This window comes from Flavobacterium humi (genome assembly GCF_004745595.1).
GTDB lineage: Bacteria > Bacteroidota > Bacteroidia > Flavobacteriales > Flavobacteriaceae > Flavobacterium > Flavobacterium humi.
In genome coordinates this window covers 403,700-519,042 of record NZ_SRLH01000002.1, presented here as the reverse complement: position 1 = coordinate 519,042, position 115,343 = coordinate 403,700, and the positions used below count along the sequence as shown (strand labels likewise).

The window sequence follows — 115,343 nt, the reverse complement described above, 5'->3', positions numbered from 1 at the left end:
CCATAATTAACTGTCCTTTTTTTATGGGCTGATAATTGTACTTTATCAATAAACGCTCCACTCTTCCGCTTATCCGACTGGCAATACTGGTCTGATCACGGGTATCATAAGTAATGTTTCCTTGTACCTGTACAGAAAATATTTTCGTGCCTGACTCAGGTTTTATGGTTGATACATTGGAAACTACCTGCTCATTTACAGGTTTCAAAAGATGTTTAAGATCACTATTTATAGTTGTTTCGGTACCAGGGGTGTGCTTGGGTACTAATTCCATCCCGCAAATAGGGCAATTACCCGGTTTATCCAGCACCACTTGTGGGTGCATGGGACAGGTGTATTTCTGGTTTAAATTATGCTTTTCGTGTGATACTTTATTTTTATGATCAGCAGTTTTATTGCAGGAAACAAATAAAAATACACAAACAAATATAAAGGCGCATAATTTAGCGATATAGTTCTTTTTCATAATCGACAATCATTTGATATAGTTTTAATTTTTCGTCCAAAAGGTCATTCTGTAACATATTTAAAGCTTCCCAGGAATCTATTACCACAGGAATCTGCAGCTTGTTTTCTTGATAATTTAAGAAATTTACATCCAGTGATTTTTGCATGGAAGGAATTATTTTTGTCTCGAGTCCCTCAATTCTTTTCTGCATCGTTTGTATTTCGTACTGCATACCATATAACATTCCCTGAGTTTCCTGTAGCATTGCAGACTTTTCTTTTTCCATCGCCTGCAGATTATACTGCATCGCTTTTACATCCGATTTATACATTTTTGATGACCACGGAGCAATTGGAATGGACATCATTGCCATTACCGAATAGGCTTTGGGCATCATTTTATCAAAAGCATTCATATGGTCAAACTGGATTTTAAAGGCAGGATTTTTTTCTGCCTTCATCACTGCAATATTGCGTTGCATCGATTCAATCCCGGCATCCATTTTTTTAATATCTCCACGAACAGCTGCAAGGCTTGTAGTATCATGTAATGCAGGGTTAAAAACAGGAGTGTAATTGGTATCTATAGAAAAATCGGCATTCCCCGGCTCATTCATCAAACTGCTTAGCCATGCTCTTGCTTTTGCGATTTCGCCTTCCTGCATTCGGATCATATTTTTGTTTTCTTCGATTCTGGCATCAATTTTATAGACATTGCCCAATTGCGATTGATTATATGGATATCTTACTTCTTCAATCTTTTTCATGGTACCCATTATCTTTTCATTCTGATCCAAAACCCTGATGCGCTGCTCGGCAATCATCCAGCTAAAGTACAATCGTTTTGCCTGCGCTTTAAAATCATTAAGAGTTACAACTCTGGTAGCGTTTTCAATGTCTCCCTGAGATTGGATATACTTTTTTTTCTTATTTAGTTTCGAGAAGTTAGGAATATCCTGTTCAACCCTGAACATCAGCGAACCTTTATCACGGTCGTCCATTACTTCCTGAAATGGGTATGGTGTCATAAAGGTACCGACCCCCACCATTGGTGCCATCCATGCCGTTGCTGCATCTGCACTGTATTTATAGCTTTCTGCTTTAAGTCCATAGCTTTGTAAGAGTATATTTTTTTTGTCAATCCGCTGCAAGATGGTATCCAGCGATAACACCTGTTTACTTTGGCTAAAAAGCTGTATTGGCAGTAAAAGCAATACTATTGCCAATACTTTAATGTTTCGTTTCATGTACTTCAAGTTTTCCATATTTTCGTAATTCATATTCTTTGGACATTAAAAAAATAAGAGGGGTTACCAGCAGGATATGTATGGCAGAGGTAAATACGCCGCCAATCATAGGCAATACAATCGGTTTCATTACATCCATTCCAACGCCATTTGACCATAGAACAGGAACCAGTCCAAATAATGAAACGCAGACTGTCATTAGTTTTGGGCGCAGTCGTTTTGCAGCGCCGTGTACTACATATTCCTTCAGGTCATTTTGGGTAATGGTTTCGCGTGAATTCCCTTTTACTTTGATTAACTGGTCCATAGCATCGTTGAGATAAATAACCATCACAATCCCGGTTTCCACAGCTATTCCAAATAGGGCAATAAACCCGACAGCAACGGCAACCGATAAATTAACATCCCAGAAATAGATAATGTAAGCCCCACCGATTAAGGCAAATGGGACTGTAATTAAGCTTAAAAAAGCTTCGCGCAAGGAATGAAAAGCAAAATACAGGGAAAAGAAAATGATCAGCAGCACAATTGGAGCGATAAGTTTGAGCGTTTTCTCACCGCTTATTAAATTTTCATATTGGCCGCTCCATTCTATAAAATAGCCCTCTGGCAATATGTTTTTTGCTTTTTCCAGTTTATTCATTGCTTCGGCTACCGTCCCACCCATATCGCGATCCCGTATATTGAACATAACTGCTCCGCGCAATAATGCATTTTCTGAACTGATCATTGGAGGACCGTCTACAAATTTAATATCAGCCACGGCTGATAGGGGAACTTCTCCAAAAACGGGGGACTGTAAAGGAATGTGTTTGATCCGCTCTACACTATTTCTATAATCCTGAGCCAAACGCACACTTATTGAAAAACGTCTTCGTCCCTCAACAGTATTCCCGATGGATGCACCGCCTAAAGCAAATTCCACGGTTTGATTTACATCATCAACGGTTAATCCATATCTCGCCAATTCTGGGCGATTGACATCAACATCAAGATACTTACCGCCGGTAATAGGATCCACAAATAAATCAGATACTCCGGGTGTTCCTTCCAAAGCCATTTTCACTCTTTCTGATACGCGTGCAATAGTATCGAGATTTTGCCCGTAAACCTTAATTCCTACATCGGTACGAATTCCTGTTGCCAGCATGTTAATACGGTTGATAATGGGTTGTGTCCAGCCGTTTACGACACCTGGGATCTGCAGTTTGGTATCGAGTTCCTTAATAATGTCTTTTTTATCAATTCCTTTGCGCCACTGCGATTTTGGTTTTAGCATAATAATGGTTTCAATCATGCTCATTGGGGAATTATCTGTAGCTGTACTGGCTCGTCCTGCCTTACCCAAAACACTTTCTACTTCGGGTACTGATTTGATTATTTTATCCTGTACCTGCAAAATACGTTTGATTTCTCCATTGGATACATCAGGCAGGGTAACGGGCATAAATAAAATACTCTGTTCATCTAATGGAGGCATGAACTCTGTTCCGAGCCGCATCAATAAGGGAATTGAAATCAATAGTGCCAGAATGTTGACTGTCAGAGTAGTTTTTCTCCATTTGAGTACCCATCTGATGATAGGTTCATAACCTCTTTCCAAAAAACGATTCACAGGATGTGCGTCTGTAGGTCTGAATTTTCCTTTCATAAAAAAAGAAATCAGTACCGGAGCCAGTGTAAGGACCAGTAAAGCATCCACAATCAGTATGAATGTTTTGGTATAAGCCAAAGGATGGAATAATTTTCCTTCCTGACCACTAAGCATGAACACGGGAAGAAATGAGGTAATTATAATTATCGTAGCAAAGAATACACCACGAGAAACCTGCTTGCTGCTTTTTTCAATTACTTCGAGTCTTTCCTTATCCGAGATCCACTGTGGTTTTTTACGCAGTATGTTTTTAATTCTTTTCATCTTGGTTTGTTTCATTTTTTTGTTCAGACTGCCATTGGGAGTATCGCTGTGATAAATGCTGATAAGCGTTCTCACTCATAATAATTCCATTATCCACTATAACCCCTATAGCTAGAGCAATACCTGTTAATGACATGATATTGGAGGATATACCAAAAGCATTGAGTAGGATAAAACTCGCTGCAATGGTTATGGGAATTTGAATGATAATACTCAGGGCACTGCGCCAGTGGAAAAGGAAAATAATAACGATAAGCGATACGACGAGCATCTCTTCAATTAAGGTGCGTTTTACCGAATCAATAGATTCTTTTATCAGATGTCCCCGGTCGTAAACAATATTAAATTTTACTCCCTCAGGAAGTCCTTTTGTTATTTCCTTCATTTTTTCTTTGACATGATCAATCACGGCGTCGGCATTTTCACCATAACGCATAACGACTATACCACCAACAACCTCACCGGTGCCGTTGTGATCAAAAATTCCCAGTCTGGTTTCTCCGCTCATTTGAACGCTGCCTATATCACTGACTTTAATTGGAATACCATTTTGGTTTTTTAGCGGAATATCTTCAATTTCTTTAATGGATTTTAGATAACCGGAAGTCTTAATAATATAACCAATATCACTCATGTCAAATTTTCTTCCGCCACTTTCATTATTATTGGCTCGAACGGCATTGATTACTTCCGGAACAGACAGTTTATAATATAACAGTTTATTGGGATTAATAGTAATTTGATATTCTTTTTGAAATCCTCCAAAAGAGGCAATCTCACTTACTCCGGAAACATTCTGCAAAGCAAATTTCACATACCAGTCCTGTAATGCCCTTTGTTCTCCCAGATCCATACCGGGGGCATCAAGGGTATACCAGAGTATGTGGCCAACACCTGTTCCATCAGGACCTAACTGTGGTGTAGCTCCTTTGGGTAAAGTACTACTGATGGTACTGAGTCTTTCCAGGACTCTTGACCTTGCCCAGTAGATATCAACATCATCTTCAAAAATGACATAAATGAAACTCATCCCAAACATAGAAGCGGCGCGTACATATTTAATCTTCGGTAATCCCTGAAGGTTGGTTACCAAAGGATAGGTAATCTGGTCCTCAACGAGCTGTGGTGCCCGACCCATCCACTCTGTAAAAACAATAACCTGGTTTTCTGATAAATCAGGAATTGCATCGATAGGATTCTTTTGTATAGAGAGGATACCCCATACAAATATTCCTGCAGATAATAGCAAAACGATGAAACGGTTTTTCAGAGACCATTCTATTAATTTGTGTACCATAGGTTTAATTTATTTTTGAAATACTATCGCTTACTTTCTGAGTCCACTTGATCATTTGTTCTTTTTGGGCAGCGGTCAATACTGCATTTTTATGGATTAGAGTATAAGAGGGTAAAGGCATTTCGTCTGTCTTGATTTGTTTTACAATTCTGTCTAGTTTATTTTCCTGTTTTCTTTTGGAATAATTTCCCCACTCACTAAAATTCAAATCATTCTTTCCCTTAGTAATATGGCTTTCCATGAAAAGACGTATCGGCTGAATGTAAGAATACCACGGATATTGTGTGTTATTGCTATGGCAGTCATAACAGGAAGTCTGCAAAATTGATTCAACATTTTTGGGGATGTGATAGACTTTAGAAATATGGATTGGTAAAACCTGCCCGTAATCGGAATTTCGGACAGGCTGATAGAATTGCATCAGTAAAAAAATAATTAATCCAATAAAAAGAATCTTTCTGATGAGTTGTTTCATTTTAGAATGTTTTTTTTATTGATCCGCAGTTACTCATTTTTGATCCATAATAAGGATTTTTGATCTCTTTTATTTCACTAATCCATACCGCTCCTTTACCATCGTTTGCCATAGGGCAGTAATCCTGATATAGTTTTTGGGTTGTTCCAAATAGTTGTATTAAATCGTTCACATCCTTACTGAGCATTACAAAATGCTCTCTTTGATGCTCTATTTTTCCGCTATTATCACCAATGTGCTCGGCATGCTCTTTGGCGTCATCAGCAATGTCAATGTATTCAGTCTTTAATTTCACATCTATTAAACTCAGATTTATCTTATTTAAAGTTACGAATAATTTTTTACCTGCATTTGCGGCACCTTTTGAGTCATCTTTAACTAACGCATTTTTCATTTGAAGATAGTTGCTTACTATTTCATTTATGGAAGAATTAGATTGAGTTGCTGATTTTGCAGTTTCTTCATTGGCAGCAGCATCACGTTTATGGATTGCTTCAGTTTGCGGAACCTGCTCTGTCAGTTCCATTCCACACTTGGAGCATTTATCGCCTTTTTTACCGGTAATTTCAGGGTGCATCGAACAGGCATATAATTGTGAATCCGTTTGAGTTGTTTTTGGATCAGCTGCAACAGTTTTTTTGTTTTTTTGATTGCATGAAACCATTACAAATGCCATCATTATGGTTGAAAGAATTATATTTTTCATTTATTTAATTTTAAATTGTTTATTACGGTCATTGACAACATTTTTCGTCATTAGATTCTTATTGCTTACCATCTTCTTTTTTAGTCATTGCCATTCCACATTTTGGACATATACCGGGTTGGTTAGAAGTCGATCCGTCCTCTGCGCAAACATATTTTGTGACGGTTTTACTCATAGGTTGGCTTCCTTTTTGAGCATGCGTATCTACTTTTTCGGTAACTTTTACCATCTTCATAGCGCATTTAGAGCAATCCCCTGGTTTATCAGAAGTTGAACCGTCCATAGGACAAACATATTTTGTCACCGTTTTACTCATAGGCTGACTTCCTTTTTGAGCATGAGTATCTATTTTCTCAGTGGTTTTTGTCAATTTCATTCCACATTTTGGACATAATCCAGAACTTGAGTTCATCTGGTCAGGATGTGAAGGGCAGATATAAACTATTTTTTGCTCCTCATTTTTTGCAGCTGTTTGTGCTGTTACGGTTAAATTAAATGCAAAAAATGCACTTAATATGATAAGTATTGCTTTCATCTTTTTTCTATTTAATTATTTCTAAAGTTTTACCACAACCCAGCATCTGTGAGCCATAGTAAGGATTTTTAATTGTGTTTTCTTTGCTTAGCCAATTGGCATCTTGCATAGGGCAGTGCTGATAATAAACAACTTCTGAGGGTTTTGAAGTTTTTATCAATGCATACATGTTTTTAGATAATGGATTAAAAAGTTCTCGCTGCTTTTTAATGTCCTGAGTTTCTGAAATATTTTTAGCTTCAGTGGTTAAATCTTTTGATGCTTTCATCCAAACCATATGTTCTTCTGTTTTTAAAGCATCCATTTTTACAGAAGCTATTGCTGTCCATAGATCTTTTGAAGCTGAAGCAGCAGTTTTTCCATCTGTTTTTACCAAGGCATCTTTCAATAAAAAATAATTATCGAAAACCGGTTTGAGTTGATCTTTAGTTTGGGCATTGGATACCACAACTGATAACAATAGGGTTATTGTCATCATTATTTTTTTAAATGATTTCATTTTGTGTTTTTTTAGATAAGATTTGTTAAACAATGACAAAAAAGACGGCATGACAAAGCCCTGTTTTTGTAATTGATATTAACGGGAAAATAAAATAATTGCAAGCAGATTATGCTTTTAGATTTGACACACTAATGGCTGTCAAAAGTGGAATTCAGCCTATTTTAGGTATAAGCCAAAGTGAATGGAAACCAGAAGAAATAAAGGTTTGGGAACTATAAAATTTTTGTTTTTCAGAATAAAAATTAAGGGAATTGCTTTTGAATTCCAGTTCATTTAAAAAGGTAACCCCGCCATTACATACTGAGCCGCATCCACACATAGAATGCCCGCATTTTCCCCCACAACCATCGTGATTCTTGTTTTTTGAATGATTCGTTTTGCAACAACAATCATCCTTCTGAGTTTTAGAAGTTTCTTTTGTGCATGAATGATTTACAACAACTTTCTCACAAGCAAAAGTTATGGTTGGCGTTAGGAATAAGCCAAGCATAACAATTAATATGATGTGAAATCTTTTCATGTGAAAGGAATAATATGTCAAAATTAGTTAGATTATTTTGAATTTTAACAAAATATATGTTAAAACCATTCTTACAACTAAAATGGCTCGGTTAGGAGAGATATTGGAAATTTATAAAGCATTATTAAATTTCATTATTTTGCGTTTAGAACGACTACAATTGACAATTGGAACTAGTTTGAACTTTTTAAATCTAAATTAAAGTCAAAATATATCCTACTAATGAACCTCCTAAAACTATAAAAGCACTATTTATTTTTTTATATTTGAATGTTATTATAATACTTATTAATGCAATTAAAATAGTTCGCCAATCAGTAATGGTCTCTTTTCCCATTTCAAAACAAATAGAAACAATAATTGCAATTGAAGCGACATTTACAGCGTCTAAAAAACCCGAAAACAATACTGAATTTCGCATTTTTTTTACCAATGGATTTAATAATGCTACAAAAATAAATGACGGTAAAAAAATCGCAATAGTTGAAATTATTGCTCCTGAAAGCCCGTTAATTTGATAGCCAATAAAAGTCACAGACGAAAAAACAGGACCGGGTGTAAATTGCCCGACTGCTATTGCATCAATTAATTGTGTTCTTGACAAAAGCCCAGTTGAAACTAATTCTGCATCAAGAAAAGCGAAAAGCACATACCCGCTTCCGTATAAAATTGCGCCAATTTTTAGGAAAATCAGAAATAAATTTAAGTTTGTTGGAGAAATTAAATTATTATTTGAAACTTGAAAAAGTGTTAGTGGAATAAAAGTATTTAGACCTTTATTGGCATTTTCTTTTAAATAATAAATGATTAATGCAATTATTCCTGCACCAAACATTAAAATTATTTCGTTATAATTTAGAAGTGAAAGCAACAAAACAACGCATCCAATAATACCTAATTGAATTGTTTTTATAGATTTTTTTGCCAATGGAAAAATTGCGGAAAGTATAATGGCAATAATAGCAGGTTTTATTCCATATAAAAAAGGTTTTATTTCTGGAATTTGTCCATACTCTTTATATAACCAAGCAAAAAATCCAGTAATGATTACAGCAGGAAAAATAAAACAAATCCCTGCTATAATTAAACCTTTCCAACCTGCTTTTTCATGTCCAATATGAATAGCCATTTCGGTACTATTTGGACCGGGAATTAAATTAGTCGCTCCAATTAAATCAAGAAAATGTTGTTCAGTCAGCCACTTTTTTTTGACGACTACTTCATCTTGCATCATTGCAATATGGACTGCTGGACCGCCAAAACCAATAATACCAAGTTTCAAAAATAATTTTGCTATTTCTTTTAAATTATTTTTCTCCTCCATTTTGACTAATTTTCTTATCAAATGACCACTTTCCTGCACCTTCAATCAAAAGAAGGATTCCTCCAAGCAACATTGCCCAATCAGTTCTGCTACCGTGAAGCATTTCCCAAAAGCCATCGTTTTTTAAAACTTCTGCTTTTGTTGTTGCGATTGCAACAATCATAATTATAATAATTGGAATGCTTGCTAAACGAGTAAAAAGCCCAATTAGGATTAATGCTCCGCAAAGAATTTCAAAAAAACCAACAAAGCTGCCTAAAAATTCAGGTGATGGTAAACCAATTTTAGCAAATCTTCCTGCTCCTAAAGTATCAGGAAATAAAAACTTTTGTATTCCTTCTGAAAAAAATACTGCTCCAACTATTAAGCGAACTAAAATAGTTGTTTTTGAATTATCTGAATTTATTAGTTTTCGCAACATAATTATTTTTTTATTTGAAAATCCTGATTTGAAAATGGTGGATTTTTTGGAATTACTATTACATTATATTCGTGACTTGTTGCTTGATGACAAGTATTACAAGAGTTTGTAAGATTTGCGTAATTTCTTTGAAACATTTCTTTGTTTTTTTTCAAAATAGAAAGACTTAAACTATCCATTGCTAAATTAATCATTCCTAATGATTTAGTTTCTATTCTGTCAGAACAGTATTTTTGTATCCCTTCTAAATTTTCTTTGATTTCATTCATTTCAAAATCGGCTAATTTCCAGTTTTGATTTTCTCCAGCAAACCAAAGTTTTGCATGATGGATTTGTATATTTCCCATAAATTCTCCAAATCCGGGTTTATAAGTATTAGTCACCAAGCTATCTAAACGCTTTTGAAGTAATTGTTCTCTATTTTCTTGCTGATTACAAGAAACTACTAACATAATTAGTAACAAAATAACTAAAAGTTTCATAATTCTATTTTTTAAATCCACAAAATTGAAAATTTGATTCGATTCAAATTTTCAATTGATAAGGTTCTTGAATTTTCTCAATATAAAGTAAAGCAAAAATTGCAACAATAGCTATTAATGCAGTTGGAATATCTAAAATGTTCCTTGAAGCAATTACAATGACCGCACCTACCAATACTCCCGGAAAACCTGCAATAAGACAACTGATAAAACCAATCGCAATAATAACCGGACCCGGCGTTATCATTGCAACAGCAAACGAATCAACAAATTGCTGTTCTGTCAACCAGTTATTTTCCTTCACGACTCACGCATATAAAACCGGAACAATAGCCAATTCGCTGCCAAATACAAATACTCCCGCTAATATAATTATCAACTGTCTCAACCAATTCCTGCCATGTTTTTTTTGCATTGAATGTATAATACATAAAGTAAACTAACTAAATTTGAGGTAAAACAAAATAATGACTTCACTCTTACAATATTTCAGCAAATTCAATCCACTTTCTAAAGAAGCTGAAGATGCCATTATTAAAATCAGTACTGTTGTTAAGATTAAAAAGAACCAAGACTTACAACCTATCGGACATACTTGTAAGACAATCTATTTTATAAATAAAGGGATTGCTCGGATTTATTATTACAAAAACGGGGTGGACATTACAGAAAGCTTTTCTTTTGAAAACACTATCATTGCAAGGGTAGAAAGCCTATTTACTGGAAACCCATCACGAAAAGGCATTCAGGTTTTAGAAGACAGTGAAATAATAGCTATTAATGCTACCCAACTTTTCGATTTGTACGACACTTATCCAGAAATTGAAAGGCTATTTCGTAAAATTTTTGAAAAGGCTTATGTTGATACGGTAAACAGAATGGAGGGAATTCAATTTCACACAGCCGAAGAACAATATATAGCTTTAATAAAAGAACAGCCAACGCTTCTACAAAAAGTTTCTTTAAAACATATCGCATCTTATTTAGGAATTACCCAAGTTACTTTAAGCAGAATTAGAGGGGCAATCCGCTAATTATTTAACATTTGTAAAAGGATTTTACTAAGCAATGTTCAACCTTTGTATTTCAAATTTAATCCTTAAAAAATGAAAACAATGATTATGATTGTATTGATGGGTTTATTCTCTGTCAATAGCCATTCGCAATGCACAGAAAAGCCAACCAGTACTAATGACCCAACAGCAATTGGAATTGTTATTTATTCAAACGATGTGGAAACTATTTGGAACGCCATCCGTTTTGCGAATTTTTCTAAAAAACAAGGAGATACGGTAAGTATTTTTCTTTTAGGCAAAGGGGTTGAATTAGATAATCTAATAAAAACAGAAAAGGATTTAAAAGAACAAGCAAATACTTTTTTAGACAATGGCGGTATTATTTTGGGGTGTGGTACTTGTTTACAAAGTAGAAATAATAAAGACCCAAAAGTTTGCAAGTTTTCCTCAATGGGAGACCTATATGAACTGGTTAGAAAAAATAAAATAGTGATGACATTTTAAATCGTTCCTTATAAATGACTCATGAACACAGAACACATAAAATTGGGGCTTAAAGAAAACTGGAAACAATTTACCATTTTAGTAATTGTAAACGCTTTTGTGGGTGGTATGATAGGAATGGAAAGAAGCATATTCCCAAAATTTGCAGAAGTTGAATTTGGGATAGCATCAAAAACAGCTATTTTATCATTCATTACAGCATTTGGAATTACCAAAGCCATAACTAATTATTTCACAGGGAAATTAGCCAATCGTTTTGGCAGAAAAAATTTGTTGCTGTTTGGTTGGTTTGTGGCTCTACCTATTCCGCTTATCCTGATGAATGCAACAAGTTGGAATTGGGTAGTTTTTGCAAATATACTCTTGGGACTAAGCCAAGGTTTAACTTGGAGTAGTACGGTGGTTATGAAAATTGATTTAGTCGGCGAAAAAGACCGAGGTTTAGCAATGGGCTTAAACGAATTTGCAGGTTATTTTGCTGTTGGTGTAGTTGCTTTTTTTTCAGGTTATGTGGCTAATAAATATGGTATAACGCCATATCCTTTTTACATAGGTGTTGCCATTTCTATTATTGGTTTCTTATTGACATTTTTTTTGGTAAAAGACACAAGATTGCATACTCATAAAGAAAGCGCAACAGACAACACCAAACAACTTGAAAATGTGTTTATGGAAACTACTTTCAAAAACAAAACATTAAGTTCCATTACACAAGCTGGGTTAGTGAACAATCTAAACGATGGAATGATTTGGGGTTTGTTACCTATTGTACTCATATCACTCAATTATAACACAGAAAACATAGGAATAATAACCGCCATTTATCCAACTGTTTGGGGAATTGGACAGCTTTTTACAGGCAAAATGTCTGATGTGTATTCTAAAAAAGCAATGCTTTTTTGGGGGATGCTATTACAAGGAATAGCAATAATTTTCTTGCCATTCAGTCATAGTTTTTTTATGCTATCCTGCATTTCGACTATTTTAGGATTGGGGACAGCATTAGTATATCCCACTTTTTTATCGGCAATTGCACAAGCCACAAGCCCTAAACAAAGAGCAGAAAGCATTGGAACATTCCGACTTTGGAGAGATTTAGGGTATGCTTTTGGAGCCATTATTTCAGGTATAACGGCTGATTTATTTGGAGTAAATTATGCCATTTTTCTTATCGGCGGACTTACAATACTATCCTCAATTATAATTAAATTCCGTATGCCAGAAATAAACAAATTAGCCAAAGAATGTATTGAAATGGAAGAAGTGAAGAAATATCTTCAACAAAACAAAAAAATACAAATTATAGATGTAAGAACAAATGAAGAATTTGAACAGGCACATATCCCAAATGCTATAAATATCGTCTTAACGGAATTAAAAGATGAAGCCATAAAATTTGATAAAAACTATCAATACATTATAACTTGTGGAAAAGGAGGCGGTCGTTCAGCAGACGGTGCAAAACTATTAAATGAATTGGGTTATAATGCCCTTTGGCTTTGTGGAGGAACAAACAATTGGTTAAATATCAATTAACAGGAAAATTGTTTTTAATATATAAAATTATCAACAGCCTTATCCAATTCCTCTTCCAAGATTTTTACATCGACCTGTGTGATTCTAATATTATCCCGATGATCTATTAATTTTGAAACGTGTTCGATTCGCCTTCCATTGTTTAAGGCATTTTGTGAGTTTTACAATACAGACTTATTTAAATCAATTTAATAATTCCTAATTGCAAATTAAAGATTCTTGTGTTTACTGATTCCATATTAAATAGTATAAGGATTGTCCTTATTTATCCATGTAATGTCAGGTCTACGATAAAATCTAATTAGCAACTTCTAATATTTATTTTAACCATGGCGGAGTGAATCATCAGTGAGCCTACTTTAAGTTATCAAAAAACGTCAAAACAGGTATCAAGTGTTCGATTGTGAACCCTGATAGCCCACAAAAAACTCCTTAAGAAATTAAGGAGTTTTTTATTTTATAATATACTTCACAAATTACTTCGTTTAACTTTTACTCAAAAAATAAATCTTAACAAGCTAAAAACCGTCCATTATATTTTTCTTTTTATGTATTATTGTAGAATCCTGCATTCAATGAAGCAGGTATCCATATATGCTGCCACTTAATAGACCGCGATGATAAAAAAACAATTTGTATTACTTTTTATTTTCACTTTACTGACTACATGCCTGTTTGGACAAAACTATGAAAGATATAAAAAGTTAAAAGACACAACCCTAAACTCTAAAAACCTCAGGTATGAAAAAAAGATATCTGTAACGGTTCCAATAGAGTGGCAAAAAGGCTTAAAAAAAGATTTTCCCTTAATTATCGTATTTGATAGGCAAAACAAAAGAAGTCATAATTACATTATTAATACGATTGATTACCTGACAAGTAATGAACTCATGCCATCATCCATAATAATTAGTATAGAATCTGAACAACGCTATCGCTATATTGAAACACAGTATAAAATTTCGGATTCAAACGGACTCGCTTTAGAAAATGAAAAATTCATATTTGAAGAACTTATCCCACTTGCTGAAAAAAAATATAAGGCTGCTTCTTTCAGGCTATTTATTGGCCACTCAAGATATGGGTATTTCACGACATCACTTTTTAGTTCAAGGACAAACGATCTGAACGGCGTTATTTCAATGAGTCCGTTTTTTATCCAGAAAAATACAGACTTAACAGATTCAATTGGCAAATTAATGAAACGCTCTTATAGCGCTAAAAAGTATTATCGATTCGGGATTGGCAACGACTTTCCAGAGGATTTTAGTAAGATGGATTCCATTACAGGGAAATACCTTCTCAATCCTTTCTTAGATATTAAAGGGTCTCATTTTAAAGAAGCCGGTCACGATGCTACACCTGGTTTATTAATAAACACCGCGCTTTATGAAATATTTGAAGAATGGTCTGCTAGTCAGGCAAAGTATTCCTCAATTAAGCAAAAAGATCTAAGTATTAAAACTGCTCTTGAGCAAGAAATACGAAACAACTACGGGACTACACTAAATTTTTCAATTGGTATCTTGAATGGTAAAGGATGGTATTTTTACAATGAAAAACAATACGATAAAGCTATTCAGGCCTGGAACATATTAATGTCTTCGTATCCAAATTTTTCAGAAGGTTACCTGTATATAATAAATACCCAGATTCAATTAAAACATAATTATGATAAAACAGTAGAAGATTTCAAAGAGTCTTTGATCAATTCTGAATTTTATACAGAAAATGAAAAGACGAAACTAATGACTGAATTGCATGAAATGATAAAATAAGCAGCTTTGGTTTCATGATTTATTCTATTTAGCGATCCTTAGCAACCATCTTTACGAATGGGCCGTTTGTAAATTATTTTACCGTTCCGTTCCACATAGTCACCCGATACTATCGGATATAAATACTTGGGCGCGTGCGATACATTATGGCTTCGTATAATTATTTTGTCGTTAACTTCCAGGCTATGCAATTGCTGAAATTCATCAAGTTTTAACAATCCAAAACTAAGAATATAATCGTCTCCATTGATATTGACCATCACCCCGAAACCTAATCTTGAACCTGGCGGAAGAGAAAGAGAGGTTACAACTCCTTCCATATTGGTATAATCCCTAAGGGATTTCCTTATTTTAGCCTCACCGGCATACACTTTTTTACCTTCAGGAGAGTCTTCCCATTTTTTGAACATTACCCCATCGGGGGATGTTTTCCATTTTTTTCTTTCAGCTTTCATTTCAGCGATAGAAAGTAGTTTTGGTAATGACTTCTTAGAAGTTTCATTGTTGATTTCACGACTAATGAATACCAGTCCGCTCACTACAACCAGTAGCAAGATCAGCGCATACATTCCTTTTTTCATAATTTTTGTGGGTTTATAAAATGATATAAAGATTCTTTTGATTCGATACATAGACATTTTGTTTTTCATCTCCTTTCAAACTGATGCAACAAAATTACTGAGATATATTTCAGCCTGAGGTACTTATATTGTAAATAAAAATGTAAACTTTGTAAATAAAAACTTGACAGTATGCATCTTAGCCGATATTTTCTCTCAGGAAAACGCAAATACCTGTCCGGATTGCTTGTACTCGCGTTTATTTCTGTTATCTGTGCAGCTTTCAGCATGACTGATAGTGACGATTTTGTTTTAGCAAAAAGGGAAGTTTTACTCCGCAGGATAGGGCATGAATTGCTTTTAGAGTCGGGCGACAGTACATCAAGGGTACTTCCGGTAAAAAAGATATCCGAAAATGAATACCAAATTAGCTTTGAAAATGAGCTTACTTTTGAACCGGCCTCGTTAGTGAAAATTACCAGGCGTTTGTTGGCCAAAGATCCGCTTGCACACGATTATATTGTTAACGTCCTGAACTGTGATAACTCCAGTGTGGCATATGGATACGCTATATCTAAAAATAAAAAAGACGATATGGTAACCTGCATAGGAAGGAAGCAACCCAAAGCCTGTTACAAGGTTAGCATTCAATTCAATCCAGCGGACATAAATATGCTTAAGAATGGATATCTGCTGGGCAGCCTGTCATTTTTAGCATTTGCCGGTTTTATTTTTTGGAGAGCTGTTAAGCCTCGAAAACGTTCGCCTGAAGGGCAATACAACAATATGTATACTTTGGGTTCGGTGTTGTTTGATGCGAAGAATAGGAAACTTATGGTAAATGGGAATACAATAGACCTGACGGGGACGGAAACCCGTGTACTGCTCATTTTCGCATTGTCTCCCAACGAAATTATAGAGAGAAGCCGCCTGCAAAAAGAGATATGGGAAGACGAAGGTGTTGTTGTGGGCCGTAGTTTGGATATGTTTATATCCAAGATTAGGAAGAAACTGGAACAGGATCCCAATAGCAACATTGTTGTGATACGCAACAAAGGCTATAAGCTTGAAATTAGCCATCAGGAAGAGTAACATAAAGAATCGATCAAATCGAAAATCCCTTAATTTCGTAAGAGTTTTACACCTTTATCAAATAAAAACCATTGTGGAAAGGTAAGGCCCTAGCCCTGATGGAAGCGGCATCCTTTTTGTTCCGTTCTTAAAAACGGGACAAAAAGATACAGCGGACAGCAGGAGAAAGCTCCTAATTAAAATAATACAAAATAAATTTTGAGTGTTGTTACAGGTTCTTTTTCTTAAGGCAGCGCCCTCTGGGTTCATCGCCTTCGTGAAGTACGATTTCGGAATGCAGGAATTGTGCGGCTTCTGCCGAATCTTTTACTTTGGAAGCGCTTCGTTCCAACATTTCGGATTCAAAAGCGGTTAACACGCTTTCCCTGATTCCGGCTTTTCGCCATTGAGACAAAGGCCGGCATCCTTTTGAGATTTCCCGGGCCAGTGCCAACGCATCCAGTACCGCCTGATTTGCGCCTTGCCCTTTGAATGGGCTCATGGGGTGTGCCGCATCACCGATAAGGGTCGCCTGGCTTGCTTTTTGCAATATGTCGGATGTGAGTAATTCCCGGTCGTACACAGGATAGCCCGAAATCCGGTTTTCCTGGGTCGCTGCTAAAATTTGAGGTATGGGATCGTGCCACTGTGTCCTGCGGCAGGCTTCTTTCTTGATGGCTTCAGGACCTTGGGCATGGAGGGTTTTGGCTTCTTCTTCAGGCATCGGGAAGCTTAACTGCCACATCACCGAATCTGAAGTATACGGCATGATGTAAATCCGGTCGTTGCCATTGGCGGTTTGAAAGACTGTAGCAGCATCCAATAAAGGACTGGTAAGGCCTTCTAAGGCGTTCAACGGGCAAATACCCAATATCACAATACAACCTAAGTACCGCAAAGGAGCAGTTTCTTCCCCGATCAGTAACCTGCGTACGGAACTGCGGATGCCATCGGCACCTACTATAAGGTCTGCGCTGGCGTTTTTTATTTCTCCTTCTACCTGGAATGTGAGGTCAATATTTCCATTTTCTGATTCTTTAAAACCGGTCAATTGGTGTCCCCACCGTACCTTATCATGTCCTCCGAGTTGCTCCAGTAATACCTGGCGCAATGATTGCCTGGCGATGTGTATATTGGAACGTTTTGAAGAAGTTTTAGCATGTGTGGGAACCCATTTCCGGACGCCCCATTCCCCAATCACTTTTCCTTCAGTAGTATGGACCAAATGCCTGGTGGAAACCACTCCTTCTTCTAACGTGAAAATACCTAAGCCCTCGATCGCTTTGCTAGCTTGCTGCAGCGTCAGGCCGTAGCCTTGTGACCGGGCATCAAAGTTAGGATCGCGCTCATAAAGGGTAAAAGGAATTCCACGGTGCAGGCAAGCTACAGCCAGGGCCACGCCGCCTATACCGCCACCGATAATGGCGACATTTGGGTAATTTTCGGTATCTTTTATGGGAGCGGCAGCAGAAGGAAGCAATCCGGATCCGCAGCAGTCCGGGCACGGGTATTGGTGGCCTTTAGGACGGGCAGGGGCGATTCCTTCTTGCTGGTTTTTTTCAAATTGATCGAATGCCACCTGGTAGTCGAGCCTCACTTTTTTGCTGAGCCTTCGTCTTTTTTTTCCCATTCCCTGGCATTCCGGGCAAATTGTCCAACTAGTTGCTTTACTTTTCAATTCCTTTTGTTTAACTCGATTCTGATTCCCTTCTAAAAATGATAAGAAACAATCATGATTTTAGGCCTTATGTGATTTACAAGTAAGGATTTATATTTTTTATTGTTTTGCCGGTGGCGAAAACGGCGCAAACTTAAGACAAAAGACCGCCAGTACAAAATGACTTTAGTGTTTTTGGCAAAACTATAGGTCAAAATGTAAGAATAACATAAGTTTTGCTAACGAAACCCGTTTTTTTTTATTTTTTATAAAAAACTTTATAAGAAATATACTATATTCATACTTTCTTCGTTATGCATACATAATTTTAAAACTTTTCTATGAAAAATATAGTCAAAATCTTAGCTGTAGCAGCTGTTTCTTTTTCTGTTTACGCTTTTACTGCAGCTGAAACTAAAACTAAAGAAACCATTACAGTAGTTATTGATGCCGGACATGGAGGTACCGATTTTGGTGCTGTCCACGAAAGCCATATGGAAAAAGACATTGTTTCCCAGATTTCTAACAAAATACATACGCTGAACAAAAATTCGGATGTCATTATTTATTTCACCCGGACCGACGATAATTTGATCACCCTTGAAAAAAGGACAGCCATGATTAATGATATCAAACCGGATTTATTTGTATCGTTGCATGTAAACCAGCACAAGAATGACGGAACTTTCGGGATGGAAGGTTATGTAGCAAAAGAATCCTTGTATAGCGAAGAATCGTTGGCTTTTGCTTCGGATTTGACCTCAAAACTCTCCAAAGCCACAAATTTGAATGTAAGAGGGATTAAAAAAGCCCCGTTTTATATTCTGAAAAATACAAATTGCCCGGGTTTAGTCCTGGAATTGGGCTTTCTGTCTAATGAAAAAGACAGGAATTACCTAACTGATGCCAATAATCAGGAAGTCATCGCCAAAACAATTTTGGATTTTATCTGTCAGATGAGATAAACAAAAAACGCCACTTTTGAATGGCGTTTTTTTTATTCTTGTTCGTACTGGGTTTCGATTTTTTTGATGCTGTCAATAATGCTTTGGGTTTTTTCGTATTCTTTCTGCTTTTGCTTCTTCCCTAAAATAAAATACGCGATAAGCATCCAGGCGATGTAGACAGTCAGGAAAATAACGGTCATTTTTACGGGCATCGGTTCCATCACTTCAATAAAATAAAACACAAAACCTAAATTAAGCAAAATGAAATAGGCTAAAGTGCATTTTGTGGCTACAAACTGCTGGAATGCATAATATTGTTCCAATTGCTGCAGCGCTTTTTGCGGGGATTGCGTCAGGTCTATGGCCTTTAATTGTTTCGCCTGGTACAACCGTAAGGCCGAATAGGAAAAAATGGTAAGGAACATTAACCCGACCCCAATGTAGGTAGTGGCCATTTTAAAATCGATTAGGGCGACAACCCAGGCAATAGCTATAACGGAAAGCAATAGGACAGCTACCTGAATCAGTATTTTGTTCCCCATTGACCTTTTTTCTTTTTTGGCCTTCGAAATAATTTGGGAAACGTCAGGAACCGTACTTTGTTTTTGCTGGTTCCAAATTTCTTTTAGATGATCAAATTCTTTCATATTTTGCGTAAATGGTGCTTAATTGTTGTTTTATCCGGTGTATTTTAACCCTCAGGTTGCCTTCCGATATTTCCGTAATGGTAGCGATTTCAGCATATGGGACTTCTTCGAGCAGAAGGGTAATAATCAGCCTGTCCGATTCCGAAAGCTCGCTGATGCATTTGTACAACAGCTGGATTTGCTGTTCTTTATCTTCGGATTCCTCTTCTTTCCCGATAACCGTTTTATCGATATCGACACTTTTTTTGTTTTTCTGGCTTCTCAAATGATACAGGCAGGTATTTACGGCAATCCGGTAAATCCAGGTGCTTATTTTCGAATCTCCCCTGAACTTATCCAGGTTCTGCCAGGCTTTTATGAAAACTTCCTGTAATAGGTCATCGGCTTCCATAGCATTTCCGGTATATCCGAGGCAAAGACGGTGTACTTTAGGCGAATATGTGTTGTAAATTTCCTTAAAAAAGGTTTCCTGGTTTTGATGGGTGGTCACTTTTGGTCAGATTTAAGATTTTAAGAAAGCATCAACTTCATTAAAGAACCATTCCTGCTGGTCGTACATGATAAAATGCTTGCTGTCCGCTACTTTTATAGTTTTGTTTGGTAATAAAGTGTATTGCTCGTTGTATACTTTTTCGCTGGCTTCTTTTGTTCCGAATACACTTGCCATGACCAGGATAGGGGATTTGATTTTACTGATGTCCTGTCTTAAATCGGTAAGGGACATTTCGATAATGGTGCTTCCTAATGTTTTCCTGTCGCTTTTGAAGCTCCATTCCGCAATTTTACGGGCATGGACAGAATCGCTCACCTGGTACATCATAGCCTTGGTTGTATTCTTAACATAGCCTTCGTTCGGGATGGCTTTAAAATTATTGATGGTTGCCTGTTTGTTATATTGCGGGTTGTTTCGTAAGGATTCTGCCGTTACTTCCGGTTTTCCTATGGCTGAAATAAACGGAAGCCCGTCAACACAAATCCCTTTCCCGAATAAATCCGGCTCGGTGCTGTTTAGCCACAGTGTCATAAAAGCTCCTAAGCTATGACCGATAAGCATTGGTTTTTTTAGTTTTTTGTCTTTTACATATTGGATGATCTGGTCGCGGACCGTTTTCAGGATTTCTTCATCCTCAATTGGTTTTGCCCCTGCAAATCCGGCCAAAGTCAGGACATGCAATTCGTATTTGTTTTTTAAATGATCTACGGTTTCGCTCCACACCTCGCCGCTGCAGGAATATCCCGGGATTAAAATCACCGGCTGGCCTTTTCCGGTAACTTTCACTTCGAAAGCGGTTGGATGTTGTGCAAATACGTTTGCAAAAGCAAGGATGGCTAATACTAAAATGATTACTTTTTTATTCAAGCTTTTAGCATTGTTTTTTCTGTTTTCGTGAATTCTTGATGTCATGATTATTGATTTTTTAGGTTGTTTATTTCTCTTATGATACAAACCGAAATCAATTGTTACAGAAAAAATGTTTTTTTTACGTATTTATTTCCAAATCTTTTATATAGTCCTGATTTTCATAGAAGAATCGCTCGAAAGAATCCATGTTTTCGTAAAAGAAATCGAAGATCTCCGGCCAGGTCGCTTTGTTGTTTAAACTGATTCCGTTTTTCTCGACCCATATCCTGCTGATTATTTTGCCGGTTTCCAGGTGGTAATTCCTTTCCAGGACAACTTCCGGGATATAGTCTTCCATTAAAATGGCTTTTAAGGATTCGATTTTTTCAAAATAAATTTTGCGTTTTTCTTCATCTCGGGGTTCGATATCGATAAGGACCTGGGCTTTTTTATTGTCTACGAAGAACTTAAAGGAAAAATCCTTGATCTTCGTATCGTAAAGAATCCATTTCCGAGGGTAGGCTTCGGCAAATTGGGTCCAGAATTCTTTTTTTATTTTGATGCTTTCTTCTTTGCTATACATGCGTTTGATGCGGATAAAATTGTTAAATTCATTTTTTTAAGCTATCTTTATGTTTGTGTTGATTCAAAATCAATAGGATAACTATTGTTAAAAACCTACGTAATGGAATTTTCAGATTTCTTAAAATATGTCCCAAAAATAGCAAAAGAATCGCTACCGGCGAGCATTGCGCATGCAAAAATGGTTCCTCCCGGGCGTATCGAACTTTTGAAAAACCAGGATTTCTCCCAAAAAAAACCAAGGAAAGCAGCAGTTTTGATGCTGTTTTACCCCAAAAAAAGCATCACGCACCTGGCCTTGATTGTCAGGAATTCGTATCCCGGGATCCATGCCTCGCAAATTGCTTTTCCGGGAGGAAAGGTAGAAGATTTCGATTCTTCGCTTTCGGCTACGGCCTTGCGGGAAACCCAGGAAGAAATAGGGGTTGCTTCACATAAAGTCAATGTGGTAAGGGCTTTCAGCGAAGTATATATTCCGCCCAGTAACTTCCTCGTTTCGCCTTTTTTGGGGTTTTCGGAAGAGGAACTTATTTTTGACCTAAGCCCTGATGAGGTTTCCGATATTATCGAACTGCCCCTTTGCCAGTTCCTTGACGAAAATATTGTGGTTCAGGTAAATATGTCTACTTCTTATGCTACGGATATTTCTGTTCCGGCTTTCCAAATCAACGAACATTTGGTATGGGGAGCAACGGCCATGATGATGAGCGAACTTAAAGAAATTATTAAAAAAGTCTTATAATCTGATACTTTTTGTAACTTTGCAGCTTATCTTTTTTATAAAATTATGGGATTATTTAAACGAAATCCTTTTGGTCATATTCTTTTTTTGAAACGCTGGTTAATCCGAATTGCCGGAGCAATAACGCACAGAAGGTATCGCGGTTTTAATCAATTAGAGATTGACGGTTCTGAAATCATAAGAGCTTTGCCGGATAAAAACGTATTGTTTATTTCCAACCATCAAACATATTTTGCAGATGTTGTAGCAATGTTCCATGTTTTCAACGCAAGTTTAAAAGGCAGGGAAGATAATATCAAGAACATTGGTTATCTCTGGAACCCAAAACTCAATATGTATTATATCGGGGCAAAAGAAACCCTGCAGGCTAATTTCCTGACCAAGATCCTGGCGTATGCCGGAGCCATCACGGTCGAAAGGACCTGGCGTGCCGGAGGAAAAGATGTTGCGGAGCACGAACAGAAATCAATAAATCCCAACGATACCGAAAATATTGGGATTGCACTGGAAGATGGCTGGGTTATCACTTTCCCGCAGGGAACCACCAAATCATTCAAGCCTGTCCGTAAAGGAACCGCACATATCATCAAAAACCACAAACCTATTGTGGTGCCTATTGTTATTGATGGTTTCCGTCGTTCATTCGATAAAAAAGGATTGCGCCTGAAGAAAAAAGGAATCCTGCAGTCTTTTATCATAAAAGAACCTTTGGAGATTGATTATGAGAATGATACGATAGAAGAAATTGTAGAAAAAGTAGAATATGCGATTGAACAGCATCCTTCCTTCCTTAAGGTAATCCCGGTAGAAGTTATCGAAGAACAAAAAGAATTGGACAGATTACGCCAATGGAATTATTAAATAAAAAAGGGCTCAATTGTTGAGCCCTTTTTTTATAAATCTATTTTTTTCAATTCGTTGAAGTTTTTATTGAGTTTGCGCAGCAGCCTTCCGTAGATCAGGTTGTAGATGAGCCAGAACAACCCGACAAATATCGTGGCAACTATAAAAAAGACCCCAAAGGAAATCAAATGGAAACTCAGGGAAATCTCATTGGCCTTGCCTCCGTTTTCCAAAAAGCCTTTTTCCATGCCCTTTTCAAAAACATAAGAACCAAGAGAGATGAAAAGAACGGCAAAAGTTATGATATTGAATAAAATATAATTCTTTACTACCCTTCTGGTTTTCAATATGTTGTTCATCAATGATTTGGTGTTGTCCGTTGTCGAGACCCTTTTGTACATAATATAAAAACGGGTAATGAAATACAGGATAACAATATATATGACCACATTGGAAAACCTGTAATAATCATAAATGCCAAGGCCTTTTAACAATTTTATATTCTCTGCGTCAAATTTTGTAAATGACATGATGATGCCTAACACGATACCAAAACTCAATTCGATAATGCTTATAATGAAAATCCATTTTACCGTTGAGGAAGAGTTTTTATGCAACATCGCATAAATCTCCTGTTCCGAAACCCTCGGGTAATTATTGATTTTATTCCAGTCTTTTTTTAATACATCCAACTCTTCCATACATTCTTTTCCGTTACGGATTAATAATTTTTTTCAGTTTCGTTTTGATTCGATTCATTTTGACACGGGCATTCACTTCGCTGATTCCTAATGTTTCCGAGATTTCTTCATAATCCTTGTCTTCGAGGTACATAAAAACCAATGCCTTTTCAATATCGTTCAATTGCTGTACGGCCTTGTATAAAAGTTTTATGTGCTCTTCTTCCTCGTAATTGTATTCGTCTTGGGAAACAAAATGTTTACCGGTTTCAAACTCAATCGTATTTATTGTTTTGGAGCTTTTACGGTATAAAGTAATGGCTGTATTCAGTGCTACGCGGTAGGCCCAGGTAGAAAATTTGGAATCACCCCTGAACTTCGGGAAGGCTTTCCATAATTGAATGGTAATTTCCTGAAACAAATCATTATGAGCATCTTCACCTTGCGTATACAAACGGCAAATCTTGTGAATGATATTCTGATTTTCTTTTAATTGCGCGACAAACGATTGCTCTAATGCATTACTCATATCGAGTTAGTAGTTTTGCGGTTGAATTTGTTACAAAAAAAAGGAAATATCCAAAACGGCCGGATTTCAAAGCCGTTTATTTTTGTTTTTTTATTGTTAGATCTGTAGGAATTTGGCGCTGTTTTTCGGCAGAAACATCGTAACTTAGCCATTCTGAACCATTCCAATACAAAGAATGAATATTCCACAATCAAAAAATCCCAGGGTCGTAATCATCGGTGGGGGATTTGCAGGTATCACATTAGCCAAAAAACTAAAAAATAAAAACCTACAGGTTGTCCTTTTGGACAAGCATAATTACCACACATTCCAGCCGTTATTGTACCAGGTTGCTACTGGCGGGCTCGAAGCAGGTTCCATTGCTTACCCAATAAGGAAAGTGATCCAGGAATTCCAGGATTTTTACTTCCGGCTTACTTCAGTGAAGGAGATTGATACGCAAAACCGTAAAATCATTTCTGAAATAGGCGATTTGCATTATGATTACCTGGTTATTGCCACAGGTTCGAAAACCAATTATTTCGGAAACAAGGAAATTGAACGCAATTCGATGTCGATGAAGACCATTCCGCAATCGCTTAATATCCGAAGCCTGATTTTGGAAAATTTCGAACAGGCGGTCCTAACCAAAGACGTTAACGATAAAAACAGCCTGATGAATTTCGTATTGGTAGGAGGCGGGCCAACAGGAGTCGAACTGGCCGGTGCTTTGGCCGAAATGAAAAAAGCGATCCTGCAAAAGGATTACCCGGACCTGGACATCGGTAAAATGCAGATCAACCTTATCCAGAGCGGCGACCGCATACTGAACACGATGAGCGAAAAAGCATCCAAAGCTGCTGAAGGATTCCTGCTCGGCCTTGGTGTCAAAATCTGGAAAAATGTCCGGGTTACCCATTACGACGGGCGTACGATTTTGACTAATTCCGATATCACTTTCGATACCGCGACCGTTATCTGGACGGCCGGAGTGCAAGGCGCTGTTGTTGCTGGGCTTGACGCCGGGTCTTTAGTCGAAAAGGCCGAACGGATCCGTGTAAATGAATTCAGCCAGGTGGCAGGGCATTCGAATATTTTCGCTATCGGGGACATTGCTTTAATGGAAACCGGGGAATATCCGTTAGGGCACCCGATGATGGCACAACCTGCCTTGCAACAAGGGCGTTTGTTGGGTGAAAACCTGGTACGGTTCGTAAAAAATGAGCCTATGGTCCCGTTTGAATATAATGACAAAGGTTCTATGGCAACTATTGGCCGGAACAAAGCAGTTGTCGATTTGCCAAGATACCATTTCCATGGAGTTTTTGCATGGTTTGTCTGGATGTTTGTGCATTTGTTTTCGCTGATAGGATTTAAGAACAAAGCGGTTGTTTTCCTGAATTGGGTATATAATTATATCCGTTTTGACAGGGAAGGGCGCCTGATTATCCGTCCGTACAAAAAAAGGAGTTTTACGACTTTTACCAGTGATGAGATTTAATTGTAAAGAAAATGCCAGTCAGTTTATCCAAAGCTTTCCCAAAACTTAAAGGTATCGTCGAGAAATACCAGGATTTCTGGTATGAGGAAACGCTGCCTGCCAAATATACGCTGCTGCAGGAAGGAGATGTGTCCAATACGTTGTATTTTATCGTCAAGGGATGCATCCGCCTATCGAACAATTACAATGGGAAAGAAATAACCATACAGTTCTTTTTTGAAAATGAATTTGTGTCCTCTTTTGAAAGTTACCTCAAAAACACTCCAAGTGATTTTAGCATAGAAACCATTGAAGAATGCCAGTTGCTGGTCATCAAAAAAGAAAACTGGAAAACCATCATGGACCAAAACCCGTTGTTCCGGGAGATGTTTTTTGATTTTACTTCCGACCGTTTCATCAATTACATCCATCATTTTTTATCCTATATCCAGGAAAAACCCGAAGAGCGCTACCAAAACCTCATCAAAAACAAATCTCATATCCTACAGCGTGTCCCCTTGCAATACATCGCTTCGTACCTGGGCATCACAACCGTTTCCTTAAGCCGGATACGGGCCAGGAAACAACCAAAATAAACACCGGAATGTAAAAAATAAGTTTCGAAAGAGTTAATTAATTTTTTGTAGGAATTTAATTAACAAATGTTAATTTTTATAAAGGGAATTTGACTAAAATTTGCGTCAAATCTAAACTTAATAAAAATGAAAAAAAATGTTATTCTTTCGAACTTCCAACCCATTTTAGTTGGCAAATTAACAGATCAGCAAAAACTCAACCAGTACACCAAATTTTTGTACCATCATTTCCAGAACCAACCGAGTTTGGCTGTAACGGGAGATGATGAGCTGGACGATATATCTGTAAGTTTTGAATTTATTTCGGATCAGGTTGATAAATATTCTGTTTCTCCTGAAAACATCCATCAGCGGCAAATCCTGATCTTTGAAGAAGTTGACCAGTTCATCGAGGAGAAGATGGAGAGTACATTGCCATCCGAATACCAGCTTCCGAAAAGCTTCATGACAAAGCCCGGTGACATTTACGGACCGAAAATTGGAGATCGTATGCTATGGTTCAAGGAAAAAATGTCTTATGTTTTTGATGAATTCTACGCAAAAAACAATACAAAACCGGAAAATTTAGTACATGTTACCTGTTCCGGATATGCCTCACCGAGCGTTGCCCAGGAAGCGGTAATAAAAAGGAATTGGGACACAGCACAAGTAACGCATTCCTATCAAATGGGCTGTTATGGTGCTTTTCCGGCTATCCGTACGGCAAGCAGCCTGGTTAATTCCAGTACTGCCAACGGCCGTGTAGATGTCATCCATACGGAATTGTTATCGGCGCATTTGAACCTGACCGAATTTTCCAATGCCAATACAATGATCTGTTCTCTTTTTGCAGATGGGTTTATCGGTTATTCGCTATATGAGGAAGATTCTTTTATGAATGATACCGCTATCGAAGAGAAAAAAGGGTTGCGCATCCTGTCTTCCCATGAAGTCATCATCCCGGATTCGCTGGAAGACATGTCTTGGGATCTGGGCGAATATAATTTCCTGATGACCCTTTCCAAGAGAGTGCCGGTTTTCATCCGTAAAAATATCAAGTCATTCTTAACAACACTTTGCCGGAAAGCCAATGTAGACCTTGAGGAAGATAAGTACAAAATGCATTTTGCGATCCATCCGGGTGGCCCGAAAATCATTGATTATGTTGTGGATGAGATCGGGATTTTCAAAGAGCAGGCAAGCTGGTCGTATGAAGTATTGCGCCGCCAGGGAAATATGTCTTCGGCTACAATCCCTCATATTTTTAATGAAATTGTAAACGATGATACAATCCTTCCGGGGACAAAAGTAGTCGCAATGGCTTTCGGCCCGGGCCTTACAGCAACGGCTTTATTAGTGGAGAAAATTTAATTCTTACTCATTACATGGAAGATATATATGATGTAATAATTGCAGGATGTGGTCCTACCGGGGCCACATTTGCCAATTATTTTGGAAAACACAACTTAAAAGTCCTGTTGTTTGATACCGCGCCTGATATTATTGATTATCCCAGGGCAGTCCATATAGATGAAGACGTAATCCGGATTTTTCAGGAATTGGGCTTATATGAAGACATGAAAAAAGACGCCATCAAGCCTTTCGAGAATTATGCCCTGGTGTCAAAAAAAGACAAAGTGCTTTTTCAGTTCCAGCCTGATTCGAGTGTTTCGGAAGATATCCCGGACTGCAACTGGATACTGCAGCCTGAGATAGAAAAGCACCTGAGAAATGGCTTTTCGCTCTATCCTAACGTAACATTCCTAAAGGAAACTACCTGGACCGACTTGAGCCAGACCAAAGAAGAACTATCCTTGGTTTTAACCGATAAAGAGAACACGGTTACCAGGGTCAAAGCCAAATTCCTGATTGCCTGTGATGGCGGGAAAAGCCCCATCCGCAAAAGAATGGGGATTTCGGTGTATGATTTCGGGTTTAAAAAAGAATGGTTTGTTATTGATACGAATTACTTTGGCAAACAACTGTTTTCGGAAGACCACAAACAATTTTGTGATCCAAAGCAGCCTATAACATATGTAAATGGAGTGAATAATCATTTTAGGTGGGAATTTATGGTTTCCGAACAGGACAGTGCGCTTTCCGATGAATTACTGGCAGACAAAATGATCCCGAAACTAAAGGCGCTTTTTCCTATTGAGGAATTTGAAATCATCCGTCAGAAAAAATATGCGTTCCATACGTTATTGGCAAATTCCTGGCGATCGGGGCGGGTTTTCCTTGCCGGAGATGCCGCCCACCAGATGCCGCCTTTTTTAGGACAGGGAATGTGCTCAGGAATAAAAGACGCAAAAAACCTATCCTGGAAAATAGTCAGGGCATGCCTGAATCCTGGCGAAGAAACGGAGCAATTGCTTGATTCCTATTATACGGAAAGAGCGCCTCAAGTGCGTAAAATAATCAGGTTGGCGGCCATACTTGGAGGCTTCATCCAATATTCCAATCCTATCTTGTCTCCTTTGCGCAACGGATTGCTTCGGATCTTCAATATTTTGCCAAGCAAGCCTATTGATGCCTTGATCAACAAACATCTTTACGGCCTGGATATTGATAATTTTTCGAGGTTTAAGCATTCTTTAGTAGGGAAACGTTTGCCGCAACCGATCGTTTGGACCAAAGACGACCAACTGTATTTTGATGAACTGTGCGGGTTTAACTGGGTTGTTTTGTACCGGGCCGAAAGTAAGATTTACCCGCTTGAATTGTCTGGAGTCCTGAAATTCATTCCGTTGGTTACTGGTTTTCCAATCTATGGCAATGAAATCAAATCGGTTCTTTTTACCAAATGGATGGCAGAACAGAAAGCAGATTTTGTGATCATACGGCCTGATAAGTTCATTTTCAATATCGGAAATGAAAAAGAATACGATACCATTATCCAAAGGACACAATCGTACCTGAATAAAATCTACTCCAACTAAAATAGTCTTAACCCCCAAATACTATGAATATATTAATTGTTTTCAATCATCCTTACGAAGGAAGTTATTGTAATTCTTTGCTAAATGCCGTACAAAAAGGGCTGCAGCTGGCAAGCCATACCACAGACCTGATCCATTTGGACCGGGAACAATTCAATCCTGTAATGTCGGCGCAGGACTTACGTGCATTCAGGGACCGGAAACCGGTAGATTGCCAGGTGATCAATTACCAGGAAAGGCTCCAGAACGCGGACCATCTTATTTTTATTTTCCCGATATGGTGGGAACTTATGCCGGCCCTTATGAAAGGTTTTATCGATAAGGTTATTTTTCCGGGATTGGCTTATGATTATTCCAACGCAAGCAATACCAGGATGAAACCGCTGCTTAAAAACATTAAAGGCGTTACTGTGATTACCACGATGAATACACCGGGATTCATTTACCGGTGGTTTTTTGGCAATGCCATACAAAGAGCGCTTATAAGAGGGACATTTTGGAAATTAGGATATAAAAACAGAAAATGGATTAGTTTCAACAGAGTGAAAATGGTCAGTCAGGAAAAACGGGAGGAATGGCTCCAAAAGCTTGAAAAGCAATTTTCCCGTCTCTAGTTTGATGTTTGCGGGTAGTGTAAGGAAATTATGCTACCCGTTTTTTTTGGTTCAAATGAAATCCTTCTTTTTAAAATAAAGCTTCTCGAACTTAAAACAAACATCCTTGTATTTAGAACAAACCTTCACCAACTTAAAACAAACCTTCATCAACTTAAAACAAACCTTCACCAACTTAAAACAAACCTTCTCCAACTTAAAACAAACCTTCACCAACTTAAAACAAACATTCACCAACTTAAAACAAACCTTCACCAACTTAAAACAAACATTCATCAACTTAAAACAAACATTCACCAACTTAAAACAAACCTTCACCAACTTAAAACAAACATTCATCAACTTAAAACAAACATTCATCAACTTAAAACAAATGTTCTTCTACTTAAAACAAATGTTCGTCAACTTAAAACAATCCTTAAAGAAAGGCTGCTGGTTTTTATAAAAAGTAAAGTGGATTGTATGTGTTGAGGTTACAAAGGCCTGTCCTGGTAATAATTGACCATTAAATCTACAAATTTGCTGTAGCTTTCCAAACCGTCCTTTTGTTGGTTCAGTTTGAGGAAGTTGTCATAAAATATATGGAAGCCTGTTTCGATAAAAGTCTGGTGGTTTTCCCAAAAGTCCTTACTTTCCTTATAATTCTTAAGGACTCCGGGGTGGATGGTCTTGAGCAATTGCTTCAGGGTTTTGGGATCCCGGATTTCCCAGTTGGACAAACAATAGCGCAGGGCATGGCTGTAGCCGGAGTATTTAAAATACAGGTCATCGTTTTTTGTGGAGGCTAAAAAACCAATGAAATTTGCTTCGCTTTCGCTGGAAAAACCCATCTGGTGGGACATTTCGTGGCAAGCCGTACTTGGGAAATTGTAGCGCGGGATCATTCCGTTGACCTGGGCTTCATTCGTAAAAGGGTTCAGGTAACCGCCAAAACCCATGTAAGTTAGCGGATAACTGAACAGTGATGTTTTCTGGCTGGGGGTTTTGTAGGTAAAGAAAGCATATTCGCGGGAAAGCTTGCTGTAGCCTGCCAATGCGGTATCGAAAATCTGCTTTTGCGAATAAGGGACGCTTACTTTTTTAGCGTTGTCCTGGGTAATTTCCCATTGGGTTTGATTGGTTTTCAAGATCAGTTTTTGGGTAAAATCCAGCAGCTGGGCATCGGTATACCGGGTTTGGATATTCATTTTCTCAAACAATGGCAAACGGTAATAGTTAAAGGCCCACAATACATGGAAGATAAAATAGGCAACCGAGAGAAGGCTTACGACCGAAAGTGCCTTAGTTTTCCAGCTGACTTTCCGGTTTTGGTAAAACCAATAAAACCCCCAAAGGATTAAAATAGCATATAATACATCGCCAAAGGAAAAAGGGAGCCAGCCTAAAACCTTTCGGGAAAACCCGGAGACAATGGGATATACTCCGTTGCTGTAATATTTCTCGACAAACCCGGGAAAAAACAACAATATTTTTAAGCCGATAACCTGGACAATAAGCAATAAGGGAAGGATATATTTTCGTTTCACCGGATTCGTTTTTGAAACGTAAATATAATTACAATATCAATTGGTAGAAAAAGTATTTAAACTTTGTAACTTTGACCTTTTAACAACAAACAAACGATATGAGTCAGGAAATAAGAAATCTGGAACCAAAACAGCTTTGGAACAAATTTGCCGATCTGAATGCCGTTCCGCGTCCTTCCAAAAAAGAGGACAAGGTAATTGCTTTTATGAAAGATTTTGGAAATAGTTTAGGATTGGAAACATTTGAAGATGAAATCCGTAACGTGATCATCCGCAAACCGGCCACACCGGGGATGGAAAACCGCAAAACAATTGTCCTGCAAGGGCATTTGGATATGGTGCACCAAAAAAACAACGATACCGTTTTTGATTTTGATACACAAGGAATCGATATGTACGTTGACGGCGACTGGGTACGTGCCCGCGGCACCACTCTTGGGGCAGACAACGGCCTTGGCGTGGCGACCATCATGGCTATCCTGGAAAGCAAAGATATCAAGCATCCTGCGATTGAGGCTTTGTTTACCATTGATGAAGAAACTGGAATGACAGGCGCACTGAATTTAAAAGGAGGGATCCTTACCGGTGAGATTCTTTTGAACCTGGATACGGAAGAAGATGATGAAATTGATATCGGTTGTGCCGGTGGCGTAGATGTTACAGCCACAAGAAACTATAACGAAGAAGAAACCCCTGAGGATTCCGTAGCGTATGTGATTACGGTTAAAGGCCTTAACGGAGGGCATTCCGGAATGGATATCCACAAAGGTTTGGGGAATGCAAATAAAATCATGAACCGTTTGTTATTTGACGGATTTGAGAATTTCGGGCTTCAGGTAGCGGAAATCAGCGGAGGAAGCCTTCGTAATGCGATTCCTCGTGAGAGTGTTGCCAAAGTGATTGTTGCCGGAATGTATGACGAGGCTTTTGTTTTTGACATGCAGGAAATCATCGGGGATATCAAGGCCGAATATAAAACGACCGAACCGAACCTGGCTATTGAAATCGTAAAATCGGATGAGGTTCCAGCCAAAGTAATGGACCTGGGCGTACAAGAAGGATTGATTAGGGCGATTTATACGGCGCATAACGGAGTGTACAGGATGAGCCCTGACATGGCTGATTTGGTAGAAACGTCCAACAATATTGCCCGTGTGATTGTTAAAGATGGTGAAATTTCGATCCAGAACCTGACAAGGTCTTCGGTAGAAAGCTCTAAATTCGATTTGGCCAATGCCTTGCGTTCGGCGTTTGAATTGTTTGGGTGTGAAGTTGTTTTCAGCGGATCGTATCCTGGCTGGACACCAAACGTGAATTCGCCGATTTTGGATGTTTTGGTGAATATCTATGAAAAACAAAACAATGAAAAACCCAAGGTTGTGGCTTGCCACGCCGGATTGGAATGCGGGATTTTAGGGACAAATTACCCGGACATGGATATGATTTCCTTTGGGCCGACGATTCACGGGGCACACTCTCCGGATGAAAGGGCTAGTATCTCATCTGCACAGAAATACTGGAAATTCGTGATGGAGATTTTAGAGAATATCCCGGTGAAATAAGCACTATATTTTTTGGATATAAAAGACGGAATTGACTTCCGTCTTTTTTTATGCCTTTTTTATTTAGTTTAAGAAAAGTAGTACAAATTTTATGATTTTTTGAGGGAAATCCGTAAATTATTGAACAATAGTTGCTTAATTTCATACTGTCTAAAAAGTATTAATTTTAAAGCATTTACAGTATGATTAATCAACTATCAAAATTATCAGGTGCTTCCGAATTGAGCAAAGAGGAACAAAAAGCAATCATAGGAGCAGTAATCAGGAGATGTTGCGAATATGACTACGAAACCAACAGATGTACATTATGGGTAAGCGGCAATCAGCAGTGTCCGTAATGTAAACCCCAAAGCAGCCTTATTTGAGGCAGTTATTTTTCTATTTTATAAGTTTAACCTCATTTAGCCCTAGATGAGGTTTTTTTGTGGAACCATTTTGGCAAACGATAAAAAAAAGCCCCATAAATGAGGCTTGTTATTATTTTTTATTGCGGCGTCCCCACCAGATTAAAAAGCCGGTAACGGGCAAACTGGCAATGAGCAAACTGATCAGGAAGGCAAATATTTTCCCCGGCAAGCCCAATACGGCACCAGTATGGAGATCATAATTCATACGCATCAGCTTATCGGCAGTTTTGGCTTCGGGAAACCGCCCGTATATGTTGGTTACTTTTTTTTCCTTTAAGGTATACTGATCGTAATAACGGTAATCTATTTTCCAATACGTCCCGGATTCCGGATTGGCATTTGCCGCTATGGACGTACTGTCGGATTCTGCCGGATGCACTTCTATCGATTTTGCTTCAGGATATTCCTTTTGCATAATGGCCCAGGCTTTGTCAAGAGGCTTGGCAATGGTATCTATATTGATGGTTTTGTTCTTTACCGAAACCGGGTCTTCATAAATTAATGATTTTTCCCCGCCAATAGCCGTATAATAACAAAAAGCAAACCACGGGAAACCCCAAACCAGTCCTGTTACCGCAAAAATGGAGGCGATGGACAGAACATAAAAACCGGTAATGTTATGGAGGTCATAATTCTTGCGTTTCCATTTCATGCCTTTCTTCCATTGGAACCAGAATCTTTTTTTGGCCCCTTTTAATTTGTTGGGCAACCAAAGGATAAACCCGGAAATAATAATAAAAAGGAAGATCAAAGTAGCGCTGGCCACTACAACCTGCCCGATTTCATTCGGGAGCCATAAATAAAAATGCCCGTCGAGTATGAACCTAAAAAAACCTTCATCCATATTGGCCACTTCTAAAACCTTGCCAGTGTAAGGATTGAGGTACACGGTATAATAATAAGTAGGCTCGTAATGGTAGAATATGGTTTCTGCCGATTTGTGGGGCTCATTGTATTTGATGGCATGCAGGCTTTTGCCTGGCAGCTGTTTTTTGGCAATTTCTTCAAGCTGTGAAGGCAATAGGTAAGGGCTGTCCTGTTTTGCAACAAAGCGGTATTCTTCGGTAATGTTTTGTATTTCTTCCTGAAAAGCATACAAGCACCCGGTAATGGCGATGATAAATACGATTATCCCGGAGGATAACCCCAACCAAAGGTGTATTTTCCTGACTGTTTTTTTGAAATTGCCGTTTTTCATATGGTAAAGATAAAACTCCCCATAGCATGAGGAGTTTGTTCAACTAAATTAAAAATGTACGCTGGATTAAAATTTATAAGTAACGGTAAGCCTTCCGTTTGTGCCCGGCTCACTTTGCCAATAAACATAATTTCCGTAATCTGCACCAGAATATAAATACTTGTTCAGGATATTATTCACGTTAGCGTTTATCGTGAAGTGCTTGTTTTTCCAGGATAAACCTCCATCCAACCTGAAATAATCAGGCAAGGCCGAATGGTTGTCTGCACCCCAATTCCAGGAAGAACGGTCTACTTGGTACTGATATCCAAGCGATGCCCCGAAACCTTTCAGGAAAGAAATGGTTTTGAAATTATAGTTCAACCATCCGTTAGTGATATGCTTAGAGAAACCGGCCACTTTATTGCCCACATTTGCAGGATTTGAATCTTTGGTTACTTCAACGTTAGAGTTGGCATAGTTAAGGATAATGTTCAGTTCAGGAGTGATCTGGCCTTGCATATCGAATTCAATACCTTTTGATTGTATTTCACCTACCTGGATGCTGAAATTAATATCGCTCGGATCTGTTACCAATACATTTTCTTTAGTGATTTGGTACACACTTACTGAGGTTCTTAATTTGTCATTGAACCATGATTTTTTCAAACCTCCTTCAATATCAGAAGCGATTTCAGGAATAAAAGGCTGCAAGGCTTTATTGGCACCAAATTGTGGCGAGAAAGACTGATCGTAAAGGGCATAACCGGTTAAACTTGGAATAATGTCATAGCTCAATCCAAAACGAGGTGTGATTTTGGAGTCTTGGCTTCTAAGTCCGTAGGCATTGGTTTTTCCTTCGGTATAACGGGCAGCAAGAGTCACTCTTAATTTGTTATCCAATGTCCAGATTTCGTCTTGTGCATAGAAAGAATAAGACATGATGCCTTCCTGGTTTGCAGCACCTCTTTCTTTGATAGATTTAGTCCTGTCAAAATTTGGGTAAACCGCATTGCCATAAACAGGGTTGAAAACATTAAATGGCGTCGCATCGATAATTCCCAATTGGCCCCAATCCGCATAATAATGTAAATTCCTGAAATCAAAACCGCCCATTACTTTGTGTGTCAAGGCTCCTGTATTGAATTCTCCGTTGGTATATATCTGGCCCAATTCATTGGCACTCAAAGCATCCCAAATGCTTACATATCGTGTCAAATCGCCATTGTTTTTCATATCCCAAGCCCAGGTACTTGCCCCGACTTGCTTGTACTGCATGATCATGTATTGTGCTTCAACAGACCATTTGTCACTGAATTTATGATTGAAGTTTGTTAGAAAACTGATTTCTTCAATATCAGTACTTGGAAAACCTTGGTCAAGATTGGAAAAGTTTCTCGGAAGGCTGCCAAAACCAGCTGAAGAAGGCGCAAATACATAAGCGGCTCCAATCATTTGCTTGGCTTGCTGGTAGGTAAATTCAGTGGTGATCGATGTATTGTCTGAAAACTCATACCTGAAGGAAGGTACAAAACTGGTCCTGTGGCTTTTTTCAAACTCCCTGTGTGTTTCGGCAGTTTGGTACATTCCGTTTACCCTGTATTGGAATTTGTGATCGTCAGTCAAAGAACCTCCGGAATCAAATGAACCTCTGAAAGAATTGTAAGAACCTCCGGAAAGTGAAATTTCGTTAATGGCTTTTTTTACCGGTTTTTTGGTAACAACATTATAAAAACCGCCCGGCTCGCCTGCAGACATCATAAATCCTGACGGCCCTTTCACAAATTCGATGTTTTCTACCATCGACATATCTTCTGAGAGTGGTCCCCAAGGCATTTCCACGTTCATTCCGTTCCTGAAGGCAGGCAATTTGAACCCTCTCATGTTTATCCTGGCAAAATGGCCCCAATGTTCTATCATTTGTGCGCCACTGACATTTCGTGTTACCGCTTCCATCATGTTATTGATGTTTTGGTCTTTTAAAACTCCGCTGGTTACGACCTGGATGTTTTGAGGGATCTTAACGATATCTGTCTTAAGGCGAAGGCTGTTAGATGCCTTGCTTTGTACAAATTTATTGACTTCCCCGCTCACGGAAACTTCGTTTAAAGAATTAACAGTGTCCTTTTTCGCTTTGTTGTGCTCTTGCGCATGAAGAGCTGAGCCGGCGAGTAAAGAACCCAAATAGAAAAGTATGTATTTTTTCATCTTATTTAGAATAAATTAAAATAGTTGCGCAAATATAAAAGCAAGAAATTAGGTTTACAAAGTTTATTTAGACTAATTTTAAATAAAAAAATTAAAAAGTTTTATAATCTATTGGAAATGTTAGCGTTATGGATGTAAAAAAAATCTTCTTTTTCGCAGCTTGTTGTACTACATTTCTTATTTTATTTCGTCTTCGGAAAAAATCCTTATTCGGTTCCGTATTTTTCTGTTGTTGGAATTTGTGCCATTGGAGCCTGTTGTGAAAATAAATTCGATTTTTCTTTTTTTAACAAATAAATGGTGTGATTTTTGAGTTGGAAATATTGGTAAAACCACCGAAACAATTATGAAGAAAACCTTTGCCCTGGGGCTTATTGCCATCCTCTTTTTTTCCTGCCGGGATAACAAATTGAAGCATGTGGAGCGCGCTTTCTATTATTGGAAAAGCGATAGTTACAATCTCTCTGAAAAAGAAGATTCCATCATCCGGAAACTAAAAGCCAAAAAGATCTATGTCAAGTTTTTTGAAGTAGACCATAGCAACGCCATGGGGAATTTCCCTATTTCAAAAACAGCACTGCATTTTTACAACCAGGACAGTTTAAAAATCATTCCTACGGTATACCTGAAGAATTCGGTTTTCATAAACAGCAGCAAAGGAAGCCTGGATTCGTTGGCTGATAATGTGAATTTCCTGATTGCGAAATATTGCAGGGAAAAATTCCCGGAGCAGCAGTCCTTCAATGAGTTTCAAATGGATTGCGACTGGACGTTGAAGTCGAAGGAAAATTATTTTTATTTCTTACGGAAACTGAAATCCATCTCTAAAAAGGAAATAAGCTGTACCCTTCGGCTGTATCCTTACAAATATCCGGAAAAAATGGGGATTCCGCCCGTTGACAGGGCTACCTTGATGTGTTATAACCTTATCGATCCGCTTGGTGACCATACCAAAAATTCCATCCTTGACATTGCCGAACTGGAAAGCTACCTGGATGTGGAAAAGGATTACCCCAAACATTTGGATGTTGCCCTGCCCGTTTATTCGTGGATGCAGGTGTATCAGAATAATACATTTTCCAAAGTGATTTATACCGATAATAAAGCGTTGAAAAAAATACTCAAACCCATAAAACCATTATGGTCCGAAGTGACAAAAGATACCGTTGTGGGCGATGTTTACCTAAGGATCGGGGACAAGATAAAATCGGAAGAACTTCCGGCAGCAAAAATCAGCAAAGCCATAGCCGTCATACGGGAGCATGTAGCGCTGGACCAGGAAGCAACAATAACATTATTCCATTTGGACGAACAACAATTAAGCAATTACACTCATGAAGAACTTTCTGGTTTTTATTCTGATTTTAGCAAGTAAAAGCATATTTGCCTGCGGTTTTTACCCTTACGGGGAAGAGTTACGCTACTCGTTCCTGAATCCGGATGTTTTTGAGTATTATGGATTTGCGTCATTCAATTACAGCGCCAATACTTTTGAACCGAAACCGCCTTACCGGGAATCCGACACGCGGCCAAATGAGGTTTTATGGAAAACGTACTGCAAAAATAAAGTGCCGGTTTCGGATATCGGATGGGTGCTGTACGAATCAAAAGCAGAAGACATACACCCGGGCAGCAAGAACCAGATGCTCCGTTATTTGTACCAGGCAAAGGATTATGAGGCGATACATTATTTAAAATTTGCCAAAGACTGCGAAGAATTCAATACCTGGATGGATGATCCGTGGGAAAGGGATGACAGCAGGATTTTGCCCCAAAGGACTTCTCTGCTTAAAAAAGCAATGGCATTGTCGGGAAGCTGCACAAAAGAAGAATTCAAAATACGCTATACTTTCCTTGCGATACGGATTGCTTTTTACAACCAGGATTTCGAAACGATACGGAAGTTGTATGACACTGTTTTTAAGTTGCAACAGGATAAGAACATCCTCACATATTGGAGTTTGTATTTCAGGACTATGGCCGAAACCGACGCGCCATTGGCTAATTTTTATGCCGCACAGGTCTTTAAGAATGCACCGGACAAACGTTTTATGATTGCACAGCAGTATGCTACAAAAATCCCCATTGCTTCTGTTTTGAAATTTGCAAAAACCGATCAGGAAAAAGCAAATGTTTACCTGTTGGCAGCTATAAAAACACATGATAAATCACTGGATTACCTAAAAGAAGTGTACAGGTTAAATCCTAAAGAGGAAGGCCTGGGTTTTCTTTTGCTGAGGGAAATCAATAAAATGGAAGATTGGGTTTTTACGCCTTATTATTCCTTGTTCAATCCGTCCATCGAAACCAATAATTATTGGGACAAGGAAGAAGCCTCCATCCGGAATATCTTAAAAAGGGTCGAGGCCGATAGGGCATATGCTAAAAAAGTACTGGCGTTTGTCGCCCATACCGATAGCAATAAAATGGATAACCCGATCCTGTGGAAGGCCTGCAGGGCACACTTGCTTTTTATGACAAAGGATTATCGCTCCGGTTTGTCTTTAGTGGAACAATTAGAGAAAACAGTACCTAAAAACGAGGCGCTTTTCAATCAATTGGAAATTATGAAAGCGCTTCATTTAATTGCCGGCCAGAAAGCGGGGCATGCCTCCATTCCGGAAGAAGCCAAGCCAATCATTTTAAAAAACAAAGGAAACAACCAGTTCCTTTTTGCTTTGGGAAGAGAATTGGAATACAAAGGCAATACTATAGATGCCGCTCTTTTGTATTCTAAAATTGATGATAGTAACCTGGACGAAAACCATCAGTATTACAACGCGGCCTATTGGAAAACCATGAAAAACAAAGGGGCTACCTATGCGGATTTCTTTACGGGTTATTTTGATTATATCGATGCGGTGTACACTCCGGAACAAGTAGAAAGCCTCATTGGGGATATTGCCATCCATGCCAAAACGGATGATGCGTTTTTCAACTGGAAATATGGTACTTTGAGAAATGAAATGCAGGAGCTGCAGGAATTGCTGGGCACAAAATACATCCGTCAGAATAAATTGGAGGAAGCTTTGGCAAGTTTCCAAAAAGTAGGTGGTAATTTTTGGAATGAAAAGTACTCTGCCTGGGAAAAAAACCAATACGCCTGGGATGGAAGCAACGTGTTCGATAAAAACCCCTTTTACGAACTGAAATATACTCCGGCATTCATCCCCATAAAAGACACCATCCACCTGAACAAAACAGAAATCACGGCCCAATTGCTAAATTACCTGCGCAGAGCCGGCGATACGAAAGAAAAAGACAGGGATTATTACTATTTCCTGGTGGCCAATTGCTATTATAACATGACCCAGTATGGCAATTCCTGGATGATGAGGAGGTATTTTTGGTCGAGTACGGGCGGCGATACTGTTATTGAAGATGAAGCGGAATATTACCAGTGCAACCTGGCAAGGAAATATTACCTGTCAGCGATGAAAAATGCTAAAACCGAAAAATTCAAAATGCTCTGCCTCAGGATGCTGGGCAGGTGCGAGAAGAACAGGCTGCAATACAAATACCAATACGATTATAAAGATGAAACAACAGATTATGAGGCTTTTATATTCGGTAAAAATAAATTCTACAGTACTTTACAATCTAAAAACCCGTTGCATTTTGAAGCCTTGACCGGCAATTGCACCTATTTTGAGGATTATTTCAGGTCCAGGAGATAAATAAAAACCTCGCTTTCCGGCGAGGTTTTGTTTAGTATGATTTCTTTTTCATCGGAAAAGTTTCCTTGCCGGGTTTTCCATCCTTCATGCCTGAAATTTCGGCTACCAGGCTATCTGCGGTAATTTTCGTGTAGGTTACTTTTTGCGGAAAGTCATGTTTCGGGTTTTCAAAAACCAGTTGGTTCCCTTCAGCCGATGTCAAAGCAAATGAAACAGGCTTTCCTTGGTTTTGATTTTTTACGATCGGGATGTAAAACAAGCTGTCGCCTTTTTGTTCCAAAGCGATTTTTTCGGAAAAAACAGTGTCTTTCCCTACCACAAAATAACTTTCGCCGGCAAAAATACTGTCATTCTGTTTGGTCCAGTTTTCGGTAAGGATTCCTTCTTTTGTCGTATTTCCCCAATTGCCGAGCAGCCAGTTTGCTTTTTCGATTTGGGCATACGTTTTCACAGATGATCCGGGTTTTTCTTCCTTCTTCTGGCAAGAAATTACGACACAGCCAAGAGCCATCACGACAGTCGCTACAATTGATTTTTTCATAGTTATGTGTTTTGAATTTGTATAAAAATAGTTAATTTATGTTAATCTATAAGAGCCGGATATAAAAATCTGATAGGCTAAACCGGAAATCTGCAAACTTTTTTTGTACTTTTGCACTCCAAATAAAGGAAAGAAAAAATGTTAGATAGGTTACAAATTATCAAACAAAAGTTTGACGAAATATCTGATTTGATTATTCAGCCTGATGTGATTGCCGATCAAAAGCGTTACGTCCAGCTCAATAAAGAATATAAGGATTTGAAGGCATTGGTTGAAAAACGCGATGAGTATGTAAATCTTGACGGGAATATCAAGGAAGCCCAGGAAATTATTGCCGATGGTTCGGATGCAGAAATGGTTGAAATGGCCAAAATGCAATTAGAAGAAGCCAAAAGCCGTATTCCGGAACTGGAAGAGGAAATCAAATTCATGCTTATCCCGAAAGATCCGGAAGATGCCAAAAACGTGATGGTGGAAATCCGTGCCGGGACCGGTGGGGACGAAGCTTCTATTTTTGCCGGTGACTTATTCCGTATGTATACAAAATATTGCGAGAACAAAGGCTGGAGGTTTTCTGTGGTAGATATGAATGAAGGAACTTCAGGCGGTTTCAAAGAGGTTATTTTTGAAGTGACCGGAGAAGACGTTTACGGAACATTGAAATTCGAAGCGGGCGTACACCGTGTACAGCGCGTGCCGCAAACCGAAACTCAAGGCCGTGTCCATACCTCGGCAGCGACAGTTATGGTATTGCCGGAAGCGGAAGAGTTTGACGTTCAGATTGATATGAATGATGTCCGTGTGGATTTCTTCTGTTCTTCAGGGCCTGGAGGACAATCTGTAAATACAACGAAATCTGCGGTACGTTTGACGCACATCCCAACAGGATTGGTAGCGCAGTGCCAGGACCAGAAATCACAGCATAAAAATAAAGACAAGGCGATGATCGTTTTGCGTTCCCGTTTGTACGAACAGGAATTGGCTAAAAAACAAGCGGAAGATGCTGTAAAAAGAACTTCCCAGGTAAGCTCTGGAGACCGTTCGGCAAAAATCAGGACGTACAATTATTCTCAGGGAAGGGTTACCGACCACAGGATCGGATTGGATGTTTTCGATATGGATGGTGTGATGAACGGGAAAATCCAAAAATTTGTAGACGAACTACAACTCGTAAACAACATGGAAAAACTGAAAGAATCAGAAGTTTTCTAATATAAAAAGAAACAGGATTTCAAATAGTTAGCCTCTTCCGGACCTCGGAAGGGGCTTTTTTGTTTTACTACACTAAACCGCTGGGATTTCCGTTATATATTGAAGGAATAAAATTATTAAAAACAATCATTTTAAAAACTCAAAAAGAATCCAAAGATGAAAAAACTAATAATTTTTGTTTTAGTCATGGCTGGTGTTTTACCTTTAAAAGCACAGTCATATTTAGGTTATTTCCACGATAACTATGCAGGTGTACAGAGTGTTTTGTTTAATCCTGCTTCCATAGCAGGTTCTAATTTCAGGGCCGATATCAACCTGTTTTCGGCAAGCATCACAGGAACCAACGATTATTATGGCATCCGGGCAACGGACTTGCTCAAAAGCTCTTATGATTTGGAAACCCAGGCTAAATTGTTTGCTTCGGAGTCCAATAATTTTATCGCAAATTCAGATGTCATGGGGCCTTCGGTGATGTTTTCCATCGCTCCGAAACATTCCTTGGCGGTATTTACCAGAGGAAGGGCCGTGGCGAATATCCACAATATCAATGGTGAAGTTTTCCGGGAATTGTCAAGTGATTTTGATTCTAATAAGAGTTTCAGCCTCGAGGCGGGGAATTTCAATATTACGGCTTCTTCCTGGGCGGAATTGGGAGTCTCATATGCAACGTTATTCCTCAATACTAACCGTCATTTGCTAAAAGGAGGTGTGACTTTGAAATACCTTCAGGGGATCGCCAACAATTATACCAAAGGAAATAACGTAACGGTAGCGTATACTAATTTTGCAGCTAACCCTTTATTAAGTACCATAACAACCACCGGAGAGTTGACGTATGGTGGCAATGAGGATTTCCATGAAAATTTCGATAACCTGAAATTCAACTCAGATTCCAACGGCGTGGGTGCAGATTTGGGCGTTGTGTATGAATATCGGCCTTCGGAAAATAAATATAAGATAAGATTAGGGTTGTCTGTAACGGATATCGGTTCCATTACCTTTAAGGAAGCTTCTCAAAAATTGTATAACCTGAACCAGACCGTTAGCCAGGCCCAATACCAGGAAGCGAATTCGATAGGGGAATTTTTAGAGGCGAATTATACGGCTACAGAAACAACTGCTATTGCAAAATATGTGCTTCCTACGGCAGTCCATGCCAATGCAGACTGGAATGTTTATGGGAAATACTACCTTAACCTTAACGGTGATGTGAATGCTAACAAAAGGACAAAATTAAATACTTCTGCCATTGCCAACACCATCTCGCTGACTCCTCGTTACGAAAGCAAATGGTTTAGTGCTTATTTACCACTTAATTATATGGAATACAGAGGATTTCAGGCTGGTCTGGGTTTTAGGGCCGGGCCGCTGTTTATCGGTTCGGGATCTGTGATTACGAATTTGATTTCGGATGAATCCAAAGGTTTTGACATCCATGCCGGGGTAAAAATCCCGCTTTACAAAAAAGAAACCAAGGAACCGGAACCTGCCGCTGTTGCAAAAGTAGAACCCGATACCGACAAAGATGGCGTCCTGGATAAAAACGATACTTGTCCTATGATCGCCGGGCCAAAAGAAAACAACGGCTGCCCGTGGGACGATTCAGATGATGACGGCGTGCTGGACAAAGATGACAAATGCCCTACGGTTTCCGGGCCGGCAAAAAACAATGGCTGTCCTTGGCCGGATTCAGATGGTGACGGGATTTTGGACAAAGAAGACAAATGCCCTGAAGTCAAAGGCACAAAGGCCAACAACGGCTGTCCTGAAATAAGCGAAGAAGTGATAAAAAAACTAAATGATTACGCTAAAACCATTTTGTTCAATTCTACCAAAGCGACCTTCCAGGAGCAAACCTATCCGATATTGCAGTCTATGGTTGCGATACTGAAAGAATACCCGGCCTCTCATTTTTCAATAGAAGGACATACGGACAGTGATGGCACCGATGCTGCAAATCAAACATTATCCGAAAACCGGGCCGGCGCAGTCAAAGCCTATTTAATCGAAAACGGAATCAGTTCCAGTCGTTTAACTTCAGCGGGTTTTGGGGAATCCAAACCTATCGCTTCCAATAAAACCAAGGCCGGCAAGGCTCAAAACAGAAGGGTAGAAGTCAAATTGGTCAAATAAAAAAACGTTCTCTGTAAATCCTCCGGTGCTCCGGGGGATTTTTTTTGTAAATTTGCGCCACATCAACAAACACCATGACAACACAGCAACTAATACAACAAATCCGTACCAAAAAATCATTCCTTTGCATCGGTTTGGATGTCGACCTGAACAAGATCCCAAAGCATTTGCTTGACGCGGAAGACCCTATTTTCGAATTCAACAAAGCCATTATCGACGCGACCCATGATCTCTGCGTTTCGTATAAGCCAAACACCGCTTTTTACGAAGCTTACGGTCTTAAAGGATGGCAATCTTTGCAAAAAACAATAGCATACATCAATGAAAAACACCCTGAAATCTTTACCATTGCCGATGCCAAACGGGGCGATATCGGAAATACGTCCACGATGTATGCCAAAGCCTTTTTGGAAGACCTGGATTTTGATTCGGTAACGGTTGCCCCTTACATGGGAAAGGATTCCGTAGAACCTTTTCTCGCCTTTGAAAACAAACATGCCATCATGCTGGCCTTGACTTCCAATGAAGGAGCCTTTGATTTCCAAACCAAAACCACAGACGGTAAAGAATTGTACAAGACGGTTATCGAAACTTCAAAAACATGGAAGAATTCCGAAAACCTGATGTATGTCGTAGGAGCTACTAAAGCAGAATATTTTGCAGAAATACGAAAAATTGCCCCGGATAACTTCCTGTTGGTTCCCGGTGTGGGAGCGCAGGGCGGAAGCCTGGCAGAAGTTTGCCGTTACGGAATGAATGCGAATGTAGGTTTGTTGGTCAATTCGTCAAGAGCAGTCATTTATGCTTCCGGCGGATTGGATTTTGCTGAAAAGGCAAAGATCGAAGCCCTCAAACTACAACAGGAAATGGAAGAAATCATGAATAAATAATGAAGGTTTTTGTTGATCAGCTTGGCACTTCACATTCTTTTGCAGGTTCTCCCAAAAGAATTGTTTCCCTGGTTCCGTCCCAGACGGAGCTGCTTTTTGATTTGGGTTTGGAAGAAAATATCGTCGGGATTACCAAATTCTGTATCCATCCTTTCCATCTAAAATCGACCAAAACCGTTATTGGCGGGACAAAACAGGTTAAAATAGATAAGATAAAAGCACTTCAGCCGGATATCATCATTGCCAATAAAGAAGAAAATACGCTTGAAATCGTATCGGCTTTACAGGAAATCTGCCCGGTCTGGGTTACGGACATCATTACAATTGAAGACAATCAGCAAATGATCCGGGATCTTGGGCTTTTATTCAACAAAAGGACCGAAGCGCAGAAATGGCTGGATAAAATCGATTTCGGCTATCGGGGCTTCCAGGATTTCATCAAGGACAAACCCGTCAGGAAAGTGGCTTATTTTATTTGGGCAAACCCTTATATGGTGGCCGGTGGCAATACTTTTATAAATGAATTGCTGAAACTGAATAATTTCGAGAACATCTACGACAACAACCCAAAATACGAAGGAAGGTACCCGGAGATAATCATTCAGAAAATGAGGATACAAGGCGATCCCGACCTGGTTTTGCTGTCCTCCGAACCTTTTCCTTTTAAGGATGAACACGCTTTTGAACTCGGAAGGCACACGCACCATGCCACTACTGTTTTCGTAGATGGTGAAATGTTTTCGTGGTACGGCACCAGGCTAGCGAAAGCTTTCGATTACTTCAAGTCACTGCATGAGAGGCTGCCGATGACATAATTTTTTGTTTTTATTTGGAATAAGTATAAATAATAATGTAGCTTTGCCTACCTAATCATTCTAAATAAAATACTATGAAAAATACTTTTTTCGGGCTAACTGCTGTATTCGTGGCTTCTGCAGCCATTTTTTCCTGTTCGGAAAACAATTCTTCCAATGAAGAGGAATCGGTAACCAAAAGACAGGTGATAGAGAATTATGCCAATATTGCTTATGAGAATTACAAAAAAGCCTATGAAGATGCTGTAGTTTTGGAAACAGCCATCAATACTTTTACGGCTACGCCAACCCAGGCTAATTTTGACAATGCAAAAGCAAAATGGAAAACTGCCCGTGAAAGTTATGGAACAACAGAGGCTTTCCGTTTTGCAGACGGGCCGATTGACAATGCCGACGGGCCGGAAGGGCTTATGAACGCGTGGCCTTTGGATGAAAATTATGTTGATTATGTAGATGGGGCACCAACAGCCGGAATCATTAATGATGCTGCATCGTTTCCAACCATTTCAAAAGCGGTTTTAGAAGGATTGAACGAGCAGGGTGGCGAGAAAAATATCAGCGTAGGATACCATGCAATTGAATTTTTACTTTGGGGGCAGGACTTGACGGCTCCTTCGGCAAACCAGGCAGGTTTAAGGCCTTATACTGATTACCTTACTACAGGAGGGACGGCTTCCAACCAGGCTAGAAGAGCTGCTTATTTAAAAGCCTGCGCAGATTTACTGACAGACAATTTAGATTATTTGGTAAACGAATGGAAAGTGGGCGGAACTTATAGAAATACTTTTTTCGCCTTATCCGATAACGTGGCTTTAAAAAACATCTACCTGGGAATCGTGACGTTAATTACTGCGGAATTGCCTGACGAGCGTATGTATACTGCTTTGTTGAATGCTAATCAGGAGGACGAACATTCTTGTTTTAGCGACAATACCCACAGGGATATAGCTTTGAACCTTCAGGGAGTAATCAATATTTATAAAGGAAAATATGGTTCTGTTGACGGAGCTTCTTTGGAAGACCTGATAAGACAGGCTGATACTACGGTATATAATGATACTGAAACTTCAGTAAATGCCTCAGTGGTAAAAGTGGGAGCAATCTTAATCCCTTTCGACCTGGCAATTTCAGGTGGTCCTGGTTCTGTAGAAGGTGCTAAAGTGGCAACAGCTCGTTTGGAGTTGAAAACTTTTGGGGCTAATTTATTGGCTGGAGCATCAAAAATCGGAATTGTAGTAAACTAACAGATTTAAAATAAAATCACTAAAGTGTTCTTGTAATTAAGGACACTTTTTTATTTTTGGGCATGAAATATAGGTATAGGCTTTTAACGATTATGGTTTGTGTGTGCTTTATGGCATGTAATTCTTCTGAAAATGAGGAATACAAATCACTTTCCCCAGAAGAAGGAGAAGAACTCTCCGGCGGGTCATCGACTGTTTTTAACGAATCACCGGAAGCATTCGGATTTGCCTCCAAAGACCTCACTGTTGATGAAGCCGCGGATTTTGCCGTAGGGAATTCTTTTTTCAGGCAAAGCTGGATTTCGGCACCTTCTTCTACGACGGCACGTGACGGATTAGGCCCTTTTTTTAATGCGAACGCTTGTGCCAGTTGCCATTTTAAAGATGGCAGAGGCCGCCCACCCATGGCAGATGGTGAATTGGGAAGAGGCCTGTTATTGCGGTTAAGTTTGCCCGGTACCAATCCTAATGGAAGTTCTTTCCCGGAACCGGCGTACGGATCTCAGTTGCAGGACAATGCCATTTTAGGGCAAACGGTTAAAGGAAATTATACCATCACTTACCAAATTACTACCGAAACCCTGGCGGACGGAACCGTTGTCGAATTGCAGAAACCAATCTATCATATCATCAATCTTGGATATGGAGCGTTGGCTACTGGTGTTTTGGTTTCCCCGAGGGTCGCCAACCAGATGGTTGGTATGGGATTGCTGGAAGCGGTTCCTGAAAGTACTATTTTGGCCTTTGCGGCAAACAGCAACAACGGCGTTTCCGGAAAAGCAAATTATGTGTATGATATTCAATCGAATTCGCAAAAACTGGGAAGATTTGGCTGGAAAGCAAACCAACCAAGTGTGCGCCAGCAAGTAGCAGGTGCTTTTTCCGGGGATATGGGAATCACAACCAGCCTTTTTCCAAATGAAAACTGCCCTCCAGGAGTAGATTGCGGGGCGATCCCAAATGGAGGCTCTCCCGAAATTTCAGATGCTAATTTCAACAGGGTTGTGTTATATTCGAGCGCTTTGGCGGTTCCGGTAAGAAGGAATTATGCGAGCCAGGATGTTTTAAAAGGAAAGAAAATATTCGAAGAAATAAATTGCACTTCCTGCCACATTGCAAAAATGCAAACCGGTAACGATCATCCTATTGCAGGGCTTAGGAACCAGACAATACGCCCTTTTACCGATATGCTATTGCACGATATGGGCGATGAGCTGGCAGACGGCGCCCCGGATTTCCTGGCAACCGGAAACGAATGGAGGACACAGCCGCTTTGGGGAATAGGCCTTATCAATACCGTTAACGGGCATACGAAGTTGCTCCATGACGGCAGGGCAAGGAATGTTACAGAAGCGATCTTGTGGCATGGTGGAGAAGCCCAGGCATCCAAAAATAAATTCAAGCAACTCTCCGCTACAGACAGGAACCAGTTGCTGGCTTTTATCAATTCGCTTTAAAATCCGTCATTTGATACATTATACTCTTTATAAAAACCAGAACAGCAACCAATGGGTGACTTTTGTGCATGGAGCGGGTGGCAGTTCGTCTATATGGTTTAGGCAAATACGCGATTTCCAGAAGCATTACAATGTGCTGCTGCTTGATTTGCGTGGGCATGGCGATTCTAAAATACAGCAGGTTTTCCATCAGAAATATACCTTTAAAGCCATTGCCAGCGATGTTTTGGAAGTGATTGACCACCTTAAAATAGAAGCGTCCCACTTTGTTGGGATCTCTTTGGGGACAATCGTAATCCGCCAACTGGCCGAAATGCATCCGGAAAGAGTCAAAAGTATGATTCTGGGCGGTGCTATCCTTAAAATGAACTTCCGTTCCCAAATCCTGATGCGTTTAGGGAATATGTTCAAATATGTCCTGCCTTACCTGGTTTTGTACCGGTTTTTCGCTTTTGTCATCATGCCTAAGGCCAATCATAAACAATCGCGTTTGCTGTTTATCAATGAAGCCAAAAAATTATACCAGAAAGAATTCATCAAATGGTTTAAGCTTACCGCCGAAATCAATCCGGTACTGAAATGGTTCCGCCAGGTGGAATTGAATATCCCAACTTTTTACGTGATGGGAGAAGAAGATTATATGTTTCTGCCATCGGTGCGGAAAATAGTGGAAAAACACTGTAAAACAGCACAGTTGCTGGTCATCGAAAATTGCGGGCATGTAGTCAATGTAGAGCAGCCGTTGGTTTTCAACAAGACGGTGATTTCGTTTATAGAAGGTACAAAATAAAAAGCCGGTATCGAAATACCGGCCTTCTTTTGTAAACTAACCAAACCAAACAAAATTCTATGAATTCTGACTACAAAGTACGGTATTTTTTTTATATTCCAACGTTAAGGTAATGTTATTATCTTATTGATTATGATAATTTTAACTATTGTTTGGAGTCTTGCAGCGCAAATACTCTTTTCAGCAAATCCGAAGTCCTGGAAGCCAAGTTGTTCCTAATGTCCTTTTCTTCAATGGCAATCATTTTAAAGACACCTTCCATGGCTTTATTGGTGGTGTAATCGGTCAGGTCAGGGTTTACTTTTTTTACCAAAGGTATACTGTTGTATTTGGTAATGATGTTTGTCCACACTTTATCGGCCCCTACTTTTGCAAATGAATTCTTGATGACAGGATTGAATTTCCCATATAAAGCAGTCGAAGTTGAATTTTGCAAATAGGCCGTCGCAGAAGTGTCATTGCCTAACAGAATATTTTTGGCATCTGTAAAAGACATTCCTTTTATAGCGTCTACAAAAATAGGAGTGGATGTTTTTACAGCGTCTTCCGCAGCGCGGTTGAGTACTTTGAGCCCTTCGTCGGCTAATTTTGACATACCGATATCACGAAGCCCTTTGTCTACTTTTTTCAGTTCTTCCGGCAGCAGGATTTTTACCAGTTCGTTCTTATAGAAACCATCCACATTGGTGAGTTTGACCACTTGTTTTTCGATTCCTTTGTTTAAGGCTTCTTTCAGCCCGGACGCTATTTCCGCCTGGCTTAAAACCCCTTGTGTTTGTGGAAGCTGATTGATGACCTGTTGCATTTCGGCACAGCCAAAAACCAAAATCAGGCAAGCCAAAGCAGTTATTCTTGTACCGATGGCTTTTGCTTTCTTTTTCGATTGTTCGTAGCTACTGGATTTCATAATAATTTATTTTTTGTCTTGTAAGGCGAATACTTTCTTCAATACGTCCGATGTCCTGGAATTCAGGTTCGTCCTGATGTTTTTCTCTTCGATGGTAATCATTTTAAAAACGCCTTCCAGGGCTTTATTGGTTACATAATCCGTAATGTCCGGGTTTACTTTTGATACCAAAGGGATGCTGTTGTATTTTTTGATGATGGAAGCCCAAATGACATCGGCACCTACTTTACCTATAGATTGCTGCACTACCGGGCTGAATTTTGCATACAAAGCCGAATTGGTAGACGATTGAAGGTAAAGCGTAGCAGCATTGTCATTCCCGAATAAAATGCTTTTGGCATCGGTTATGGTGATGTTTTTGATGGCCGAAACAAAAATAGGCGTCGCTTCTTTTACAGCATCTTCCGCAGCACGGTTAAGGGATTGTATGCCTTGGTCCGCTAAATTGGACATGCCCATTTTGCGTAATGTTTTTTCAACTTTCTGCAATTCTTCCGGCATCAGGATTTTTACCGCTTCGTTTTTGTAAAATCCGTCTACCGCCGTTAATTTCGAAACCTGTTCCGTCACGCCTTTGTTTAAAGCTTCCTTAAGGCCGGCACCTATATCCAGGCCGGAATTCGTCTTGGTCGCCTGGGTTACTTTCGCACTGGCTTTTTTTACTAAGTCCTTGAGTTGTGCATTACTAACCATCGGGGCTAACAGCAACAATAACACTATTTTTTTCATACTGATTATTTTTTTACCAAATATAACAAACATCATACCATTTTGAAATGTTTGAGGCAGAAAAGCATGTAGCAGTAATTGAGACAATGACTGTTTTTTCCTGAAATTAAAATTTTTAAACCCTTCAAATTTTTTAGATTTTTGTAAATTGCGCCTCTAAAATGTCATTTAAATAAAAATGGAACCACAAACACCATATATTCCTAAAAATAAAGTACGGATTGTGACTGCTGCGTCACTTTTTGACGGACACGATGCAGCTATTAACATCATGCGCAGAATCATTCAGGCAACGGGAGTCGAAGTAATCCACCTGGGCCATGACAGAAGTGTGGAAGAAGTGGTCAATACCGCCATCCAGGAAGATGCCAATGCTATTGCAATGACTTCCTATCAGGGCGGCCATAATGAATATTTCAAGTACATGTATGATTTGCTGAAAGAAAAAGGAGCAGGTCATATCAAGATTTTCGGTGGTGGTGGTGGAGTGATCTTGCCTTCGGAAATTTCAGAACTGCACGAATATGGGATTGAAAGGATTTACGCTCCGGATGACGGGCGTGAACTAGGATTGCAAGGTATGATCAATGATTTGGTGCAACGTTCGGACTATCCTGTAGGCGATGTCCTAAACGGTGAAGTACAGCACCTGGAAGATAAAAACCCGACCGCTATTGCCAGGGTGATTTCTTCTGCGGAAAATTTCCCGGAAGTGGCAAAACCGGCTTTGGATGTTATTTACGAAAAAAACAAAAACAGCAAAACACCTGTTTTAGGGATTACCGGAACTGGAGGAGCGGGAAAATCGTCATTAGTAGACGAATTGGTACGCCGTTTCCTGATTGATTTTCCGGAAAAAACCATTGGTTTGGTATCGGTCGATCCGTCCAAGCGTAAAACAGGAGGAGCCCTTTTAGGAGACAGGATCCGTATGAATGCGATCAATAATCCTCGTGTTTATATGCGTTCGCTGGCCACAAGGCAATCAAATCTTGCGTTGTCCAAATACGTTCAGGAAGCCATTGAGGTACTCAAAGCGGCCAAATACGACCTGATTGTCCTGGAAACTTCGGGAATCGGGCAGTCGGATACTGAAATTATGGACCATTCGGATGTTTCATTGTATGTAATGACACCTGAATTTGGTGCTGCGACACAATTGGAAAAAATCGACATGCTGGATTTTGCCGATTTGGTAGCCTTGAACAAATTTGACAAAAGAGGTGCTTTGGACGCCATCCGCGATGTTAAGAAACAATACCAGCGAAATCATAACCTTTGGGACGTCGATCCTGATAAAATGCCTGTTTTCGGGACAATTGCTTCCCAATTCAATGATCCGGGCATGAATACGCTTTACAAATCCATCATGGATAAGATTGTAGAGAAAACAGGAATCGACCTGCATTCTACTTTTGAAATCACCAGGGAGATGAGCGAGAAGATTTTCGTGATCCCGCCGCACAGGACGCGTTATTTGTCTGAAATTGCCGAAAATAACCGAAAATATGATGAAACGGCGCTTTCCCAAATTGAAGTGGCCCAAAAATTATACGGGATTTTCAAAACAGTTGAAACGGTTTCCGGAGCATTGCCTCAGATTGACAAATCAGGAATTGTAGAAAGTTCGCTGCGACAATCCCAAGATAATAAGGAATTCCTGTCTTTGCTGGTCAAAGAATTTGATCGTGTGAAAATGAACCTGGATCCTTATAACTGGGAAATCATTTTGACTTGGGACGAGAAAGTAAATAAGTATAAAAACCCGTTTTATTCTTTCAAAGTAAGGGATAAGGAAATCAAGATAGCCACTCATACAGAGAGTTTGTCCCATTCGCAAATCCCTAAAGTGGCCTTGCCGAAATACCAGGCTTGGGGCGATATTTTAAAATGGAACCTGCAGGAAAATGTACCTGGCGAATTCCCGTTTGCTTCAGGATTGTATCCTTTCAAGCGTGAAGGCGAAGATCCGTCCCGAATGTTTGCCGGTGAAGGCGGGCCTGAAAGAACCAACAAACGTTTCCATTACGTGAGTGCCGGCTTGCCTGCCAAACGTTTGTCAACAGCCTTTGACAGTGTGACTTTGTATGGTAACGACCCGAACATCCGTCCTGATATTTACGGGAAAATCGGAAATGCCGGGGTTTCGATCTGTTGTTTGGATGATGCCAAAAAACTGTATTCCGGTTTCGACCTTAGCCACCCGATGACTTCCGTTTCGATGACCATCAACGGTCCGGCTCCAATGCTTTTGGGCTTTTTCATGAATGCTGCCATTGACCAGAATTGTGAAAAATACATCAAGGAAAACGGACTGGAAAAAGAAGTGGAAGCAAAAATCAACGCTATCTATAAGAAAAAAGGGGTGGAAAGACCTCATTATCAAGGTGAATTGCCACACGGGAACGATGGCCTGGGGCTGATGCTTTTAGGGGTTACCGGAGATGAAGTCCTGCCTTTGGATATATATAACGATATTAAAATAAAAACCCTGGCGCAGGTTAGGGGAACGGTCCAGGCCGATATCCTGAAAGAAGACCAGGCGCAAAATACCTGTATTTTTTCTACGGAATTTGCGCTCCGCCTTATGGGAGACGTCCAGGAATATTTCATCAAAGAAAATGTCCGCAATTTCTATTCGGTTTCGATTTCAGGCTACCATATTGCCGAAGCGGGCGCCAACCCGATTACACAGCTGGCATTTACACTGGCAAACGGTTTCACTTACGTGGAATATTATTTGAGCCGTGGTATGAACATTAACGATTTCGGGCCAAACCTATCGTTCTTTTTCTCCAACGGTATCGACCCTGAATATGCCGTGATTGGCCGTGTGGCGCGTAAAATCTGGGCAAAAGCCTTAAAAAACAAGTACGGTGCCAACGAAAGAGCGCAAATGCTGAAATACCATATCCAGACATCAGGACGTTCGCTCCATGCACAGGAAATCGATTTCAATGACATCCGTACCACATTGCAGGCTTTGTATGCTATTTATGATAACTGTAACTCATTGCATACCAACGCTTATGATGAAGCTATTACGACGCCAACCGAAGAATCAGTACGCCGTGCCATGGCCATACAGCTGATTATCAACAAAGAATTGGGCCTTGCGAAAAATGAAAACCCAATCCAGGGTTCTTTTATCATTGAAGAATTAACTGATTTGGTAGAAGCGGCGGTATTACAGGAATTCGACAGGATTACCGAAAGGGGCGGTGTTTTGGGAGCTATGGAAACCATGTACCAAAGGTCTAAAATCCAGGAAGAAAGCCTCTATTATGAAACATTGAAACATACCGGGGAATTCCCGATAATTGGGGTTAATACATTCTTGAGTTCAAAAGGTTCGCCAACGGTAGTACCTGCAGAGGTGATCCGTGCTACGGAAGAAGAAAAGCAATACCAGATCGTCATGCTCGACCATCTGCATGAAGCCAATAAAGATGCGGTCGAAGAACAGCTGTCGATCATCCAGGAAGTTGCCATCAACAACAAAAACATATTCGAACACCTTATGAATGCCACCAAAGTGTGCTCTTTAGGCCAGATTACTTCGGCTTTGTTTGAAGTAGGAGGCCAGTACAGAAGGAATATGTAAAAATAAAATGCACGTACGAAAAATCCCTATTATTAGGGATTTTTTTAGTATATTCGGGTAGTAGTTTTGTTTAAAAATAAAAAATTCAGATGAAAACCTATCAGTCCTGCGGAAAAATCACTATTGAGAAAAATTCGAAAAGCGCGCTTGTAAAAACCATGCTCCCTGAGCTCTTGCACAACGGGAAATACAAATACATCGAATACCATAATATTTCGAATGATGATTATTATGGTGTTTTGGGTGTTTTGGTAATGGATGGCGAACCGAATACCGATCTGACAAAATACAATTCGGCCAACCGGATGGTCCAGGTTGATGCCAACCAGATTATCCTGACGGATTTGCTTCCTGTAAATGGTGGCAAGGATTTTTCGGGGTTATCACAAAACGACCAGATTCATTTCATGTGCCTTCATGATGATGATTTCAAGGTAACCGATGCGGTACTGAAAAGATTCCAGCAGGCATTGCCTAAATTCCCCGATGATAGGGAACCAAAAGTAGGCAACGGCGGGATTTTAACTTTTGAAGGCTGCTAAATGGCCTTGCGCAAAAGAAAACGGTTTCTTTTCGCAGCTGTTTTTTGTACTGCTGTATTTTCTTTTGCACAGGAAACTTCGTTGGAAGTTTTACAAAAACACATCGCGAACAAAGAAATAGAATCTTCCAAGCTTGTTGTTTCCAGGCTCAAGCAACAGAAACTTTCCAAACTGCAAAAAGCAGGCCTTCTGTACTGGGAAGCGAATTTGCTGCGCTTGGAAAACAAGGATGACCTGTCGTATAAAAGTTATATCGCTGCAAAAGAAGGCTATTCGGAATTGGACAGCATCGATAAAGTGGCCAAGATCAACCTTGAGATCGTTTCGCTTTTATTGGCGGTCAACAATAACAATACCGATTACAATTTGTATATCAATGAATTCCTGGAATATGCAAAGAAAACAAACAAGCCGGAATTCCTTTCCCAGGGGTTTATGCAGCTCGGGAAATCATTTTATAACACAAATCCGGCCCTGGCAATCCATTATTTCCAAAAAGCCGCCACCGAAAACAGCAAAACCAAGGACGTTGTTTATGGAGCCAGAATATGGCAGAATATAGGCGCTACATATGCTTCCGATAAGGTGATGAAGCTGGATTCGGCATTGTACCTCTATGAAAAAGCATTGCAGGTGTACCGGAAAAACAATCTTCCGGAATACATTTCGTACATCTATATTAATAAAGGAGTTGTTTTTACGAAGAAAAAACAATTTGAAAAAGCGCTCGGGAGTTTCCTCAAGGCCGATTCCATTCCTGTAAAAGAATTTAAAAACAAGAATAAAGAAGCCTTGTACGGTTTTATGGCCGCCGCTTATAAAGAGACCGGAGAATATAAAAAAGCATTGGAATTTGTAGAAAAACAGAAGGTTTACCAGGAAATCCTAAATGAAAGCGACCAGAAAAAAGCCATAGATGAAATCAGTATAAAGTATAAAACCAAAGAGAAGGAAAAGGAAAACCAAACCCTGAAACAACAACTACTGCAAAATAAAATGGCGCTTACGGCCATAATCGTGGCTTTGGTTTTTTCGATTATCATCGGACTGCTGGCGGTTAAGAATCTTTCCAAAAAAAAGAAAATCATCAGCCAGGAAAAATTGCTAGAGATCCAGAAACTGGAAAAGAAACTGAAGGAAAACGAGCTTAATGAAATTGACAGGATGCTCGAAGGCCAGGAAAAAGAAAGGCAAAAAATCGCCAACGAGCTCCACGATAACCTTGGCAGCCTTTTGGCCACGTTGAAATTTAATTTTCAGGCCATCCAAAACAAAGGGGCGAGCCACGAACTGCTTTTTCAGAAAACAGATTCCATCATAGACGAAGCCTATCAGGAAGTTAGGAATATAGCGCATCTTAAAAATTTCGGGATTATCGGCAAGGAAGGCTTGTTGGTTTCTGTGAAAAAAATGGCCGAGAAAATGTCGGTCAGGAATACCACACAATTTAACGTCATCCCTTTTGGTTTGGGCGAAAGGCTGGAAGGCAATATGGAAAGGGCTATTTTCAGGTTCATCCAGGAACTTTGTACGAACTGCCTCAAATATGCCGAAGCCACCGAAGTCAATATTTACCTGAACCAGCATGATGTACACGAAATCAATATTATTGTAGAGGATAACGGAAACGGTTTCGATCCCGGGAAAATAAACGCCCATCAAGGAATGGGGCTCAAAAATATCGAAGCAAAAGTGGAACAGCTCAACGGGACTTTTACGATCGATTCCGGAATTTCAAAAGGAACAACCATAATAATAGAATTACCATTATGATACGAATTGCCATCGCCGAAGATCACCAGGCCTTAATTGACGGAGTTAAATTAGCATTGGAATATGAAGAAGGTTTTTCAGTTGTAGGTGAAGCCACAGACGGAGAAGCGCTTTTGGACCTGGTACGGAAAAAACAGCCGGATATCGTCATTACAGATATCAGGATGCCAAAATGTGACGGAATAACAGCCACACGGCTCATTAAAAAAGAATTCCCGGCCATCCAGGTCATCGCTTTTAGCATGTTTGAACAGGATGAAGCCGTGCTTCAGATGAAAAATGCAGGAGCTTCGGGCTATATTATGAAAAATTCTTCCCTGAAAAAATTGATCGAGGCCATTCGGGCGGTTTCCAAAAACCAGGCTTTCTTTGATGACAGTATCGTTGCCAAAGATGCTTTGACAAAAGAAGAGATTATTTTAAGTTCCCGCGAAAAGGAAATCTTAAGGCTGATTGGGGAAGGGAAAACATCACAGGAAATCGCCACCATGCTTTTTATCGGGAAAAGTACCGTAGATACGCACCGCAAGAACATTATCAGGAAAATGAATATTTACGGTAAAACCGACCTGATCCGTTTTGCCGTGGAAAGGAAATATGATTTTTAATCGCTAACAAGTTATAAAATCCCCATTGTTGGGGATTTTTTTTTGGTTTTATATCAGGAATTTTGAGTAAGAAATTTTATCAACAATTAAAACCAAAAATCATGAAAAATTCAGTAAAAGAGGCCGGAAGCCTTGCGGACAAATTAGTAGCATTCTCAAACGGTTCCCTGAATGCAGAAGAACAAAAAATGCTGGACACCATTTTAGCGGTGTACCAGGTTGCCATTTCCGAGAAAGCACCGGTTATTTTCGGGGAAGATCAAGGGTTTCTAAACGAAATCAAGGCAGCCGGTGTAAAAGAAGAGGAAGGAGAACATTTTATCACTACTGTCAGAACAATTGTCACTTCTTCAAGGCCTTGTCTCAATACGATTACAACGGTTACAACCGTTGCGAGCCATCCGTGGATAGGTTGCGAGGAAAAAAAATAACATTCCTATGGCATCCAATGCAACATCAGAAATTAAGGCCTACCTGTCCGGGGTAGGTCTTAAAAATATAGAACATCTTGAGGTTAGAAGGGGAAGAAACCTTATCGCTACTTTTGCCCACAATTCGAAATGGCTCATCCTCAAGAAAAAAGGATCGGCAAATACGGTTTTTAACGGCACATCTTTAGGGAATGAATTGGCTTTCCTGGATAAAAGTGCTAAAAGCAAGGAGGTAAAAGCGATGTCTTTTTTACCGAAAACCTTTCATTTCAATTATGCTGAAGATATCCTGATTTCAAGGTATTACAAAGGCTATACTTCATTAATGCAGGCCAAACCCGAAGCAGCGCTGTTTCAATCCGTGGGGAAACAATTGGGCAAGCTCCATAGCATCAATAACCTTGCATTTAAAGAAAGCCTTCCGAAAATCAACCGGGGAGACCTTTTGCCGGAGTTCAATTATTTTACGCCACAGGCCATTACTTCAGGTGGGCCTTCGGTTATGGAATATATCAGGTTCCTGCAAAAATTCCCTGATTTGTTGGCTGCTATTGACGAATTGTATGCCAAATATGAAGAAAATTGTATCGTCCATGGTGATTTTAAAGCAGATAATGTACTGGTATACAGGAAAAAAGGAAAACAATACTGCAAGATTATCGATTACGAGTTTACGGCCGTTGGAGACAGGCATTATGACCTGGGATATATTTTGGGAAGTTTTTTGATGAAATGGGTTTATGAAATGAAATTGACCCACGATACAATGGATTTCGCAGATAATTATTTCCAAGAGTTGAGAAAGGCATTCCTGGTCTTGATGGAAAGCTATCAAAAGGAGACAGGCTCGGTTATAGACACCAATCGTATCGTCAGGTTTGCAGGCCTGTACCTAATGAAGATTTTCTTTAACTGTTCGATCCACAGCAGGCATTTGAGCAAAAATGAATTAATGTTGCTGCAAATTGCAAGGAATTACCTGGTATTTAGCGACAAACAAACTTCAATCCATTTCTTATGATTACAAATACATTGCATAAAATCGCGAAGGATTTCTATGCCGGCCAAGGATACATCCATCATCATGGTTTGGGAAAAATTATCCAATTGGGCAAATCCAGGGAAAGAATTGTGGAAACCCTCAAACAAGTCATTTACAAGCAATATTATTGCCTGGAGGAAAAAGAACAGCATTCCCTGCATACTGATCCTGATTTTATCGGGGCTTTGGCCGGGATTTTTCCGGAAAACCACTATGTGGAAAATAATTGGGAGGTAACCGGGCTGCTCGATGGGCAAAAGATAAAAGTGTCCAAATACGGAATATGCCTGTACCTGGACATTCAAAAAGATACTTTCTTAGAGGAGGCTCCGGCGGTAGGCCAATTTATCGACGTTCGTTTTTCCTGCCATTTCCCCAATGTTTCCCCCGGTTTTTATTTGTACAAAGGGAAAAGCGGCGGACCTGATTTTGAAGAAGGGCTTTCGCGGTTGTATTGCAACCTTGCAAGTAAATGGGCCTTGTTTTTTACGGAAAAATTATTGCATTGCCTGAACGAATCAAATATCGCCTTCCAGTTTAAGATCCTGCAGGCATTGCCGGATTCCCAAAGAGTGGATAATTCTGTGCTGTATTTTAGCAAAAAAGATAAGGATAAAGTAATCTCTCAATTAGAAAAAATATACGACAAAAGGTATTTTAAAAAGGCCCATTCGGCTTTTCACCTGGCTTTATACCCAGGAATAGGATATGCAGAAGAACCTTCCGATAATGGAAACGGAAAAGAAAGCTTCGGAACCCACAGATCGGGGATTATTGCCGGGTCGTTATACGAACAGCTCATTGCCGCCAAATCGAAAGAAATATGCGTGGAAAGCATCAATGCCGCCTTTTTGGCAAAAGGCATTCATCCGCAAACCGTTTACAGGGAAGGCATCTATTGATTTGATTATTCTGTTATATCGGTATTTTTGCTTTTTTGTAAAGAAACCAAAACCCCTACAATCAAGGACAAGGCTATAAAGCCAAGGGAAGCCCATTCCGGTACTTCAATATAATGGTGCAGCAGCATTTTTAGCCCTACAAAACTCAGTATGGCAATCAGGCTGTATTCCAGGTAACTGAATTTTTCCAGCATGTTTGCCAGGAAAAAGTACATCGAACGCAATCCTAAAATAGCAAAAATGTTAGAGCTGAATACCAGGAAAGGATCTTTGGTAATGGCCAAAATTGCCGGTACGCTGTCTACGGCAAACAAAACATCCATCACTTCAATGACAATCAATGCGACAAAAAGCGGCGTCGCTATTTTCCCTTTTTCAGATTTGAGGAAGAATTTTTCCCCGTTGATTTCCGAAGTTATCGGCATTATTTTTCCAAGAGCCTTGTATACAAAAGATTCTTTTGGTTCAAAATTTTCCTCGTCATTGGTGAACAGCATTTTTATCGCGGTAAAAATCAGGAAGGCGCCAAACAAATAAGTAGTCCAGCTGAATTTATTGATGATCATCACACCAAAGAAAATCATAAGCCCCCGAAAAACAATTGCGCCCAGGATTCCCCAGAACAAAACGCGGTGCTGGTATTTCTGCGGGATTTTAAAAGAAGCGAAAATAACGGCAATTACAAAAATATTGTCAATACTCAACGATAGCTCGATGAGGTAACCGGTAATATATTTCATGGTGGCTGCCGCCGGTTTCAGGCTATCGGGGTTGTCTACGTAATGGTTTTGGTACAACCAATAAATCACTCCGGAAAAAGCAAAAGACAAAGCGACCCAGATTCCGGTCCACATGCTGGCTTCTTTGGTACTGATGATGTGTGGGTTTTTGTTGAAAATACCCAAATCAAGCGCAAGAAATAGAACTACCACCAGTAAAAATGAAATCCAGACAATCATAATGTTTTTTTTAAGTGTTACAAATATAACCTTTGCAATCGGAATAAAGAAACCCTCGGTAAAATTCGTTAAAATGATTTAATTTTAATTTAACATTAAATTTTATAGGGGTATTTGTTTAAAATTTATAAAAATATATATATTTGCATTAATATTTAGGGGGTATAAATTTAAAAACACAACTTTATGGCAACTTTAAGATTTCAGGCATTGCAAAAAGCGACAGGAAGGAAACCTGTTTTATTTGAAGAATCAGATAGAAAATCCGCAATTTTCGGTTCGAACGTATTTAATGATAAAGCGATGCGACAGTTTTTGACTGAAGAAGCATACAAAGCAGTTAAAGGCGCTGTTCAGCACGGGACCAAAATCGACAGGAAATTGGCAGATTATATTGCTATGGGAATGAAAGAATGGGCTTTGTCTAAAGGAGTGACACATTATACACACTGGTTCCAGCCCTTAACAGGGACTACGGCAGAAAAGCATGATGCTTTTTTCGAAACATCAATGGATGGCAGCGACCCGGTTGAAAAATTCGGCGGAAGCCAATTGGTACAACAGGAGCCGGATGCTTCTTCTTTCCCTAACGGAGGAATCAGGAATACATTCGAAGCCCGTGGTTATACTGCCTGGGACCCGACATCTCCAGCATTTATCTTCGGTTCAACCTTATGTATCCCGACAGTTTTCATTTCGTATACCGGTGAAGCCCTGGATAATAAAACACCTCTATTAAGAGCCTTGCACGCTATTGATATGGCCGCAACAGATGTGGCTAAATATTTTGACAAAAACGTTAAAAAAATTACTCCAACATTGGGTTGGGAACAAGAATATTTCCTGGTAGACAATGCTTTGGCATCTTCCCGCCCGGATATCCTGGCTACCGGAAGGACTTTGCTGGGACATACATCCTCAAAAGGACAGCAATTGGACGACCATTATTTCGGTTCTATCCCGACGCGTGTTTTACAATACATGAGAGAATTGGAATACGAATGTATGCTATTGGGGATTCCGGTAAAAACCCGTCATAATGAGGTAGCTCCGAATCAATTTGAGCTGGCGCCAATTTTTGAAGAAATAAATCTAGCGGTAGACCACAATTCATTGTTGATGGATGTGATGCAAAAAGTTGCCGAACGCCATGATTTTAAAGTCCTTTTCCACGAAAAACCATTCAAAGGTGTAAACGGGTCAGGGAAACACAACAACTGGTCTTTGGCTACAGATACCGGAATCAACTTGCTAAGCCCTGGGAAAACACCAATGAGCAACTTGCAGTTCTTAACATTTTTCATCAATACGATCAAGGCGGTACATGAATATGAAGAATTGTTAAGAGCAGGAATCGCTTCGGCAAGCAACGACCACCGTTTGGGAGCAAATGAAGCGCCGCCGGCTATCATCTCCGTTTTCATCGGACAACAGTTAACCAAAGTACTGGCAGAATTGGAAGGGGTTTCTGCAGGAAAATTATCACCGGAGGAAAAAACAGACCTAAAACTTAATGTAGTAGGGAAAATTCCGGATGTATTATTGGACAATACAGACAGGAACAGGACTTCGCCTTTTGCCTTTACAGGAAATAAATTCGAATTCAGGGCTGTGGGATCTTCTGCGAACTGCGCGGTTTCCATGACTACTTTAAATACGATTGTGGCCAAGCAGCTGAAAGATTTTAAAGTGGAAGTAGATGCTTTGATCGAGAAAAAAGACCTGAAAAAAGACGAAGCGATCTTCAATGTCCTAAGAGAATATATCAAACAAACCAAAACGATTTTATTCGAAGGTGACGGATACAGCGATGCCTGGGAAAAAGAAGCGAAAAAACGCGGTTTGAGCAATCATAAAACAACGCCAAAAGCATTGAAAGCTAAAGTTTCCAAAGCAGCAGTTGCCTTGTTCGGGGAAATGAATGTGATGAACCATGTTGAGGTTGAGGCCCGTTACGAAATAGAATTGGAAGAATACACGAAGAAAATCCAGATTGAAGGAAGGGTTTTAGGCGATATTGCCCGCAACCATGTCATTCCTACGGCTATCCGCTACCAAAACATCCTGATCGAAAATGTAAAAGGATTAAAAGAAATCTTTGGTAAGGACTTTGAAAAAATCGCAAAAGAGCAAGTTTCCTTAATTAAAGAAATTTCGTCACACATTGAAGGGATCAACACCAATGTGGATGCCATGATCGATGAGCGTAAAAAAGCGAATAACCTGCCAAGCGCCGAGAAAATGGCCGAAGCTTACTGCGATAAAGTAAAGCCATATTTTGAAGTGATCCGTGAACATTGCGATAAACTGGAGTTATTGGTTGATGACGAAATCTGGACATTAACAAAATACAGAGAATTATTGTTTACCAAATAGGATTTTACAATTTAGTCTGAAAACCTGTCAATTTTTGGCAGGTTTTTTGTTTTTCATACCCATCGAAATACTATAAAAAGCTTTTATTTATGATTTATTTTGTCGAAATTCGTTAAAAAAGTAAGCCATGGATAAAAGTGTTTTTTTTGTTTTCTTCTTCATCACCTCTTTAGTAGGGTATTCCCAGGAACAGTTTTCGGTGTTTTTTGAAAGCAACCAGCATACTTTGCCTCCTTCCGAAAGCAAATCGCTCCAAAAATGGATCCTGGAAAACAAAGAAAGCAAGATCCTTTCCATTTATGGCTTTACAGATGAAGACGGAACCATGCAATACAATGATTCCCTATCGGCCAAAAGAGTCGAAACGGTTTTCAATTGGGTGAAAAACCGCATGAAAATCAGAGAAGATTTCAAAAAAGCGAGCTTCGGGGAAAGCATCCAGCATTCTAAAATAAAAGCACAGAACAGAAGGGTTATCATCTATTATTTATTGCCAAAAGATTTGCATCGTGAGGCTGAAATCATGGGACTCAAACCTAAAGAAATCAATACAGCCAAAGAAGCCGTTTCATTCCCGGACAAAATCGTCGTCACAAATTTCGATGGGACAAGCTCGGAAATTCCGCTGGATGTCAAATTTATGGAAACATTCAATGTCGCCAAAGCCGGTGAAAAGCTTAAATTGGAAAACCTGAATTTTGTACTCAATACCTTTGCCATCACAAAAGAATCCAGGAGCAAGCTTTACGAACTCTTGCTGGTTATGCAAAAAAATGCAAACCTTAAAATAAGCATCCAGGGGCATTTGTGCTGCCTGGCGGTAGACAGGAGGGATTTGTCGACACAAAGGGCCAAAGCGGTAAAACAGTTCCTCGAATTGAACGGAATCGATTCCAAAAGAATGACATTTAAAGGCTTCGGAAGTAGCATGCCTTTGTTTCCGTTACCTGAAAAAACCGAAGAGGAACGCGCCGCAAACCGTCGTGTGGAAATTGAAGTCCTGGAAAACTAAAACTGTAAATTCCCAATCTGAAATCGGCAATCTTTTATTATCTTTGTGCCACAACAATCTACCTGTCTTGTCCCATACGGCAAAACAGGCACAACTACTAACTTCATGAGTTCTGACACTTCAAAAAGATACGCGCTTCGTGGCGTTTCGGCTGCTAAAGAAGATGTGCACAATGCCATCAAAAACATCGATAAAGGATTATTCCCAAAAGCTTTCTGTAAAATCGTACCGGATCATTTGACCAATGACCAGGAATATTGCCTGATCATGCATGCTGACGGCGCAGGGACCAAATCGTCCTTGGCGTACATGTACTGGAAGGAAACCGGTGATATGTCCGTTTGGAAAGGTATTGCACAGGATGCCCTGATTATGAACATCGATGATTTGTTATGCGTAGGTGCCACCGACAATATCATGCTGTCTTCTACCATAGGCCGAAATAAAAACCTGATTCCTGGCGAAGTCATTTCAGCAATTATCAACGGAACGGAAGAACTGATCGAAGAACTCAAAACCTTCGGTGTGACCATACACTCCACCGGCGGCGAAACAGCAGATGTCGGCGATTTGGTCAGGACGTTAATTGTAGATTCTACCGTTACGGCCCGTATGAAACGTAAAGATGTGATTGATAACGCGAACATCCAGGCTGGTGATGTCATAGTAGGATTGGCTTCTTTTGGCCAGGCCCAATATGAGAAAAATTATAACGGCGGTATGGGAAGCAACGGGCTGACGTCTGCAAGGCATGATGTTTTCGACAATTACCTGGCTCACAAATACCCGGAAAGTTTCGACGCTTCGGTGCCTTCGGATTTGGTATATTCCGGAAAGGTAAAATTGACAGATGCCGTAGAAGATTCCCCCATAGATGCCGGGAAACTAGTGCTTTCCCCGACCAGGACCTATGCGCCGGTCATCAAGAAAATACTTTCACAATACACGCCGGCCGATATCCACGGAATGGTGCATTGCAGCGGCGGGGCACAAACCAAGGTCCTGCATTTTGTAGAAGATGTGCACGTCATCAAAGACAATCTTTTTCCGGTTCCGCCATTGTTCAGGCTTATCCAGGAGCAGTCAAAAACCGATTGGAAAGAAATGTACCAGGTCTTCAATTGTGGCCACCGCATGGAAATTTACGTTCCTGCCGACATCGCAAATGAGATCATCGACATTTCAAAATCCTTTGGTATCGATGCCCAAATCATAGGCCGTGTGGAAGCAAACCAAGGCAAAAAATTAACCATAACATCCGAATACGGCGTTTTTAATTATTAGAAGCCATTCCTGCTGTCCGCTATATCTCCTTCGGTTACCAACCTCAGGAGGATGCCGCTTCCATCAGGGCTAAAAAATAGAACTTATGTACGAATTATTCTTTTGGAAATACCTTGATGAAGTTTACCTGAACCACCATTTGGTATATGAGGCACTTCTTGAAAAAGAAACATTGGAAGGTTTGGAAGAATTGCCGGTCGAGGTTATTCTCAACAGGATTTCCAATGCTTTTTCTACTTGGGAGAAAGTAGATGAGTCCAGTTGGAAAAACAACAAAGGGCCAGGTGCGTTCCAGATTATTACCACACCGCAAAGCATCCAGATCGATTGTTACGGCACTGAAGGCAAAACCATGAATGCCCTTGTGGATATTATGGAAGAATTCAAATGCCCTTTATACGATCCCCAGGTACCGCAGCGTTATGATGAAATGGCCGAATAACCTAATACTATGAGTTTTTTATTCAATTGTTCTGAAAATTACACACTCGAATCGGCAATGGTACGCCTGGAGCCTTTGCAGCCTTACCATATTCCGAATTTGCTTACCTATTCCCTGAACCAGCCGGAAATCTGGACGTTTTCTTCCATAGCGGCCATTGGCGAGGAGAATTTTAAGAATTATGTCCAGATTGCTTTGGACCAACGCAAAAGGCAAATAGAATATGCTTTTGCCGTATACGACAAGCGTACTGGCGAATATGCCGGAAGTACCCGTTTTTACGACATCCAACTTTACAACAAGACGGTCCAGATAGGGTATACCTGGTACGGGAAGCAATTCCACGGGACAGGCCTCAACAAACACTGCAAATTCTTATTGCTTGAATTCGCTTTTGAAAAGATGCAGCTTGAGCGTGTCGAATTCCGTGCTGACAATACCAATGAACGAAGCAAGGCCGCTATGAAAAGCATTGGCTGCAAAGTCGACGGAGTGTTAAGGAGCAATATGCTCAAACTCGATGGGACAAGGCGCGATAGTATCGTATTGAGTATTTTACGCCACGAATGGTTTGAGGAAGTAAAAGAGAACCTGAAAAAACGTTTATAGCATATAACCAGCTTAAATCCTGCTTAATTTTTCGGCGGCGGCAATAAGTGTTTCATCAGTTTTGGCGAAACAAAAACGCAACATCCGCCTGTCGGTTGCTTCCTTATGGAATACCGAAATAGGAATAGCCGCCACACCATGTTGGGTAATCAGCTCCTGAGAAAAGCCAATATCATCCTGACTGCTAATGTTTGCATAGCTAACGACTTGGAAATAAGTTCCTTCGCAGGGCAGGAGCTCAAAACGGCTGTCTCTGACCAGGTCCCGGAACAAATCCCTTTTTTGCCGGTACATTTTCGCAATGGCATCAAAATCAACTACATCAAGGTATTCCGAAATGACATGCTGGGAGAAACTGTTCACGCTAAAGACCAGGAATTGATGGGCTTTTTTGATTTCCACCATAAGATTTTCAGGCGCAATCAGATAGCCTACTTTCCAGCCGGTAACATGCAATGATTTTCCAAAAGAAGAAACAATAACAGCCCGGGCGCTTAATGTAGGACGGGTATGCAATGAAATATGCGGATGCAGGAATGAGATGTATTCGTAAACTTCGTCGCTTAGAATGATAAGCTGCGGATGTTTTTCGATGATATTTTCCAAAGTGTCAAAATCAGAAGCCGTCCAGGTTTTCCCCGTCGGGTTATGCGGGTTATTGATGACCAGCATTTTGGTTTTGGAAGTGATTGAGGCTTCTATACGGTTAAAATCGGGTGCATAATCTTCCTGTAACGAAATTCGGACTGAGATTCCGCCGGCCAATAAAACGGAAGGCTCGTAACTATCATAACTCGGGTCCAGGATAATAACTTCTTCACCTTTATTGACCAATGCGTTTATCGCTGTAAAAATGCCTTGCGTGGCTCCCGAAGTAATCAGTACTTCCGTTTCGGTATTTATGGTACGACGGTAATTTTCCAGTGTAAGCCTTGCTATCTTTTCAAGCAATGACGGCAACCCGGCCATGGGTGTGTATTGGTGTATGTTTTCGCCAAGCAAACGCCCGGAAATCTCCAACAGCTTTTTATCAACAGGAAAATTCGGAAATCCCTGTGAAAGATTGATAGCGTTATGCTTATTGGCCAGTTGGGTCATGACGGAGAAAATGCTCGTCGTTACATCGGGTAATTTGGACATGTCGTAATCGTATAAAGTTACTTCCGGTAAAAATAGCTTAATTTTTTGAGCCTCTTTTGTTTTGATCCGTTTTTAGGCAAAATTCCCGTCAGTTCCAGTTTTTTAGGTATTTTCCGACGATTTCATTATAAGTTAGTCATAGTCAGTTTGTTAAATTATTGCCTTTTGGTTATTTTTTGTAGGAATTTTTCTAACGATGTAATTTATTTACTATATTTATGTGCGAATTAAATTACAAACAAAACAAACAACATTATGAGAAAAATTTTATTATTGTCTTGTATTGCCACTTTGGCCTTAACCGAAGCCAATGCGCAATTTGAAGAAAATTTTGAGAGTGGAGTACCAGGAAAACTTACTCAGAAGTTCTTATCGCAGGAGACGACATGGATTGATTTCGGCCTATCAGCGATCAATGTCCAAAAGCCTCTTTCCGGCGATAACAGTGCCGTGTTTTTTAACGGGTTGGCTACAAAGGAAACCGCTACTTCATTGGAAACACCTGTGTTGGATTTAACCAATCCGGAAATCGTGTTGGAATTCAAGTACCTGCAGCGGGAAAAAAGCCCTGCTGCGCACAACAATCTAACCGTAGAACTATCCAATGACCATGGTGGGACGTGGATCAAGGTGGCTACTTACGGTATTACTGCCGCTGAAGGGATAACGCCGGTAATTTCCCTGGCCAAATTCAGGCCGGGTGCGGAGTCTATTATCCGTTTTGTATCTACTCAGCCTAAAGTGGATGCCGCTTATCCGATAGTGATTGACGATATCAAAATCTATGCTGCTCATAAGCAACAAGGTTTTGGAAGAGAAAATGTCGCGATCAATGACATCAACGTATATCCAAACCCGACCAAAGGTGTTTTTATGATTTCATCATTGACGGCTAATTTTGACGTGTCCGCTTTTGATATCAATGGAAAAAAAGTATACTCGGCCAGTTTCAATACCAACGAGGCCAGGATTGATTTCAGCGGCTTTCCGAAAGGGATCTATTTACTGAAAGTAAGCAGCCCGGATTTTGAGAAGACTAAAAAAATAACCATCAACTAAACCGTATCAATTATGAAAAAAATATATCTATTAGTGGCACTTGCCTGTATTTCTTTTGGAATCTATGGCTTTGTTGAATATAAAAAATCACTGTATGCAACCGTATTGCCTTTAAACGCAAGGGGAACGGGTGCAATGGTACCGGCCTCGCTATTCAGTACCTGGCTTCCAACCGGAGTCCTGCCGGCGCTTAATGTATTTGTTAAACCTGCTGACGGACTGACTTTTAGCGCTACAACTGGTGTTGGGCCTAACTCCCTGAATATTCATTTTTACAGATGGACAGAACAAATGTTTTTATGGCTGCTGTCACCGGTACCATCAAACGGAAGTTATGGATCCTGCAACGGATTCGTTTTCAATTCGCCTGAATTTTATGATGTTACCGCTACTGATCCTGTAACGGGATTGCGGACTTTGAAAAAACACGTTTGCAGCGGCAGGATTATTTCTACTTTGAGAAGGGATGGCCAAAGGTTTGATGCAATCGATGTTGGCGAAGCCATGTCTTTTGATGTGAAAGGAACGGCTACTGGTGCCAACGGGCTTCCTTTTCTTTTTGAAAAAGAAACACGCGCCATATTTGATGTGGATAAAGCACCGGTTTCACAAGAAGGCCACCTGCAAGTGATGGATGAAGGCGGAAGAAGGGTAGACGTCCTGGATGTAAGGGTATCTAACGAAACGCCTATTTTCATTGATGTGAACCAGCGTATCATCAACAATCCGAAATTGATCCTTTCCAGAGCAAACCTGAATCCAAATACGACAGTGCAACAATTTGGAACACTTTCTGGAACTACGGTTTCTGTAGCGTCTATTTTTGGGGTGATTAAAATTATCGTTCCGGACCAAGGACAGGCAACCGGAGACGTATTAATGTCCAAAAACGGATCATTGGTTTATTTCAATTCTATGGTAAACGATGTATATGCCGTTTTCTTGACAATGGTAAAAACGGGAGTGTTGCCAAGCAATACCAAATTCCCGACTACCGCTGCAGAAATTTCGGCTATACAAACGTATGCCGCCGCACATAGTTATGGTATTATCGAGCCTAATTCTATGGCAATGGAATTGAAAACAGCCTGGGTAGAAACCACCAACTTGCCTAATCCGTCTGATTACGTTATCGTAAAAGGAACGGTTCCGAACTATATTTTGACTTCTGCTAACCTTTGGACAAGAAGCGGTACCAAAACCGTGAATTTGGCACTGGTAGGAATGCATATTGTAGGTAGTGTGGCCGGGCATCCTGAAATGATTTGGGGTACTATTGAACATGTGAACAATACTCCGAACCCAAACTATACGTATACTACAACATTAGGTACGACGGCTACTGTTTTGGCTGATACTAATTTTGGCGCCGGGACACCATGGTTGTTCTCTTCTGCAACAGCATCCAGTTTTAATGTTTCCCACATGAACATGGGTGGTATGAGCGGAACCGATATTACATCGATTTTCCCTTTCAATATTGACGGAAGCGATACGCAAAGAACAAGGCCTTTTGGTTTTGGTTCGTCAGCCTTAGGGCTAACTGTGGCGCAAAGCAATGCTGAGGTTATTGCTACCAACGCCGATGTAAACGCAAGATTGGTCGGTGCGGATATCCGTAAAAAATACTTCCACGTAGGTTCGACCTGGAATATTTCCGCTTCGAATTTTACGCACGTGGGAACCAATATGCTCTCCAATACCACAATGGAAACGTATACCCAAGGAGTTATGAACTGCTTTAGCTGCCATACTTCTTCGGCCGGTTCTAACAACGACCCGAACGTATTGAGCCATATTTATAATTGCAATCCGTTGCCATAAAGGCTGCAGATAAAGGCAATTGAAGTATAAAAATGAAAGTACCGGACTATCCGGTACTTTTTTTATATAAAAGGTTTTGATTTTACCTATGGATTATTCTTCCAACAAAACATTCAGGATTGTAATAGCTGCTTCGCTTATCTTGGTTCCGGGACCAAAAACCGCCACAGCACCGGCATCAAATAAATATTGATAATCCTGCGCCGGGATTACGCCACCGACAATGACCATAATATCTTCCCTGCCGTATTTTTTCAGTTCGGCAATTACCTGAGGAACTAATGTTTTATGCCCTGCTGCCAAAGAAGAAACCCCCAAAATATGGACATCGTTTTCAACAGCTTGTTTGGCTGCTTCGGCAGGAGTTTGGAATAAAGGCCCGATATCTACATCAAAACCAACATCGGCGTAACCAGTAGCCACTACTTTGGCTCCGCGGTCGTGTCCGTCCTGGCCCATTTTGGCAATCATGATACGTGGCCGGCGGCCTTCCTTCTTAGCGAATGAGTCTGCCAGCTGTTTTGCTTTTTCAAAGCTTTCGTCGTTTTTAATTTCTTTACTATACACGCCGCTGAATGATCTGATTTGTGCTTTATACCTTCCGAAAACCGCTTCGAGGGCATCGCTGATTTCACCTAGTGTGGCTCTGTTGCGTGCCGCTTCCACAGCTAAATCCAATAAATTCCCTTCTTCTCCTTTGGCACAGGAAGCCAATTTAGACAAACATTCCTGTACTTTTTGTGTGTTCCGGGTCGCTTTTATATGCTCCAGGCGTTCAATTTGCTCTTTACGAACGGTTTGGTTGTCTACCTCTAAGATATGCAAAGGATCTTCTTTCTCCAAACGGTATTTGTTTACGCCTACAATCACATCCTGGCCGCTGTCAATACGGGCTTGTTTCCTGGCTGCAGCTTCTTCTATGCGTAATTTCGGGATTCCGGCTTCGATGGCTTTGGTCATACCGCCCAATTCTTCCACTTCTTCAATTAAAGCCCAGGCTTTTTCGGCAATTTCGTGCGTCAGGTTTTCTACATAATAGCTTCCAGCCCAAGGATCTACGGTTTTGCATATTTTCGTTTCTTCCTGCAGGAATATTTGTGTGTTCCGCGCAATACGGGCCGAGAAATCAGTAGGCAAAGCAATGGCTTCATCCAACGCGTTGGTATGCAGGGACTGGGTTCCGCCAAAAGCAGCTGCAGCGGCTTCGATTGCCGTTCGGGCTACATTGTTGAAGGGATCCTGTTCCGTTAAACTCCAGCCTGAAGTCTGACAGTGCGTTCGCAAGGCTAATGACTTGTCGTCTTTAGGTTCGAATTGCCTTAAGAGCTTCGCCCAAAGCATACGTCCGGCACGCATTTTGGCAATTTCCATAAAATGGTTCATCCCGATAGCCCAGAAGAAAGAAAGGCGAGGGGCAAATTCATCGATTTTCATTCCGGCCGCCAATCCAGTGCGGATGTATTCCAATCCGTCAGCCAAAGTATACGCTAACTCAATATCTGCCGTGGCTCCGGCTTCCTGCATGTGGTAACCTGAGATGGAGATGGAGTTGAATTTAGGCATTTTCTTGCTGGTATAGTCAAAAATATCAGCAATGATTTTCATGGAAGGCGTAGGTGGATAAATGTACGTATTACGCACCATGAATTCTTTTAAAATATCATTTTGGATCGTTCCTGAAAGCAGTTTGGCATCGACACCCTGTTCTTCAGCCGCGACAATATAGAAGGCCATAATAGGCAATACGGCACCGTTCATGGTCATTGAAACCGACATTTCGTCAAGCGGAATCTGATCGAAAAGGATTTTCATGTCTTCAACAGAATCAATAGCTACTCCCGCTTTGCCCACATCGCCTACAACGCGTTCGTGGTCGGAGTCATAGCCTCTGTGCGTAGCCAAATCGAATGCTACTGATAACCCTTTTTGTCCTGCGGCCAGATTCCTGCGGTAAAAAGCATTGCTTTCTGTTGCAGTGGAAAACCCGGCGTATTGACGTACGGTCCAAGGGCGGCGGACGTACATGGTAGCGTATGGCCCGCGTAAATTTGGCGCAAAGCCAGCTCCGAAATTAAGATGTTCCAAACCTTTCAAATCAGATTCGGAATAGGTTTGTTTTACTTCAATCCCTTCGGCAGTCAGGAAAGTATCTGCTGGTGGCAATTGACTTGCCGTTTGCGCTTCCTGATTCCCTAAAGTAATATGTTGGATGTTTTTACGCATTATTGTTCAATTATCTTGAAAGTATTCTTCCTTTTAATGTATGTTTTGTTTTTATTCCCGAGGAAACCGCCCACTAAGGTAGTTCCTGTCCCTACGGCAAATAAGGTAAATGCAGATCCGTTATTGTTTGCGGCAGCGATGCCTGAGCCTACCAGCAATCCCAATCCTGTGCCCATGACGATGTTTTTGAAAGTCCTGCCTCCCTTAGGGAAATATTTGATACTGCTTACATTGTCAAGTTTAACGGGAGTTCCGTCTATGGCAATGGTTTCATTATCCTGGAAAGTCAGGGTTCCTACCAGTTTTTCCCTGGATTCAGTTATTATTCTTACCCTTTGGTTTTGTTCAAAGGTGATGGCTTTTCCGGTTTTGGAATTGGTCACTTCCAGTGTTCTGGTTTGGGCCATAAGGGTCATGGAAGCGAATAAAAGTAAAAAAGATACTATTGTTTTCATTGTTGTGGTTTTTAGCGTTGGTTAAATATGTCAGAGGTTAATGGTAATAATGATTTGTTTTAAAATGCTTTATGATATACCGATCTTTGAATGGTCACCAACGAAAATCATTGTAATTATCGCTGCTTAAACCATTAATTCTCTTTTTCCGTTTCCAATCGTTCCTGTTCCAGTTTTTCTGCAAGCCTTTTTTCTATGATAGGGGTAATCAGGGTTTTTCGTGGTTTTATTTTGACAAAAGGGAACAATTCCAAATCATGGCTCATACGGTCGTTTTTGTTTGGGTATTTATTGGTCCCCAAAAGTATTTCCTTACCCGAATCGAATAATTCCTGTTCTTTCTGCGCGCTTTCCTGGATTTTCTTCTGAATGGTTCCTTCCTTGAGTTGTTTCAGGAAACCGCCATTAGCTTCAATTTCCTTAAAAAGAACCAATGCTTTTTCTGCCAGTTGTGTTGTCAGGCTTTCTATGTAATAGGCTCCGTCAGCAGGATTGTCAACCGTGTCAAAATAACTTTCATGTTTGAGTACCAATAGCTGGTTTCGGGAAATACGGTCCCCAAATTCGTTGTCTTTGTGGTAAATAGCGTCGTAAGCCAGATTCGATATGCCGTTGGCTCCGCCTAAAATAGCACTCATACATTCGGTAGTGGTACGCAGCATGTTTACATTATAATCGTACAAGGTCTTATTGCGTTTTGTAGGTATGGCGATGATATGGCAACCGGCCGTGTGCTGGTATTCTTTGGCCAAAGCGTTAAAAAGCAACCGCAGTGCACGGAGTTTGGCAATTTCGAAGAAATAATTGGTGCTTACCGAAACTTCAAAAATTATAGGCTGGCTATTATTCTGGATTTTGTTGAAATACTCGTTGGCATGCGCTAAGGCATACGCTAGTTGCTGTACGATATTTGCGCCCGCATTTTGGTATAATGAAGCTTTAATGGTCAGGAACGAACTGTTTTTCGTTTCGGAAGCAATGGTGTCCAGTACCTCAAAATTATCCTGGCCCCCGAACCAATTCCCGTCTGAAGCCAATTGATGGATCGGATCTATGAGGCAATAAATGAGGGTATTGTTGGCCAATGCGATCTGATTGGCCTTTCGGATAAAATCTGCGGAAAGGAATTTCAGGTTGAGATATACCGGGATTTTCCCGAAATCGATCCCGGAAAGGAGCTTTGCAATATCGGTTTGCTCATTTTCGATGGTAAACCGAATGCTTTCGGCACCACGGTCCAGCGCATTGTTGGCCTTACGGATTGATTTTTCAACGTCAAAAACAAAAATATCCTGGATGATGCTGAAACTGGAGGCTTCTGTCCTTACTTCCAAAGGTTTCGGAGCTTCATCAATATGGTAAAAAGGCTTGACTTTTATGCCTTCAGGGCTTTCCCAAACCAATGTTTCGTTATAATCGGCACCTTTGAGTTCAAATTGGATTTGTTGTTTCCATTGTTTGGAGGAAACCGGATCGAAATCGTTGAATAGATTTTGTGACATTGTATTGTTTGGTTATTCGTTTGGCAGGTTATTCGTCTTGTAATGAATCGCCTTCAAATTCTATAATGTATATATCTTCGTTTTCACGCTTCATATAGTATTTTTCGCGTGCGTATTTTTCTATCTGGGCCGGGTTTTTGAGTTTTTTGATATGGCTGATGTCTTTTTTGATTTCGTCCTGGTAATAGGCTTTGTTATCTTCAAGCTCATCAATTTCCTTGTTCAAAACCCTATGGTCAAGATAAGAATAATTATCCAGGAAGAGCATCCAGATACAGAAAAATAAAGAAACCAAAAAGTATTTGTTGCCCAAAAACTTGAGCCAGGGATGGTTTTCCGTTATTTTCTGAAAAGGATTTTTCATGGTTGAATATTGGGTTTAGCCCTGATAGGAGCGGCATCCTTTTTATTTTTCCTTTAAAAATAAAAAGATAAAGCGCATAGCAGGAAACAGCTCCTAAAAATACTAAAAATTTATGAAATACGCTGATTAATTACCGCACGGACCACATCGATGGCTACCGTGTTGTATTTGTCGTTCGGGATGATGATGTCCGCAAATGCTTTTGTAGGTTCGATAAACTGCTCGTGCATAGGTTTTAAGGTGTTTTGGTAACGGTTTAAAACTTCTTCCATGTCGCGGCCTCGTTCTGCGATATCCCTTTTTAAACGGCGGATCAGGCGTTCGTCTGAATCGGCATGGACAAATATCTTTACGTCAAACATATCGCGCAGTTCTGGATTGGTCAAGATCAGGATGCCTTCCACAATCATAACTTTGCGCGGATGGGTATGGATCGTGTCGTCTGTCCGGTTGTGAGTCACAAAAGAATATACGGGCTGGTCTATCGCTTTCCCTGCTTTCAGGTCTTGGAGGTGCTGTACCAATAATTGGAAATCAATGGCACGGGGATGGTCAAAATTGATTTTTGAGCGTTCGTCGTAACTCAAATCGTGTGTTTGTTTGTAATATGAATCCTGGGAAATAATACCTACTTCTGTTTCAGGCAATTCATTCATGATTTGATGGACAACCGTTGTCTTTCCAGAACCAGTCCCGCCGGCAATACCTATAATTAGCATAAAAATGTTGTTTTAAAGGGCAAAAATAGGAATTTATGGATTGAAATCGAAGCGTGGCGGTTATAATTTGCACCGAAAAAAAAAGAGGTTGGATTGTCTGGAGAAAAAGTATATTTTTATTGCCTAATAAAATCAAAAAAATAAAAATGAAAAAAATCACCCTTTTACTAATGATGTTTGCCACTTCATTAAGTTTTGCCCAGAAAACCGAAAAAATAAAGTACGACAAAGCAAAAATCAAAGAGATGGAAACGTACCTTTTTGAAGAAGTCTTTATGTCTGTCAACAATAAAAAAACATCGACTGTTGTTTTAAAAGACGGAAGGACCGTAAAAGGATACTTTAAAGATATTAACAGAAAAAAAGGCCAGATTGCGGATATCGAAGTGAAGGATAGTGCAACCGGTAAGGTAGAATCTTTCGATGCGGCCGTAATTTCAGAACTATACCTGGCACCAAATGGTATGGAAAAAGCCGGAAAGGCGTTTAAGCATTTTACCAATATCCGGAATATGGGTACAAAAGATGTGAAAAAAGGAACGAACAAAGAAACGGTATACTACAAAAACCAGATGGTTTCCTTAAAAAACAAAAAAGAACAGAAAGAATATTTGATGCAATTAATCAATCCTGATTTTGACAGCATTATACAGGTATACGGAGATCCTAACGCGAATGAAACCAGTGGCGTGAGTTTTGGCGGAATGGCCATGGGTGGCGGTGTGATCAAGTCCTATTATGTGAAAAAAGGCGATAAAATCGTTTGGTTGCACAAAGACGATTTCAAGGATTCTTATTCTGAATTGTTTGGTGACAATGCAGAATTCATAAAACAATATCCTGCAAATTCTGTAGAGTGGGATTATTTGAGTTTCCTGATTTACGAATACACCAGAATGACAGAAGAAGCGAAATAATTAGTTTTTGAAAGATAAAAAAAACCAGAATACATTTATTCTGGTTTTTTTATGCCTTGCTGTTCTTTTTCAAGATGTAATAAATGAGCCATGTTTTTAATGACATTGTCATGTTTTTTTACAAAAGGATTTTCTTCATCCCAGACATAACCGGCTAAAACAGCGCATATTTTTCTTTTAACATCCGGGTTTTCAGGTTGATGGAAAAACAAAGTCTGCAAATTCCCGGTGTACCATTCTTTTACGTAAGTGGTAAAAACACCGATGCCTTTTTTCATGTATTCTGTAAATTCGACTTCCCAATTAATGGTTTCGCCTTTTAGTTGCCTGTGGATCAATTTTGCGGATAACATCCCTGATTCTGTGGCAAAAGCAACTCCTGAAGAGAAAACCGGGTCTAAAAATTCGGAGCTGTTTCCTGTCAGGGCAAAGCCGTCTCCGTACATTTTTTTTACCGAGCGGGAATAATTTTCGAGTTTTACCGGTTCGAATAAAAATTCCACACCGCCAAAACGCTTGATGTAATAATCAGAAAGCTGGATGGCGTTTTTAAGGGCTTCGGCATTGTCTTTATTTTTAGACAGCGAATTGATGAAATCGGTTGGGCCAACCACTCCCAAACTTGTATTTCCGTTCGAAAAAGGAATCACCCAAAGCCATACTTCGGTTTCCAGGATGTCAAAAGAAATCAAGGTGCCTTCTTCTCCTTCCGGGCGGTTGATGTCTTTCACATGTGTGAATATAGACGAATGCGGGTCCAGTTTGGATGGTGTGTCCAGATCCAGCAATCGAGGTAAAACACGGCCGTATCCGCTGGAATCGATAATGAATTTCGCATGGATTTCCTTTAGGTTGCCGCTGGCATCTTTTACAGTTGTAATAGAATCACTTCCGTTAAAAGTAACCGCCAATACTTCGCTTTCAAACTCCAGGTCTATTCCTTTACGGATGACTTCCTGTGCGAGCGTATTGTCAAAATCGGCCCTTGGCACTTGCCAGGTCCAATCCCATCCTTTGGAAAATTTATTGCTGAAATCAAAAACGCAAATCTCCTCACCCCTGATGAAACGGGCCCCGAGTTTTTTCTCGAAATTCATGGCATCGAGCGCCGGGAACAACCCCGCTTCGTCAAAATGATCCATAACTCGCGGAATAAGGCTTTCGCCAACAACCAGCCGAGGGAATCTCGTTTTTTCGACTACTTTAACTTTTGTGCCGTTGTTATGTAGGTAAGATGCTGATACACAGCCTGAAGGTCCTGCTCCAATTACCAGGACATCTACAAATTCCTGTGTCATATTTTTCTTTTTTCTTTTTAATAATATGCTACCTTTGCACTGGTCAAATGTAAATACATAATTTCAATTTTAAAATAAAATTGCTTACTTAATTTTAGGCAAAACCAAAACTTAATGAATACAATTAATGAATATTTAAGCTTAGAAGAATTTACATCAATCGTGTTTAAAAACAACAAAGTTGGTATAAGCAGTACCGTTTTGGACAGGGTAGAGGAAAGCTTTACTTTTTTAAAGGAATTTTCAGGGAATAAAGTAATATATGGCGTGAATACCGGATTTGGCCCTATGGCTCAATACCGTATCAAAGAGGAAGACAGGCTGCAGCTGCAGTATAACCTGATCAGGAGCCATTCTTCCGGGACGGGGAAACCGTTGTCGCCCGTTTTCGTAAAATCAGCTATTTTGGCAAGATTGAATACCCTTTCTTTGGGGAATTCGGGCGTGCATCCATCGGTAATCCATTTGATGTCGGAGTTTATCAACCGTGACATTACTCCTTTGATTTTTGAACACGGAGGCGTGGGCGCCAGCGGGGACTTGGTCCAGTTAGCCCATTTGGCCCTGACATTAATCGGGGAAGGTGAAGTTTTCTATAAAGGGGAAAGACGCCAGACAAAAGAGGTTTTCGAAATAGAGCAATTAAGCCCGATCCAGGTAGAAATCCGTGAAGGGCTTGCTTTGATGAACGGTACTTCGGTTATGACAGGGATTGGGATCGTGAATGTCCATAATGCTGAAAAAGTATTGGATTGGTCTGTTAAATGTTCTTGTGCCATTAATGAAATCGTACAAGCGTATGATGACCACCTTTCTGCCGAACTCAACAACACCAAACGTCATTTGGGGCAGCAGGAAGTTGCTCAAAGGATGAGGAATGTGTTGCAAGACAGTAAGTTGGTCAGGAAAAGAGAAGACCATTTGTATACAGGTGAGAATACGGAAGATGTTTTCAAGGAAAAAGTCCAGGAATATTATTCGCTTCGTTGCGTGCCTCAAATTTTAGGGCCGGTTCTCGATACCATTAAAAATGTTGCCGAGGTTTTGGAAAACGAAATCAATTCGGCCAATGACAATCCTATTGTGGATGTCAAAAACCGCCATGTATACCACGGAGGGAATTTCCACGGCGATTATATCTCGCTTGAAATGGACAAACTGAAATTGGTTGTAGCAAAATTAACGATGCTGGCAGAGCGCCAACTGAATTACCTGCTCAATTCCAAACTGAACGAAATCCTGCCTCCATTTGTCAATTTAGGGACATTAGGGTTTAACTTTGGGATGCAGGGAGTCCAGTTTACGGCGACTTCCACGACGGCAGAAAGCCAAACGCTTTCCAATCCTATGTATATCCACAGTATTCCTAACAACAATGACAATCAGGATATTGTGAGCATGGGTACCAATGCCGCAGTAATGACTGGAAAAGTAATAGAAAATGCATTTGAAGTCCTGGCTATCGAATTGATAACTATAGTTCAGGCCATTGATGCCTTGGGTTATAAAAACGAAGTGTCTTCGGTAACCCGGGAAATATATGACGAGGTAAGGGCTATTATTCCTGAGTTTAAAGAAGACCAGGTAATGTACCCATTCGTCCAGCAAGTGAAAGAATATTTAATGGCGGAATAATGTGACGCAGTGTTTGAGCATAACAAACATCGGCGCCTGCCAGGCAGATTTCAAATGAAAGGATTTAAAGCATGAACCGCTTGTAAAGTGATGTTTAATTTTTAGATTATAAAATATGAAAAAACTGATTTTTATTCTGTTGTTTTTTGTTCAGCTGCTTTCCGCACAAGAGCTGGCATTAGTGAAAGAAGATGGGAAATTCGGATATATTTCTAAAACCGGGAACTATGCGATCACACCAAAATTCAAAATCGCCAAAAATTTCTCCGATGGCGTTGCCGCTGCGCAGGAAAACGGGAAATTCGGGTTCATCAATGCCAAAGGCGATTGGATGATACAGCCTTCTTTTGATGATGCGAAATATTTTGACAGCGGTATTTGCGTGGTGCAAAAAGACAAGCAATGGTTTTACATCAATAAAAAAGGGGAAACCTTGAAAATGCCGGATTCGGAAAAGGTTTTTGATTTTGAAGAAGGTGTTGCTTTTATCAAACAAAACGGGAAAGTTGGACTGATCAATACCAAAGGTGCTATTGTCGTAGCGCCAACTTACCAGATAATAAAACCTTTTTCGGAAGGATTCGCACAAGTGAAGGACAATGATAAGTGGGGAATGATAGACAAAACAGGGAAAGTTGTGGTCAATATCGAATACGATGAGCTGGGCGATATGTATAAAAATACAACCTGGGCCAAAAAAGGGGAAAGTTTTGGTTTGGTTTTTGCTAATAAATTTTCACCGATTGAAGGAGTTAGCAAAATATGGGACTTCCAGGCACAAGATATCACATATGCCAAAAAAGGGGACAAAATTGGGTTTATCGACCTGAAAGGAAAATGGGTCATCGCTCCTAAATTTGACAAGGCGAGGGCTTTCAACAAAAACCTGGCTCCGGTTTGCGAAGGAAAAAAATGGGGTTATATTACCTTAAAAGGAGAGTATCTTGTACAGCCTGTTTATGAAGATGCCGAAGTTTTCAGTGATGATGGCCTGGCACCTGTAAAAGACAAGGAATGGGGCTTTATCTCAACTACCGGGAAACTGGTTATTCCAGCGCAATACCAAATCACTGCGGGCGGTTTTATTGCCTTGTTCAAAAAGAGCGATAAAGGTTTCATAGGCGGATTGAGCAGGGTGAAATTGGAAAAAAAATGGGGTTTTCTTAAACCTGACGGAAAAGTTTTAGCAGATAAATGGTTCGAAAATGCAGAACTGTTTCAAAAATAAACGATTGAAAATATGAAATGTGCATTAGTAACGGGAGGTTCCCGAGGTATTGGAAGTGCCATCTGCCAAAAATTGGCGGAAGATAAAAAATACCATATACTGATTAATTACCAGGGCAATCAGGAAGCTGCCCAAAAGACCTTGGAAGAAGTTGTCCGAAAAGGAGCTACCGGAGAGATCATCAAATTTGATGTTTCCGATGCAGAAGAGGTGAAAAACGTCCTTTCTGCCTGGCAGGAAGCCAATCCTGAAGCTATAGTGGAGGTTATCGTAAACAATGCCGGCATTACACGCGACGGATTATTTATGTGGATGTCCCTTGAGGACTGGAACAGCGTGGTCAATACCAGCCTGAACGGTTTCTTTAATGTGACGAATTTCTTTATACAGAAAATGTTGCGCAACAAATACGGCCGTATCATCAATATGGTTTCGGTTTCCGGAGTAAAAGGAACGCCGGGACAAACCAATTATTCAGCGGCAAAAGGAGCTGTTGTGGCTGCTACCAAAGCCTTGGCTCAGGAAGTGGCAAAACGCAGCATTACCGTAAATGCAGTGGCTCCAGGTTTCATCAGGACCGATATGACCGGAGACTTAGATGAAAAGGAACTCGTAAAATTAATCCCGGCCAACCGTTTTGGGGAAGCAGGGGAAGTGGCAGATTTAGTTGCCTTTTTAGCATCGGAAAGAGCCGGTTATATTACAGGTGAAGTGATTAATATTAATGGTGGGATTTATTCATAACATTACTTTTTAAAAAATGGACAGAAGGGTGGTAATTACCGGAATGGGGATTTATTCCTGTATTGGAACTTCGTTGGATGAGGTGAAACAATCGCTTTACGAAGGGAAATCAGGGATAATATTTGATGAAGCAAGAAAAGAATTCGGGTTTCGTTCGGCTTTGACCGGAATGGTGCCAAGGCCTGATCTGAAAAAATTACTCAGCCGCAGGCAAAGAGTCAGTATTGGAGAAGAAACGGAATATGCTTACATGGCAACCATCGAAGCATTGAAAAACGCAAATATCGATGATAGTTTTTTCGATACCAATGAAGTAGGCATCTTATACGGAAACGACAGTGTTTCCATGGCAGTTATTGAAGCCACCGATATTATCAGGGAGAAAAAAGACACGACGCTGATAGGATCCGGTGCTATTTTCAAATCGATGAATTCTACGGTAACGATGAATTTATCCACAATTTTCAGGTTAAGAGGAATCAATCTTAGTATCAGTGCAGCTTGTGCCAGCGGTTCCCATTCCATAGGGTTGGGTTACCATCTGATCAAGAGCGGTTTACAGGATATTATTATTTGCGGAGGAGCCCAGGAAATCAATCAATATGCGATGGCCAGTTTTGACGGGTTGGGTGTTTTTTCTACTAATGAAAGCAATGCAACCAAAGCTTCAAGGCCTTTTGACGCTTCCCGCGACGGATTGGTGCCAAGCGGAGGCGGCGCCACCTTGATTTTGGAAAGCTACGAATCCGCTGTAAAGCGAGGTGCGCCCATCATTGCAGAAGTTATCGGTTACGGTTTTTCTTCTAACGGCGGGCATATTTCCACCCCAAATGTGGATGGGCCGGCTACCGCAATGCGCCGGGCTTTAGAACAAGCGGGGCTGGAACCGGAGGCTATCGATTATATCAATGCCCACGCTACTTCAACGCCGGTTGGGGACGCCAATGAAGCCAAAGCCATATTCGAAATTTTCGGCCAAAGCAATCCGCCGGTAAGTTCCACAAAATCGATGACAGGCCACGAATGCTGGATGGCTGGGGCCAGCGAGGTGATTTATTCAATATTAATGATGCAGAATTCCTTCGTTGCTCCTAATATTAATTTTGAAACGCCTGATGAGGACTCAAAAAAAATAAATTTGGTAACAAATACCATAAATAAAAAAATCGACGTATTTTTGTCGAATTCATTTGGATTTGGAGGAACAAATTCAGCCTTAATAGTTAAAAAAGTTTAGTTTTCAGAGATGAATAAAGGAGAAATTATAGCAATAATCAATGGTTTTTTAGTTGATGAATTTGAAGTGGATGGAGATGTGATAACACCGGAAGCCCCGTTAAAAGAAACATTAGGCCTTGACAGCCTGGATTATGTGGATTTAGTGGTGGTTATCGAATCGAATTTCGGTGTAAAACTGGGAGAAGCCGATTTTGTAGGCATTGTATCCTTTCAGGATTTTTACGATTTAATCGAAAATAAGATAAAAGCAAAGGGATAATTTCATGAGTGAATGGGACGGAAAGTCCAAAGGGACTCTTTTAGGGTATAAAATATTTGTATTTTGCATTAAAAAGCTCGGGATCAAAGCAGCTTACTCCGTTTTGATTTTTGTGGCTTTTTATTATTTTGTATTCCAGAGAAAATCCAACAGGGCCATATTTTACTATTTTAGGGAGCGGCTCCAATATTCTTTTTTGCGATCGAAAATAATGGTGTATAAAAGTTATTTTACTTTTGGCCAGACCATTATCGATAAAACCGCCATTTCAGCAGGGCTTCGGGATAAATTTTCGTATGAGTTCGATGGGGTGGAAGTGCTCAAAGAGCTTTTGAAAGAAAAAAAAGGAGGCGTCCTGATCAGTGCCCATGTGGGGAATTTTGAAATTGCAGAACATTTTTTCGGTGAGATCGACCTGGATTGCCAGATAAACCTGGTCACTACCGATATGGAACATTCGGCCATTAAGGAATACCTGGAAAGTGTTACCCAAAAATCATCCATTAAATTTATCATTGTCAGGGATGATTTGTCCCATATTTTCGAGATCAACAATGCGTTGTCGAACAATGAGTTGATATGTTTTACAGGCGACCGGTATTTTGAAGGGACAAAATTCATGACAGAACCCCTTTTAGGAGCCGAAGCTAATTTCCCGGCCGGACCATTTTTAATCGCCTCGCGGCTGAAAGTCCCTGTTGTTTTTGTGTACGTCATGAAAGAACCGGACCTGCATTACCATCTGTATGCTAGAAAAGCCGATGTAAAACAACGCGATGACAAAGGGCTTTTAAAGGCTTATACGGAAAGTGTTGAAATGATGCTGAAAAAATATCCGCTACAGTGGTTTAATTATTTTGATTTTTGGAATACCTTGGGCACAAATAAATGAAAGCAACCCGAATGAAAAATATTCTTGTTTTATATTATACCCAATCAGGCCAGTTAGAGGAAATCCTCAAAAATATCACACTGCCGCTTGTTGAATCCCAGGAAGCTGAAGTTACTTTTTGTGACATCCGCCTGGAGAAACCATTTCCGTTCCCTTGGGACAAACAGGCTTTTTTTGATGCCTTCCCGGAATCGTTCCTGCAAGTCCCGGCCGTTGTCCATCCGCCTTCGGAAGCTGTTTTGAACCGGAAATACGATTTGATCATTTTAGGGTATCAGGTTTGGTACCTTTCACCATCCATTCCTGTCAATTCGTTTTTAAAGAGCGGCCCTGCCAAACAATTGTTTGAAAATACGCCTGTAATTACCGTAATCGGCTGCCGGAATATGTGGGCCATGGCACAGGAGAAAATGAAAGTGATCCTAAAAGAGCTCAATGCCAGGCTGGTCGGAAATATCGCATTAACAGACAGGCATATCAACCATGTCAGCGTCATTACCATCGTGCAATGGATGTTTACGGGCAAGAAAGAGAAATATTTAGGAATTTTCCCAAAGCCGGGTGTTTCGGAAGAAGAAATAAAAGGATCCTCAAAATTCGGGAAAATCATTTTAAGGCATCTGCAAAAAGGTTCGTTCGAGCACCTGCAATCTGACCTGGTGGCCGATAATGCCGTAGAAATCAGGCCTTTTTTGATTGAAATGGATAAAAAAGCCAATAAAATGTTCCAGAAATGGGCCCGCCTGATCAGCAGCAGAAAGAACTCAAGGCCTGCATGGCTGAAAGTTTTTAATGTTTATTTATTAGTTGCGATATGGTTAATCTCCCCAATTGTCTATATCTTGCACCTGCTAAAATTCCCGTTGGTTTATTCCAGGATAAAAAAGGAAAAAGCATATTATAAAGGGGTATGAGATTTTAAAAACTATGTTTGAAGTTTATATAACAAAAGCCGGAAAGTATTTGCCTAACAAAGCTGTTTCTAATGAGGAAATGGAATCTTTTTTGGGCATGATCAACAATACAGCTTCTAAAGCCCGACGGATAATCCTGAGAAACAACGGAATAGTGTCCCGTTACTATGCTTTGGATACCTCCGGCAACCCAACACATACCAATGCGGAACTGACCCATAAAGCAATAGAGGCTTTATACGATACGTCTTTTTCTGCAAAGGAAGTAACGCTGCTTTCCTGCGGGACTTCTACACCAGACCATTTGCTGCCGTCGCATGCCGCGATGGTTCACGGACTGATGCAAAACCAATCGGTAGAACTCAATTCTTCTTCAGGCGTTTGCAATGCGGGGATGAATGCACTAAAATTCGGTTATTTATCTGTAAAAGCAGGCAATACGCCCAATGCGGTATGTACCGGTTCGGAACGGGTATCCACCTGGATGAAATCCGAAAAATACGAAAGCGAGATCACCAATCTTAAAAACCTGGAAGAACAGCCGATCATTGCTTTCAAAAAAGACTTTCTACGCTGGATGCTTTCAGATGGCGCAGCGGCATTTTTATTGGAAAACAAACCCAAAGGAGAAACGCCTTTACGGATTGAATGGATGGAAGCTTTTTCCTATGCACACGAACTCGAAGCCTGTATGTACGCTGGCGGCGATAAGATGGAGAACGGGGAAATCAAGCCCTGGAGCGATTACCGGGCAGAGCAATGGCTAACCGAATCCGTATTTTCGATCAAGCAGGATGTCAAGATATTAGATGAGCATATCCTTGAAAAAGGAGCGCTCAGCATGCAATCGGCTTTGGCCAAAAATGCTATAAAACCGGAAGATATCACCTATTTCCTTCCTCATGTATCTTCCCATTATTTTGTGGAAGGCCTGCATAAAGCACTGGCCGCAAAAGGTATACATATCCCAATGGAAAAATGGTTCATGAACCTTAAGAATGTCGGAAACGTTGGTTCGGCCTCAATTTACCTGATGTTGGAAGAACTGATGCATTCCGGGAAATTGAAAAAAGGCGATACGATACTGTTGTCTGTTCCGGAAAGCGGGCGATTCTCTTACTCATATGCTTATTTAACAGTTTGCTGATGGAAAATAAACTACCCATTTTCGATAAAAATTTTGTGGGAAGCCTTATTCCGCAAAAATCCCCGTTTGTCATGGTTGATAAGCTGCTTTCTTTTTCAGAAAACGGAGTGGTGGCAGGCCTGACGGTTTCGGACGAGAACCTGTTTTTCAGTAACGGGGCGTTTCAGGAATCCGGGCTGATTGAACACATGGCGCAATCCGTTGCGTTATTCACAGGGTACCAATTTTATTTAAAAAATGAGCCGGCGCCTACGGGTTACATCGGTTCGATAAAATCAATTGAAATCCTTCAACTGCCTAAAAAAGAGGAAGCGATCGTGACCACGATACACGTACTCCATGAATTTATGGGAGTGACGCTGGTCGATATCGTCTCTACATTAAATGACAAAGAAATAGCCAGGGGCCAAATGAAAACCGTCCTGGCCAATTAAAAAAACCTATGGAGCCTTTAGAAAATGTAATTGAAATCCAAAATTATCTGCCACATCGAAAACCGATGCTTATGGTCGATTTTATCTTGGAACTTAATGATCATGATGTAAGGACTATTTTTGAAATCAAACCGGACAATTTATTTGTTGACGGTACTTTTTTTACCGAAGTCGGATTAATCGAGAATGCTGCCCAAACCTGTTCTGCCATTGTGGGGCAATCCTTCTTTATGGATGAATTCAAGCAGGTGAAGGAAGATGTCGAGGTTATAGGATTTATCAGCGGGATAAAAAAAATAACGATACACCGTTTGCCGGAAGTAGGCAATACAATACGTACAAATGCCGTTTTAGTTTCCAGGTTCGATACTGCCGAGTACAGCATCTGCACGATAGAATGCAAGACATTCTGCAATGAAACCTTGATTTTGGAAGCGGAAATAAACCTATTTATTCAGGAGAAGCGATGAAGAAAGAAGAAGTACCACAGGACAGCAGTAATCTTTCCAAAAGCAATTTGAAGGAATTGTGCTATGCGACAGACGAGAACGGTAACTATATCACGGCCCTGAGCTCAGGCTGGGAACCCAAAACCATCGCTTTGCAAAATTCCATAGAGGATATAAACGAACGGATTGAACAGGCTAAAAGCGATGTGGCAAGCGGCCTGGCGAGCCCTATAGTTTATTTTATGGAATTGCATAAAATGGATTGGACCACGCTTGCCGGATATGTAGGCATGTGGGTGTGGAGAGTAAAAAGACATGCGAAACCTTCCGTTTTTCAAAAATTAAATGATAAAATACTAGGGAAATATGCCGAAGCTTTTGAAATTTCGGTGTCAGACCTAAAAAAATATAAAGGGAACTAAATGGAATTTATTCATCATCAATCAGCGCATTGCGAGAATGGCGTTGCTTCGAATCTTTTGAAGCACCAGGGGATAAATATCAGCGAACCGATGGTTTTCGGGATTGGTTCGGGCTTGTTCTTTTTTTACCTACCTTTACTAAAAGTCAACTATGCGCCGGCTATCAGTTACAGGCCAATGCCAGGTTTTATCTTCAACCGGGCAGCCAAACGATTGGGTATTAAGGTAAAGCGGATCAAGTTTTCCAACAATCAAAATGCACAAAAGGCACTGGAAGAAAATTTAGCGAAAAACATCCCAACCGGTTTGCAAGTAGGGGTTTACAACCTTACGTATTTCCCTGACGAATACCGTTTCCACTTTAACGCACATAACCTGGTTGTGTACGGAAAAAAAGACGATACGTTCCTAATCAGCGATCCCGTGATGGAAACCGTGACAACCTTAACCGAAAAGGAGCTGGATAAAGTACGTTTTGCCAAAGGCGCCCTGGCACCCAAAGGCCAAATGTATTACCCTATTGAAATCCCTAAAAACATCGATTGGGAATCCGCCATCAAAAAAGGAATCAAAAATACCTGCAACGATATGCTGGCGCCGCTTCCTATCATAGGAGTAAAAGGAATGCGTTTCCTGGCAAGGAGCATCAGGAAATGGCCGGTGAAACACGGTGTCAAAAAAGCCAATCATTACCTGGCGCAAATGGTCCGGATGCAGGAAGAAATAGGTACCGGAGGCGGAGGTTTCCGTTTTATTTACGCTGCTTTTTTACAGGAAGCCGCGGCAATCCTAAAAAATGAGGAATTGAAAAAACTTTCGTCCGAAATGACCACCATTGGTGATTCATGGAGGGATTTTGCCGTGAATGCAGCCCGTGTTTACAAAAACAGGAGCAATAAAACAGATGTATACAACAGCCTTGCGGATGAATTGAATGCTTTGGCCGATTTAGAAGAAGCTTTCTTCAAAAAACTAAAAAAAGCGATTTAAATGAATGAACCCATAATCCATATACATGAGCTTTATAAGAAATATAAGGATGCAGATGATTTCTCGGTAAATAATCTGAGCCTTGTTATTGAGCAAAAAGAAATATTCGGATTATTGGGGCCGAACGGAGCCGGGAAAACCACTTTGCTTTCCATGCTCTGCGGTTTGATAAAACCCACATCGGGCCATTTTACCATCAGCGGATTATCGTATGAAAAAAACGCTACCCAGATCAAGAAAACAATTGGCGTCGTGCCTCAGGAATATGCCTTATACCCTACGTTGACGGCAAGGGAGAACCTTCGTTATTTTGGGAGCATGTACGGATTGAAAGGTAGGGAACTCTGTCAAAAAGTAGACGATACGCTCGAACATTTGGGGCTTTTGAAATTTGCAGATAAAAAGGTAGATACTTTCTCCGGAGGGATGAAACGCCGCGTGAACCTGATTGCAGGAATCCTGCACAACCCGAAGGTTTTATTCTTGGATGAACCTACGGTTGGAGTTGATGTACAGTCAAAAAATGTCATCATTAACTACCTAAAAGAGCTTAATGCCAATGGGACCAGCATTATTTATACTTCGCATCATTTAACGGAGGCACAGGATTTCTGTTCGCATATTGCCATTATAGACCGAGGGAAGATTTACGCCCAGGGTACGCCCAGGGAATTGGTTTCCACAACGCCTAATGCGCATAATCTGGAAGATGTTTTTATTTCATTAACCGGTAAAGAGTTACGAGATGATGCATAAATTCCTAATGTCCGTCTATAAAGAAATGCTGCTGCTGAAAAGGGATTTCGGCGGGCTGGTCATATTATTTGTCATGCCATTGGTATTGATTGTCACCATTACGCTTATTCAGGACAGTACTTTTAAATCGATACACGAAACCAAAATCCCGGTTTTACTGGTAGATTACGATACTAATGAAATTTCCAAAACGGTAAAACAAAACCTTAACCAAAGCGGTTCGTTTGAAGTTATTACCAAAATTGACGGCCATACTATCAATGAAGCTGCGGCAAAAGATGCGGTTTTTAAAGGGAAATACCAGTTGGCAATCATCATCCCGGCGAAACTCAGCCAGGACCTTCAGTTGAAAGTAAACCAGAATGTAGAAAAGATCCTGGGCAATTTTGGTATGGGAGATACCACTGCGGTCCAGAAAAATAGTAAAATCCTTCCTAAGGAAATTCGGCTGTATTTTGACCCGGCCACACAACTTACCTTCAAAAATGCTGTAAAGAGTGCTATCGATAAGATGATTTCACAAATAGAAACCCAATCTATCTATGCCACTTTCCAGGATCAGTTAGGAGAAAGCGATACGCCCCTTTTTGATCAAAAAAGCTTTATTTCCTTTAAGGAAATCGTACCGAAAATCGACAATAAGGAAATCGTGCCCAATTCAGTACAACACAATGTCCCGGCATGGGCCTTATTCGCCATTTTCTTTGTAGTGGTGCCGCTTTCGATCAATATCGTAAAGGAAAAAAGCCAGGGAACATTGATACGACTTATTACAAACCCGGTTCCGTATGCTATTGTTATTTTTGGAAAAACGGCTACATATCTGATTATCTGTATGATCCAATTTTTTCTTATGGTTGCGGTAGGCGTTTACCTTTTCCCATATTTAGGATTGCCTATGTTGGATGTTAACGGTAAACTATTGTTGATGAGTTTGGTAGCTTTCTTTTCAGGATTGGCGGCCATCGGTTTTGGGATATTATTAGGGACAATTGCCAAAACGCAGGAACAGTCTGCGCCGTTTGGTGCTACTTCAGTCGTTATTTTAGCGGCCATCGGAGGGGTTTGGGTCCCTGTGTTCGCCATGCCGAAAATCATGCAGTATGTATCCCATGTTTCTCCTATGAATTGGGGCCTAAACGCATTCTATGATGTATTGCTCCGCAATAGCGGGATTCTTGAAATACTGCCCGAAATAATTTTATTACTTTTGTTTTTCATACTAACAACAGCCATTGCCATCCTATATGATAAAAAGAAAAGAGCAGTATAATGAAGTCCCGGAATTGACCGTGTCCAAAAAAATACGCGTCAGATTTAATGAAACCGACCCTTTAGGAATCGTATGGCACGGCTATTATATTACTTATTTTGAAGATGGAAGGGAAGCTTTTGGCCGCAAACACGGCATTTCTTATTTGGATGTGCAGAAAAGCGGTTATACAACACCTATCGTTAAATCAAAATGCGAGCACAAACTTTCGCTTCGTTATGGAGATGTGGCCAGGATCGAGACAACAATCGTGGATTCTCCGGCGGCTAAAATGATTTTCCGGTATAAAATATTCGATGCAGGGGAAAATATAGTCTGTACAGGCGAAACGGTTCAGGTTTTTGTAGACGGCAAAGGCGATTTATCACTTAATTATCCTTCTTTTTTTGAAGATTGGAAGCGTAAGATGGGACTGCTCAAGTAATGATGAAGAATGTTTACATAACCAATACCAATTGCATCACTCCATTAGGATTTGATGTCGATTCTAATTGGGAAGCACTGCTGCAAGGCATTTCAGGAATTGAAAAACAAAATGGTTTTGGGCCTTTGGAATCGTTTTATGCTTCGGTTATCGATACTCATAAATTAGAGGCTTCTTTTGAGCAAATCAGTTCCGGTGAAGGTTTTACCAAATTGGAAAAAATGCTCATCCTGGCCTTAAAACCTTTGATAAACAACACTATAATTACCAATAGGACCGCTTTTTTATTTTCGACGACAAAAGGGAATATCAGGCTTTTGGAAGACGGAAACAATACTGTCGAAGCGGCTTATTTATCGGCTTTAGCCAAAAAAATAAGTACCTATTTCGGATTCACGACCGAACCGATTGTGGTATCAAATGCTTGTGTTTCAGGAATTTTGGCTATAGCTATTGCCAAGAGGATGATCCAGGCCGGCATGTATGACAATGCTTTTGTGGTTGCGGCAGATGAAGTATCGGAATTTGTCGTGTCCGGCTTTAATTCGTTTCAGGCCATGAGTCCGGAACCTTGTAAGCCTTATGATAAAGAAAGGACAGGCGTAACGCTTGGCGAAGCGGCGGCGGCGGTTTATATTTCTTCCGATGAGAAGGAAGCGGTCGCGAACAGCATGAAAATAATAGGAGATGGAGCGGTAAACGATGCCAATCATATTTCCGGGCCTTCAAGGACAGGCGAAGGCTTGTATAGAAGCATAGCAAGTGCCATGTCCGAAGCCAAAATAGAAAAAGGAAAGATAGATTATATCTCGGCCCACGGAACAGCTACACTATTCAATGATGAGATGGAAGCCATCGCTTTCAATAGATTGTCCCTGGAAAACACGCCGGTAAACAGCCTTAAGGGGTATTACGGGCATACGTTGGGCGCTTCGGGGCTTTTGGAAACGGTTTTGGCCATAGAAAGTGCCAGGCGCAACCAATTGATCGTTTCAAAAGGCTACAATCAGAGTGGCGTGACCCAACCAATCCGTATCATTACAGCTAACAACTCTCAGGAAATCAATTGTTTCCTGAAAACAGCATCCGGATTTGGCGGATGCAATACAGCGGTTTTATTTGAAAAAGTAAATTAATTTGGAATCGAGTAATTATATATCAAAATATTGCATTATCGAAGAACATTCGGTTTTTGTCAACGGCCGCAAGCAATTTGCATCGGAGCCGGTGCCTTTTACCGAATTTGCCAAGGCGGTTTATAAGGATTTCGGGATGGATTATCCGAAGTTCTTTAAAATGGACTCTTTGAGCAAACTCGCATTCCTGACCGCTGAAATTATTCTGGAGGATATTGCAAAACCTGGAGAAGAAAACAATAATATTGCACTGGTTTTTGCCAATCGGTCCTCGAGTTTGGATACCGATGCCAAATACCAGGATTCGATACAGGATAAGAAGGATTATTTTCCCAGCCCGGCGGTTTTTGTGTATACATTGCCTAATATTTGCATCGGTGAAGTCAGCATCCGGCACCAATTGAAATCGGAAAGCGCCTTTTTTGTTTTTGACGAATTCCCTTCGGAGTTTATGAAAAACTATGCAGATGTGTTATTGGCCACAGGCAAAGCCGAAAAAGTGGTATGCGGCTGGACCGAATTATACCGGGAAAAATACCGTTCTGTGATGTATTTGGTTGAAAAACAAGGCAAAACAGAACACAATAAAGAAATAATAAATCAAATTTATACAAATTCACTATGGACGCTTTAAAACAAGAATTAAAATCAAAAATTATCGAAGTATTAAACTTGGAAGATGTTGCGGTTGAGGATATTAACGATAATGACGCGCTATTTGGTGACGGATTGGGGCTGGATTCTATCGATGCACTGGAACTGATCGTGCTATTGGATAAAGAATACGGCATTAAATTGACGGATCCTAAGGAAGGGAAAACGATTTTCCAATCCATTGAAACGATGGCTGCCTATATTACTGCCAACAGAACAAAATAATCCATGAATAAAAAAGTTGCGATAACCGGAATGGGGATAATTTCTTCGATAGGAAAAACCGTCGAAGAGAATTTTACTGCTTTAACCGAAGGAAAATCGGGGATTTCCACTATAGAAAACCTCGAAACAATCCATAAAGAGGTCATTAAAGTAGGAGAAATCAAAATAACCAATCCCGAGTTGGAGCAATTGTTGGGGCTTTCGCCGGATAATAATTTTTCACGTACCGCCATGCTGGGCGCCTATGCTGCAAAGCAAGCCATAGAGAATGCCGGGATCGTGGATATGAACGAATACAGGACGGGGCTCATTTCATCTACCAGTGTTGGAGGAATGGATATGACCGAAAGGTATTTTTACGATTATTTTGAGGATGAATCTGTACAAAAGTACATTACGGCCCATGATGCAGGGGATTCTTCCCATAAAATAGCGGAATACATCGGCCTGACCGGTTTTGTTTCCACCATAAGTACGGCGTGTTCTTCTGCGGCAAACGCCATCATGATGGGCGCCCGGATGATTCAGGCGGGAAAATTGGACCGTGTGATTGTGGGCGGAACCGATGCCCTGGCAAAATTTACCATCAACGGTTTTAAAACCCTGATGATCTTATCCGATACATACAATACCCCTTTTGATAATAACCGGAAAGGGCTCAATTTAGGTGAAGCCGCCGCTTTTTTGGTTTTGGAATCGGAAGAGATGGTCCAACAGCAGCATAAAAAAGTCCTGGGATACGTTTCAGGTTTTGGCAATGCCAATGATGCCTATCACCAAACGGCTTCTTCGGAAAATGGGGAAGGGGCTTTCCTGGCGATGCAAAAAGCACTTAAAATAGCTAATCTGCAACCCTCTGATATTGATTATATCAATGCACACGGTACGGCAACTCCTAATAACGACTTATCGGAAGGAAGGGCGCTGATCCGGATTTTTGGCGAAAACACACCGGAATTCAGTTCTACAAAAGCTTTTACAGGACATACTCTTGCCGCCGCCGCCGCTATTGAAGCGGTTTACAGCATCCTGGCCCTGGAACATGGCGTTGTCTTCCCTAATATGAATTTCAAAACACCAATGGAGGAGTTTGACCTGGTTCCGCAGACCACATTGAAAACAAAAAAAATAAATCATGTCCTGTCGAATTCGTTTGGGTTTGGAGGCAATTGTTCCACTGTAATTTTTTCAAAAAACTAATGAAAAATTGTTATATCAATGGAATGGGATGTGTTTCGGCCCAAAAAACGTTCGAATCTGGTTTTTTGGAAGAGATACATTTGAATGAAACTGAAAATGTTTTGTTCGCACAACAACCGTCTTATAAGGAAATAATTCCTCCAGCAGCCATCAGAAGAATGGCAAAAGGAGTCAAAATGGGCATATACGCTTCCACACAAGCGCTTAAAGAAGCAAACCTGGAACAGCCCGGCGCGATTATTACCGGCACGGGAATGGGCTGCACGGAAGATTCTGAAAAATTCCTGAAAGCCATTCTGGACAATAAAGAGGAATTCCTCACACCAACTTCTTTTATCCAGTCAACGCATAATACGGTCGGAGCACAGATTGCCCTTGGGCTTCAGTGCAAAAACTATAATTTCACGTATGTGAACGGCGCGGTTTCGCTGGAATCTGCCCTGATTGATGCAACAATGCAAATCGGGAATGCCGAAATCGATTCGGCCCTGGTAGGCGGCATTGATGAAACGGCTGCCCATACCATCGAGATGTTCCAACTCAACAATTCCATTAAAAAAGAAGAAGACAAACCCTACCGTGTTATCGGTTCCCACTCAAAAGGCGTTGTTTTTAGCGAAGGAGCTGTCTTTTTTGCTTTGGAAAACCGCCAGACCGAAACCTCATATGCCCAAATCCGTGATGTTTTTACCCAAAATATTTTAAATCCAAATCAGGCGCAGGCTTTCATAACCGATTTCCTGACACAGAACGATACAACAATCGATCAGGTTGATGCGGTGGTTTTAGGGTATAACGGTGATGCCGGATTTGATCATTTTTACGATGCGGCCGGTTCGGTATTTGAAGGTATTCCACAACTTTATTACAAGCATTTGAGCGGGGAATACAATACTGCTTCAGCTTTCGGATTGTGGATGGCTTCCCATATTATGAAAAACCAGGAAATTCCTGCTGTTGTAAGTATAAATGATTGTAGAAAAGAGCATTATGATACTATCCTGCTTTACAATCAGTACCAAGGGAAAGACCATAGTTTAATTTTACTTACAAAATGCTAAGGCATAAGAACATAATTGTTATATGCCTGATCCTGCTTGTCTTGTTTTGTATACTCAAAGCAGCATGGTGGGTTTTCCTTTTGCTTTTTATTGGGTTTGCAGCGTTGGTTTCATGGGGTTCTTTTGACATCCGTCAAAATTATTTCCTCAAAGCCTATTCCAGTAACCCGGATAGGAAAGAGCGTAAAATTGCCCTTACGTTTGATGACGGGCCGCATCAAATGACTGAAAAAGTGCTTGATTTACTGCAGCAATACAATGCAAAAGCTACTTTTTTCTGCATCGGTACGCAAATAGAAAAATACCCGAATATTATGCAGCGTATCGTTGGGGAAGGCCATGTTGTGGGCAATCATACGTATTCCCATTCGAAATCTTTCGGTTTTTTCCCTTCTGCTAAAGTGAAAGAGGAAATCCGTAAAAACGATGATTTGCTTTTTGAGTTTACCCATAAAAAAATAAAATTTTTCAGGCCTCCTTTCGGGGTGACAAATCCTAACGTAGCCAAAGCCATTGCCGCTACAAAACATACTGTAATAGGTTGGAACGTCCGTTCGCTTGATACTCTGATCCAAAATGAGGACGCTATCCTGAAAAGGATAAAAAACAAAGCCAAACCGGGAAGCATTGTCCTTTTGCACGATACTTCTTTAAAGACCGTGCGGGTTTTGGAACAGTTATTGCTATTTTTGCAATCAGAAAAATATGATATGGTGGCTATCGATAAATTATTAAACCTTCCGGCTTATGAAGACTAAAACCGCAGTAGTGCTATTTTTGCTGTGCAGCCTGGGCATTTGGGCACAGGAACAAAAAATGTCAGCGTCCGAAGTGGCCAATTTTAAGGCAACTGTTGAAAAAGAATCCAGGAATATCAAATCCTTAAAAACCGATTTTATCCAGTACAAGCACCTTGATTTCCTTTCCAAAGACATAGAAACTTCAGGGAAAATGGCTTTCAAAGCCCCAAATTTGCTGAATTGGCAATATACAAAACCCTATCAGTACAGCATTGTCTTCAAAAACAACAAAGTATACATAAACGATCAGGGCAATAAAAGCACGGTCGATGCCAAAAGCAAGATGTTTGAAAAAATCAATAAACTTATCGTAGGAAGCGTGAGCGGGAATATGTTCGATGACAAGGAATTCGATATTTCGTATTATAAGGCGAAAGATGCGTATATCGCTAAACTGACCCCGAAAACAGCAACCATAAAAAAGTACATTAAGGAAGTAGATTTATATTTTCCCGTTAATGAAGGTACGGTATCACAGGTAAAACTGATTGAACCTTCCGGGGACTTTACAAGGATTGTCTTCAAAAACAAACAGATTAATGCAAAAATTGACGATTCGGCTTTTACTAATTAGTGGCTTCCTGGCGCTTTGTTTTTCCTGCAAGCCTTATCAAATCAAAGATGCGGTAAGGAAAGAAGATCCGGTAAAGGAATTCAAAAACAGCTATTTTTCCAATCCGGAAACCGATTACGTGTATAAAGCACACATAACGGTTTACGGCAATAGCCTGGGCGGCGTTTTTATTGCCAAAAGAATGAATGATTCCATCCACCGTGTGGTTTTTACAACAGAATTTGGGAACAAACTGCTGGATTTCGAATTGTCTGAAAACAGCTTCAAAATCAATTATATTTTAGAAGACCTGAACCGGAAAATAATCGTCAATACGTTGAGGGATGATTTTCGCCTGCTTCTAAAAGTGCATCATCCTGTGGAGGAGGTTCTTGAAAACCAGGATGCTACCATCTACAAAACAACAGACGGAAAACAGTTTAATTATTTCTTTGTGAGCAGGAAAAATAACCAATTGTTAAAATTGGTAAATGCTTCCAAAACGAAAGAAAAAGTTATCTTCGGATTTGAATCAAAAAACAGTAGTTTTGCAGATAAAATAATAATCAGCCATCAGCATATAAAATTAAAAATAGAATTAAATCAAATTAATAATTAACCTAATTTATCAAATGAAGAAAACAATTATCGTTGCATTATTTTGCATTTTCGGATTATCACAAGCGAATGCCCAGGTATCTTTCAAGCCAGGACTAAGAGCAGGTTTAAATTTTTCGCACCTTTCTAAAGGAGGAGCCTATTATGATGATGAATTCACGAATGATGACAGGGATTTTAATTCAAGAACGGATTTTTACCTTGGTTTCTACGGTGCTTTAAAATTGACACGATTTTATACTTTGCAACCGGAGATTAATTATTCCAGACAAGGTGCCAGATTCCAGTTCTATACAGATGACAACAGAAGGCATACGGAAAACCTGGAAGTGTCTTATTTGTCTTTGGGCGTTATCAACAAATTTACGTTCAACGAGAAATTCAACGTTCATGTTGGGCCAACGCTTGATTTTGTTGTAGATGAGAATTTTGACACGGATAGCGAAGTGGATATGGCTTTTGTATTGGGAGCGGGTTATAATTTCACGCGAAACTTCGGTATTGAAGCAAGAATCAAAAAAGGGATCATCCCGGTTTTGGATTATTCTGACGGAAACCACACCAATGTTGTGTTCCAAACAGGAATTACTTATACCTTTGACGTAAAATAAAAACGTATAACATCATGCTGCTAAAGGATTTTTACACTGTTGAAAAAGTAGAAAACGTTCAGGAAGGAAAATACAAAGCTGTGGTTGTCCTGAATAACCAACACGCTGTTTTCCAGGGACATTTTCCAGGAAACCCAGTAATGCCCGGAGTTTGTATGATGCAGATAATCAAAGAACTCTCGCAGGAGATTGTGGGGAGTTCTTTGTTTATGAAAAGCGCTTCGAACGTTAAGTTTATGGCGATTATCAATCCGGACAAAAATGCCAGGCTGGAGCTGGACCTCGAGATTTCAGGTGACCTGGATTCGGAAATTAGAGTGAAAAATACCACTACTTTTGACCAGACTGTAGCACTAAAATTAACCAATACCTATAGAAAGGCATAATTTTGAAACTTTTGTGCAACATATTGTTTTCGTTTTTTTTCTTACTTGTACAGGAATTACCGCAGGTAAGAGAGGATTATTATGCCGCTTCCAAAACAAAACAAAGTGCGGAAGCCTTTTACAATTCCCTTTCAAAATACAACAAGGACAATAAGACCCTATTGGCTTACAAAGGCGCTGCAACGGCTTTAAAATCCAAATATACTCCGGACAAGAAGCTAAAAAAAGAGCTTTTTATCGATGGTGTGAAAATGGTCGAAAATGCCGTTAAAAGCGAGCCCAATAATGCAGAAATCAGGCTGGTCCGGTTGAGCATACAGGAAAATACCCCTAAATTTCTGAAATACAAAAGCAATATCGAGGAAGACAAGAAAATAATTGTCGCTACTTTCGAAAAACAACCCAAAGACCTGAAAGAATACATCAGGATCTACACTAAAATATCCAAAGTATTTACCGAGAAGGAAAAGCAAATCATCCTTAAGTAACACCATATGAATCCGACTCAATCCATCAGTGAGCGAATTGAAAACCTAAAATTGTGTGTTATTATCCCAACGTATAATAATCACAAAACATTACGTCGGGTTATTGACGGTGTTTTGCAATATACCCCTAATATCATAGTGGTTAATGACGGTTCTACCGACACAACCCAAGAAATTACAGATTCCTATCCGTCTGTTGCCAAAATCCATATTCCCAAAAACCAAGGGAAAGGGAATGCACTGCGTGAAGGTTTTAAAAAAGCCAGGGAAATGCAATTCGCCTATGCCATTACCATAGATTCGGATGGGCAGCATTACCCGGACGATATCCCTGTTTTTGTAGATTACCTGGAAAAATCCGGCAAAGATATCCTGCTCATCGGTAGCCGAAACATGAATCAGGACGGTGTTCCAAAGAAAAGCAGTTTCGGCAACAGGTTTTCTAATTTCTGGTTTTGGTTCGAAACCGGCATCCGTTTACAAGATACCCAATCCGGATATCGTTTGTATCCTCTGCATGCCATTCCCAAACGATTCTTTACAAAGAAATTCGAATTCGAGATAGAAGTTATTGTCCGTACCGCCTGGAAAGATATTCCGGTAGAGAACATTCCCGTCAAGATTTTATACGATCCCAACGAGCGCGTTACGCACTTCAGGCCGTTTATGGATTTTACACGCATCAGTATCCTCAATACTGTTTTGGTAATGATTACGCTTTTGTATATCAAACCAAGGAATTTCTTGAGGAGCTTCAAAAAAAAAAGTTTTAAGGATTTTATCCGGGAAGATATCCTGGAAAGCTCAGATTCCAACACAGTAAAAGCACTGTCCATCGCTTTGGGTGTTTTTGTCGGGATCGCACCATTTTGGGGTTTCCAGACGGTTATCGTCATCTTTTTGGCTGTGCTCTTACGCTGGAACAAAGTGCTGGCTTTTACCTTTTCCAACATAAGCATCCCGCCCATGATTCCTTTTATCATTTACGGATCGCTTCGGGCAGGAGCCCTTTTTGTGGAGGATAAAGCAACTTTTGCCTTGGATTCCACTATTACCTTAAGTACCGTCAGGATCCATATCGTACAATATTTGATAGGCAGTTTCGCCTTAGCAACTACTATGGCAATTCTTTTTGGAGTTGGAAGTTATTTAGTACTTTCGCTTTCTAGAAATTCAAAAGGGTAAACAAGAGAAGATGCATAGGTATTTTATTGGGATTCATTATTTTGTCCAAAAAAACAAATTCATTTCCATCGGGATTGCTTTGGTATTTTTGATTTTTTTCGGGTTTTTTGCCTCTAAAATCAAGTTTGAAGAAGATATTACCCGGATCATCCCTAAAAATGATAAGGCAGATGTTACTGCAAAAATCCTGCAGCAAATTAATTTTTCGGATAAAATCACCGTTATCATTGAAAAAGGAAAAAACGGGACTGTAGATGATTTATCGGAAACGGCAACTGTTTTTTTAGATAGCATCGCGTCATGCGACCAATACATCAAGGCCATTCAGGGAAAAGTCGATGAGGAGAACATCCAGCAGACTTTTGATTTTGTGTACAACCACCTGCCATTGTTCCTGGAAGATAAAGATTATGCCCAAATTGAGCAAAAACTCAGCAAAGACAGTATTTCGGTACAAGTCGATAAGAATTTCAGGACTTTAATTTCCCCGACCGGGATAGTTGCCAAGGATTTTATCCTGAACGATCCTTTGGGAATTTCCTTCATCGCCCTGAAAAAACTGCAGCAGCTTAGCGTAGGGGATGAGTTTCAGCTAAAAAACGGTTTCCTGGTTACTAAAGACGAATCGAAGTTATTGTTGTTCATCAATCCGAAACAAGGCGGGAGCGAAACCGAAAAAAATGCCCTTTTTGTAGCCAAATTGAATCAAATCAAAGAAACGATCAATACACATTCAGAAGGCAAAACTTCCATCGATTATTTTGGCTCATCCCTGATTGCCGTTGCCAATGCAAAGCAAATTAAACAGGATATCGTGACCACCATCCTGATTTCCTTAGGCACGCTGATGCTGATCCTGATTGTTTTTTACCGAAAAATACTCGTGCCGGTTATTATTTTCATCCCTACTATTTTCGGGGTTGTATTTGCCATTGCCTGCCTGTATTGCATCAAAACGACTATTTCCGCCATTTCATTAAGTGTCGGGGCGGTGCTTTTGGGCGTTACCATTGATTATTCGCTGCATATTCTCACGCATTATAAGAACAATAGCGACCTGAAAACTTTGTATAAAGACATCACGATGCCGCTCATTATGAGCAGTACCACGACAGCGCTGGCATTTTTGTGCTTATTGTTCGTTAACTCGGAAGCCTTGCAGGACCTGGGGATTTTTGCCGCAGTCAGCGTAGTGGTTTCGGCGTTGTTTTCGTTGCTGATCATTCCGCACTTATACAAACCCAAGGAAACACAGCCGGATTCCAGTAACATTTTGGACAAGGCCGCCAGGTTTTCTTTTGAAAAAAACAAATTCCTGATCATTTCCAGTTTTGCCATCATTGTTATCAGTTTTTTCACTTTTGGACAGGTGAAATTCAACAACAATCTTTCCGATCTGAATTTTATCCCAAGCGATATCAAAAAGGCAGAAGCCAAACTGGAAAAAACCACCAACCTGACTTCAAAATCCATCTATCTGGCCTCTTATGGAAATTCCATGGAAGAAGCAATGGCCAATAACAGCAGGTTATTCGAAAGGCTTTCATCCGATAAGGAAAAGTCTGAAATCCTGAATTTCAGTTCGATTGGAGGCATTGTGCTTTCTGCAGCAGAACAACAGCAAAAAATCAATAAATGGGTCGCTTTCTGGACTCCGGAAAAGAAAAAAGCCGTTCAAAACAACCTGATTTCCAGCGGTATGCGTTTTGGCTTCAAGCCAGATGCCCATCAGCGTTTTTACGATTTGCTACAAAGCCGATTCGCGCCTATCCCTTTTGAAGAATATGCTACGGTGAAAGCTTTTTTCCTTGAGGAATTCGCTTCTGCCAAAAAAGGATTCTATACGATTTCATCTGTGGTAAAAGTATCTGACAGCCAGCGTGATGCATTTGTCAGAGGAATTTCAAAGGAAAATAAAGTAATTGCCATAGACAGGCAGCAAATGAACGAAACTTTTTTAGGGAAGCTCCGCGATGATTTTAATGACCTGATCAATTATTCATTCCTGGCCGTAATCCTGATCTTATTTGTTTTCTTCCGAAGGATTGAATTGGTGATTATCAGTACCATCCCGATTGTGATTACAGGTGTGGTGACCGCCGGGATAATGAGCATTTTCAATATCCAGCTGAATATTTTCAGTACCATTGTCTGTACGCTTATTTTCGGCCACGGCGTTGATTTCAGTATTTTTATGACCAGCGCGCTGCAAAAGGAATACACCGACGGGAAAGATGAAATGCCAACCTACCGAACGTCTATCATATTAGCGGCCCTGACTACAATCCTGGCTATCGGAGCCTTGATTTTTGCCAAGCATCCGGCCTTAAGATCGATTTCATCGGTTTCCCTGATTGGGGTTTTTGCCGCTTTGCTCATTACGTTTATATTTTATCCGATTTTATTTAAGATTTGTATTTTCAACAGGCCGGCAAAAGGGAAATCACCTATTTCGCTGCGATTGCTCCTTCATTCGACACTTTCCTTTATTTACTACGGTTTGGGCGGGATATTGCTTTCCGTAACAGGAAGGATTTTGGTGAAAATCATTCCGGGGAATCATGAAAAAAAGATGCTGGTTTTTAGGAAAGTAATGTCAAAATTCCTGTCTTCGGTATTATATTCCAATCCTTTTGTAAAAAAACAAGTGGTTAACCTTCACGGAGAAACATTTGACAAACCTTCGGTGATTATTGCCAATCATACGTCTTTTTTAGATACGCTGGCATTAGGAATGGTTACCCACAAAATGGTATATCTGGTCAATGATTGGGTGTGGAAATCGCCTATTTTTGGGAAAGCGGTCCGTCTGATGGGCTATTATCCCGTTTCGCAAGGGATTGAAGGCGGTGTTGAACATTTGCGTGAAAAAATCGAGCAAGGATATTCGCTGATGATTTTCCCGGAAGGAACCCGTTCTGAGGATAATGTGGTCAAGCGTTTCCATAAAGGCGCCTTCTTCCTGGCGGAGCATTTTAATTTGGATGTCCTGCCTATTTATATCCATGGAAATTCGGAAACAATACCAAAAGGAGACCATATTATTTATGATGAAAGCATTTCGGTTATTGTAGGCAAACGCATCGAGGCTGATGATGTTTCCTTTGGCAGCAATTATTCCGAAAGGACGAAAAAGATCAATGCCTTTTACCGCAAGGAATTCGCCGAGATCCGGACAGCGTATGAGGGCGAAAATTATTTCAGGAACAAATTACTACTGAGTTTTTTATACAAAGAGCAGGAAATCAGGGGCGAAGTCAAAAAAGATTTTGAGAGTAGGAAAAACACTTACCTGAAATTGAATACGCTATTGGAAGAAGATGCCAGGATTTTACACCTTGCAGACGACTACGGTCAAATAGATGTATTATTGGCGTTGCAACAGCCTAAAAGGAAATTGCAGACATGGCTGTCAAGTGAAGAAAAGAGAGGTATTGCAACTACAAATTTCATAGTAAAAAAACGCGAAATACAGTATCTTGGCACTCTTGATGCTTATGACGGGAAAGCCGGTACGCTTTTACTTTCAGATCAAAAGGATATCCAATTCAATGATTTGGAAAACAATGAAAGCATAAAGCAAGTTATTTTAGTCGAGAGCTCCGGTTTAAAAGCTAACTTTGAAAGCTTCGGATTTAAAATAACGCACGAATCCGAAAGCATTTTGGTACTAATCAGGTAATATTGGAAAAAAAATACGACATAGTAATTATCGGCAGTGGTTTAGGCGGCTTGGTTTCTGCAATAATTTTGGCAAAAGAAGGCAAAAGTGTCTGCGTTTTGGAAAAAAACAACCAATACGGAGGAAACCTGCAGACTTTTGTACGGGACAAAACTATTTTTGATACGGGAATCCATTATATAGGAGGCCTGGAAAAAGGACAGAATCTGTACAATTATTTTTCGTATTTGGGCATTATGGACCATCTCAAACTGAAAAAGATGGATGAGGATGCCTTCGATATTATTTCTTTTGATGATGATACCATCGAATATCCACACGCCCAGGGATATGAAAATTTCATCCGGCAGCTGTCGGCTTATTTTCCCGAAGAAGAAGAAACCATTAGGGCTTATTGCGAAAAATTGGTATATACCTGTGATTCCTTTCCCTTGTACAACCTCAAAAAAGGAAATGGGTATCAAAATGAAATTTTAGCGATTAATGCCAAAGAATACCTGGACGAATTAACCGATAACGAAAAACTGAAGGCTGTTTTGGCCGGTTCCAATTTCCTGTATGCGGGCAATGCCGACAAGACCCCTTTTTATGTACATGCCTTATCTGTAAATTCTTATATCCAAAGTTCCTGGCGCTGTATAAATGGCGGCAGCCAAATTACCAAACAGCTTATTAAGCAGCTCAGGAAATATGGTGGCGAAGTCTATAAACATAGGGAAGTTGTTGGTTTTGGCTTTGAAAACGAGAAGTTGCATTCGGTGAAAACCAAAAACGGTGAAGAATATTTCGGGGATGTTTTCATTTCGAATATTGAGCCCAAGACCACGCTAAAAATGATCGGTGAAGACAAATTCAGGAAATCGTATTACAAACGGATCCAGGAACTGGAAGTTTTAATTGCGCCTTTCAGTATCTACATTGTTTTTCAACCCAATACGTTCAAATACAGGAACCACAATTACTATCATTTTAAGGATAGCCGAAAAATATGGGAAGCTGGGGAATATACCCAACAAAGCTGGCCGGAAAGTTATATGGTTTCCATGAATGTTTCCGAACAGGACCAGGTCTGGGCCGAAAGCCTTACCGGCATTACCTATATGCGCTTTGAAGAAGTCAGGGAATGGGAAACCACCCATAATACTGTTTCCGAAGGAATGGAAAGAGGAAAGGCTTACGAAATGTTCAAATCGCAAAAAACAGAAATCTTCCTGGTGGAGCTGGAAAAAAAATTCCCGGGCATCAGGGCGTGCATCAAATCTGTGCATACCTCGACACCGTTGTCTTACAGGGATTATATTGGCGGGCATAACGGCAACCTCTACGGATATGTTAAAGATTCCAACAACCCGATGAAAACGTTCATTTCCCCTAAAACCAAAATCGAGAACCTCTTCCTGACAGGCCAGAGCATCAATATGCATGGGGTTTTGGGAGTTACTATCGGCGCTGTGGTCACGTGTTCGGAAATTGTCGGGAAAGATTACCTGATCCATAAAATTAATAATGATTTAGGGATATAGAATGAAGATTAAAATTAAAATAGCCTTTTTTACCGGAATATTGTTTTCCTTCTTTTCCTGCGGAATCTCTAAATCGATCCATCATCAGCCGGAGCTAAAAGGGTACAGCCAGGCGAAACCGGTTGTTGTAAAACATTCGGATACACTTTTTTCATCGGGGCCCAATTACCTGATCAAAAACAAGCAGAAACTCTGGGAATTGTATGTTTCGGGAGATCCTCTGCAAAGAGGGCTGACCATCGGAGCGCTTTCGGAACCTATGGTTAAAAAGCAGCAAGAGCTTTTCTTCTCCAGGATCCAGACCTTTATTCCATCCAAATTCAAGCAAAGGCTCCTTCGGGGTTTCCTGAATTGGTACAACCGAAAATTATACATAAATATCCCGGAAGAATACCAGTCTGAGATTTACGGCATTTCGCAATATACGTCAGATGATTTCAACTGGGTTGCCCCTAAATACTTACGAAGCCTTTATCTTCACGGGGCGCACGATATCGGCCATGCGATGCAGGACTTGGCTTTGGTGGGTTGCTCTTCCATGGCGGTCTGGGGCGCTAAAACCGATGATGGTGAATTGCTGATAGGGCGGAATTTCGATTTTTATGCAGGAGATGAATTTGCCGAAGACAAAATAGTCGCGTTTATAACGCCCGACCAAGGGCATCCGTTTATGATGGTTACCTGGGGAGGTATGGTAGGAGTGGTTTCGGGGATGAATAAAGAAGGCCTGACAGTGACAATCAACGCAGGAAAATCAAAAATCCCGCTTGTAGCCAAAACGCCCATTTCTATCGTGGCAAGGGAAATTTTACAATATGCCGCCAATATTGATCAGGCCATAGCGATAGCCAAAAAGAGGCAAGTGTTTGTTTCGGAATCTATTATGGTAGGCAGCGCGCAGGACAAAAAGGCGGTTTTAATCGAGGTTTCCCCTAATAATTTTGGCCTTTATGACGTTCAAAACAACGACCAGCTTGTCTGTTCCAACCATTTTCAAAGCGATGCTTACAAAACCGATGAAAGGAACCTGGAAACCATCGCAACAGGGCATTCGAAATACCGTTTAGATAGAATGAATGAATTATTATCGGAAAAAGAACAGATGAATCCGTTAAAAATGGCTGAGATCCTAAGGGACACAAAAGGGCTGAAAGACAAAAAAATCGGCTACGGAAACGAAAAAGGAATAAACCAGTTGATAGCGCACCACAGTATTATTTTCAAACCGGAGAGCCGGAGAGTGTGGGTTTCTTCCAACCCCTACCAGTTAGGAGAGTACGTGGCCTATGACCTGAATGCCATTTTTAGCAAAAAAGAAAATGATTTTGTAGTTTTAGGGACCAATTCGTTAAACATCCCCAAAGACGGTTTCCTGGATTCGGAAGCGTACCGGAATTATGAAAAATATAAGGAGCAAAGCAAGATAATCGATAAGGCCATTGCCCAAAAAGAAACTTTGGATGATGCTTTTATAACCGCTTACCAAAATCTCAATCCTGATTTCTGGATGGTATATGATAAGGCCGGCCAATATTATTTTGGAAAAAGGAGGTATATTGCTGCGCAGGCGGAATTCGAAAAAGCGCTTGCCAAAGAAATCACGACCGTACCGGACAGGATCCGCATCGAAAAATACCTAAAAAAAATAAGAAGAAGAAAATGATACCCGCAATAGAAAAAGCCTCTTTGGAAGAGATAAAGCAGTTACAGGAACAGAAACTGAAACAGACGCTGGAATACCTTAGCGGGAATTCTCCTTATTACAAAGCCCTGTTCGCTAAACACAAAGTGGATATCCGTTCCATAAAAACGATCGAGGATTTGCAACGGCTTCCGGTTACCACCAAAACGGATCTTCAGGAAAATAACGATGCTTTTTTTTGTGTGCCGATGCATAAGATTATTGACTATGCTACCACTTCAGGGACATTGGGGAACCCGGTTACTTTCGGCTTGACCGATAAGGATTTAGACCGGCTTGCCTATAATGAAGCCATCTCTTTTGCCTGCGCCGGAATACAGGAAGGAGATGTTGTACAGCTTATGACAACACTGGACCGTAAGTTTATGGCTGGATTGGCTTATTTTCTGGGATTGAGGAAATTAGGAGCAGGAGTGATACGGGTAGGTGCCGGAATACCGGAACTGCAATGGGATTCCATTTTGAAATACAATCCTAAATACCTGATTGCCGTACCGTCTTTTTTGCTGAAAATGATAGAATTCGCTGAAGCAAACCACATCGATTACAACGCTTCCAGTGTGAAAGGTGTAATTTGTATTGGAGAATCGCTTCGGAACCAGGATTTTTCCCCTTCTGTTTTGGCCGAAAAAATAACAGGAAAATGGAATGTCCAATTGTTTTCCACCTATGCTTCCACAGAAATGAGCACTGCTTTCACCGAATGCCAGCAGCTCAAAGGTGGGCACCATCACCCGGAATTAATCATTACTGAAGTCCTGGACGAGGACAACAAACCCGTTGCAGAAGGCGAAAGTGGCGAATTGACCATTACTACTTTAGGCATCGAAGCCCTTCCTTTGCTGCGGTTTAAAACAGGCGACATTGTTAAACTGCACACCGATCCTTGCCTGTGCGGCAGGAACACTATGCGTGTCGGCCCTGTTGTAGGACGGAAACAACACATGATCAAATACAAGGGGACTACATTATACCCGCCGGCGATGCATGATTTATTAACGTATTTTGAAGCCATCCAAAACCATATCATCGAAATTTCCACTAATGATTTAGGTACCGATGAAATCCTGATCAGGATTGCTGCCAAAGAAAACACGGAAGAACTCCTGACCCAGATCAAGGATCATTTCAGGGCAAAACTGCGCGTTACCCCAAAGGTGGAATTTGCACCTGCCGATGTACTTCATAAACTGGTTTTTTCCCCGATGAGCAGGAAACCGACGCATTTTATAGACAACAGGAATTAGCACTGTTTCCGTTTTTTCAGAACTGCACATAAAATGTAAATAATAGAATTATTTTACGGAATTGTGTAAGAGTTTTAGTTGGAAATACATCCAATTTTACAGATGGTTTTTCGCTTTAGAAGCCATCTGATAATCAAAAATGGAATGATGACAACTACACTTACCATATCGTCAGTCATTAAAAAAATACTGCTCGTTATCCTTGTATTTGCAGGATTGTATTATTCAAAAGGTTTTTTGATGCCGTTGTGCATCGGAGGTATTTTAGCTACGCTTTTTTTGCCTTTCTGCAATTGGATGGAAAGAAAGAACCTTTCAAAAGGCTTGGCGGCTTTTTTGTGTTTATTTACATTATCCCTGATCATAGCTGGTTTTGTGACACTTCTTTCCTGGAAAATTTCTGACCTGATCGATGATTTTGCCCTGATCAAACAAAGAAGCATGGAAGTTAGCGCCCAGGCCCAGGATTACATCTTCGATCACTTGGGCATTTCGGTCGAGGAGCAATTAAAAATCATCAAAAAAGAACAGCCGTCTTACACGACTATCATGCAAATGGTAGCCGGATCGATCGCTTATCTGTTTACCAATTTTATTTTGGTCATCGTTTATTTTGTCTTGTTGCTGTACTACCGTGCCCACATTAAGGATTTCCTGCTTAAGCTGGTCAAAATGTCCCAACGGAAGGAAATGGGGAAAATTATGTACAGCGCTTCCAAAGTTTCCCAGCAATATCTTGTGGGGCTTTCTAAAATGATTGTTTGTTTATGGGTCATGTATGGCATCGGTTTTAGTGTTCTAGGGGTAGAAAATGCTATTTTCTTTGCCATACTCTGCGGCCTACTCGAGATTATACCATTTGTAGGTAATATTACCGGAACGACTCTTACGCTTCTGGTAACGGCTATGCATGGAGCCGAATTTTCTGTTTTGGTTGGTATTGCCGTAGTGTACGGAACTGTGCAATTCATACAAGGCTGGCTATTGGAACCTTTGATATTAGGCCCTCAGGTAAGGATCAATTCCTTATTTACCATCATTGCACTGGTATTGGGAGAACTACTTTGGGGAATACCGGGTATCATCCTGGCCATTCCCGTTACCGCAATATTCAAAATCATTTGCGACCATATTGAAATGCTCAAACCGTATGGTTTTTTGGTAGGGGAAATCGAAAGCCAACAATCGGGCATCCCTTTTATCGAAAAAATAAGAATTCGCTTGTTTGGTACCAAAAAAGAATAAAACCAACAGGTAAAGTGCTTGAAATCAGTATGTGAATAATGCAAATTATTGGAAAAGTTTTGTAACACATGTTCTTATGATGTTCTTGAACTTTGACTCATAACTTAAATACTAAACATAATGGAAAAATTTCTCTGCTTATGTATATGCTTGGCATCTGCATTAACCGTTAGGGCACAAACGGAAGATAAAAAATGGAATATAGGCCTTCATGGAGGTGTGGTTCAATATCATGGTGATCTTGGCCATGATTTCTATAAAACAGATAATACAATGTATGGTTTCGGAGGTTTGTCGGTTTCCCGGTATTTGGGGAGGCACTTTGACATTAATGCCTTTTTTACCAGAGGGACGTTAGGTTACAACGACGGGACAACTGGTTTCAAAAGCGATTTTAGTTCTGCTTCCTTAAATTTACGATTTAATTTTACAGGCCCGGAAGCCATTGTCAGACCTTACGCCTTTGGTGGTATAGGAGCCATTCTTTTTGACAACCAACTTAATTTCCATAAAGAAAAAATAGATTCCGCTTTGCCTACTGCGGGTGGTGGGATCAATTTCAGGCTGACTCCTTCTATCATGTTTAACCTGCAGGAAACATTCCTTTTTACCAATAATGATGCAAGAGACGGTGCGCTCGCCGGCAAAGATGATGATTTTCTTTTCCATACGGCCGGATTGACATTTAATTTCGGGGATACGAAAGATACCGATAACGATGGTGTTTCCGATCAAAAGGATAAATGTCCTGATACGCCTGCCGGAGCAGCTGTCGATAAAAACGGTTGCCCGCTTGATAAGGATAATGACGGCATTGCCGATTATATGGATGGATGCCCGGATGTAGCCGGATCTAAAAACCTGAACGGCTGTCCTGACCGCGATAACGACGGCATATCTGATGCAACCGACCGTTGCCCTGACCTTGCCGGTTCTTCCGCCCTGAAAGGCTGCCCTGATGCCGATAGGGATGGTGTAGCCGATATAGATGACAAATGCCCTAATACCAAAAGCGGAAACAAGGTAGATGCCACAGGATGTCCTTTAGACAGTGACAAAGACGGCGTCCTTAACGACGATGACCGTTGCCCTGATGCAGCTGGCCCGGTAAGTTTAAAAGGCTGTCCTGACAATGACGGTGACGGTGTACCAGATATTGATGACCGCTGCCCTAAAGTAAAAGGCAATATAGCCAATAAAGGCTGCCCGGAAATTACAAAAGAAGATGCCAAGAAAATCACCTACATCGGTAGTAAGATTTTCTTCGAAAATAACAGTGACAAATTAAAAGTCGCTTCTTTAGACCAATTGGATGAATTATCGAAAATATTGAACCGTTATGAAGGTGCTAACCTGATTATTGAAGGCCATACCGACAGCAATGGATCAGACGAATTCAATAAGGCTTTATCCCAAAAACGTACCGAGTCCGTTAAGAATTATTTAATAGGCAAAGGCATTTCTGAATCCCGATTAACAGGATTGGGGCTTGGCGAAAGCAAACCGGTCGCTACTAACAAAACAGCGTTGGGAAGAGCTAAAAACAGAAGGGTTGAATTGAAAACCACATATTAATATTTGTTTTGTTTTTTTGGTTAAGGGCTGTTGGATTCAACAGCCCTTTTTTTGGAATCTGTGAATAATATAATTTTAAATAAAAGTTATATAAATAGTTTTCAAGGGTATAAGACGAACTTTATGATGCGCTCATTTAAAAAAAGAAGATTATGATAGCAGCTAAAAAGGAAGGTATTATCCTGCAGAAAACATCTTTAGGATTTGAAGTAGATGGTGTCTTGAATCCTGCCGTGATCCAGTACGGTGACTTTATCCATATTTTTTACAGGGCCGTTGCCAAAAACAATTATTCGAGTATCGGATATTGCAAGCTCCAATCGGTGCTTGAAGTAAAAGAAAGGCTGGGGATACCGGTGCTTTTCCCTCAATTTGAATTTGAAAGCCACGGGATTGAAGATCCCCGGATTGTAAAAATAGACGACTTGTTTTACATGACCTATACAGCCTATGACGGTGTAAATGCTTTAGGAGCCCTGGCTACCTCAAAAGATTTGCTGGTTTGGGAAAAACACGGTTTGATGGTTCCCCAAATCATGTACGACGAGTTTAACCGTTTGATCAGCTATAAAGGAAACCTGAATATAAAATACAGACGGTACAACGAACACGAACGAATCAAGGAACTCAAAGGTAAAAAGATGATGGTTTGGGATAAGAATGTTATTTTTTTCCCGAGAAGGATAAATAAAAAATTGTATTTCCTGCACCGCATAAAACCTGACATGCAAATTGCCGCCGTCGAACGCCTGGAAGACCTGACTACTGAATTTTGGCAGAATTATTTCCTTGATTTTGAAAAGCATATCGTCCTGGCACCTAAACACAAGCATGAGGCAAGTTACCTGGGTGGCGGATGCCCTCCGATAGAAACCGATAAAGGCTGGCTTATCATATACCACGGCGTCCATGACAGCATCAACGGATATGTATATTGTGCCTGTGTGGCTTTGCTAGACCTGGAAGACCCTTCCAGGGAGATTGCCAGATTGCCGTATCCTTTGTTTAAACCGGATCAGGAATGGGAGTTAAAAGGAGAGGTCAACAATGTTTGCTTCCCGACCGGTACAGTTGTCATCGGAGACACGATTTACATTTATTACGGCGCCGCCGACAGGCAAATAGCCTGTGCCACTGTTAGCTTATCAGAATTGTTAAACGAATTAATACTTACTAGTGATGAAAAATAAAACCCTTACCCAAAAAACACGCGTAACATTCGATAAAGAACAAAATAAAATCAATTTCCCCCAAGGGATTCCTGTGGCTAAAAAAGAAGAGAAGCCGGCGGAAGTCCTGTTCATTTCTTCTTTCCCTCCAAGGGAATGTGGTATCGCGACCTATTCGCAGGATTTGATTAAAGCATTGGAAAACAAGTTTCAAAAATCATTCTCCATAAAAAGGGCTGCCCTGGAAAACGGAAAGCATACCTACGGGGCGGAAATCCAATATATTTTAGAAACGGACAACCCCAAATCATACGTAAAACTCGCTAAAAAGATCAACGAAGACCCCAATATCAAAATCGTGCTGATCCAGCATGAATTCGGTTTGTTTAAATCTAACGAAGAAGACCTGATGACGCTGATGAGCACTGTCAAAAAACCGATTGTGGTTGTGTTCCACACTGTTTTGCCGCAGCCTGGCGATTCTCTCAAACAAATGGTCCAAAAAATAATTTTCATTGCCGAAGCGGTTATTGTCATGACCCATTCCGCATCGCAGTTGTTGATCCAGGACTACAAAACCCCAAAAGAGAAAATTTCGGTAATTCCCCACGGAACGCATTTGGTGGAACATACCGACAAAAATATTTTAAAAGAAAAATACCAGGTAGCAGGACGGAAAGTATTGTCTACCTTCGGATTGTTAAGTTCCGGGAAAAGCATTGAAACTTCCGTGGAAGCGTTACAGACGATCATCAAAAAACATCCGGATGCCCTATTCCTGATTATCGGGAAAACACATCCTTCGGTAGTTAAAAATGAAGGCGAAAAATACCGCGAGGCATTAGAAGCAAAAGTGAAAGAACTGCAGCTCCAGGACCATGTCCGGTTTGTCAATGCCTATTTGCCTTTGCAGGATTTACTGGAATACCTGCAATTGACCGATGTATATTTATTTACTGCCAAAGATCCCAACCAGGCCGTAAGCGGGACTTTCTCTTACGCGATAAGCTGTGGCTGCCCGATTATTTCCACGCCCATACCGCATGCCAAAGAAGTCCTGAAAGAAGATACCGGTTTTATTATCGATTTTGGCGATTCGCAGCAATTGGCAGAAAAAGTCATCGCCTTGCTCGATGATGAGCAATTGAGGAAAGAAATCTCTTCCAACGGATTGCATATCATGGCGCCTAATGCCTGGGAAAATTCAGCGATATCCCATGCTTTGTTATTTGAAAAAATCAATGAAAATATTGCCCTGGAGTTTAAAATCCCTGAAATCAACCTGAACCATTTCAAAAAACTGACCACATCTTTCGGGATGATCCAGTTTTCGGTCATCAACCAGCCGGATATTGCCTCGGGTTATACGTTAGATGACAATGCCAGGGCTTTGGTGGCCATGTGCCAGCATTACGAACTCACCAGGGACGAATCGGACCTGGAGTATATCTTGCTGTATTTCAATTTTATAAAACATTGCCTGCAGCCTGAAGGTTATTTTATGAATTATGTAGACGAAAGCAAGAAATTCACAGGGCAAAACAACCAAACCAATTTGGCGGATGCCAATGGTAGAGCCATTTGGGCATTAGGGTATTTGATTTCCTTATCGGATATCCTTCCCGAAAAATTAGTGGCAAAAGCGCAAAAGATGATGAGCAAAACCTTGTCGAATGTCAACAAGATCCATTCGCCCCGCGCCATGGCTTTTATCATAAAAGGGATTTATTACAGCAACAGGCAAAACAGTTCTGTGGAGAATACATTGATACTAAAGCATCTTGCCGACAGGTTGGTGCAGATGTACAAACATGAATCTAGCCAGCAATGGCAGTGGTTTGAAGGTTATATGACGTATGCCAACAGCATTTTGTCTGAAGCTTTATTGTGTGCCTGGATGGCAATCGACGATGAAAAATATTTACAAATTGCTAAAGCATCGTTCGATTTCCTACTGTCAAAAATATTCAGGAACAGCCACATAAAAGTCATTTCCAATAAAGGATGGCTGCACAATGGTGATGAGATCACTACCGAAAAAATAGGCGGTGAGCAGCCCATTGACGTGGCGTATACAATTTTGGCCCTGAGCAGGTTTAGCGATGTTTTTAAAGAAGATAATTACCTGGATAAACTGGAAATCGCCTTTAGCTGGTTCCTGGGAAAAAACCATCTGAACAAAATTGTGTACAACCCTTGTACCGGAGGATGTTATGACGGTGTAGAGGAAAATTACATCAATCTCAACCAGGGCGCTGAATCGACCGTGAGTTACCTGATTGCCAGGCTGGCCATTGAAAAAGCCAGGCAAAACAAGGAAATGCCCCAAAAGGCGACCGCAGGCCATTCCAAAAACCAAACCAAAAATCAATTGATAACACTATAAAAAAACATTACTATGGCACCTGCTAGAACCAAAACGGCGGCTTCTAAGAAAGCCAGCCCTAAAAAGAAACCCAATACCTCAAGCTCGGGATCCGAAACCAAATCGGTTGCATCCAAACAAGGCTTAAAAAAGAAACTAAACGAATTTGGAGATGACGACGCTTTATAACGCACAGAAATTATTTATCGTGGAAGATAACCCTGCACAATCCGCAAGGCTTGTCGGTTATTTAGGGAAAAGATTTGGAAGTTCCCTGGACGTTTCCGTTTTTACCGATGGGAGCAATGCCCTGGAAAAAATCGACAAGGATACAGCCATTGTAGTACTTGATTATGATTTAAAAGGCGAAAAAGCAGAGATACTTCTAAAGGAAATAAAAAAAATAAACCCTAAAACCGAAGTGATCATCCTTTCCTCGGACGAAGACATCGGCACAGCCATAGACGCCTTCCGCAAAGGAGCAGATCATTATGTGGTGAAGGGCGGGAGGTCAACCCTGATGCTTTATTCGCTCATCCGCAGGATTGTCAATTATCCGGTAAAGATCCTTACGGAAAGGTTCGGGATCAATAAAATCCTGGCCATTTTCCTGACTTACTTCGTACTAGTTGGCATTATCGTGTATCTAGGAATGCTGCTCCTGCCTTCCGAGATGTAAATAATGCAACGCAATAAGGTAATTTTATAACACTTTTTAGGGCTGGAATGCCCAATTTTATACTTCCAAAAACAAATTTTAAATTTAGAAACTATGATACCAAAAATCGGAATTTCGGAAACAGATTTAAAGAAAAGCACAACGCTGTTATCTGTGGTTTTGGCAGATGAAGTGACAC

The 115,343-nt window shown here is 40.4% G+C and carries 111 protein-coding genes (2 of these 111 running past the window's edge); 77 read left to right on the top strand and 34 right to left on the bottom strand.

The window, feature by feature from the left end:
- From E4635_RS05240 to E4635_RS05185, 12 genes are all read right to left on the bottom strand, one after another.
- Positions 1 to 466, bottom strand: the beginning of a protein-coding gene (locus E4635_RS05240; protein WP_135525566.1) for an efflux RND transporter periplasmic adaptor subunit. 878 nt of this gene lie to the left of the window's left edge; the window shows 466 of its 1,344 coding nt (coding positions 1–466); the start codon lies at positions 464 to 466; the stop codon falls past the left edge of the window.
- Positions 444 to 1,673 (bottom strand): TolC family protein, encoded by a 1,230-nt coding sequence (locus E4635_RS05235; protein WP_246020694.1) that lies wholly within the window; start codon positions 1,671 to 1,673, stop codon positions 444 to 446. The genes E4635_RS05240 and E4635_RS05235 overlap by 23 nt, the downstream gene beginning before the upstream one ends.
- Positions 1,674 to 1,677: 4 nt before the next feature.
- Positions 1,678 to 3,612 carry an efflux RND transporter permease subunit gene (locus tag E4635_RS15885; protein WP_135525564.1) on the bottom strand — a complete coding sequence of 645 codons (1,935 nt, stop codon included), beginning with the start codon at positions 3,610 to 3,612 and terminating at the stop codon, positions 1,678 to 1,680.
- A complete protein-coding gene (locus tag E4635_RS15880; protein WP_135525563.1) occupies positions 3,599 to 4,909 on the bottom strand; it encodes an efflux RND transporter permease subunit in 1,311 nt (436 codons plus the stop codon). The genes E4635_RS15885 and E4635_RS15880 overlap by 14 nt, the downstream gene beginning before the upstream one ends.
- 4 nt (positions 4,910 to 4,913) lie before the next feature.
- Positions 4,914 to 5,384: a heme-binding domain-containing protein gene (locus E4635_RS05220; protein WP_135525562.1), complete on the bottom strand. Its 471-nt coding sequence runs from the start codon at positions 5,382 to 5,384 to the stop codon at positions 4,914 to 4,916.
- 1 nt (position 5,385) lies between these two features.
- Entirely contained in the window at positions 5,386 to 6,090 is a 705-nt protein-coding gene (locus tag E4635_RS05215) for a DUF3347 domain-containing protein (protein WP_135525561.1), read from the bottom strand.
- A gap of 58 nt (positions 6,091 to 6,148) precedes the next feature.
- Positions 6,149 to 6,625 carry a heavy metal-binding domain-containing protein gene (locus E4635_RS05210; RefSeq protein ID WP_135525560.1) on the bottom strand — a complete coding sequence of 159 codons (477 nt, stop codon included), beginning with the start codon at positions 6,623 to 6,625 and terminating at the stop codon, positions 6,149 to 6,151.
- Positions 6,626 to 6,632: 7 nt separating this feature from the next.
- On the bottom strand, positions 6,633 to 7,124 hold the full coding sequence (locus E4635_RS05205) for a DUF3347 domain-containing protein (protein ID WP_135525559.1): 492 nt from the start codon (positions 7,122 to 7,124) through the stop codon (positions 6,633 to 6,635).
- 716 nt (positions 7,125 to 7,840) lie between these two features.
- Entirely contained in the window at positions 7,841 to 8,971 is a 1,131-nt protein-coding gene (gene chrA / locus E4635_RS05200) for a chromate efflux transporter (RefSeq protein WP_135525558.1), read from the bottom strand.
- Complete coding sequence (locus tag E4635_RS05195; RefSeq protein ID WP_135525557.1) at positions 8,955 to 9,392, bottom strand: DoxX family protein; 438 nt, start codon at positions 9,390 to 9,392, stop codon at positions 8,955 to 8,957. Before E4635_RS05195 ends, chrA begins: the two co-directional genes overlap by 17 nt.
- Positions 9,393 to 9,394: 2 nt before the next feature.
- Complete coding sequence (locus tag E4635_RS05190; protein WP_135525556.1) at positions 9,395 to 9,874, bottom strand: hypothetical protein; 480 nt, start codon at positions 9,872 to 9,874, stop codon at positions 9,395 to 9,397.
- Positions 9,875 to 9,917: 43 nt separating this feature from the next.
- A complete protein-coding gene (locus E4635_RS05185; protein WP_246020691.1) occupies positions 9,918 to 10,178 on the bottom strand; it encodes a chromate transporter in 261 nt (86 codons plus the stop codon).
- A gap of 163 nt (positions 10,179 to 10,341) precedes the next feature.
- Here E4635_RS05185 and E4635_RS05180 point away from each other — a divergent pair, with 163 nt between their 5' ends.
- The 4 genes from E4635_RS05180 to E4635_RS05160 all read left to right on the top strand — a co-directional run bounded on the left by E4635_RS05180 (position 10,342) and on the right by E4635_RS05160 (position 14,708).
- Complete coding sequence (locus E4635_RS05180; RefSeq protein ID WP_135525555.1) at positions 10,342 to 10,908, top strand: Crp/Fnr family transcriptional regulator; 567 nt, start codon at positions 10,342 to 10,344, stop codon at positions 10,906 to 10,908.
- A 72-nt stretch (positions 10,909 to 10,980) separates the two neighbouring features.
- Positions 10,981 to 11,394, top strand: coding sequence for a DsrE family protein (locus E4635_RS05175; protein WP_211518732.1), 414 nt, complete (start codon positions 10,981 to 10,983; stop codon positions 11,392 to 11,394).
- A gap of 21 nt (positions 11,395 to 11,415) precedes the next feature.
- The gene (locus E4635_RS05170; protein WP_135525554.1) at positions 11,416 to 12,930 is read left to right on the top strand and encodes an MFS transporter; all 1,515 of its coding nucleotides are present in this window, start codon (positions 11,416 to 11,418) and stop codon (positions 12,928 to 12,930) included.
- A gap of 617 nt (positions 12,931 to 13,547) precedes the next feature.
- Positions 13,548 to 14,708, top strand: a complete 1,161-nt coding sequence (locus tag E4635_RS05160) for an alpha/beta hydrolase-fold protein (RefSeq protein ID WP_135525553.1) — start codon at positions 13,548 to 13,550, stop codon at positions 14,706 to 14,708.
- Positions 14,709 to 14,746: 38 nt separating this feature from the next.
- Here the strand turns inward: E4635_RS05160 and E4635_RS05155 are convergent, their stop codons facing one another.
- Complete coding sequence (locus E4635_RS05155) at positions 14,747 to 15,289, bottom strand: hypothetical protein (protein ID WP_135525552.1); 543 nt, start codon at positions 15,287 to 15,289, stop codon at positions 14,747 to 14,749.
- 171 nt (positions 15,290 to 15,460) lie between these two features.
- On the opposite strand from E4635_RS05155, the gene E4635_RS05150 reads away from it, so the two are divergent.
- Complete coding sequence (locus tag E4635_RS05150; RefSeq protein ID WP_135525551.1) at positions 15,461 to 16,360, top strand: winged helix-turn-helix domain-containing protein; 900 nt, start codon at positions 15,461 to 15,463, stop codon at positions 16,358 to 16,360.
- A gap of 208 nt (positions 16,361 to 16,568) precedes the next feature.
- Here E4635_RS05150 and E4635_RS05145 read toward each other — a convergent pair whose 3' ends face one another.
- Positions 16,569 to 17,969: an FAD-dependent oxidoreductase gene (locus E4635_RS05145; RefSeq protein WP_135525603.1), complete on the bottom strand. Its 1,401-nt coding sequence runs from the start codon at positions 17,967 to 17,969 to the stop codon at positions 16,569 to 16,571.
- Positions 17,970 to 18,337: 368 nt separating this feature from the next.
- Here E4635_RS05145 and E4635_RS05140 point away from each other — a divergent pair, with 368 nt between their 5' ends.
- The gene (locus E4635_RS05140) at positions 18,338 to 18,961 is read left to right on the top strand and encodes an N-acetylmuramoyl-L-alanine amidase family protein (protein ID WP_135525550.1); all 624 of its coding nucleotides are present in this window, start codon (positions 18,338 to 18,340) and stop codon (positions 18,959 to 18,961) included.
- A gap of 32 nt (positions 18,962 to 18,993) precedes the next feature.
- On the opposite strand, the gene E4635_RS05135 is transcribed toward E4635_RS05140, so the two are convergent.
- The 4 genes from E4635_RS05135 to E4635_RS05120 all read right to left on the bottom strand — a co-directional run bounded on the left by E4635_RS05135 (position 18,994) and on the right by E4635_RS05120 (position 21,515).
- On the bottom strand, positions 18,994 to 19,590 hold the full coding sequence (locus E4635_RS05135) for a hypothetical protein (protein ID WP_135525549.1): 597 nt from the start codon (positions 19,588 to 19,590) through the stop codon (positions 18,994 to 18,996).
- The gene (locus E4635_RS05130; RefSeq protein ID WP_135525548.1) at positions 19,577 to 20,080 is read right to left on the bottom strand and encodes an RNA polymerase sigma factor; all 504 of its coding nucleotides are present in this window, start codon (positions 20,078 to 20,080) and stop codon (positions 19,577 to 19,579) included. The genes E4635_RS05135 and E4635_RS05130 overlap by 14 nt, the downstream gene beginning before the upstream one ends.
- A 12-nt stretch (positions 20,081 to 20,092) precedes the next feature.
- A complete protein-coding gene (locus tag E4635_RS05125; RefSeq protein WP_135525547.1) occupies positions 20,093 to 20,995 on the bottom strand; it encodes an alpha/beta fold hydrolase in 903 nt (300 codons plus the stop codon).
- Between the two features lie 76 nt (positions 20,996 to 21,071).
- On the bottom strand, positions 21,072 to 21,515 hold the full coding sequence (locus E4635_RS05120) for a DUF4268 domain-containing protein (protein ID WP_135525546.1): 444 nt from the start codon (positions 21,513 to 21,515) through the stop codon (positions 21,072 to 21,074).
- Positions 21,516 to 21,617: 102 nt separating this feature from the next.
- On the opposite strand from E4635_RS05120, the gene E4635_RS05115 reads away from it, so the two are divergent.
- Positions 21,618 to 22,256 carry an NUDIX hydrolase gene (locus tag E4635_RS05115; protein WP_135525545.1) on the top strand — a complete coding sequence of 213 codons (639 nt, stop codon included), beginning with the start codon at positions 21,618 to 21,620 and terminating at the stop codon, positions 22,254 to 22,256.
- Positions 22,257 to 22,301: 45 nt separating this feature from the next.
- Positions 22,302 to 23,117 (top strand): lysophospholipid acyltransferase family protein, encoded by an 816-nt coding sequence (locus tag E4635_RS05110; protein WP_135525544.1) that lies wholly within the window; start codon positions 22,302 to 22,304, stop codon positions 23,115 to 23,117.
- 32 nt (positions 23,118 to 23,149) lie between these two features.
- Here the strand turns inward: E4635_RS05110 and E4635_RS05105 are convergent, their stop codons facing one another.
- A complete protein-coding gene (locus E4635_RS05105) occupies positions 23,150 to 23,800 on the bottom strand; it encodes a hypothetical protein (RefSeq protein ID WP_135525543.1) in 651 nt (216 codons plus the stop codon).
- Positions 23,801 to 23,813: 13 nt separating this feature from the next.
- Positions 23,814 to 24,308: an RNA polymerase sigma factor gene (locus E4635_RS05100; RefSeq protein ID WP_135525542.1), complete on the bottom strand. Its 495-nt coding sequence runs from the start codon at positions 24,306 to 24,308 to the stop codon at positions 23,814 to 23,816.
- Between the two features lie 175 nt (positions 24,309 to 24,483).
- Between E4635_RS05100 and E4635_RS05095 the strand changes: the two genes are divergently transcribed.
- The 5 genes from E4635_RS05095 (at position 24,484) to E4635_RS05075 (ending at position 29,895) form a co-directional block, all read left to right on the top strand.
- A complete protein-coding gene (locus E4635_RS05095) occupies positions 24,484 to 25,788 on the top strand; it encodes an NAD(P)/FAD-dependent oxidoreductase (protein ID WP_135525541.1) in 1,305 nt (434 codons plus the stop codon).
- An 11-nt stretch (positions 25,789 to 25,799) separates the two neighbouring features.
- Positions 25,800 to 26,363: a Crp/Fnr family transcriptional regulator gene (locus E4635_RS05090; RefSeq protein ID WP_135525540.1), complete on the top strand. Its 564-nt coding sequence runs from the start codon at positions 25,800 to 25,802 to the stop codon at positions 26,361 to 26,363.
- Positions 26,364 to 26,489: 126 nt separating this feature from the next.
- Positions 26,490 to 27,713: a 3-oxoacyl-[acyl-carrier-protein] synthase III C-terminal domain-containing protein gene (locus tag E4635_RS05085; protein WP_135525539.1), complete on the top strand. Its 1,224-nt coding sequence runs from the start codon at positions 26,490 to 26,492 to the stop codon at positions 27,711 to 27,713.
- Between the two features lie 14 nt (positions 27,714 to 27,727).
- Complete coding sequence (locus E4635_RS05080) at positions 27,728 to 29,281, top strand: FAD-dependent monooxygenase (RefSeq protein ID WP_135525538.1); 1,554 nt, start codon at positions 27,728 to 27,730, stop codon at positions 29,279 to 29,281.
- 23 nt (positions 29,282 to 29,304) lie between these two features.
- Positions 29,305 to 29,895 (top strand): NAD(P)H-dependent oxidoreductase, encoded by a 591-nt coding sequence (locus E4635_RS05075; protein WP_135525537.1) that lies wholly within the window; start codon positions 29,305 to 29,307, stop codon positions 29,893 to 29,895.
- Positions 29,896 to 30,368: 473 nt separating this feature from the next.
- Here E4635_RS05075 and E4635_RS05070 read toward each other — a convergent pair whose 3' ends face one another.
- Positions 30,369 to 31,421 (bottom strand): DUF3810 domain-containing protein, encoded by a 1,053-nt coding sequence (locus E4635_RS05070; RefSeq protein ID WP_135525536.1) that lies wholly within the window; start codon positions 31,419 to 31,421, stop codon positions 30,369 to 30,371.
- A 98-nt stretch (positions 31,422 to 31,519) separates the two neighbouring features.
- Between E4635_RS05070 and E4635_RS05065 the strand changes: the two genes are divergently transcribed.
- Both E4635_RS05065 and E4635_RS15710 read left to right on the top strand, forming a co-directional pair.
- Positions 31,520 to 32,983: an aminoacyl-histidine dipeptidase gene (locus E4635_RS05065; protein WP_135525535.1), complete on the top strand. Its 1,464-nt coding sequence runs from the start codon at positions 31,520 to 31,522 to the stop codon at positions 32,981 to 32,983.
- Positions 32,984 to 33,165: 182 nt separating this feature from the next.
- On the top strand, positions 33,166 to 33,321 hold the full coding sequence (locus E4635_RS15710; RefSeq protein ID WP_169630203.1) for a hypothetical protein: 156 nt from the start codon (positions 33,166 to 33,168) through the stop codon (positions 33,319 to 33,321).
- Positions 33,322 to 33,460: 139 nt separating this feature from the next.
- Here the strand turns inward: E4635_RS15710 and E4635_RS05060 are convergent, their stop codons facing one another.
- Both E4635_RS05060 and E4635_RS05055 read right to left on the bottom strand, forming a co-directional pair.
- Positions 33,461 to 34,588: a PepSY-associated TM helix domain-containing protein gene (locus E4635_RS05060; protein WP_135525534.1), complete on the bottom strand. Its 1,128-nt coding sequence runs from the start codon at positions 34,586 to 34,588 to the stop codon at positions 33,461 to 33,463.
- A 66-nt stretch (positions 34,589 to 34,654) separates the two neighbouring features.
- The gene (locus E4635_RS05055) at positions 34,655 to 36,775 is read right to left on the bottom strand and encodes a TonB-dependent siderophore receptor (RefSeq protein WP_135525533.1); all 2,121 of its coding nucleotides are present in this window, start codon (positions 36,773 to 36,775) and stop codon (positions 34,655 to 34,657) included.
- Positions 36,776 to 37,121: 346 nt separating this feature from the next.
- Here E4635_RS05055 and E4635_RS05050 point away from each other — a divergent pair, with 346 nt between their 5' ends.
- Both E4635_RS05050 and E4635_RS05045 read left to right on the top strand, forming a co-directional pair.
- On the top strand, positions 37,122 to 38,150 hold the full coding sequence (locus E4635_RS05050) for a hypothetical protein (protein ID WP_135525532.1): 1,029 nt from the start codon (positions 37,122 to 37,124) through the stop codon (positions 38,148 to 38,150).
- Positions 38,110 to 40,452, top strand: a complete 2,343-nt coding sequence (locus E4635_RS05045; protein ID WP_135525531.1) for a hypothetical protein — start codon at positions 38,110 to 38,112, stop codon at positions 40,450 to 40,452. The genes E4635_RS05050 and E4635_RS05045 overlap by 41 nt, the downstream gene beginning before the upstream one ends.
- 31 nt (positions 40,453 to 40,483) lie before the next feature.
- Here the strand turns inward: E4635_RS05045 and E4635_RS05040 are convergent, their stop codons facing one another.
- Positions 40,484 to 40,993, bottom strand: coding sequence for a DUF6265 family protein (locus E4635_RS05040; protein WP_135525530.1), 510 nt, complete (start codon positions 40,991 to 40,993; stop codon positions 40,484 to 40,486).
- Positions 40,994 to 41,131: 138 nt separating this feature from the next.
- Here E4635_RS05040 and prfA point away from each other — a divergent pair, with 138 nt between their 5' ends.
- The 7 genes from prfA (at position 41,132) to E4635_RS05005 (ending at position 49,534) form a co-directional block, all read left to right on the top strand.
- On the top strand, positions 41,132 to 42,205 hold the full coding sequence (gene prfA / locus E4635_RS05035; RefSeq protein ID WP_135525529.1) for a peptide chain release factor 1: 1,074 nt from the start codon (positions 41,132 to 41,134) through the stop codon (positions 42,203 to 42,205).
- Positions 42,206 to 42,361: 156 nt separating this feature from the next.
- On the top strand, positions 42,362 to 44,338 hold the full coding sequence (locus E4635_RS05030; RefSeq protein WP_135525528.1) for a DUF5723 family protein: 1,977 nt from the start codon (positions 42,362 to 42,364) through the stop codon (positions 44,336 to 44,338).
- A gap of 74 nt (positions 44,339 to 44,412) precedes the next feature.
- Positions 44,413 to 45,228: an orotidine-5'-phosphate decarboxylase gene (gene pyrF / locus E4635_RS05025; protein ID WP_135525527.1), complete on the top strand. Its 816-nt coding sequence runs from the start codon at positions 44,413 to 44,415 to the stop codon at positions 45,226 to 45,228.
- On the top strand, positions 45,228 to 46,043 hold the full coding sequence (locus E4635_RS05020; RefSeq protein WP_135525526.1) for an ABC transporter substrate-binding protein: 816 nt from the start codon (positions 45,228 to 45,230) through the stop codon (positions 46,041 to 46,043). Before pyrF ends, E4635_RS05020 begins: the two co-directional genes overlap by 1 nt.
- A 74-nt stretch (positions 46,044 to 46,117) precedes the next feature.
- Positions 46,118 to 47,287, top strand: coding sequence for an imelysin family protein (locus tag E4635_RS05015; protein ID WP_135525525.1), 1,170 nt, complete (start codon positions 46,118 to 46,120; stop codon positions 47,285 to 47,287).
- A 110-nt stretch (positions 47,288 to 47,397) separates the two neighbouring features.
- Positions 47,398 to 48,744, top strand: coding sequence for a di-heme oxidoreductase family protein (locus E4635_RS05010; protein ID WP_246020688.1), 1,347 nt, complete (start codon positions 47,398 to 47,400; stop codon positions 48,742 to 48,744).
- Between the two features lie 10 nt (positions 48,745 to 48,754).
- Complete coding sequence (locus E4635_RS05005; RefSeq protein WP_135525523.1) at positions 48,755 to 49,534, top strand: alpha/beta fold hydrolase; 780 nt, start codon at positions 48,755 to 48,757, stop codon at positions 49,532 to 49,534.
- Between the two features lie 145 nt (positions 49,535 to 49,679).
- Here E4635_RS05005 and E4635_RS05000 read toward each other — a convergent pair whose 3' ends face one another.
- The gene (locus E4635_RS05000; RefSeq protein ID WP_246020699.1) at positions 49,680 to 50,339 is read right to left on the bottom strand and encodes a DUF4197 domain-containing protein; all 660 of its coding nucleotides are present in this window, start codon (positions 50,337 to 50,339) and stop codon (positions 49,680 to 49,682) included.
- Positions 50,340 to 50,447: 108 nt separating this feature from the next.
- Positions 50,448 to 51,170 (bottom strand): DUF4197 domain-containing protein, encoded by a 723-nt coding sequence (locus E4635_RS04995; RefSeq protein ID WP_135525521.1) that lies wholly within the window; start codon positions 51,168 to 51,170, stop codon positions 50,448 to 50,450.
- Positions 51,171 to 51,348: 178 nt separating this feature from the next.
- On the opposite strand from E4635_RS04995, the gene E4635_RS04990 reads away from it, so the two are divergent.
- The 7 genes from E4635_RS04990 (at position 51,349) to E4635_RS04960 (ending at position 60,072) form a co-directional block, all read left to right on the top strand.
- Positions 51,349 to 54,774 carry a methylmalonyl-CoA mutase family protein gene (locus E4635_RS04990; RefSeq protein ID WP_135525520.1) on the top strand — a complete coding sequence of 1,142 codons (3,426 nt, stop codon included), beginning with the start codon at positions 51,349 to 51,351 and terminating at the stop codon, positions 54,772 to 54,774.
- Between the two features lie 89 nt (positions 54,775 to 54,863).
- Positions 54,864 to 55,316, top strand: coding sequence for a hypothetical protein (locus E4635_RS04985; protein ID WP_135525519.1), 453 nt, complete (start codon positions 54,864 to 54,866; stop codon positions 55,314 to 55,316).
- Positions 55,317 to 55,322: 6 nt separating this feature from the next.
- Positions 55,323 to 57,089, top strand: coding sequence for a tetratricopeptide repeat-containing sensor histidine kinase (locus E4635_RS04980; protein WP_169630202.1), 1,767 nt, complete (start codon positions 55,323 to 55,325; stop codon positions 57,087 to 57,089).
- Positions 57,086 to 57,697 (top strand): response regulator transcription factor, encoded by a 612-nt coding sequence (locus E4635_RS04975; protein WP_135525517.1) that lies wholly within the window; start codon positions 57,086 to 57,088, stop codon positions 57,695 to 57,697. Before E4635_RS04980 ends, E4635_RS04975 begins: the two co-directional genes overlap by 4 nt.
- A gap of 101 nt (positions 57,698 to 57,798) precedes the next feature.
- Entirely contained in the window at positions 57,799 to 58,128 is a 330-nt protein-coding gene (locus E4635_RS04970; protein ID WP_135525516.1) for a hypothetical protein, read from the top strand.
- Positions 58,129 to 58,135: 7 nt separating this feature from the next.
- Entirely contained in the window at positions 58,136 to 59,149 is a 1,014-nt protein-coding gene (locus tag E4635_RS04965; RefSeq protein WP_135525515.1) for an aminoglycoside phosphotransferase family protein, read from the top strand.
- On the top strand, positions 59,146 to 60,072 hold the full coding sequence (locus E4635_RS04960) for a T3SS effector HopA1 family protein (protein WP_135525514.1): 927 nt from the start codon (positions 59,146 to 59,148) through the stop codon (positions 60,070 to 60,072). The genes E4635_RS04965 and E4635_RS04960 overlap by 4 nt, the downstream gene beginning before the upstream one ends.
- Before the next feature lie 5 nt (positions 60,073 to 60,077).
- Here the strand turns inward: E4635_RS04960 and E4635_RS04955 are convergent, their stop codons facing one another.
- Complete coding sequence (locus tag E4635_RS04955) at positions 60,078 to 61,031, bottom strand: TerC family protein (protein ID WP_135525513.1); 954 nt, start codon at positions 61,029 to 61,031, stop codon at positions 60,078 to 60,080.
- Positions 61,032 to 61,217: 186 nt separating this feature from the next.
- On the opposite strand from E4635_RS04955, the gene E4635_RS04950 reads away from it, so the two are divergent.
- From E4635_RS04950 to E4635_RS04930, 5 genes are all read left to right on the top strand, one after another.
- Entirely contained in the window at positions 61,218 to 63,407 is a 2,190-nt protein-coding gene (locus E4635_RS04950; RefSeq protein ID WP_135525512.1) for a glutamine synthetase III family protein, read from the top strand.
- A 127-nt stretch (positions 63,408 to 63,534) separates the two neighbouring features.
- The gene (locus E4635_RS04945; protein ID WP_135525511.1) at positions 63,535 to 64,419 is read left to right on the top strand and encodes an OmpA family protein; all 885 of its coding nucleotides are present in this window, start codon (positions 63,535 to 63,537) and stop codon (positions 64,417 to 64,419) included.
- A 105-nt stretch (positions 64,420 to 64,524) separates the two neighbouring features.
- Positions 64,525 to 65,703 (top strand): AIR synthase related protein, encoded by a 1,179-nt coding sequence (locus E4635_RS04940; RefSeq protein ID WP_135525510.1) that lies wholly within the window; start codon positions 64,525 to 64,527, stop codon positions 65,701 to 65,703.
- A gap of 85 nt (positions 65,704 to 65,788) precedes the next feature.
- The gene (locus E4635_RS04935) at positions 65,789 to 66,145 is read left to right on the top strand and encodes a hypothetical protein (protein ID WP_135525509.1); all 357 of its coding nucleotides are present in this window, start codon (positions 65,789 to 65,791) and stop codon (positions 66,143 to 66,145) included.
- Positions 66,146 to 66,154: 9 nt separating this feature from the next.
- Positions 66,155 to 66,754, top strand: coding sequence for a GNAT family N-acetyltransferase (locus E4635_RS04930; RefSeq protein WP_135525508.1), 600 nt, complete (start codon positions 66,155 to 66,157; stop codon positions 66,752 to 66,754).
- A gap of 12 nt (positions 66,755 to 66,766) precedes the next feature.
- Here the strand turns inward: E4635_RS04930 and E4635_RS04925 are convergent, their stop codons facing one another.
- Positions 66,767 to 67,894, bottom strand: a complete 1,128-nt coding sequence (locus E4635_RS04925) for a methionine aminotransferase (protein WP_135525507.1) — start codon at positions 67,892 to 67,894, stop codon at positions 66,767 to 66,769.
- 255 nt (positions 67,895 to 68,149) lie between these two features.
- On the opposite strand from E4635_RS04925, the gene E4635_RS04920 reads away from it, so the two are divergent.
- Entirely contained in the window at positions 68,150 to 68,953 is an 804-nt protein-coding gene (locus E4635_RS04920; protein ID WP_135525506.1) for a T9SS type A sorting domain-containing protein, read from the top strand.
- A 12-nt stretch (positions 68,954 to 68,965) separates the two neighbouring features.
- Positions 68,966 to 70,777: a hypothetical protein gene (locus E4635_RS04915; RefSeq protein WP_135525505.1), complete on the top strand. Its 1,812-nt coding sequence runs from the start codon at positions 68,966 to 68,968 to the stop codon at positions 70,775 to 70,777.
- Positions 70,778 to 70,870: 93 nt separating this feature from the next.
- Here E4635_RS04915 and scpA read toward each other — a convergent pair whose 3' ends face one another.
- The 5 genes from scpA to udk form a co-directional block, all read right to left on the bottom strand.
- On the bottom strand, positions 70,871 to 73,000 hold the full coding sequence (gene scpA / locus E4635_RS04910; protein ID WP_135525504.1) for a methylmalonyl-CoA mutase: 2,130 nt from the start codon (positions 72,998 to 73,000) through the stop codon (positions 70,871 to 70,873).
- The gene (locus E4635_RS04905) at positions 73,000 to 73,455 is read right to left on the bottom strand and encodes a hypothetical protein (RefSeq protein ID WP_135525503.1); all 456 of its coding nucleotides are present in this window, start codon (positions 73,453 to 73,455) and stop codon (positions 73,000 to 73,002) included. Before E4635_RS04905 ends, scpA begins: the two co-directional genes overlap by 1 nt.
- A gap of 134 nt (positions 73,456 to 73,589) precedes the next feature.
- Positions 73,590 to 74,957, bottom strand: coding sequence for a methylmalonyl-CoA mutase subunit beta (locus E4635_RS04900; RefSeq protein ID WP_135525502.1), 1,368 nt, complete (start codon positions 74,955 to 74,957; stop codon positions 73,590 to 73,592).
- Between the two features lie 28 nt (positions 74,958 to 74,985).
- Positions 74,986 to 75,321: an FtsB family cell division protein gene (locus E4635_RS04895; protein WP_135525501.1), complete on the bottom strand. Its 336-nt coding sequence runs from the start codon at positions 75,319 to 75,321 to the stop codon at positions 74,986 to 74,988.
- A 110-nt stretch (positions 75,322 to 75,431) separates the two neighbouring features.
- A complete protein-coding gene (gene udk, locus E4635_RS04890; RefSeq protein WP_135525500.1) occupies positions 75,432 to 76,040 on the bottom strand; it encodes a uridine kinase in 609 nt (202 codons plus the stop codon).
- A gap of 146 nt (positions 76,041 to 76,186) precedes the next feature.
- Here udk and E4635_RS04885 point away from each other — a divergent pair, with 146 nt between their 5' ends.
- On the top strand, positions 76,187 to 76,957 hold the full coding sequence (locus tag E4635_RS04885) for a hypothetical protein (protein WP_135525499.1): 771 nt from the start codon (positions 76,187 to 76,189) through the stop codon (positions 76,955 to 76,957).
- Positions 76,958 to 76,992: 35 nt separating this feature from the next.
- Here E4635_RS04885 and E4635_RS04880 read toward each other — a convergent pair whose 3' ends face one another.
- Entirely contained in the window at positions 76,993 to 78,255 is a 1,263-nt protein-coding gene (locus E4635_RS04880; RefSeq protein WP_135525498.1) for an NAD(P)/FAD-dependent oxidoreductase, read from the bottom strand.
- Between the two features lie 114 nt (positions 78,256 to 78,369).
- Between E4635_RS04880 and E4635_RS04875 the strand changes: the two genes are divergently transcribed.
- The 38 genes from E4635_RS04875 to E4635_RS04695 form a co-directional block, all read left to right on the top strand.
- Positions 78,370 to 79,890 carry an HAL/PAL/TAL family ammonia-lyase gene (locus tag E4635_RS04875; RefSeq protein WP_135525497.1) on the top strand — a complete coding sequence of 507 codons (1,521 nt, stop codon included), beginning with the start codon at positions 78,370 to 78,372 and terminating at the stop codon, positions 79,888 to 79,890.
- A 115-nt stretch (positions 79,891 to 80,005) separates the two neighbouring features.
- Positions 80,006 to 81,118 carry a WG repeat-containing protein gene (locus tag E4635_RS04870; RefSeq protein WP_135525496.1) on the top strand — a complete coding sequence of 371 codons (1,113 nt, stop codon included), beginning with the start codon at positions 80,006 to 80,008 and terminating at the stop codon, positions 81,116 to 81,118.
- 12 nt (positions 81,119 to 81,130) lie between these two features.
- On the top strand, positions 81,131 to 81,862 hold the full coding sequence (gene fabG / locus E4635_RS04865) for a 3-oxoacyl-ACP reductase FabG (protein WP_135525495.1): 732 nt from the start codon (positions 81,131 to 81,133) through the stop codon (positions 81,860 to 81,862).
- 16 nt (positions 81,863 to 81,878) lie between these two features.
- Positions 81,879 to 83,099 carry a beta-ketoacyl-[acyl-carrier-protein] synthase family protein gene (locus E4635_RS04860; protein WP_135525494.1) on the top strand — a complete coding sequence of 407 codons (1,221 nt, stop codon included), beginning with the start codon at positions 81,879 to 81,881 and terminating at the stop codon, positions 83,097 to 83,099.
- A 9-nt stretch (positions 83,100 to 83,108) separates the two neighbouring features.
- Positions 83,109 to 83,360, top strand: coding sequence for an acyl carrier protein (locus E4635_RS04855; RefSeq protein WP_135525493.1), 252 nt, complete (start codon positions 83,109 to 83,111; stop codon positions 83,358 to 83,360).
- A gap of 4 nt (positions 83,361 to 83,364) precedes the next feature.
- Positions 83,365 to 84,252, top strand: a complete 888-nt coding sequence (locus E4635_RS04850; RefSeq protein ID WP_135525492.1) for an LpxL/LpxP family acyltransferase — start codon at positions 83,365 to 83,367, stop codon at positions 84,250 to 84,252.
- An 11-nt stretch (positions 84,253 to 84,263) separates the two neighbouring features.
- A complete protein-coding gene (locus E4635_RS04845; protein WP_135525491.1) occupies positions 84,264 to 85,166 on the top strand; it encodes a dialkylrecorsinol condensing enzyme DarA in 903 nt (300 codons plus the stop codon).
- A gap of 13 nt (positions 85,167 to 85,179) precedes the next feature.
- Positions 85,180 to 86,313: a beta-ketoacyl-ACP synthase III gene (locus E4635_RS04840; RefSeq protein ID WP_135525490.1), complete on the top strand. Its 1,134-nt coding sequence runs from the start codon at positions 85,180 to 85,182 to the stop codon at positions 86,311 to 86,313.
- Entirely contained in the window at positions 86,313 to 86,747 is a 435-nt protein-coding gene (locus tag E4635_RS04835; protein ID WP_135525489.1) for a hypothetical protein, read from the top strand. Before E4635_RS04840 ends, E4635_RS04835 begins: the two co-directional genes overlap by 1 nt.
- A gap of 8 nt (positions 86,748 to 86,755) precedes the next feature.
- Positions 86,756 to 87,217, top strand: coding sequence for an ABC transporter permease (locus tag E4635_RS04830; RefSeq protein WP_135525488.1), 462 nt, complete (start codon positions 86,756 to 86,758; stop codon positions 87,215 to 87,217).
- Positions 87,214 to 87,618: a hypothetical protein gene (locus E4635_RS04825; protein ID WP_135525487.1), complete on the top strand. Its 405-nt coding sequence runs from the start codon at positions 87,214 to 87,216 to the stop codon at positions 87,616 to 87,618. Before E4635_RS04830 ends, E4635_RS04825 begins: the two co-directional genes overlap by 4 nt.
- Positions 87,619 to 88,608: a BtrH N-terminal domain-containing protein gene (locus E4635_RS04820; RefSeq protein WP_135525486.1), complete on the top strand. Its 990-nt coding sequence runs from the start codon at positions 87,619 to 87,621 to the stop codon at positions 88,606 to 88,608.
- Complete coding sequence (locus E4635_RS04815) at positions 88,609 to 89,364, top strand: ABC transporter ATP-binding protein (RefSeq protein ID WP_135525485.1); 756 nt, start codon at positions 88,609 to 88,611, stop codon at positions 89,362 to 89,364. It begins immediately after the preceding gene.
- Positions 89,354 to 90,637 carry an ABC transporter permease gene (locus E4635_RS04810; RefSeq protein WP_246020687.1) on the top strand — a complete coding sequence of 428 codons (1,284 nt, stop codon included), beginning with the start codon at positions 89,354 to 89,356 and terminating at the stop codon, positions 90,635 to 90,637. Before E4635_RS04815 ends, E4635_RS04810 begins: the two co-directional genes overlap by 11 nt.
- On the top strand, positions 90,612 to 91,061 hold the full coding sequence (locus E4635_RS04805) for an acyl-CoA thioesterase (protein WP_135525484.1): 450 nt from the start codon (positions 90,612 to 90,614) through the stop codon (positions 91,059 to 91,061). The genes E4635_RS04810 and E4635_RS04805 overlap by 26 nt, the downstream gene beginning before the upstream one ends.
- Positions 91,061 to 92,197: a beta-ketoacyl synthase N-terminal-like domain-containing protein gene (locus E4635_RS04800; protein ID WP_135525483.1), complete on the top strand. Its 1,137-nt coding sequence runs from the start codon at positions 91,061 to 91,063 to the stop codon at positions 92,195 to 92,197. Before E4635_RS04805 ends, E4635_RS04800 begins: the two co-directional genes overlap by 1 nt.
- Before the next feature lies 1 nt (position 92,198).
- Positions 92,199 to 92,831: a beta-ketoacyl-[acyl-carrier-protein] synthase family protein gene (locus tag E4635_RS04795; protein ID WP_135525482.1), complete on the top strand. Its 633-nt coding sequence runs from the start codon at positions 92,199 to 92,201 to the stop codon at positions 92,829 to 92,831.
- Positions 92,819 to 93,076, top strand: a complete 258-nt coding sequence (locus E4635_RS04790; protein ID WP_135525481.1) for a phosphopantetheine-binding protein — start codon at positions 92,819 to 92,821, stop codon at positions 93,074 to 93,076. Before E4635_RS04795 ends, E4635_RS04790 begins: the two co-directional genes overlap by 13 nt.
- 3 nt (positions 93,077 to 93,079) lie before the next feature.
- Positions 93,080 to 94,276, top strand: a complete 1,197-nt coding sequence (locus tag E4635_RS04785; protein WP_135525480.1) for a beta-ketoacyl-[acyl-carrier-protein] synthase family protein — start codon at positions 93,080 to 93,082, stop codon at positions 94,274 to 94,276.
- On the top strand, positions 94,276 to 95,337 hold the full coding sequence (locus E4635_RS04780) for a beta-ketoacyl synthase N-terminal-like domain-containing protein (RefSeq protein WP_135525479.1): 1,062 nt from the start codon (positions 94,276 to 94,278) through the stop codon (positions 95,335 to 95,337). Before E4635_RS04785 ends, E4635_RS04780 begins: the two co-directional genes overlap by 1 nt.
- A gap of 41 nt (positions 95,338 to 95,378) precedes the next feature.
- Complete coding sequence (locus tag E4635_RS04775) at positions 95,379 to 96,095, top strand: polysaccharide deacetylase family protein (protein ID WP_246020685.1); 717 nt, start codon at positions 95,379 to 95,381, stop codon at positions 96,093 to 96,095.
- Positions 96,085 to 96,711, top strand: a complete 627-nt coding sequence (locus E4635_RS04770) for a LolA family protein (RefSeq protein WP_135525477.1) — start codon at positions 96,085 to 96,087, stop codon at positions 96,709 to 96,711. The genes E4635_RS04775 and E4635_RS04770 overlap by 11 nt, the downstream gene beginning before the upstream one ends.
- Positions 96,677 to 97,309, top strand: a complete 633-nt coding sequence (locus E4635_RS04765; protein WP_135525476.1) for a hypothetical protein — start codon at positions 96,677 to 96,679, stop codon at positions 97,307 to 97,309. Before E4635_RS04770 ends, E4635_RS04765 begins: the two co-directional genes overlap by 35 nt.
- Before the next feature lie 13 nt (positions 97,310 to 97,322).
- Entirely contained in the window at positions 97,323 to 97,919 is a 597-nt protein-coding gene (locus tag E4635_RS04760) for an outer membrane beta-barrel protein (protein ID WP_135525475.1), read from the top strand.
- A 14-nt stretch (positions 97,920 to 97,933) separates the two neighbouring features.
- Positions 97,934 to 98,305, top strand: a complete 372-nt coding sequence (locus E4635_RS04755) for a 3-hydroxyacyl-ACP dehydratase (protein ID WP_135525474.1) — start codon at positions 97,934 to 97,936, stop codon at positions 98,303 to 98,305.
- A 2-nt stretch (positions 98,306 to 98,307) separates the two neighbouring features.
- Positions 98,308 to 98,793, top strand: a complete 486-nt coding sequence (locus tag E4635_RS04750) for a hypothetical protein (protein WP_135525473.1) — start codon at positions 98,308 to 98,310, stop codon at positions 98,791 to 98,793.
- 6 nt (positions 98,794 to 98,799) lie between these two features.
- Complete coding sequence (locus E4635_RS04745) at positions 98,800 to 99,978, top strand: DUF2062 domain-containing protein (protein ID WP_135525472.1); 1,179 nt, start codon at positions 98,800 to 98,802, stop codon at positions 99,976 to 99,978.
- Positions 99,979 to 99,988: 10 nt separating this feature from the next.
- Positions 99,989 to 103,660 (top strand): MMPL family transporter, encoded by a 3,672-nt coding sequence (locus E4635_RS04740; RefSeq protein ID WP_135525471.1) that lies wholly within the window; start codon positions 99,989 to 99,991, stop codon positions 103,658 to 103,660.
- A gap of 2 nt (positions 103,661 to 103,662) precedes the next feature.
- A complete protein-coding gene (locus E4635_RS04735; protein WP_135525470.1) occupies positions 103,663 to 105,183 on the top strand; it encodes a phytoene desaturase family protein in 1,521 nt (506 codons plus the stop codon).
- Between the two features lies 1 nt (position 105,184).
- Positions 105,185 to 106,846 carry a C45 family autoproteolytic acyltransferase/hydolase gene (locus tag E4635_RS04730; RefSeq protein ID WP_135525469.1) on the top strand — a complete coding sequence of 554 codons (1,662 nt, stop codon included), beginning with the start codon at positions 105,185 to 105,187 and terminating at the stop codon, positions 106,844 to 106,846.
- Complete coding sequence (locus tag E4635_RS04725; protein ID WP_135525468.1) at positions 106,843 to 108,132, top strand: phenylacetate--CoA ligase family protein; 1,290 nt, start codon at positions 106,843 to 106,845, stop codon at positions 108,130 to 108,132. Before E4635_RS04730 ends, E4635_RS04725 begins: the two co-directional genes overlap by 4 nt.
- Before the next feature lie 144 nt (positions 108,133 to 108,276).
- A complete protein-coding gene (locus E4635_RS04720) occupies positions 108,277 to 109,377 on the top strand; it encodes an AI-2E family transporter (RefSeq protein ID WP_169630201.1) in 1,101 nt (366 codons plus the stop codon).
- A 120-nt stretch (positions 109,378 to 109,497) separates the two neighbouring features.
- Positions 109,498 to 110,952, top strand: a complete 1,455-nt coding sequence (locus E4635_RS04715; RefSeq protein WP_135525466.1) for an OmpA family protein — start codon at positions 109,498 to 109,500, stop codon at positions 110,950 to 110,952.
- Between the two features lie 152 nt (positions 110,953 to 111,104).
- Positions 111,105 to 112,142 (top strand): glycoside hydrolase family 130 protein, encoded by a 1,038-nt coding sequence (locus E4635_RS04710; RefSeq protein ID WP_135525465.1) that lies wholly within the window; start codon positions 111,105 to 111,107, stop codon positions 112,140 to 112,142.
- Positions 112,132 to 114,507: a glycosyltransferase gene (locus E4635_RS04705; RefSeq protein WP_135525464.1), complete on the top strand. Its 2,376-nt coding sequence runs from the start codon at positions 112,132 to 112,134 to the stop codon at positions 114,505 to 114,507. Before E4635_RS04710 ends, E4635_RS04705 begins: the two co-directional genes overlap by 11 nt.
- Positions 114,508 to 114,519: 12 nt before the next feature.
- A complete protein-coding gene (locus tag E4635_RS15705) occupies positions 114,520 to 114,675 on the top strand; it encodes a hypothetical protein (protein ID WP_169630200.1) in 156 nt (51 codons plus the stop codon).
- Positions 114,659 to 115,165, top strand: a complete 507-nt coding sequence (locus E4635_RS04700; RefSeq protein WP_135525463.1) for a response regulator — start codon at positions 114,659 to 114,661, stop codon at positions 115,163 to 115,165. The genes E4635_RS15705 and E4635_RS04700 overlap by 17 nt, the downstream gene beginning before the upstream one ends.
- Before the next feature lie 93 nt (positions 115,166 to 115,258).
- On the top strand, positions 115,259 to 115,343 hold the 5' portion of the coding sequence (locus tag E4635_RS04695) for a Dps family protein (RefSeq protein WP_135525462.1). The gene runs 389 nt beyond the window's last position; 85 of the gene's 474 nt are visible here — the first part of the coding sequence; it begins with the start codon at positions 115,259 to 115,261; the stop codon falls past the right edge of the window.

Coding starts and splice junctions, on each gene's coding strand:
- E4635_RS15885 (WP_135525564.1), bottom strand. CDS start 3,612: ATGAAAAGAATTAAAAACATACTGCGTAAAAAACCACAGTGGATCTCG.
- E4635_RS15880 (WP_135525563.1), bottom strand. CDS start 4,909: ATGGTACACAAATTAATAGAATGGTCTCTGAAAAACCGTTTCATCGTT.
- E4635_RS05220 (WP_135525562.1), bottom strand. CDS start 5,384: ATGAAACAACTCATCAGAAAGATTCTTTTTATTGGATTAATTATTTTT.
- E4635_RS05215 (WP_135525561.1), bottom strand. CDS start 6,090: ATGAAAAATATAATTCTTTCAACCATAATGATGGCATTTGTAATGGTT.
- E4635_RS05210 (WP_135525560.1), bottom strand. CDS start 6,625: ATGAAAGCAATACTTATCATATTAAGTGCATTTTTTGCATTTAATTTA.
- E4635_RS05205 (WP_135525559.1), bottom strand. CDS start 7,124: ATGAAATCATTTAAAAAAATAATGATGACAATAACCCTATTGTTATCA.
- chrA (WP_135525558.1), bottom strand. CDS start 8,971: ATGGAGGAGAAAAATAATTTAAAAGAAATAGCAAAATTATTTTTGAAA.
- E4635_RS05195 (WP_135525557.1), bottom strand. CDS start 9,392: ATGTTGCGAAAACTAATAAATTCAGATAATTCAAAAACAACTATTTTA.
- E4635_RS05190 (WP_135525556.1), bottom strand. CDS start 9,874: ATGAAACTTTTAGTTATTTTGTTACTAATTATGTTAGTAGTTTCTTGT.
- E4635_RS05180 (WP_135525555.1), top strand. CDS start 10,342: ATGACTTCACTCTTACAATATTTCAGCAAATTCAATCCACTTTCTAAA.
- E4635_RS05175 (WP_211518732.1), top strand. CDS start 10,981: ATGAAAACAATGATTATGATTGTATTGATGGGTTTATTCTCTGTCAAT.
- E4635_RS05170 (WP_135525554.1), top strand. CDS start 11,416: ATGAACACAGAACACATAAAATTGGGGCTTAAAGAAAACTGGAAACAA.
- E4635_RS05160 (WP_135525553.1), top strand. CDS start 13,548: ATGATAAAAAAACAATTTGTATTACTTTTTATTTTCACTTTACTGACT.
- E4635_RS05155 (WP_135525552.1), bottom strand. CDS start 15,289: ATGAAAAAAGGAATGTATGCGCTGATCTTGCTACTGGTTGTAGTGAGC.
- E4635_RS05150 (WP_135525551.1), top strand. CDS start 15,461: ATGCATCTTAGCCGATATTTTCTCTCAGGAAAACGCAAATACCTGTCC.
- E4635_RS05145 (WP_135525603.1), bottom strand. CDS start 17,969: ATGGGAAAAAAAAGACGAAGGCTCAGCAAAAAAGTGAGGCTCGACTAC.
- E4635_RS05140 (WP_135525550.1), top strand. CDS start 18,338: ATGAAAAATATAGTCAAAATCTTAGCTGTAGCAGCTGTTTCTTTTTCT.
- E4635_RS05135 (WP_135525549.1), bottom strand. CDS start 19,590: ATGAAAGAATTTGATCATCTAAAAGAAATTTGGAACCAGCAAAAACAA.
- E4635_RS05125 (WP_135525547.1), bottom strand. CDS start 20,995: ATGACATCAAGAATTCACGAAAACAGAAAAAACAATGCTAAAAGCTTG.
- E4635_RS05120 (WP_135525546.1), bottom strand. CDS start 21,515: ATGTATAGCAAAGAAGAAAGCATCAAAATAAAAAAAGAATTCTGGACC.
- E4635_RS05115 (WP_135525545.1), top strand. CDS start 21,618: ATGGAATTTTCAGATTTCTTAAAATATGTCCCAAAAATAGCAAAAGAA.
- E4635_RS05110 (WP_135525544.1), top strand. CDS start 22,302: ATGGGATTATTTAAACGAAATCCTTTTGGTCATATTCTTTTTTTGAAA.
- E4635_RS05105 (WP_135525543.1), bottom strand. CDS start 23,800: ATGGAAGAGTTGGATGTATTAAAAAAAGACTGGAATAAAATCAATAAT.
- E4635_RS05100 (WP_135525542.1), bottom strand. CDS start 24,308: ATGAGTAATGCATTAGAGCAATCGTTTGTCGCGCAATTAAAAGAAAAT.
- E4635_RS05095 (WP_135525541.1), top strand. CDS start 24,484: ATGAATATTCCACAATCAAAAAATCCCAGGGTCGTAATCATCGGTGGG.
- E4635_RS05090 (WP_135525540.1), top strand. CDS start 25,800: ATGCCAGTCAGTTTATCCAAAGCTTTCCCAAAACTTAAAGGTATCGTC.
- E4635_RS05085 (WP_135525539.1), top strand. CDS start 26,490: ATGAAAAAAAATGTTATTCTTTCGAACTTCCAACCCATTTTAGTTGGC.
- E4635_RS05080 (WP_135525538.1), top strand. CDS start 27,728: ATGGAAGATATATATGATGTAATAATTGCAGGATGTGGTCCTACCGGG.
- E4635_RS05075 (WP_135525537.1), top strand. CDS start 29,305: ATGAATATATTAATTGTTTTCAATCATCCTTACGAAGGAAGTTATTGT.
- E4635_RS05065 (WP_135525535.1), top strand. CDS start 31,520: ATGAGTCAGGAAATAAGAAATCTGGAACCAAAACAGCTTTGGAACAAA.
- E4635_RS15710 (WP_169630203.1), top strand. CDS start 33,166: ATGATTAATCAACTATCAAAATTATCAGGTGCTTCCGAATTGAGCAAA.
- E4635_RS05060 (WP_135525534.1), bottom strand. CDS start 34,588: ATGAAAAACGGCAATTTCAAAAAAACAGTCAGGAAAATACACCTTTGG.
- E4635_RS05055 (WP_135525533.1), bottom strand. CDS start 36,775: ATGAAAAAATACATACTTTTCTATTTGGGTTCTTTACTCGCCGGCTCA.
- E4635_RS05050 (WP_135525532.1), top strand. CDS start 37,122: ATGAAGAAAACCTTTGCCCTGGGGCTTATTGCCATCCTCTTTTTTTCC.
- E4635_RS05045 (WP_135525531.1), top strand. CDS start 38,110: ATGAAGAACTTTCTGGTTTTTATTCTGATTTTAGCAAGTAAAAGCATA.
- E4635_RS05040 (WP_135525530.1), bottom strand. CDS start 40,993: ATGAAAAAATCAATTGTAGCGACTGTCGTGATGGCTCTTGGCTGTGTC.
- prfA (WP_135525529.1), top strand. CDS start 41,132: ATGTTAGATAGGTTACAAATTATCAAACAAAAGTTTGACGAAATATCT.
- E4635_RS05030 (WP_135525528.1), top strand. CDS start 42,362: ATGAAAAAACTAATAATTTTTGTTTTAGTCATGGCTGGTGTTTTACCT.
- pyrF (WP_135525527.1), top strand. CDS start 44,413: ATGACAACACAGCAACTAATACAACAAATCCGTACCAAAAAATCATTC.
- E4635_RS05020 (WP_135525526.1), top strand. CDS start 45,228: ATGAAGGTTTTTGTTGATCAGCTTGGCACTTCACATTCTTTTGCAGGT.
- E4635_RS05015 (WP_135525525.1), top strand. CDS start 46,118: ATGAAAAATACTTTTTTCGGGCTAACTGCTGTATTCGTGGCTTCTGCA.
- E4635_RS05010 (WP_246020688.1), top strand. CDS start 47,398: ATGGCATGTAATTCTTCTGAAAATGAGGAATACAAATCACTTTCCCCA.
- E4635_RS05000 (WP_246020699.1), bottom strand. CDS start 50,339: ATGCAACAGGTCATCAATCAGCTTCCACAAACACAAGGGGTTTTAAGC.
- E4635_RS04995 (WP_135525521.1), bottom strand. CDS start 51,170: ATGAAAAAAATAGTGTTATTGTTGCTGTTAGCCCCGATGGTTAGTAAT.
- E4635_RS04990 (WP_135525520.1), top strand. CDS start 51,349: ATGGAACCACAAACACCATATATTCCTAAAAATAAAGTACGGATTGTG.
- E4635_RS04985 (WP_135525519.1), top strand. CDS start 54,864: ATGAAAACCTATCAGTCCTGCGGAAAAATCACTATTGAGAAAAATTCG.
- E4635_RS04975 (WP_135525517.1), top strand. CDS start 57,086: ATGATACGAATTGCCATCGCCGAAGATCACCAGGCCTTAATTGACGGA.
- E4635_RS04970 (WP_135525516.1), top strand. CDS start 57,799: ATGAAAAATTCAGTAAAAGAGGCCGGAAGCCTTGCGGACAAATTAGTA.
- E4635_RS04965 (WP_135525515.1), top strand. CDS start 58,136: ATGGCATCCAATGCAACATCAGAAATTAAGGCCTACCTGTCCGGGGTA.
- E4635_RS04960 (WP_135525514.1), top strand. CDS start 59,146: ATGATTACAAATACATTGCATAAAATCGCGAAGGATTTCTATGCCGGC.
- E4635_RS04955 (WP_135525513.1), bottom strand. CDS start 61,031: ATGATTGTCTGGATTTCATTTTTACTGGTGGTAGTTCTATTTCTTGCG.
- E4635_RS04950 (WP_135525512.1), top strand. CDS start 61,218: ATGGCAACTTTAAGATTTCAGGCATTGCAAAAAGCGACAGGAAGGAAA.
- E4635_RS04945 (WP_135525511.1), top strand. CDS start 63,535: ATGGATAAAAGTGTTTTTTTTGTTTTCTTCTTCATCACCTCTTTAGTA.
- E4635_RS04940 (WP_135525510.1), top strand. CDS start 64,525: ATGAGTTCTGACACTTCAAAAAGATACGCGCTTCGTGGCGTTTCGGCT.
- E4635_RS04935 (WP_135525509.1), top strand. CDS start 65,789: ATGTACGAATTATTCTTTTGGAAATACCTTGATGAAGTTTACCTGAAC.
- E4635_RS04930 (WP_135525508.1), top strand. CDS start 66,155: ATGAGTTTTTTATTCAATTGTTCTGAAAATTACACACTCGAATCGGCA.
- E4635_RS04925 (WP_135525507.1), bottom strand. CDS start 67,894: ATGTCCAAATTACCCGATGTAACGACGAGCATTTTCTCCGTCATGACC.
- E4635_RS04920 (WP_135525506.1), top strand. CDS start 68,150: ATGAGAAAAATTTTATTATTGTCTTGTATTGCCACTTTGGCCTTAACC.
- E4635_RS04915 (WP_135525505.1), top strand. CDS start 68,966: ATGAAAAAAATATATCTATTAGTGGCACTTGCCTGTATTTCTTTTGGA.
- scpA (WP_135525504.1), bottom strand. CDS start 73,000: ATGCGTAAAAACATCCAACATATTACTTTAGGGAATCAGGAAGCGCAA.
- E4635_RS04905 (WP_135525503.1), bottom strand. CDS start 73,455: ATGAAAACAATAGTATCTTTTTTACTTTTATTCGCTTCCATGACCCTT.
- E4635_RS04900 (WP_135525502.1), bottom strand. CDS start 74,957: ATGTCACAAAATCTATTCAACGATTTCGATCCGGTTTCCTCCAAACAA.
- E4635_RS04895 (WP_135525501.1), bottom strand. CDS start 75,321: ATGAAAAATCCTTTTCAGAAAATAACGGAAAACCATCCCTGGCTCAAG.
- udk (WP_135525500.1), bottom strand. CDS start 76,040: ATGCTAATTATAGGTATTGCCGGCGGGACTGGTTCTGGAAAGACAACG.
- E4635_RS04885 (WP_135525499.1), top strand. CDS start 76,187: ATGAAAAAAATCACCCTTTTACTAATGATGTTTGCCACTTCATTAAGT.
- E4635_RS04880 (WP_135525498.1), bottom strand. CDS start 78,255: ATGACACAGGAATTTGTAGATGTCCTGGTAATTGGAGCAGGACCTTCA.
- E4635_RS04875 (WP_135525497.1), top strand. CDS start 78,370: ATGAATACAATTAATGAATATTTAAGCTTAGAAGAATTTACATCAATC.
- E4635_RS04870 (WP_135525496.1), top strand. CDS start 80,006: ATGAAAAAACTGATTTTTATTCTGTTGTTTTTTGTTCAGCTGCTTTCC.
- fabG (WP_135525495.1), top strand. CDS start 81,131: ATGAAATGTGCATTAGTAACGGGAGGTTCCCGAGGTATTGGAAGTGCC.
- E4635_RS04860 (WP_135525494.1), top strand. CDS start 81,879: ATGGACAGAAGGGTGGTAATTACCGGAATGGGGATTTATTCCTGTATT.
- E4635_RS04855 (WP_135525493.1), top strand. CDS start 83,109: ATGAATAAAGGAGAAATTATAGCAATAATCAATGGTTTTTTAGTTGAT.
- E4635_RS04850 (WP_135525492.1), top strand. CDS start 83,365: ATGAGTGAATGGGACGGAAAGTCCAAAGGGACTCTTTTAGGGTATAAA.
- E4635_RS04845 (WP_135525491.1), top strand. CDS start 84,264: ATGAAAAATATTCTTGTTTTATATTATACCCAATCAGGCCAGTTAGAG.
- E4635_RS04840 (WP_135525490.1), top strand. CDS start 85,180: ATGTTTGAAGTTTATATAACAAAAGCCGGAAAGTATTTGCCTAACAAA.
- E4635_RS04835 (WP_135525489.1), top strand. CDS start 86,313: ATGGAAAATAAACTACCCATTTTCGATAAAAATTTTGTGGGAAGCCTT.
- E4635_RS04830 (WP_135525488.1), top strand. CDS start 86,756: ATGGAGCCTTTAGAAAATGTAATTGAAATCCAAAATTATCTGCCACAT.
- E4635_RS04825 (WP_135525487.1), top strand. CDS start 87,214: ATGAAGAAAGAAGAAGTACCACAGGACAGCAGTAATCTTTCCAAAAGC.
- E4635_RS04820 (WP_135525486.1), top strand. CDS start 87,619: ATGGAATTTATTCATCATCAATCAGCGCATTGCGAGAATGGCGTTGCT.
- E4635_RS04815 (WP_135525485.1), top strand. CDS start 88,609: ATGAATGAACCCATAATCCATATACATGAGCTTTATAAGAAATATAAG.
- E4635_RS04810 (WP_246020687.1), top strand. CDS start 89,354: ATGATGCATAAATTCCTAATGTCCGTCTATAAAGAAATGCTGCTGCTG.
- E4635_RS04805 (WP_135525484.1), top strand. CDS start 90,612: ATGATAAAAAGAAAAGAGCAGTATAATGAAGTCCCGGAATTGACCGTG.
- E4635_RS04800 (WP_135525483.1), top strand. CDS start 91,061: ATGATGAAGAATGTTTACATAACCAATACCAATTGCATCACTCCATTA.
- E4635_RS04790 (WP_135525481.1), top strand. CDS start 92,819: ATGGACGCTTTAAAACAAGAATTAAAATCAAAAATTATCGAAGTATTA.
- E4635_RS04785 (WP_135525480.1), top strand. CDS start 93,080: ATGAATAAAAAAGTTGCGATAACCGGAATGGGGATAATTTCTTCGATA.
- E4635_RS04780 (WP_135525479.1), top strand. CDS start 94,276: ATGAAAAATTGTTATATCAATGGAATGGGATGTGTTTCGGCCCAAAAA.
- E4635_RS04770 (WP_135525477.1), top strand. CDS start 96,085: ATGAAGACTAAAACCGCAGTAGTGCTATTTTTGCTGTGCAGCCTGGGC.
- E4635_RS04765 (WP_135525476.1), top strand. CDS start 96,677: ATGCAAAAATTGACGATTCGGCTTTTACTAATTAGTGGCTTCCTGGCG.
- E4635_RS04760 (WP_135525475.1), top strand. CDS start 97,323: ATGAAGAAAACAATTATCGTTGCATTATTTTGCATTTTCGGATTATCA.
- E4635_RS04755 (WP_135525474.1), top strand. CDS start 97,934: ATGCTGCTAAAGGATTTTTACACTGTTGAAAAAGTAGAAAACGTTCAG.
- E4635_RS04745 (WP_135525472.1), top strand. CDS start 98,800: ATGAATCCGACTCAATCCATCAGTGAGCGAATTGAAAACCTAAAATTG.
- E4635_RS04740 (WP_135525471.1), top strand. CDS start 99,989: ATGCATAGGTATTTTATTGGGATTCATTATTTTGTCCAAAAAAACAAA.
- E4635_RS04730 (WP_135525469.1), top strand. CDS start 105,185: ATGAAGATTAAAATTAAAATAGCCTTTTTTACCGGAATATTGTTTTCC.
- E4635_RS04725 (WP_135525468.1), top strand. CDS start 106,843: ATGATACCCGCAATAGAAAAAGCCTCTTTGGAAGAGATAAAGCAGTTA.
- E4635_RS04720 (WP_169630201.1), top strand. CDS start 108,277: ATGATGACAACTACACTTACCATATCGTCAGTCATTAAAAAAATACTG.
- E4635_RS04715 (WP_135525466.1), top strand. CDS start 109,498: ATGGAAAAATTTCTCTGCTTATGTATATGCTTGGCATCTGCATTAACC.
- E4635_RS04710 (WP_135525465.1), top strand. CDS start 111,105: ATGATAGCAGCTAAAAAGGAAGGTATTATCCTGCAGAAAACATCTTTA.
- E4635_RS04705 (WP_135525464.1), top strand. CDS start 112,132: ATGAAAAATAAAACCCTTACCCAAAAAACACGCGTAACATTCGATAAA.
- E4635_RS15705 (WP_169630200.1), top strand. CDS start 114,520: ATGGCACCTGCTAGAACCAAAACGGCGGCTTCTAAGAAAGCCAGCCCT.
- E4635_RS04700 (WP_135525463.1), top strand. CDS start 114,659: ATGACGACGCTTTATAACGCACAGAAATTATTTATCGTGGAAGATAAC.